The sequence below is a fragment of the Streptomyces kanamyceticus genome, from assembly GCF_008704495.1.
Lineage (GTDB): Bacteria > Actinomycetota > Actinomycetes > Streptomycetales > Streptomycetaceae > Streptomyces > Streptomyces kanamyceticus.
This window is the reverse complement of record NZ_CP023699.1, coordinates 2,235,570-2,350,912: the sequence shown is the minus strand read 5'-3', so window position 1 is coordinate 2,350,912 and position 115,343 is coordinate 2,235,570. Positions and strand designations below refer to the sequence as shown.

At 72.2% G+C, this 115,343-nt stretch carries 92 protein-coding genes (1 of these 92 only partly in view); 46 read left to right on the top strand and 46 right to left on the bottom strand.

Features of this window, described 5'->3' with window-relative positions; all coding sequences use genetic code 11:
* A protein-coding gene (locus CP970_RS09410) for a hypothetical protein (protein WP_055552879.1) crosses the window boundary here: on the bottom strand, positions 1–121 show its 5' portion. Its footprint begins 368 nt before the window's first position; the window shows 121 of its 489 coding nt (coding positions 1–121); its start codon is at positions 119–121; its stop codon lies beyond the left edge, outside the window.
* Between the two features lie 252 nt (positions 122–373).
* Here CP970_RS09410 and cyc2 point away from each other — a divergent pair, with 252 nt between their 5' ends.
* From cyc2 to CP970_RS09390, 4 genes are all read left to right on the top strand, one after another.
* Positions 374–2,551, top strand: coding sequence for a germacradienol/geosmin synthase Cyc2 (cyc2, locus tag CP970_RS09405; protein ID WP_055552881.1), 2,178 nt, complete (start codon positions 374–376; stop codon positions 2,549–2,551).
* Positions 2,552–2,735: 184 nt separating this feature from the next.
* Positions 2,736–4,649 carry an O-aminophenol oxidase PhsA gene (gene phsA / locus CP970_RS09400; RefSeq protein WP_079043843.1) on the top strand — a complete coding sequence of 638 codons (1,914 nt, stop codon included), beginning with the start codon at positions 2,736–2,738 and terminating at the stop codon, positions 4,647–4,649.
* Between the two features lie 92 nt (positions 4,650–4,741).
* Positions 4,742–5,455 carry a PDZ domain-containing protein gene (locus tag CP970_RS09395; protein ID WP_055552883.1) on the top strand — a complete coding sequence of 238 codons (714 nt, stop codon included), beginning with the start codon at positions 4,742–4,744 and terminating at the stop codon, positions 5,453–5,455.
* Between the two features lie 107 nt (positions 5,456–5,562).
* On the top strand, positions 5,563–6,711 hold the full coding sequence (locus CP970_RS09390) for an aminopeptidase P family protein (protein ID WP_055552886.1): 1,149 nt from the start codon (positions 5,563–5,565) through the stop codon (positions 6,709–6,711).
* A 9-nt stretch (positions 6,712–6,720) separates the two neighbouring features.
* Here the strand turns inward: CP970_RS09390 and CP970_RS09385 are convergent, their stop codons facing one another.
* Both CP970_RS09385 and treZ read right to left on the bottom strand, forming a co-directional pair.
* Positions 6,721–7,734 carry an aldo/keto reductase gene (locus CP970_RS09385; RefSeq protein WP_055552888.1) on the bottom strand — a complete coding sequence of 338 codons (1,014 nt, stop codon included), beginning with the start codon at positions 7,732–7,734 and terminating at the stop codon, positions 6,721–6,723.
* Positions 7,735–7,791: 57 nt separating this feature from the next.
* A complete protein-coding gene (treZ, locus tag CP970_RS09380) occupies positions 7,792–9,537 on the bottom strand; it encodes a malto-oligosyltrehalose trehalohydrolase (protein WP_055552890.1) in 1,746 nt (581 codons plus the stop codon).
* A gap of 145 nt (positions 9,538–9,682) precedes the next feature.
* Here treZ and CP970_RS09375 point away from each other — a divergent pair, with 145 nt between their 5' ends.
* Complete coding sequence (locus CP970_RS09375; RefSeq protein WP_055552892.1) at positions 9,683–10,234, top strand: DUF1707 and FHA domain-containing protein; 552 nt, start codon at positions 9,683–9,685, stop codon at positions 10,232–10,234.
* Between the two features lie 27 nt (positions 10,235–10,261).
* On the opposite strand, the gene CP970_RS09370 is transcribed toward CP970_RS09375, so the two are convergent.
* Complete coding sequence (locus tag CP970_RS09370; RefSeq protein ID WP_398654838.1) at positions 10,262–11,533, bottom strand: M14 family zinc carboxypeptidase; 1,272 nt, start codon at positions 11,531–11,533, stop codon at positions 10,262–10,264.
* 430 nt (positions 11,534–11,963) lie between these two features.
* Between CP970_RS09370 and CP970_RS09365 the strand changes: the two genes are divergently transcribed.
* A complete protein-coding gene (locus CP970_RS09365; protein WP_224058336.1) occupies positions 11,964–12,983 on the top strand; it encodes a cytochrome P450 in 1,020 nt (339 codons plus the stop codon).
* A 5-nt stretch (positions 12,984–12,988) separates the two neighbouring features.
* On the opposite strand, the gene treY is transcribed toward CP970_RS09365, so the two are convergent.
* Positions 12,989–15,445, bottom strand: a complete 2,457-nt coding sequence (gene treY / locus CP970_RS09360) for a malto-oligosyltrehalose synthase (protein ID WP_055552894.1) — start codon at positions 15,443–15,445, stop codon at positions 12,989–12,991.
* An 81-nt stretch (positions 15,446–15,526) separates the two neighbouring features.
* Between treY and CP970_RS09355 the strand changes: the two genes are divergently transcribed.
* Positions 15,527–16,840, top strand: a complete 1,314-nt coding sequence (locus CP970_RS09355) for an MFS transporter (protein ID WP_055552897.1) — start codon at positions 15,527–15,529, stop codon at positions 16,838–16,840.
* On the opposite strand, the gene glgX is transcribed toward CP970_RS09355, so the two are convergent.
* Complete coding sequence (gene glgX, locus CP970_RS09350) at positions 16,794–18,902, bottom strand: glycogen debranching protein GlgX (RefSeq protein ID WP_055552899.1); 2,109 nt, start codon at positions 18,900–18,902, stop codon at positions 16,794–16,796. The genes CP970_RS09355 and glgX overlap by 47 nt on opposite strands.
* A gap of 158 nt (positions 18,903–19,060) precedes the next feature.
* Here glgX and CP970_RS09345 point away from each other — a divergent pair, with 158 nt between their 5' ends.
* The 4 genes from CP970_RS09345 to CP970_RS09330 all read left to right on the top strand — a co-directional run bounded on the left by CP970_RS09345 (position 19,061) and on the right by CP970_RS09330 (position 23,394).
* Positions 19,061–19,846, top strand: a complete 786-nt coding sequence (locus CP970_RS09345; protein ID WP_055552901.1) for a hypothetical protein — start codon at positions 19,061–19,063, stop codon at positions 19,844–19,846.
* Positions 19,847–19,909: 63 nt separating this feature from the next.
* A complete protein-coding gene (locus CP970_RS09340; RefSeq protein WP_055552903.1) occupies positions 19,910–21,229 on the top strand; it encodes a copper amine oxidase in 1,320 nt (439 codons plus the stop codon).
* 103 nt (positions 21,230–21,332) lie between these two features.
* Positions 21,333–22,574, top strand: a complete 1,242-nt coding sequence (locus CP970_RS09335; protein ID WP_055552905.1) for an SAV2148 family HEPN domain-containing protein — start codon at positions 21,333–21,335, stop codon at positions 22,572–22,574.
* A gap of 112 nt (positions 22,575–22,686) precedes the next feature.
* The gene (locus CP970_RS09330) at positions 22,687–23,394 is read left to right on the top strand and encodes a 3'-5' exonuclease (protein ID WP_055552908.1); all 708 of its coding nucleotides are present in this window, start codon (positions 22,687–22,689) and stop codon (positions 23,392–23,394) included.
* 242 nt (positions 23,395–23,636) lie between these two features.
* Here the strand turns inward: CP970_RS09330 and CP970_RS09325 are convergent, their stop codons facing one another.
* A complete protein-coding gene (locus CP970_RS09325) occupies positions 23,637–24,506 on the bottom strand; it encodes a phosphotransferase enzyme family protein (RefSeq protein ID WP_055552910.1) in 870 nt (289 codons plus the stop codon).
* Between the two features lie 184 nt (positions 24,507–24,690).
* On the opposite strand from CP970_RS09325, the gene CP970_RS09320 reads away from it, so the two are divergent.
* The 3 genes from CP970_RS09320 to CP970_RS09310 are packed head-to-tail and all read left to right on the top strand — an operon-like array spanning position 24,691 to position 27,739.
* Positions 24,691–25,614 carry a carbohydrate ABC transporter permease gene (locus CP970_RS09320; protein ID WP_055552912.1) on the top strand — a complete coding sequence of 308 codons (924 nt, stop codon included), beginning with the start codon at positions 24,691–24,693 and terminating at the stop codon, positions 25,612–25,614.
* Positions 25,611–26,447, top strand: coding sequence for a carbohydrate ABC transporter permease (locus CP970_RS09315; RefSeq protein WP_398654834.1), 837 nt, complete (start codon positions 25,611–25,613; stop codon positions 26,445–26,447). Before CP970_RS09320 ends, CP970_RS09315 begins: the two co-directional genes overlap by 4 nt.
* On the top strand, positions 26,447–27,739 hold the full coding sequence (locus CP970_RS09310; protein ID WP_055552913.1) for an ABC transporter substrate-binding protein: 1,293 nt from the start codon (positions 26,447–26,449) through the stop codon (positions 27,737–27,739). The genes CP970_RS09315 and CP970_RS09310 overlap by 1 nt, the downstream gene beginning before the upstream one ends.
* Before the next feature lie 81 nt (positions 27,740–27,820).
* Here the strand turns inward: CP970_RS09310 and CP970_RS09305 are convergent, their stop codons facing one another.
* Together CP970_RS09305 and CP970_RS09300 are read right to left on the bottom strand one after the other, a co-directional pair.
* Positions 27,821–28,582, bottom strand: a complete 762-nt coding sequence (locus CP970_RS09305) for a response regulator (protein ID WP_055552915.1) — start codon at positions 28,580–28,582, stop codon at positions 27,821–27,823.
* Positions 28,579–29,808, bottom strand: coding sequence for a sensor histidine kinase (locus tag CP970_RS09300; protein WP_063806193.1), 1,230 nt, complete (start codon positions 29,806–29,808; stop codon positions 28,579–28,581). Before CP970_RS09300 ends, CP970_RS09305 begins: the two co-directional genes overlap by 4 nt.
* 251 nt (positions 29,809–30,059) lie before the next feature.
* On the opposite strand from CP970_RS09300, the gene CP970_RS09295 reads away from it, so the two are divergent.
* Both CP970_RS09295 and CP970_RS09290 read left to right on the top strand, forming a co-directional pair.
* Positions 30,060–32,318, top strand: a complete 2,259-nt coding sequence (locus CP970_RS09295) for an MMPL family transporter (protein ID WP_055552918.1) — start codon at positions 30,060–30,062, stop codon at positions 32,316–32,318.
* An 80-nt stretch (positions 32,319–32,398) separates the two neighbouring features.
* Entirely contained in the window at positions 32,399–34,006 is a 1,608-nt protein-coding gene (locus tag CP970_RS09290; protein ID WP_079043845.1) for an alpha/beta hydrolase, read from the top strand.
* Here CP970_RS09290 and CP970_RS09285 read toward each other — a convergent pair.
* Complete coding sequence (locus CP970_RS09285; RefSeq protein WP_150493166.1) at positions 33,960–34,871, bottom strand: helix-turn-helix domain-containing protein; 912 nt, start codon at positions 34,869–34,871, stop codon at positions 33,960–33,962. The genes CP970_RS09290 and CP970_RS09285 overlap by 47 nt on opposite strands.
* A gap of 250 nt (positions 34,872–35,121) precedes the next feature.
* Between CP970_RS09285 and CP970_RS09280 the strand changes: the two genes are divergently transcribed.
* Complete coding sequence (locus CP970_RS09280) at positions 35,122–36,567, top strand: MFS transporter (RefSeq protein WP_157877817.1); 1,446 nt, start codon at positions 35,122–35,124, stop codon at positions 36,565–36,567.
* Positions 36,568–36,695: 128 nt separating this feature from the next.
* Here CP970_RS09280 and CP970_RS09275 read toward each other — a convergent pair whose 3' ends face one another.
* Positions 36,696–37,739: an ABC-2 transporter permease gene (locus tag CP970_RS09275; RefSeq protein ID WP_055554783.1), complete on the bottom strand. Its 1,044-nt coding sequence runs from the start codon at positions 37,737–37,739 to the stop codon at positions 36,696–36,698.
* 75 nt (positions 37,740–37,814) lie between these two features.
* Between CP970_RS09275 and CP970_RS09270 the strand changes: the two genes are divergently transcribed.
* The 3 genes from CP970_RS09270 (at position 37,815) to CP970_RS09260 (ending at position 40,881) form a co-directional block, all read left to right on the top strand.
* Positions 37,815–38,297, top strand: a complete 483-nt coding sequence (locus CP970_RS09270; RefSeq protein WP_191094893.1) for a MarR family winged helix-turn-helix transcriptional regulator — start codon at positions 37,815–37,817, stop codon at positions 38,295–38,297.
* Between the two features lie 38 nt (positions 38,298–38,335).
* Complete coding sequence (gene mgt / locus CP970_RS09265; RefSeq protein ID WP_055554727.1) at positions 38,336–39,553, top strand: macrolide-inactivating glycosyltransferase; 1,218 nt, start codon at positions 38,336–38,338, stop codon at positions 39,551–39,553.
* Between the two features lie 317 nt (positions 39,554–39,870).
* The gene (locus tag CP970_RS09260; protein WP_055554729.1) at positions 39,871–40,881 is read left to right on the top strand and encodes a CDP-alcohol phosphatidyltransferase family protein; all 1,011 of its coding nucleotides are present in this window, start codon (positions 39,871–39,873) and stop codon (positions 40,879–40,881) included.
* 85 nt (positions 40,882–40,966) lie between these two features.
* Here the strand turns inward: CP970_RS09260 and CP970_RS09255 are convergent, their stop codons facing one another.
* A complete protein-coding gene (locus tag CP970_RS09255; RefSeq protein ID WP_055554731.1) occupies positions 40,967–43,234 on the bottom strand; it encodes an MMPL family transporter in 2,268 nt (755 codons plus the stop codon).
* Positions 43,235–43,641: 407 nt separating this feature from the next.
* Between CP970_RS09255 and CP970_RS09250 the strand changes: the two genes are divergently transcribed.
* The 4 genes from CP970_RS09250 to CP970_RS09235 all read left to right on the top strand — a co-directional run bounded on the left by CP970_RS09250 (position 43,642) and on the right by CP970_RS09235 (position 46,585).
* Positions 43,642–44,850, top strand: coding sequence for a S8 family peptidase (locus CP970_RS09250; RefSeq protein ID WP_055554733.1), 1,209 nt, complete (start codon positions 43,642–43,644; stop codon positions 44,848–44,850).
* A 73-nt stretch (positions 44,851–44,923) separates the two neighbouring features.
* Entirely contained in the window at positions 44,924–45,493 is a 570-nt protein-coding gene (locus tag CP970_RS09245) for a DUF1697 domain-containing protein (RefSeq protein WP_055554735.1), read from the top strand.
* Complete coding sequence (locus CP970_RS09240) at positions 45,486–45,857, top strand: nuclear transport factor 2 family protein (protein WP_055554737.1); 372 nt, start codon at positions 45,486–45,488, stop codon at positions 45,855–45,857. Before CP970_RS09245 ends, CP970_RS09240 begins: the two co-directional genes overlap by 8 nt.
* Positions 45,858–45,934: 77 nt before the next feature.
* Positions 45,935–46,585 carry a mycothiol-dependent nitroreductase Rv2466c family protein gene (locus CP970_RS09235; protein WP_055554740.1) on the top strand — a complete coding sequence of 217 codons (651 nt, stop codon included), beginning with the start codon at positions 45,935–45,937 and terminating at the stop codon, positions 46,583–46,585.
* Positions 46,586–46,609: 24 nt separating this feature from the next.
* Here CP970_RS09235 and CP970_RS09230 read toward each other — a convergent pair whose 3' ends face one another.
* The 16 genes from CP970_RS09230 to CP970_RS09160 all read right to left on the bottom strand — a co-directional run bounded on the left by CP970_RS09230 (position 46,610) and on the right by CP970_RS09160 (position 61,724).
* A complete protein-coding gene (locus CP970_RS09230; protein ID WP_055554742.1) occupies positions 46,610–47,137 on the bottom strand; it encodes a GNAT family N-acetyltransferase in 528 nt (175 codons plus the stop codon).
* A 90-nt stretch (positions 47,138–47,227) separates the two neighbouring features.
* A complete protein-coding gene (locus CP970_RS09225; protein ID WP_055554744.1) occupies positions 47,228–48,085 on the bottom strand; it encodes an SCO6745 family protein in 858 nt (285 codons plus the stop codon).
* A gap of 11 nt (positions 48,086–48,096) precedes the next feature.
* Positions 48,097–48,915, bottom strand: a complete 819-nt coding sequence (locus tag CP970_RS09220; RefSeq protein ID WP_079043953.1) for a sirohydrochlorin chelatase — start codon at positions 48,913–48,915, stop codon at positions 48,097–48,099.
* Positions 48,916–48,921: 6 nt separating this feature from the next.
* Positions 48,922–49,851, bottom strand: a complete 930-nt coding sequence (locus CP970_RS09215; RefSeq protein WP_055554746.1) for an ABC transporter permease — start codon at positions 49,849–49,851, stop codon at positions 48,922–48,924.
* Entirely contained in the window at positions 49,838–50,629 is a 792-nt protein-coding gene (locus tag CP970_RS09210; protein ID WP_055554748.1) for an ABC transporter ATP-binding protein, read from the bottom strand. The genes CP970_RS09215 and CP970_RS09210 overlap by 14 nt, the downstream gene beginning before the upstream one ends.
* A gap of 36 nt (positions 50,630–50,665) precedes the next feature.
* A complete protein-coding gene (locus CP970_RS09205; RefSeq protein ID WP_055554750.1) occupies positions 50,666–51,769 on the bottom strand; it encodes an aliphatic sulfonate ABC transporter substrate-binding protein in 1,104 nt (367 codons plus the stop codon).
* A gap of 224 nt (positions 51,770–51,993) precedes the next feature.
* Positions 51,994–53,364 carry a sulfate adenylyltransferase subunit 1 gene (locus tag CP970_RS09200; protein ID WP_055554754.1) on the bottom strand — a complete coding sequence of 457 codons (1,371 nt, stop codon included), beginning with the start codon at positions 53,362–53,364 and terminating at the stop codon, positions 51,994–51,996.
* 2 nt (positions 53,365–53,366) lie between these two features.
* Positions 53,367–54,302: a sulfate adenylyltransferase subunit CysD gene (gene cysD, locus CP970_RS09195; RefSeq protein ID WP_055554756.1), complete on the bottom strand. Its 936-nt coding sequence runs from the start codon at positions 54,300–54,302 to the stop codon at positions 53,367–53,369.
* Complete coding sequence (gene cysC, locus CP970_RS09190) at positions 54,299–54,871, bottom strand: adenylyl-sulfate kinase (RefSeq protein WP_079043954.1); 573 nt, start codon at positions 54,869–54,871, stop codon at positions 54,299–54,301. The genes cysD and cysC overlap by 4 nt, the downstream gene beginning before the upstream one ends.
* A complete protein-coding gene (locus tag CP970_RS09185) occupies positions 54,871–55,584 on the bottom strand; it encodes a phosphoadenylyl-sulfate reductase (protein ID WP_055554760.1) in 714 nt (237 codons plus the stop codon). Before CP970_RS09185 ends, cysC begins: the two co-directional genes overlap by 1 nt.
* The gene (locus CP970_RS09180) at positions 55,581–55,760 is read right to left on the bottom strand and encodes a hypothetical protein (protein ID WP_055554762.1); all 180 of its coding nucleotides are present in this window, start codon (positions 55,758–55,760) and stop codon (positions 55,581–55,583) included. The genes CP970_RS09185 and CP970_RS09180 overlap by 4 nt, the downstream gene beginning before the upstream one ends.
* The gene (locus tag CP970_RS09175) at positions 55,757–57,454 is read right to left on the bottom strand and encodes a nitrite/sulfite reductase (RefSeq protein ID WP_055554765.1); all 1,698 of its coding nucleotides are present in this window, start codon (positions 57,452–57,454) and stop codon (positions 55,757–55,759) included. Before CP970_RS09175 ends, CP970_RS09180 begins: the two co-directional genes overlap by 4 nt.
* Positions 57,455–57,591: 137 nt before the next feature.
* Positions 57,592–57,675, bottom strand: coding sequence for a putative leader peptide (locus CP970_RS45780; RefSeq protein ID WP_317987188.1), 84 nt, complete (start codon positions 57,673–57,675; stop codon positions 57,592–57,594).
* 135 nt (positions 57,676–57,810) lie between these two features.
* Positions 57,811–58,398: a GNAT family N-acetyltransferase gene (locus tag CP970_RS09170; protein ID WP_055554767.1), complete on the bottom strand. Its 588-nt coding sequence runs from the start codon at positions 58,396–58,398 to the stop codon at positions 57,811–57,813.
* Positions 58,399–58,501: 103 nt separating this feature from the next.
* Entirely contained in the window at positions 58,502–59,758 is a 1,257-nt protein-coding gene (locus CP970_RS09165; protein WP_055554787.1) for a GAF domain-containing protein, read from the bottom strand.
* A 331-nt stretch (positions 59,759–60,089) separates the two neighbouring features.
* The gene (locus CP970_RS09160) at positions 60,090–61,724 is read right to left on the bottom strand and encodes an acyl-CoA dehydrogenase family protein (protein WP_055554769.1); all 1,635 of its coding nucleotides are present in this window, start codon (positions 61,722–61,724) and stop codon (positions 60,090–60,092) included.
* Between the two features lie 17 nt (positions 61,725–61,741).
* Between CP970_RS09160 and CP970_RS09155 the strand changes: the two genes are divergently transcribed.
* Positions 61,742–62,884 carry a YihY/virulence factor BrkB family protein gene (locus tag CP970_RS09155; protein WP_055554771.1) on the top strand — a complete coding sequence of 381 codons (1,143 nt, stop codon included), beginning with the start codon at positions 61,742–61,744 and terminating at the stop codon, positions 62,882–62,884.
* 151 nt (positions 62,885–63,035) lie between these two features.
* Here the strand turns inward: CP970_RS09155 and CP970_RS09150 are convergent, their stop codons facing one another.
* Entirely contained in the window at positions 63,036–63,875 is an 840-nt protein-coding gene (locus tag CP970_RS09150; RefSeq protein WP_055554773.1) for an NAD(P)H-binding protein, read from the bottom strand.
* Between the two features lie 80 nt (positions 63,876–63,955).
* Between CP970_RS09150 and CP970_RS09145 the strand changes: the two genes are divergently transcribed.
* The gene (locus tag CP970_RS09145; protein ID WP_055554775.1) at positions 63,956–64,894 is read left to right on the top strand and encodes an AraC family transcriptional regulator; all 939 of its coding nucleotides are present in this window, start codon (positions 63,956–63,958) and stop codon (positions 64,892–64,894) included.
* Positions 64,895–64,904: 10 nt separating this feature from the next.
* Complete coding sequence (locus CP970_RS09140) at positions 64,905–65,645, top strand: DUF6597 domain-containing transcriptional factor (RefSeq protein ID WP_055554790.1); 741 nt, start codon at positions 64,905–64,907, stop codon at positions 65,643–65,645.
* On the opposite strand, the gene CP970_RS09135 is transcribed toward CP970_RS09140, so the two are convergent.
* Positions 65,616–66,065, bottom strand: coding sequence for a VOC family protein (locus CP970_RS09135; RefSeq protein ID WP_055554777.1), 450 nt, complete (start codon positions 66,063–66,065; stop codon positions 65,616–65,618). The two genes, CP970_RS09140 and CP970_RS09135, sit on opposite strands and share 30 nt — an antisense overlap.
* Positions 66,066–66,291: 226 nt before the next feature.
* On the opposite strand from CP970_RS09135, the gene CP970_RS09130 reads away from it, so the two are divergent.
* Positions 66,292–66,702: an NUDIX hydrolase gene (locus tag CP970_RS09130; RefSeq protein WP_055554779.1), complete on the top strand. Its 411-nt coding sequence runs from the start codon at positions 66,292–66,294 to the stop codon at positions 66,700–66,702.
* Positions 66,703–66,759: 57 nt separating this feature from the next.
* Here the strand turns inward: CP970_RS09130 and CP970_RS09125 are convergent, their stop codons facing one another.
* Both CP970_RS09125 and CP970_RS44850 read right to left on the bottom strand, forming a co-directional pair.
* The gene (locus tag CP970_RS09125; RefSeq protein WP_055554781.1) at positions 66,760–67,509 is read right to left on the bottom strand and encodes a hypothetical protein; all 750 of its coding nucleotides are present in this window, start codon (positions 67,507–67,509) and stop codon (positions 66,760–66,762) included.
* Positions 67,510–67,555: 46 nt separating this feature from the next.
* On the bottom strand, positions 67,556–69,022 hold the full coding sequence (locus tag CP970_RS44850; protein WP_224058333.1) for a hypothetical protein: 1,467 nt from the start codon (positions 69,020–69,022) through the stop codon (positions 67,556–67,558).
* A 63-nt stretch (positions 69,023–69,085) separates the two neighbouring features.
* On the opposite strand from CP970_RS44850, the gene CP970_RS09115 reads away from it, so the two are divergent.
* A complete protein-coding gene (locus tag CP970_RS09115; RefSeq protein WP_150493164.1) occupies positions 69,086–69,904 on the top strand; it encodes a dienelactone hydrolase family protein in 819 nt (272 codons plus the stop codon).
* Positions 69,905–70,149: 245 nt separating this feature from the next.
* Positions 70,150–70,845, top strand: a complete 696-nt coding sequence (locus CP970_RS09110; RefSeq protein ID WP_150493162.1) for a hypothetical protein — start codon at positions 70,150–70,152, stop codon at positions 70,843–70,845.
* Positions 70,846–70,854: 9 nt separating this feature from the next.
* On the opposite strand, the gene CP970_RS09105 is transcribed toward CP970_RS09110, so the two are convergent.
* The gene (locus tag CP970_RS09105) at positions 70,855–73,707 is read right to left on the bottom strand and encodes a glycoside hydrolase family 2 TIM barrel-domain containing protein (RefSeq protein WP_055549037.1); all 2,853 of its coding nucleotides are present in this window, start codon (positions 73,705–73,707) and stop codon (positions 70,855–70,857) included.
* Between the two features lie 204 nt (positions 73,708–73,911).
* Here CP970_RS09105 and CP970_RS09100 point away from each other — a divergent pair, with 204 nt between their 5' ends.
* Positions 73,912–74,604, top strand: coding sequence for a pyridoxamine 5'-phosphate oxidase family protein (locus CP970_RS09100; protein ID WP_224058331.1), 693 nt, complete (start codon positions 73,912–73,914; stop codon positions 74,602–74,604).
* A gap of 27 nt (positions 74,605–74,631) precedes the next feature.
* On the opposite strand, the gene CP970_RS09095 is transcribed toward CP970_RS09100, so the two are convergent.
* Positions 74,632–75,924 carry a hypothetical protein gene (locus CP970_RS09095; RefSeq protein WP_055549035.1) on the bottom strand — a complete coding sequence of 431 codons (1,293 nt, stop codon included), beginning with the start codon at positions 75,922–75,924 and terminating at the stop codon, positions 74,632–74,634.
* Complete coding sequence (locus CP970_RS09090) at positions 75,912–77,180, bottom strand: hypothetical protein (protein WP_150493160.1); 1,269 nt, start codon at positions 77,178–77,180, stop codon at positions 75,912–75,914. Before CP970_RS09090 ends, CP970_RS09095 begins: the two co-directional genes overlap by 13 nt.
* 155 nt (positions 77,181–77,335) lie before the next feature.
* Here CP970_RS09090 and CP970_RS09085 point away from each other — a divergent pair, with 155 nt between their 5' ends.
* Entirely contained in the window at positions 77,336–79,891 is a 2,556-nt protein-coding gene (locus CP970_RS09085; protein WP_055549030.1) for a polysaccharide lyase family 8 super-sandwich domain-containing protein, read from the top strand.
* Between the two features lie 43 nt (positions 79,892–79,934).
* Here CP970_RS09085 and CP970_RS09080 read toward each other — a convergent pair whose 3' ends face one another.
* Positions 79,935–80,126 (bottom strand): hypothetical protein, encoded by a 192-nt coding sequence (locus CP970_RS09080; RefSeq protein ID WP_055549028.1) that lies wholly within the window; start codon positions 80,124–80,126, stop codon positions 79,935–79,937.
* Positions 80,127–80,361: 235 nt separating this feature from the next.
* Between CP970_RS09080 and CP970_RS09075 the strand changes: the two genes are divergently transcribed.
* Positions 80,362–81,540 (top strand): serine hydrolase domain-containing protein, encoded by a 1,179-nt coding sequence (locus tag CP970_RS09075; RefSeq protein ID WP_191094892.1) that lies wholly within the window; start codon positions 80,362–80,364, stop codon positions 81,538–81,540.
* Positions 81,541–81,633: 93 nt separating this feature from the next.
* Entirely contained in the window at positions 81,634–82,569 is a 936-nt protein-coding gene (locus CP970_RS09070; RefSeq protein WP_150493158.1) for a TetR family transcriptional regulator C-terminal domain-containing protein, read from the top strand.
* Between the two features lie 33 nt (positions 82,570–82,602).
* Here the strand turns inward: CP970_RS09070 and CP970_RS09065 are convergent, their stop codons facing one another.
* On the bottom strand, positions 82,603–82,797 hold the full coding sequence (locus tag CP970_RS09065) for a ferredoxin (protein ID WP_055549041.1): 195 nt from the start codon (positions 82,795–82,797) through the stop codon (positions 82,603–82,605).
* 9 nt (positions 82,798–82,806) lie between these two features.
* Positions 82,807–84,006, bottom strand: coding sequence for a cytochrome P450 (locus CP970_RS09060; protein WP_055549024.1), 1,200 nt, complete (start codon positions 84,004–84,006; stop codon positions 82,807–82,809).
* A 211-nt stretch (positions 84,007–84,217) separates the two neighbouring features.
* Here CP970_RS09060 and CP970_RS44125 point away from each other — a divergent pair, with 211 nt between their 5' ends.
* From CP970_RS44125 to CP970_RS09025, 7 genes are all read left to right on the top strand, one after another.
* Positions 84,218–84,556: a hypothetical protein gene (locus tag CP970_RS44125; RefSeq protein WP_191094891.1), complete on the top strand. Its 339-nt coding sequence runs from the start codon at positions 84,218–84,220 to the stop codon at positions 84,554–84,556.
* A gap of 163 nt (positions 84,557–84,719) precedes the next feature.
* Positions 84,720–84,965 carry a monooxygenase family protein gene (locus CP970_RS09050; RefSeq protein ID WP_079043621.1) on the top strand — a complete coding sequence of 82 codons (246 nt, stop codon included), beginning with the start codon at positions 84,720–84,722 and terminating at the stop codon, positions 84,963–84,965.
* Positions 84,966–85,041: 76 nt separating this feature from the next.
* Positions 85,042–88,272, top strand: coding sequence for an NACHT domain-containing protein (locus CP970_RS09045; protein WP_055549018.1), 3,231 nt, complete (start codon positions 85,042–85,044; stop codon positions 88,270–88,272).
* Between the two features lie 147 nt (positions 88,273–88,419).
* Positions 88,420–90,564: a hypothetical protein gene (locus tag CP970_RS09040; RefSeq protein ID WP_055549016.1), complete on the top strand. Its 2,145-nt coding sequence runs from the start codon at positions 88,420–88,422 to the stop codon at positions 90,562–90,564.
* A 6-nt stretch (positions 90,565–90,570) separates the two neighbouring features.
* Entirely contained in the window at positions 90,571–92,169 is a 1,599-nt protein-coding gene (locus CP970_RS09035; RefSeq protein WP_055549014.1) for an ABC transporter substrate-binding protein, read from the top strand.
* 284 nt (positions 92,170–92,453) lie between these two features.
* Positions 92,454–93,578, top strand: coding sequence for a ribosome small subunit-dependent GTPase A (gene rsgA / locus CP970_RS09030; protein WP_055549012.1), 1,125 nt, complete (start codon positions 92,454–92,456; stop codon positions 93,576–93,578).
* 181 nt (positions 93,579–93,759) lie between these two features.
* Positions 93,760–95,208, top strand: a complete 1,449-nt coding sequence (locus CP970_RS09025) for a DNA-3-methyladenine glycosylase 2 family protein (RefSeq protein ID WP_079043967.1) — start codon at positions 93,760–93,762, stop codon at positions 95,206–95,208.
* Here CP970_RS09025 and CP970_RS09020 read toward each other — a convergent pair.
* From CP970_RS09020 to CP970_RS09005, 4 genes are all read right to left on the bottom strand, one after another.
* Positions 95,147–95,515 (bottom strand): PPOX class F420-dependent oxidoreductase, encoded by a 369-nt coding sequence (locus CP970_RS09020; protein WP_055555001.1) that lies wholly within the window; start codon positions 95,513–95,515, stop codon positions 95,147–95,149. The two genes, CP970_RS09025 and CP970_RS09020, sit on opposite strands and share 62 nt — an antisense overlap.
* A gap of 45 nt (positions 95,516–95,560) precedes the next feature.
* Positions 95,561–97,870, bottom strand: coding sequence for a glycosyl hydrolase family 95 catalytic domain-containing protein (locus CP970_RS09015; protein ID WP_055554999.1), 2,310 nt, complete (start codon positions 97,868–97,870; stop codon positions 95,561–95,563).
* Positions 97,871–98,000: 130 nt separating this feature from the next.
* Positions 98,001–98,483 carry a DUF456 domain-containing protein gene (locus CP970_RS09010; RefSeq protein WP_055554997.1) on the bottom strand — a complete coding sequence of 161 codons (483 nt, stop codon included), beginning with the start codon at positions 98,481–98,483 and terminating at the stop codon, positions 98,001–98,003.
* Between the two features lie 85 nt (positions 98,484–98,568).
* Positions 98,569–99,570 (bottom strand): helix-turn-helix transcriptional regulator, encoded by a 1,002-nt coding sequence (locus tag CP970_RS09005; protein WP_055554995.1) that lies wholly within the window; start codon positions 99,568–99,570, stop codon positions 98,569–98,571.
* A gap of 205 nt (positions 99,571–99,775) precedes the next feature.
* Here CP970_RS09005 and CP970_RS09000 point away from each other — a divergent pair, with 205 nt between their 5' ends.
* The 3 genes from CP970_RS09000 to CP970_RS08990 all read left to right on the top strand — a co-directional run bounded on the left by CP970_RS09000 (position 99,776) and on the right by CP970_RS08990 (position 107,482).
* Positions 99,776–103,534 carry a S8 family peptidase gene (locus CP970_RS09000; RefSeq protein ID WP_055556718.1) on the top strand — a complete coding sequence of 1,253 codons (3,759 nt, stop codon included), beginning with the start codon at positions 99,776–99,778 and terminating at the stop codon, positions 103,532–103,534.
* A gap of 132 nt (positions 103,535–103,666) precedes the next feature.
* Positions 103,667–105,661, top strand: a complete 1,995-nt coding sequence (locus CP970_RS08995; protein WP_150493156.1) for a protein phosphatase 2C domain-containing protein — start codon at positions 103,667–103,669, stop codon at positions 105,659–105,661.
* 78 nt (positions 105,662–105,739) lie between these two features.
* Positions 105,740–107,482 carry a pyruvate dehydrogenase gene (locus CP970_RS08990; RefSeq protein WP_055550870.1) on the top strand — a complete coding sequence of 581 codons (1,743 nt, stop codon included), beginning with the start codon at positions 105,740–105,742 and terminating at the stop codon, positions 107,480–107,482.
* A 37-nt stretch (positions 107,483–107,519) separates the two neighbouring features.
* Here the strand turns inward: CP970_RS08990 and CP970_RS08985 are convergent, their stop codons facing one another.
* Complete coding sequence (locus CP970_RS08985) at positions 107,520–110,576, bottom strand: alpha-mannosidase (protein ID WP_150493154.1); 3,057 nt, start codon at positions 110,574–110,576, stop codon at positions 107,520–107,522.
* A gap of 181 nt (positions 110,577–110,757) precedes the next feature.
* On the opposite strand from CP970_RS08985, the gene CP970_RS08980 reads away from it, so the two are divergent.
* Positions 110,758–111,252 (top strand): ATP-binding protein, encoded by a 495-nt coding sequence (locus tag CP970_RS08980; protein ID WP_055556340.1) that lies wholly within the window; start codon positions 110,758–110,760, stop codon positions 111,250–111,252.
* An 18-nt stretch (positions 111,253–111,270) separates the two neighbouring features.
* On the opposite strand, the gene CP970_RS08975 is transcribed toward CP970_RS08980, so the two are convergent.
* Entirely contained in the window at positions 111,271–112,332 is a 1,062-nt protein-coding gene (locus tag CP970_RS08975) for a DUF2637 domain-containing protein (protein ID WP_055556342.1), read from the bottom strand.
* Between the two features lie 188 nt (positions 112,333–112,520).
* Positions 112,521–113,384 (bottom strand): (2Fe-2S)-binding protein, encoded by an 864-nt coding sequence (locus CP970_RS08970; RefSeq protein ID WP_055556345.1) that lies wholly within the window; start codon positions 113,382–113,384, stop codon positions 112,521–112,523.
* Positions 113,385–113,584: 200 nt separating this feature from the next.
* Between CP970_RS08970 and CP970_RS08965 the strand changes: the two genes are divergently transcribed.
* Positions 113,585–114,304, top strand: a complete 720-nt coding sequence (locus CP970_RS08965; RefSeq protein WP_107099138.1) for a GntR family transcriptional regulator — start codon at positions 113,585–113,587, stop codon at positions 114,302–114,304.
* Between the two features lie 221 nt (positions 114,305–114,525).
* Here the strand turns inward: CP970_RS08965 and CP970_RS08960 are convergent, their stop codons facing one another.
* Positions 114,526–115,290 (bottom strand): hypothetical protein, encoded by a 765-nt coding sequence (locus CP970_RS08960; protein ID WP_317987147.1) that lies wholly within the window; start codon positions 115,288–115,290, stop codon positions 114,526–114,528.
* Positions 115,291–115,343 lie beyond the last annotated feature (53 nt).

Here is a 115,343-nt window from a genome sequence, read left to right as displayed (position 1 = left end):
TGCGGCGGACCCGGGCCGGTGGCGCACCGAGGGCGTCGAGCGCGGCCACCAGCTCCCGGCGCAGGCCGTCGGGGACCTCTTGGTCCAGGAGCAGCTCCGCTCGCGGCGGCGCGTCGGTCATGGAGGGGGTTCCTTCCGGGGGCGTGACGGCAGCCTAGAGGCGGCGATCGCGCTCACGCCGGGAAACGGGTGATTCCGTGGGACGTCCACCAGCGCCGGTGAGAGGAGCGGGGCCGGTACCGGAGTGGACCGGGGCGGCGCCCCATACCCTCGCGTGCTCCCCGCGCGCCCCACCACGCGCCCGATTCACGCGATGGTGCGATCATGTGCCTCTGCCCGGATGCCCGCCGAGGGCCCCGGGTATGGCCGGGCCATGACGCAGCCGTTCACACTCCCGCACTTCTACCTGCCGCATCCCGCGCGGCTCAACCCCCACCTCGAAGAAGCACGCGCGCACTCCACCCGATGGGCGCGCGACATGGGCATGCTGGAGGGCTCGGGCGTCTGGGAGCAGAGCGACCTGGAGGCTCACGACTACGGCCTGTTGTGCGCGTACACGCACCCGGATTGCGACGGTCCGGCCCTCTCGCTGATCACCGACTGGTACGTGTGGGTCTTCTTCTTCGACGACCACTTCCTGGACATGTTCAAGCGCACCCAGGACCGTGCCGCGGGCAAGGCCCATCTGGACCGGCTGCCCCTCTTCATGCCGATGGACCTCGCCACCCCCGTGCCGGAGCCGCGGAACCCGGTCGAGGCGGGCCTCGCCGACCTGTGGGCGCGCACGGTCCCCGCGATGTCGGTGGACTGGCGCCGCCGCTTCGCCCGGTCCACCGAGCACCTCCTGAACGAATCCCTGTGGGAGCTCTCCAACATCAACGAGGGGCGGATCGCCAACCCCGTCGAGTACATCGAGATGCGCCGCAAGGTGGGCGGCGCGCCCTGGTCCGCGGGGCTCGTCGAATACGCGACCGCCGAAGTGCCCGCCGCGGTCGCCGACTCCAGGCCGCTGCGGGTGCTGATGGAGACGTTCTCCGACAGCGTCCATCTGCGCAACGACCTCTTCTCGTACCAGCGCGAGGTCCAGGACGAGGGCGAGCTCAGCAATGGAGTGCTCGTTCTGGAGACCTTCTTCGACTGCACGACACAGGAGGCGGCCGACACCGTCAACGACGTGTTGACCTCGCGGCTGCACCAGTTCGAGCACACGGCGTTCACCGAAGTGCCCGCCATCGCCCTGGAGAGGGGCCTCTCGGCGCCCGAGGCGGCCGCGATCGCCGCCTACACACGGGGACTTCAGGACTGGCAGTCCGGCGGCCACGAGTGGCACCTGCGCTCCAGCAGGTACATGAACGAGGGCGCGCTGGGCAGCGGAGGACCTGGCGGCCCCACCGGCATCGGCACGTCGGCCGCCGACGTGGGCGCGCTGCTCGCCGCGGCGGGGGCGGAGCGGCTGCGCTCCTTCACGCACGTGCCGTTCGAGCGGGTGGGACCGTCGCAAGTGCCGGACATCTACATGCCGTTCGAGGTCACCCTCAACCCTGGCCTGGACGGTGCCCGGCGCCGGATCACCGCTTGGGCGCACGCGATGGGCATCCTTGCGGAGGGCGTCTGGGACGAGGACAAGCTCGACGCCTACGACGTGCCGCTGTGCGCCGCGGGCCTCGACCCGGAGGGCACCGAGGAGGCGCTCGACCTCAGCTCCCAGTGGCTGGTCTGGGGCACCTACGCGGACGACTACTACCCCCTTCTCTTCGGCCACGGCCACGGCCTCGGTCACGGCTTCGTCGCCGCGAAGGCGTGCACCGAGCGGCTCCACGCGTGCATGCCGCTGGAGGGCGTCCCGACGGTCGTGCCCGTGAACGCCCTGGAACGGGGCCTCGTCGACCTGTGGCGGCGTACGGCAGGGGAGATGGCGCCCGAGCGGCGGCGGACCCTGCGGGACTCCGTGGACGTGATGCTGGAGAGCTGGCTGTGGGAACTCTCCAACCAGCTGCAGAACCGTATCCCCGACCCGGTCGACTACCTGGAGATGCGCCGTGCCACCTTCGGCAGCGACCTCACCATGAGCCTGTGCCGCATGGGACACGGACCCGCCGTGCCCGAGGAGATCTACCGCAGCGGCCCGGTCCGCTCCCTGGAGAACGCCGCCGCCGACTTCGGGATGCTCGTGAACGACGCCTTCTCGTACCAGAAGGAGATCGAGTACGAGGGCGAGATCCACAACGCCATCCTGGTCGTGCGGAACTTCTTCGGCTGCGACTACCCGCAGGCGCTCCGCGTCGTGCACGACCTCATGACGCAGCGCATGACGCAGTTCGAACACGTCGTGGCACATGAACTCCCCGTCCTGTACGCGGACTTCGAGCTGACGGACGAGGCCAAGGACACCCTGAACGGCTACGTGGCCGACCTGCGGAACTGGATGGCGGGCATCCTCAAGTGGCACCAGGACTGTCGGCGCTACGGCGCGCGGGACCTGGCCCGGCGGGCGCACGGCTTCGTGCCTGACCGGGTGCCGCGGGTCCCTTCGATCGCGGGCCTGCGCTGACACCGGCCTCACCAGTTCCACCAGCCCCACCGGCCCCGCCGGTGGGGCTCGTTCGGATGGTTTCATCCGGAATGCTGGGTTCGTGGAACTTCCCTGGTGCGTGAGGAGTCCTTTGAAGTGAAGGCGGCCATCGACCGGCCGCGACATGGGGGATGAACAGGGATGAACACGGGGGTGTTCGATCTTGACCGACATCATTGACCACATCACCGACCGCATCACGGGCCGACTGCTCGGCGACGAGCCCGAGCCCGGGGCGGCGGCCCAGGCCGACGGCGAACTGGAGCCCTTCGTGGCGCCGTTGACCGTCCCGCCGGTGCTGCGGCCCGACAACGCGGACGTGCGCGAGGAGACGGAGATCGCGCTGCGCCCCGCCTGGGTGCGCCTGCACCCGCAGCTGCCACCGACCCTGATGTGGGGGTACGACGGCGCGGTGCCGGGCCCGACCATCGAGGTGCGCCGGGGACAGCGCATCCGCATCGCCTGGACCAACCGCATCCCGAAGGGCTCCGAGTTTCCCGTCACGGCCGTCGAGGTGCTCCGCGGCGACCCGAAGAAGGACCCCTCGCCGGGCACGCTGCCCGGCCGCGCGGGCGTCGAGCCGAACAAGGACGTGGCGGCGCTGCCCGCCTGGGCCGTGACCCATCTGCACGGCGCACAGACGGGCGGCGGCAACGACGGCTGGGCGGACAACGCCGTGGGGTACGGCGACGCGCAGCTCTCCGAGTACCCGAACGACCACCAGGCGGTCCAGTGGTGGTACCACGACCACGCCATGAACATCACCCGGTGGAACGTCCAGGCGGGTCTGTACGGCACCTACCTCGTCCGGGACGACGAGGAGGAAGCGCTCCAACTGCCCCGCGGCGACCGGGAGATCCCGCTCCTGCTCGCCGACAGGAACCTGGACACGGACGCCGACGGGCGGCTGAACGGACGCCTGCTGCACAAGACCGTCATCGTCGACCCGAAGAACGCCGAGACGGGCAAGCCGGTCTCGCTGCCCTTCACCGGCCCCTACAGCACGGTCAACGGCCGCATCTGGCCGTACGCGGACGTGGACGCGGCCTGGTACCGCTTCCGCCTGGTCAACGCGTCGAACGCGCGCGTGTACGACCTGGTCCTCATCGACGAGGACGACAATCCGGTGACCGGCGTCCTGCATCAGATCGGCAGCGACGGCGGGCTCCTGCCGCGCCCCGTGCCGGTGGACTTCGACGGCGCGCTGCCGACGCTCACCGTCGCGCCCGCGGAGCGGATGGACCTGCTCGTCGACTTCAGGGAGCTCGCGGGCCGCAGCCTTCGCCTGGTCAACAAGGGCCGCGCCCAGGCCCCCGGCGTGCCCGACGTGGCGAACGACGTGCGCTATCCGCAGGTCATGGAGTTCCGGGTGGGCGAGTGCGCCGAGCCGGACACGTTCGAACTGCCGGAGGTCCTCTCCGGCTCGTTCCGCCCGCTCTCGCACGACATCGAGCACGGCCACCGGCTGATCGTGCTGACCCCGCCCGCCACGAAGGGCGGCGGCGGCCACCCGGAGATCTGGGAGATGACCGAGATCGAGGAGCCCGGAGACCTCCGGTTCCCGACCGAGGGGATCATCCAGGTGCGCGGCGCCGACGGCAAGGTGAAGACGTACCGAAGGACCGCCCGCACGTTCAACGACGGCCTCGGCTTCACCATCGCCGAGGGCAGCCACGAGCAGTGGAGCTTCCTGAACCTCGCGGTGAACCCGCCGGTGACCCACCCGATGCACATCCACCTGGCGGACTTCCAGCTCCTCGGCAGGGACGCGTACGACGTCTCGGGCTTCGACGTCACCGTCGGCGGCACCCGCACGCCGATCACCTTCAACCCGGACCGGCAGATCCCGCTGGCCCCCAACGAGCGCGGCTGGAAGGACGTGTTCCTGGTGCCCGGCGGCCAACAGCTGCGCGTGATGGGCAAGTTCGACGGAGCGTACGGCCGGTTCATGTACCACTGCCACCTCCTCGAGCACGAGGACATGGGCATGATGCGGCCGTTCGTCGTGCTGCCGAAGGAGGCACTGAAGTTCGACCACGGCGCGGGGCACGGCGGACACGGCGGGCACGCGGCGTAGGCCCGGCGGGCGGGCCGCACAGCTGGACGTCACCCGTTCGTGAGGCGTCGGGGCCGGGTCACGCCGGGTAGGGCTGTGGCCGGAGGCGAGCCATGGATGACACCGCGTTGCGTCCCAAGCCGATGCCGGGTGGGCACTCCGCCACCGGCCGAACGGAATCCGACCGCAAGTCCGCCAAGTGGCGCCTCGGGGGTTCCGGCGGGAACCCCCGGGGCCGTCGGAGCCCCGGCCCGCCCGGCGGGAAGGGGCACAGGACGCACGCCCTGAGGCGGCGCGGCAGGCGCCTGACGGCCCTGCTGTCCGGCCTGCTCGTCGCCGTGGTCCTGGTGCTCTCGGGCATCGGGCTCGGCACGGTGAGCGCCACCGTCATCGGCATGAGCAAACTCGCCGAGATGCGGAAGGCGGCGCCGCCACCGGGTGCGCTCGGCGGGCCCGGCGGTCCTGCCGCGGCCAAGCCCTCCGCCGGGGGAGGCGGCACGCGGCAGCCGACCGCGTCCCCCGGTCCCGGCGGCCCGCACCGGAGCACCGCCCCCGCCAGGCCCGCCGCCCTCGGCGTCGAGGCCGTCGACGCCGAGCGCGGCCCGGGCGCCCTGCTCGTCGGCGTGCACGTCCCGGGGCCCGGATACACCGCGGGACTCGTACGCGGCGACACCCTGCTCGCGTTCGGCGGGACCCGAGTCCGTTCGGCGGCCGCCCTCGCCTCGGCGGTCGCCGCCGCGCGCCCGGGCAAGAGGGTGACGCTGACGGTCCGCCACGAGGGCGGCGGGCGCCAGGTGCTCTCGGTACGGCCGGGCATCGTGACCTGAGCCGGGCCGGGCGGACCGGCCGGGTGGGCTGGCCGGGGCTGGCCGGGCCGGGTTCGCGGGCGCGCCCCGGTGCGGGCAGGATGCTGGCGTAGACACCAGGAGGTCTCATGAGCAGCGCGCCCGCGCCCAGCACCGCCGACGAGCCCGTGCCCTTCACGGCTGCCGACTACCGGGCCCGCATGGAGCGGGCCGCCGCCGCGGCGGCCGACGCCGGTCTCGCGGGCGTCCTCGTCGCCCCCGGGCCCGACCTGACGTGGCTCACCGGCTACCGTCCCACCGCCGCCACCGAGCGCCTCACCACGCTCGTGCTCGCCGCGGGCCAGGACCCCGTCCTCGTGGTGCCGACCCTGGAGGCCCCGGACGCCGAGCGGGCCGTGGGCGCCGCCGCGCTCACGCTGCGCGACTGGACCGACGGCAAGGACCCGTACGCCGTCACCGCCCCGCTCCTGGACGTGGACGGCCGCTTCGCGGTGAGCGACAACGCCTGGGCGATGCACCTGCTCGGCTTCCAGCAGGCGCTGCCCGGCACCTCCTACGTCTCCCTCACGGAGGCCCTCCCGATGCTGCGCGCGGTCAAGGACGCCGCGGAGCTAGAGCGCCTCGCGGCAGCGGGTGCCGCGGCCGACGCGACGTACGAGGAGATCCAGAAGGTGCCCTTCGCGGGCCGCAGGGAGACGGACGTCGCCGCCGATCTCGCGGAGCTGCTGCGGCGGTTCGGGCACTCCCAGGTCGACTTCACCGTGGTCGGCTCGGGCCCCAACGGCGCCAACCCCCACCACGAGGCGGGCGAGCGCGTCATCGAGCACGGCGACATGGTCGTCCTCGACTTCGGCGGCCTGCTGCACGGCTACGGCTCGGACACCTCGCGCACGGTCCACGTCGGCGAGCCGACCGCCGAGGAACAGCGCGTGCACGACGTGGTGCGCGAGGCGCAGGCGGCGGGCTGCGCGGCGGTCAGGCCGGGCGCGGCCTGCCAGGACGTCGACCGCGCCGCACGCGCGGTGATCACCGAGTTCGGCTACGGCGAGCGCTTCATCCACCGCACCGGACACGGCATCGGCGTCACCACCCATGAACCGCCCTACATGATCGAGGGCGAGGAGCAGCCGCTCGTGCCGGGAATGTGCTTCTCCGTAGAGCCCGGCATCTACCTGCCGGGCCGCTTCGGCGTGCGCATCGAGGACATCGTGACCGTCACGGAGGAGGGCGGGCGGCGCCTGAACAGCACCGCCCGCGAGATGGCGATCGTCAGCTGAGGCCGGTCGTCAGCTGAAGTCCGTGCGCGGCCCCGTGCGCGGTTCGCGGCCCGGGTAGTACGCCAGGACGTCGTACGGATAGGGCAGCGGCCGCGCGCTCACCTTCGTCAGTCGCTCGTGCTGTTCGGCCGTCAACTCCCAGCCGACGGCGCCGAGGTTGTCGCTCAGCTGCTCGACGGACCGCGCCCCGACGATGGGCGCGGTCACCCCCGGCCGCTGGAGCAGCCAGCGCAGCGCCACCTGCGCGGGGGTGTGCCCGGTGTCGTCGGCGATCTCCAGGAGGGCGTCGACCACCTGCCAGGTCTCCTCGGTGTTCCGCCGCTCCCAGGCACCCGAACCCCGCGCCCCCTCGGGCGGGTTGGCCATGCCGCGCCGGAACTTGCCCGAGAGCCAGCCGCCTTGGAGCGGGCTGTACGGAATGACGCCGACGCCCTCGGCCGCGCTCAGCGGCAGCAGCTCCCACTCGATCTCGCGCGCGAGGAGGTTGTACAGCGGCTGCAGACAGGAGTACGGCTCCCAGTCGCGGGCCCGCGCCACGTCGAGGGCCTTCTGCAACTGCGCTCCGGAGATGTTGCTCGCCCCCAAGTAGCGCACCTTGCCCGCCTTCACGAGGGTGTCCAGGGTGGCGAGGGTCTCCTCGATCGGCGTCGTCGCGTCCCACACGTGCGTCTGGTAGAGGTCGATGTAGTCGGTGCCGAGGCGCCGCAGGCTCGCCTCCACCGCCGACACGATGTGCTTGCGGCTCAGGCCGCCCGCGTTGGGGGCGTCGCTCATGGTGGCGAACACCTTGGTGGCGATGACCAGTTCGTCCCTGCGGCGGCCCTTGAGCCAGCGGCCGAGCACCTCCTCCGACACTCCGCGCCCGTACATGTCGGCCGTGTCGATGAAGGTGCCGCCCGCCTCCGTGAACGTGTCCAGCATGCGGTGCGACGTCGCCTCGTCGGCACCGCTGCCGAACATCATCGCGCCGAAACACAGCTCACTGACGCGCAGCCCCGTACGGCCCAGGAAACGCTGCTTCATGACGTGCCCTCCCCTTGGTAGGCCCTCAAGATAGGTGCCGGGCGCGGCGTGCGGGCCCTAGGCGGTGGCCAGGATCACGCACGATTCGGCGGGCAGCCGCACCACCCCGTCCGCGCCGGGAGCGTCGACCGCCTCCCAGGCGGCGAGCACGCGCGCGTGGCGACCGCCAAGGGGCACGGCGACCTCCTCCTTGCCGAGGTTCACGGCGATCCGCAGGTCCCCGCGCCGGAACGCGAACCAGCGGGCGCCCTCGTCGTGGGCGACCCGCACCGACGCCAGATCGGGGTCGGTCAGATCGCCTCGGGTGCGGCGCAGCGCGATCAGTTCGCGGTGCCAGGCGAGCAGGCGCGCGTGGTGTCCCTCGGCGGGCTCGTCCCAGTCGAGGCAGGACCGGTCCCGCGTGCCGTGGTCCTGCGGATCGGGGATGTCCTCCGCGGCCCAGCCGTGCGCCGCGAACTCCCGCCGCCTGCCCTGGCGCACGGCCTCGGCGAGCGCGGGATCGGTGTGGTCGGTGAAGAACTGCCAGGGCGTCGTGGCGCCCCACTCCTCGCCCATGAACAGCATCGGCGTGAAGGGCCCCGTGAGGGTCAGCGCGGCCGCGCAGGCGAGCAGGCCGGGGGAGAGGGCGGCCGCGAGCCTGTCGCCCTGCGCGCGGTTGCCTATCTGGTCGTGCGTCTGCGCGTAGCCGAGGAAGCGGTACGCGGGGGTCCGTGCGCGGTCCACGGGGCGGCCGTGGGCGCGGCCGCGGAACGACGAGTACGTCCCGTCGTGGAAGAAGCCGTGCGTCAGCGTCTTGCCGAGCGCGGCCAGCGGGGCCCGCGCGAAGTCCTCGTAGTAGCCCTGCGCCTCGCCCGTGAGCGCGGTGTGCAGGGCGTGGTGGAAGTCGTCGTTCCACTGCGCGTGGAGCCCGAGGCCGCCGACGGCGCGCGGCGTGACGACCCGCGGATCGCCCAGGTCGGACTCGCCGATCAGGGACAGCGGCCTGCCGAGCTCGTCGGCCAAGGAGTCGACGGCGGCGGAGAGTTCCTCCAGGAAGTGGCACGCGCGCGTGTCGCGCAGCGCGTGCACCGCGTCGAGCCGCAGGCCGTCGATCCGGTAGTCCCGCAGCCAGGCGAGGGCACTGCCGATCAGATACGCGCGCACCTCGTCCGAGCCCGGCGCGTCCAGGTTGACCGCCGCGCCCCAGGGCGTCTGGTGGGTCTCCGTGAAGTACGGGCCGAACGCGGGCAGGTGGTTGCCGGACGGGCCGAGGTGGTTGTGCACGACGTCGAGGACGACGCCGAGCCCCAGCGCGTGCGCAGCGTCGACAAATCGTTTCAGCGCCTCGGGGCCGCCGTAGGGCTCGTGGACCGCCCACAGCGACACCCCTTCGTAGCCCCAGCCGTGGCGGCCGGGGAAGGGGCACAGCGGCATCAGCTCCACGTGCGTGACGCCGAGCTCGGCCAGATGCCCGAGCCGGGCGGCCGCCGCGTCCAGCGTGCCCTCGCGCGTGTACGTCCCCACGTGCAGCTCGTACAGGACCGCGTCGCGGATGCCGCGGCCCGCCCAGGGCGTGCGCCACGCGTGGGCGGTGTGCTCGACGACGGCGCTGAGCCCGTCGGGCCCGTCCGGCTGGCGCCGCGAGCGCGGGTCGGGCAGGACGGGGCCGCCGTCCAGCGAGAAGCCGTAGCGCGTGCCGTCCCGGGCCTCCGCCTCCGCCGTCCACCACCCCGCGCGCTCCCCGTCACGCTCCAACGCGCGCGTGTCGCCCGCGCACTCCAGTGCGACCCGCGTGGCTCCCGGTGCCCACACCTCGAACTTCACCGACGGTTCCCCCTCGTCTGATGTCCGTCACCTCGTGCGTCCCATGGTGCGTCAGGAGCGGCGGGCCTGTCGGGAGAAGCGGACGATCAGCCGGGGCCTTCGCGCAATCTGGACACCCGGGCCGGGCTTGGCGGACAATCGCCAGGTGACATCCTCCTTCGAGTTCTCCACATACCCCGCGCGCGTGACGGACGCCGAGCGCGACCGGGCGCTGGACGCACTCAAGGAAGGCGCCGCGCTCGGCAGGCTCTCCCACGACACCTTCCTGCGGCGCATGGAGCTGGTGCTCGCCGCCAGCAAGCCGGACGAACTGGCCGTGCTCACCGCCGATCTGCGCACCGAGAGCCGCTGGCAGCGGATGGTGCTCGGCAGCGTCGAAGCGGTCTCCGGGTTCACGATGAAGCTGCGCAGGGCGTGGCAGGCCGAGCGGCTGCCGAAGCTGGTGCTGCCGTCGCCGGACAGCCCCTACCCGCTACGGATCGGCCGCGACCCGGCCAACGGACTCCGGCTCAGCCACGACACCGTCTCCCGCGTCCACGCGGAGCTGCGCAGGCAGGGCGGCATGTGGGTGGTGCGTGACCTCGGCTCGACCAACGGCACGTCGGTGAACGGCCGCAGGGTGATCGGCGCGGCCGTCGTGCAGGACGGCGACATGGTGAGCTTCGGCCGGATGGCCTTCCGCCTCGCCGCGACCTGATCCGCGGGACCTGATCCGAAGGACGCGTCAGTCGCCCGGCACGCGTGCGTGGCGTGCGGCGGCGAGCGTGGTCCTCGACTGGTGCTCCACCTGGTCCTCCAGCGGTACCCAACGGGCTCTGAAGCGTTCGGCGAAGGCATTGCTCCAGAGCGTCACGAGCCGCTCCAGACGGGGCGCCGCGCGGTCGCCCGCGTCTTCCAGGACCCGCAGCAGCATCGCGGCCGCGCGCAGCGGCAGTCGGCGGCCGAAGGCGTCCACGCTCCCGATGTACGCCATGCTCGTGCCCGCGGGCGGCAGCCGCCCCCAGTCGTCGGCGAGCCCCGGGACCAGGGCGAGGGCCCAGCGCGACGCCCGCAGCAGCGGCCCGTCGGCGCCCGCGGGCAGCCGGGGCAGCGCCTCGCCGAGGATCTCCTCGACCAGGCCCGCGTCCCGGCGAAGGCGTCGGGCCAGGACCCGCATCGCCCGCACCGGGGACGGGTGCGCGGCGGCGTCGTCGACCAGGTCGCTCGCCCACATCGGCACCTCGACGATCGCGGTGCGGCCGCCGTACCGGTGGGCGTGGTGCCAGGTGGTGAGCCGGGCGTCCTCCGGCAGGCTCGGATAGGCGGCGTCCACGCCCGGGGCGGGCAGGATGTGTACGCCGGGTCCGGAGGCCGGCCAGCCCGCCGCGTCCGACGCCCCCGCCTCGACCGGAATGTGCAGCTCGGCCGCCGACTTGGCGAACGGCTCGGCGAGCCCCGGGATGTCCTTCGTCAACTGCACCCAGCTGCCGCCCAGATCGGTGCCGTGCAGGGACACCTGCAAGTAGGGGCGCAGCTCGTCGATGACCGAGGTCAGGGCGCGGGTCTCGGGAGGCAGCAGGGCCGGTGGCAGCACGGAGGGCGACCACTCGGGCTGCTCGGGCCCCGCCGGGCGGAAGAAGTTCCGGTGGTAGTCCAGGAGCGTGCGCGGGGCGGGCGTGCGGTGCAGGTGCGCGCCGTCCGGGTCCGCGCAGAGCAGGAAGTGCCAGGAGGTGTCGGCGCGAAGACGCCGGTCGCGCAGAGTCCACTCGGCGAGGTGCAGCAGGGTGGAGCCGCCGGTCGGTTCGTTGGCGTGCGCCCCCGCGACGACGAGGACGGCGCGGGCGGACCGGCCCACGGAGAGCAGGTGCAGCGGCCTGCCCGCGCGCGATGTGCCGACCTGCCGCAGGGTGCCCAGGTCAGGCCGGTGGGCGACCAACTGCCTGGCGGACGAGGTGAGTTCCGGAACACTGGGATAGCGCTGCACCGCCAGTTGACTCACCCCCGTCTGGTCCGCCACTGACGCAATCCGCAGTACGCCACGCCCCGGGTGCGGTGTCAAGGTCACCTGCGCGCCCGTCGCACGCGGGGCGCGCCCGTCACTCGTACGGACGTACGGAACCTGCGCCGAGCGCCCCCCGGTGGTGCTCTTGACACACCCGCGCGGCCCCACGCCGCGCCGACCCCCAGGCGGGAACCTCGCGATGCGCTGCTTCCCCGACCCCCCACCCGAACCGATGGCGGACGGTCGGAGCGTCCCGGCCGCCGCCGCGGTGGCCGTCCGGCGCGGGGCTGCCCCTGCCCCCTTCACCGGTAGCGGACGCCATCCGGGCCCCCAGGGCGCCAACGCCCCCCACGGAGGCCCTCCCCTCCTGGCCAGCCTGATGGCGCCCGGTGTCAGACGTGATCCGTATCCGCTGTACCGCGTGCTGCGCGAGGGATTTCCCCTCGTGCGGGACGACGCCACGGGGGCGTGGCTCGTCAGTCGGTATCGGGACGTGTGCGCCGCGCTCGCGAGGCCGCGGCTCGTCGTGCCGCCGCCGGGGCGGACCCTCGCGCACATGGAGGGGGCCACGCACCTCGCGCACCGCGCGCTCGTCTCGCCCGCGCTGCGCGGCCGCGCCCTCGCGGCGCTCGCCGCGGGCACCTCGCGCAGCGCTTACGTCCTGGCCCGCCGCATCGCCGCACGGCGCGAGGCCGACCTCGTCGCCGAGTTCTGCCGGTGGCTGCCGACCGCCGCGGCCGTCGCCGCGCTCGGCCTGCCCCGCGAAGACGCCGCCCGCGTCCAGGAGTTGTGCCGCGACGGGCTCACCCACCTCGGCGGCGGGCGCCAGCGGGACCTCGATGCCTGTCTGCGGCCCCAGCTGGCGCGCCGCAGGGCCCACCCGGGCGACGACCTGCTCTCCGTCCTGTGCACCGCCGAGATCGACGGACGCCCGCTGTCCGACGAGACCGTGACGGGCGTCGCGGGGACCCTGCTCGGCGGCGGGGGCGAGGCCACGGCGCTCGGGCTCGCCTCGCTCCTCGCCAATCTCCTCGACCATCCGGGGCAGTTGGCCCTCCTCAGGGAGCGCCCCGAGCTGATACCCGGGGCGTGGGCGGAGTCGCTGCGCCGCGACCCGGCCGCCCACGTGGTGCTGCGCCGCGCGGCCCGCCCGGTCACCGTGGCGGGTGTCCCGCTGCCCGCGGGGGCGGTCGTGGCCTGCCTGGTCGGCTCGGCGGGCCGCGACCCCGCACGGTTCGCGGAGCCGGACCGGTACGACATCTTCCGCGCGGACCCCGGCCGCCACGCGTTCGGCGCGGGCCGCCACTCCTGCCCGGGCGCCGAGCTCGCGGGCCTCACCGCCGAGTACGGACTGCGGGCCCTGCTCGACGCGCTGCCTGGCCTGCGCTGGGCGCCGGGGTTCCGGCCGGCGCCCCAGGGGCTCCTGACGCGCGGGCCGCGCACACTCCTCGTACGCCCCGGGTGACCTCGCTACTCCTCGTCGACGTCGACACGCGTGAGGAGCACGACAGGGGATTCGGCGAAGAGCGTCGCCACGCGCGTGTGCCCGTCGAACTCCCGCTCCGGAGCGAGCACATCGACCCACCGGCCCACCGGTAGCGCCAGCTCCGTCTCCCGCCAGCCCCCGGCCTCCGCCAGCCGCAGCGAAAGCCGCGTCACGGCCACCACGACCTCTCCGGAGCGTGCGTACGCCACACAGTGCGCCGCGCCAGGCCCCTCGGCGGTCAGCGGCTCGTACGTCGCGGCGCCCCCGAACAGCTCGGGCCGCCGCACGCGCAGGCGCAGCGCCGCCGCGGTGAGCGCGAGCTTCTCCTCCGAGAGGTCCCAGCGCTCCCGCTGGGCGTCGAGCCGTTCGAGGACGTGCGGCTGGAACCGCGCGGGCCCGCGGTTGTCCGGGTCGACCAGGGCGCGGTACTCGCCCTCGGTGCCCTGGTAGAGGTCGGGCACCCCGGGCATCGTCAGATGCACCAGCGCGGCGCCGAGGACGATCGCCCGCACATGGGGGACCAGTTCACGCGCGAAGGACGCGACGGCGTACAGCGGGGGCCCGCAAGGACCCGCGTCGGCGAACGCGGTCACCGCCTTCTCGTACGCCTCGTCGGGCTCCGTCCAGCTGGTGTGCAGACCCGCCTCGCGCACGTGCTTGAGGAGCGCGTTCTGCAGCCGCATGTCGTACGGGAAGCCGAAGCCGACCGCGGTCTGCCAGGCCGCCCAGGCCAGTTGGGGATCGGGCGCGCACGCCCCGCCCACGCGCGTGGTCTGCTCGGTCAGCTCGACGAGGAGGTCCGCCCACCGCCGTGGGCACTGCGTGAGGACGGCGATGCCCGCGCGCACGTCCGCGCTGCGCTTGGTGTCGTGCGTCGAGAGCACCGTGCCCGAGTAGGGCCAGTCGCGCTGCACGCGCGCGCAGTACGCGTGGAAGGACTCCACGGAGACCGCGGGCCGCTCCGGCGCGCCGCCCACCTCCGCGGCCGAGAGCAGCGGCGCGTGGCGGTAGAACGCGGTGTCCTCGACCGCCTTGGCGCGCAGCGCGGACGCCGTCTGCGCGAACCGCGCGGCGAACTCGGCCACCAAGGCCCCCGGGGCCCCCGAGGCCGTAGAAGGCCCCTCCGCCGTCCCCGCGCGCCCCAGCGCCAAGTCCCTCACGACGTCGACCGCCGCGGCCTCCTCGGGCACGCCGAAGGCCGTCCTGGCCTCATCGGCGGCCCGGGAGGTGAGGACCGTCTCGGGGGCCGCGCCCCCACGGGCGTACGGCCGGTAGACGGGCAGCCGCACGAGCAGCTCCCTGAGGGCGGTGCGCAGCGCCCACGGCGCGTGGTCGCCCAGGGCGGGATCCGCGGCGCAGATCGCGGCGGCCACGCGCGTGAGGCGGTCCACTTCCGCCGCCAGTTCGTACGTGACGACCTTGTACGCGGCGCGGCGCACCGTCGGCGCCCAGTCGCCGCCCCGGTCGGCGGGCGGCGCGGCGAAGCGCCGGTACTGGCCGAGGAGTTCACCGGCGCCCGCCGGATCGGTGAAGACGCCGTCGACGTGGCGCAGCGCGTCGTATCCGGTGGTGCCCGCCACCGGCCAGGCGGCGGGCAGCTGTTCGCCGTCCGCGAGGATCTTCTCGACGACCGTCCAGCGCCCCTCGGTGGCCTCGTGCAGCCTCTGGAGGTACGCCCCGGGGTCCGCGAGCCCGTCGGGATGGTCGATCCGCAGCCCGTCGACGACCCCTTCGCGCAGCAGCCGCAGCACCGTCGCATGGGTCGCGTCGAACACCTCGGGGTCCTCGACGCGCACTCCTATGAGGTCCGAAATGGTGAAGAAGCGCCGGTAGTTGAGCTCCGTGCGGGCAAGGCGCCACCAGGCGAGGCGGTACCACTGCGCCGCCAGGAGCTCCGGCAGCGGCAGCTCTTCGGTGCCCTCGCGGATCGGGAACGCGTGCTCGTGGTAGCGCAGGATCTGCCCGTCGACCCGCAGCCGGGGGAGCTCGTCGCCGATCCTGCCGCCGAGAAACGGCAGCAGGACGCGTCCTCGCTGCGCGTCCCAGTCGATGTCGAACCAGCGCGCGTAGGGCGATTCCGGGCCCTCGCGCAGCACCTCCCACAGCGCGTGGTTGTGGCGCGGCACGGCGGCCATGTGGTTCGGCACGATGTCCACGATCAGCCCGAGCCCGGCGCCCCGCGCGGTGCGCGAGAGGGCCCGAAGGCCCGACTCGCCGCCGAGTTCGTCCCGTACGCGCGCGTGGTCGGTCACGTCGTAGCCGTGCGTGGACCCCGGGACCGCGTCGAGCACCGGCGACAGGTGCAGGTGCGAGACCCCGAGCGAGGCCAGGTAGGGGACGGCCGCCTCGGCGGCGGCGAAGGGGAAGTCGGGCTGCAACTGGAGCCGATACGTGGCGGTGGGTGCGGGCGGCACCGCGGGCCGTGGGCGCTCAGGCGTCATGCGAACGTACGTACCCGCCTGGGCGGCTTTCGTGCCATCGACCCATGCGTGTCTGTCCTACGGCGTCGTTAGCGTCGGACGATGGCTCAGAGCACGCTGGACGCGTATCGCAAGGTGGTCGGGATGACCGGGGCGCTGCTCCCGGTGGTGTCGTTCCTCGGCAGGCTCCCCGTGGCCATGATCCAGTTCGGCAGCGTGCTCCTGGTGACCGAGACCAGCGGATCGCTGGCCACCGGCGGCGTCGTCGCCTGCGCGCTCGCCCTCGGCCAGGTCAGCGCGGGCCCGTTCGTCGGGCGCCTCGCGGACCGGCACGGGCAGCGCACCGTCGTCCTGGTCTGCTCGCTCGGCAACGCCGTGGCCATCGCGGCGTACACCCTGGGCGCCCTGGCGGACCTGCCGACGCCGGGGCTCGTGGCGCTCGGCGTCGTCGCGGGCGCGACGATCCCGGGGATCGGCCCGCTCGCCAGGGCCCGCGTCGTGCCGCTGGTCCGCGCCAAGGGCGGCGACGACAGGGCCGTGGGCACCGTGCTGTCCCTGGAGAGCACGATGGACGAGCTGTCCTTCGTGCTCGGCCCCGCCCTGGTGGGACTCGCGTCGGTGGCGGGACACCCGGCGTACGCCTTCGGGGCGGCCGCGCTTCTTGTCGCCGGCTGCGGGACGGCGTTCGCGCTGCACCCCACGGGGCGTACCGCCAAGGCGGCCGCGGCAGGACCGCCGCGCGCGCGTGGGCCGCGCCTGCCGCTGCCGCTGCCGCGCGAGGTGTACGTCGTGCGGGTCGGCCTCGTCTTCTTGGGGGTGCTGCTCGGCGCCTGCGGGGCGGGGATCACCGCCCTCACGCAGGAGTTGGGGCGGCCGGGCCAGGCCGGGCTCGTCTACGCCGCGATGGGGGTCATGAGCGCCGTCGTGGGGCTCTCGATGGCCGCGCTGCCCGAGCGCTTCGGGCTGCTCGCGCGCTGGCGCGCGGCGACGGCCGCCGCCGTGCTCCTCTCGCTGCCCCTGGTGTGGACGGACAGCCTGGTGGGCCTCTACGTAGTGGTCACTTTCTTCGGCGCGATCTACGCCCCGAACCTCATCACCGGATTCGCGCTCACCGAGCGTGCCGTGCCGCCGCAGCGGCTCGCCGAGGGCATGACGTTCGCGGCGAGCGCCTTCGTCGGCGGCCAGGCGGTCACCCTCGCGGTGGCGGGCAGGATCGCCGAATCCCACGGCGCGGGGGCGGCGTTCGCCCTCGGGAGCGCGGCCGCGGCCGTCGCCTTCGTCATCGCCCTGATCGCCCGCCACGAGCCCCGTGGGGCGCCCGCCAGGATGCCCCATGAAGCTGCTGCGGAGCCGCGCGACCCAGCAGCCGTCACGCCGGACGCTGGAGCACCGTCAGGCACCGGTCGGCCAGCGTGATCCGGTCGCCCGCCCGCACCTTCTGGCCCGTGTCGGGCGGCACCCCGTCCTCCAGCGCCGTGTCGACCACGACCTGCCACTGACGGCCGTGGTTGACCGGCACCACGAACTCCAGGGGCTCCGGTGACGCGTTGAACATCAGCAGGAACGAATCGTCGGTGATCCGCTCGTCGCGCGGCCCCGGCTCCGAGATCGCGTTGCCGTTCAGGAACACGCTCAGCGCCCGCGCCTGCGAGGCACTCCAGTCGCCCTCCGTCATCTCGTCGCCCTCCGGCGTGAACCAGGCGATGTCGGAGAGCTCGTCGTGGGTGCCCTGCACGGGCCTGCCGTGGAAGAACCGGCGCCTGCGGAAGACCGGATGGTCGCGCCGGAGCATGGCCATCGCGCGCGTGAAGGCGAGCGGCGAGCTCTCGCCCTCCGGCCAGCGCACCCACGCCACCTCGTTGTCCTGGCAGTAGGCGTTGTTGTTGCCGCCCTGGGTGCGCGCGAACTCGTCGCCGTGGCTGAGCATCGGCACGCCCTGGGAGAGCATCAGCGTGGCGATGAAGTTCCGCATCTGCCGCGCCCGCAGCGCGAGCACGCCGGGATCGTCCGTCTCGCCCTCCGCGCCGCAGTTCCAGGACCGGTTGTGGCTCTCGCCGTCCTGGTTGCCCTCGCCGTTGGCCTCGTTGTGCTTGTCGTTGTACGCGACGAGGTCGTGCAGCGTGAAGCCGTCGTGGCAGGTGGTGAAGTTGATCGAGGCCAACGGGCGCCGCCCGTCGTCCTGGTAGAGGTCGGACGAGCCGGTGAGCCGGGACGCGAACTCCGCGAGCGTGCGCTGCTCGCCCCGCCACAGGTCGCGGACCGTGTCGCGGTACATGCCGTTCCACTCGGTCCACAGCGCGGGGAAGTTGCCCACCTGATAGCCGCCCTCGCCGACGTCCCAGGGCTCGGCGATCAGCTTCACCTGGCTCACCACCGGGTCCTGCTGCACCAGGTCGAAGAAGGACGAGAGCCGGTCCACCTCGTGGAACTGCCGCGCCAGGGTGGCCGCGAGGTCGAAGCGGAACCCGTCGACGTGCATGTCCGTGACCCAGTGCCGCAACGAATCCATGATCATCTGGAGGACGTGCGGCGACCGCATCAGGAGCGAGTTGCCCGTCCCCGTGGTGTCCATGTAGTAGCGGGGATCGTCCGTCAGGCGGTAATACGAGGCGTTGTCCAGGCCCTTGTAGGAGAGCGTGGGGCCCAGGTGGTTGCCCTCGGCCGTGTGGTTGTAGACGACGTCGAGGATCACCTCGATGTCCGCCGCGTGCAGCGCCTTGACGGCCTGCTTGAACTCCAGGACCTGCTCGCCCCTGTCGCCCCAGGAGGCGTACGCGTTGTGCGGGGCGAAGAAGCCGATGGTGTTGTAGCCCCAGTAGTTGTTGAGGCCCATGTCCACCAGGCGGTGGTCGTTCACGAACTGGTGGACCGGCATCAACTCCAGTGCCGTCACGCCCAGTTCGGTGAGGTGCTCGATGATCGCCGGATGCCCGAGCGCGGCGTACGAACCACGCAGCTCGTCCGGCAGGTCCGGATGGAGCATCGTCAGGCCCTTCACGTGGGCCTCGTAGATCACGGTCTGGTGGTACGGAGTGCGCGGCGGCCGGTCGTCGCCCCAGTCGAAGTACGGATTGACCACCACCGACGTCATCATGTGCGGCGCCGAGTCCAGGTCGTTGCGCTCGTCGGGCTCGTCGAAGTGGTAGCCGTACACCTCCTCGCCCCACTCGACGCGCCCGCTCACCGCGCGCGCGTACGGATCGAGCAGCAACTTCGCCGAGTTGCAGCGGTGCCCCTGCTCGGGTGCGTAGGGACCGTGCACGCGGAAGCCGTACCGCTGGCCCGGCATGATGCCGGGGAGGTACGCGTGCCGCACGAAGGCGTCGGACTCGCGCAGCTCGATGGCTGTCTCGGAGCCGTCGTCGTGCAGAAGGCACAGCTCCACGCGCTCTGCGGCCTCGGAGAAGACCGCGAAGTTCGTACCGGCTCCGTCGTATGTGGCACCTAACGGGTACGCCTGCCCAGGCCAGACCTGCATGAAGAAGACTCTTCCACTAACGCCCCCTCCGGTTGGGGCCACTTCGGCCAGAGTGTGCCCGAAAGTGGGGCAACCACCCAGGAGTTGAACCCGTCTAACCGTCTGACCACATACTCGGTATGCCCCGTCTTGGGGCTCGTGGGGGAAAAGGGGAGTAAGTGCGAGAGCTAGTCAGACGCCACCTGGGGAAGGTGGTGGCGGGCTCCGCGGTCGCGGTAGCCGCCACCGCCGTGCTGGTCGGCGTCACACTGCCGGGGTCGGACGGGTCGGGGGACCGTCAGACCAACGCCGCGGCTTCGAAGCAGGACGCGATCGCCAAGGACGGCGTCGTCCAGGCCGCACCCAAGGAGGGCGAGAAGGGCATCGGCAGCGATCCGCTGACCGACGCCGAGATCGAGCGCGCCGAGAAGGCGTCGGTCTCGGGCCAGATGCGCTCCAGCGCCAGGGACGTCGAGGGCGACCGCGGCCCGCAGCTCCTGTCGACGAACCTGAGCGAGCCGGAGCCCTCCGACTCGGGCGCCGCGGTGCCGCGCAGGGCGGAGGTCGTCTACTACGACTACAAGCAGGACGCGGTCATCACCAAGACGGTCAACGTGGAGACCGGCAAGGTGGAGAACGCGAACACCACGCGGAACGTCCAGCCGCCACCCAGCCAGGAAGAGCTCGCCGAGGGCGCCAGGCTGCTGATCGCCGATCCCCTCGGCAAGGGCCTGAAGCAGGACTACAAGCACGCCACCGGCAAGGCTCTGACCGGTCCAGGACAGCTCCAGCTGAGCGGCATGGTCTTCCGCAAGGAGACCGTCGAGCGCGTGCCGTCGAGCCTCACCGAGTGCGGCAAGCACCGGTGCCTCCAGGTCGTCACCAAGGTCAAGAGCGGCCCGTGGATCGACACCAGGGCCCTCGTCGTCGACCTGAGCAGCCGCACCGTGGGACGCCTCGGCTGATCGGGCCGCCCGCGCACGACACCACCCTTCTGCTTCTCCTCTCACGAGGGAGTTCACACCGCAATGCACGTCAACAGACTTTCGCGCGCCCGCAAGAAGGCCACCCTGGCCTTCGCGGTCGCCGCGCTGATCGGCGGTGCGGCCACGGTCGCGTCGCCCGCCTCCGCGACCCCGCAGGCGCCGCCGAGCGCCCCCGCGGCGGCCGCCGACTGCAGTGACGCCTACAAGATCGAGCAGACCGTCGACGGCGGCACGACCTGGCGCATGTGCTGGCACTACAACACGCTCTCCGGTCTGATCCTCGACAAGATCAGCTACCAGCCCAAGGGCGAACCGAAGCCCATACCCGTCCTGACCAGCGCCCGCCTCGCGCAGGTCCACGTGCCCTACGACGACGGCCAGGCCGAGTACGACGACGTCACCGGCACCGACTTCGGCCAGGCCCTGCAGAACCTCAACCCCGGGGAGTGTCCCGGCGGCACCATCAAGACCGTGAAGGTCCCGCAGCGGGGCAACGTGAAGGGCCTGTGCGCCACCACGCGCGCGCGTGGGCACGCGTACCGCCTCAACGACGACGAGAGCACCGGCGGCACCGGCAAGGTCTACACCGGCCAGGGCAAGGACCTGCTCGTCTACACCGTCAACAAGGCCTCCTGGTACGAGTACATCACCGAGTGGCGCTTCTCCTCGGACGGCACCATCACCTCCCAGGTCGGCGCGACCGGCAGCCTCTCGCCGTACGACTACGACGGCGGCGACGACCGCGGCTGGCCCATCGGCAAGGGCGACCAGGCCAAGGCGGAGAGCCACGCGCACAACGTCTTCTGGCGGCTCAACTTCGGCCTGGACGGCTCCCCGAAGGCCAAGGTCGAGCAGTACGACTCCAAGGTCACCCCGCCCACCGGGCAGGGCAGCCCCACCACCAAGACCACCCGCACCAAGGTCACCAAGGAACTCGCGGGTGACCGCAAGGACATGCGCTGGTGGCGCGTGGTCAGCGGGGCGGGCAAGAACAAGGACGGCCACCCGCGCTCGTACGAGATCGTGCCGGGCCCCAGCAACAAGCACGCCGGGCGCCCCTACACCAAGCACGACGTGTACTTCACCGAGTACAAGAAGTGCGAGCAGTACGCGAGCCAGAACCCCGGGTGTGCCAACGGCGTGCCGACCAGCGTCGACAAGTGGGTGAACGGCCAGACCCTCACTCACCCCGTCACCTGGGTCCACATCGGCTTCCACCACATCGCGCGTGACGAGGACCAGCAGCCGATGCCGGTCCACTGGCAGGGCTTCTCGCTGGCCGCACGCGACGTCACCGCTATGAGCCCGCTCACTCCGCAGGACCTGGCGAACCAGAACGGCCAGCCCCCGCTGGGTGGTTGAGAAACCACCCTGCCCATCGGGCTGCACCGCCCGCCGCTCCCGGAGTACCCTTCCTTGATCGTTGACTGGGGGAGTGCTCGGGGGAGCGGAAGGCGGTGCGCGGGTGAGCTCGGGTGGGCGGGAGCTGCCCCCTGGTGACGAGGGTCACGAGGGGAGCTCCGTGGACGTTCCCCCCGGGGCGGTGTCCTTGGCGCGGCCGATGGAGATGGGATCTCAGATCGGACCGGAACTGGACTGGGGCACGGACGCCTGGCGCGAGGTCCGCACCCGCGCCCAGCGGGCCGGACGGGCCTACATCTGGCTGAACCTGGTGGAACAGCGGCTGCGCGCGGTCGTGGCCGCTGTTCTGCGTCCCGTCTACGAACCCGTCCACGCGGACGACTGGGTGGTGGCCGCCGCGGGCCCTGCGGGCCAGGAGTGGGTGCAGCGGGCCGTCGCCGTACGCGAGGTGAGCCGCCGCAAGGGCTATCTGCTCGACCCGGCCGACGACAACGTCCTCAGCTTCCTCACCCTGCCCCAGCTGCGCGAGCTGATGGTGCAGCACTGGCCCTGCTTCGAGCCGTACTTCGACGACCGGCGCGACGTCGAACTGGCCCTGGACGAACTGGAAGTCACCCGCAACGTCGTCTCCCGCAACCGCGCCCTGTCCGAGACGGTCCTCGCCCAGGCCGAGCGCGCGTCGGCCAAGCTCCTGGACATACTCGGCGCGGGCACCGACACGCCCTCCGCGCGGCGCCTGCCCGTCGACGCCGTCGAGGACCTGGTCGGTGACCGCTACGCGGACGTGGTGGCCGTGCACCCGGACCGGGTGCGGCTGCTCCGGCAGTTCCCCGCCGAGGACATCTTCGACGGCGCGCGCCGCCTCGACGCGATCGGCATAGGCCTCAACCTCCTCGTACAGAACTTCTCCGGGCGCCGCCTGGTCAGGCTCGCCGAGTCCGGCTGCCGGGTGCGGCTGCTCTTCCTGAACCCCGCGAGCAGCGCGGTCAAGCGCAGGGAACGTGAACTGGGCTTGAAGAAGGGCGAGTTGAGCCGTTCCGTCGAGATGAACATCCTGCATTCGCGCCGGGTGCGGGCCCGGCTGCGCGATCCCGGCGCCTTCGAGATCCAGGTCTTCGACGAGACGCCGCGGTTCACGGCGTATCTGGTCGACGGCGACGGCGCGGACGGCATCGCCGTCGTCCAGTCGTACCTGCGCAGGACCCGCGGGATGGAGGCGCCGGTGCTCGTGCTGCGCGGCGGCGGCCGGGTGGTGAAGCCGGGCGATCCCGGCGAGGGGGGGCTCTTCACGACCTACCGTGAGGAGTTCGAGCTGGCCTGGGCGGACTCGCGGCCAGTGTCGTGAGCGCGGCGGTGGCCGCCGTGACGGGCGAAGCGGAACGCGGCCCTCGGATTGTCAGTGGCGCATGGGATCGTGGTGGTCACTGGGGGAAAGCACCACGAAGAAGGGGGCGGCCATGGGCTGGCACCGGGAGCTGCTGATCGGTTTCGACCTGGAGACGACAGGGACGGATCCGGGCGAGGCGCGCATCGTCACGGGCGCGGTGATCGAGGTCAAGGCGGGCGAGACGCTGGGCCGCCGCGAGTGGCTGGCGGATCCGGGGGTCCCGATCCCGGCGGAGGCCGTCGCGGTGCACGGCATCACGGACGAGCGCGCGGCGGCCGAGGGCCGGCCCGCCGCAGAGGTGGCGGACGCCCTCGCGGACGTCCTCACCACGTACTGGCAATCGGGCGTGCCGGTCGTCGCGTACAACGCGGTCTTCGACCTGAGCCTGCTCTCCGCGGAGCTGCGGCGGCACGGCCTGCCGTCCCTGCGCGAGCGGCTCGGTGGCGTCGACCCCGGGCCTGTCATCGATCCGTACACGATCGACCGCTCCGTGGACCGCTACCGCAGGGGCAAGCGGAACCTGGCGGCGGTCTGTGCGGAGTACGGGGTGGTCCTCGAATCCGCCCACAACGCCTCGGCGGACGCCCAGGCGGCGGCGCGCCTCGCCTGCGCGATAGCCGAGCGGCACGGGAAGGTCGCCGCGCTCGGTCCCGCGGAGCTCCATCGGCGCCAGGTCGCGTGGTACGCGGAGTGGGCGGCGGACTTCCAGAACTTCCTCCGGAAGAAGGGGGACGCTGACGCGGTCGTGGACGGGGTGTGGCCTCTCCGAGAGGGCTGAAACGCTCCGCGGTGCCGGTTCATTTGCCTGCGGGCCGCAGGGGGCTGGGGGCTTCCGCGGGACAGTTACCCCCCTGCAGGCGCGTCGTGGCTGGTCGCGCAGTTCCCCGCGCCCCTTACGAGGCCGCAAGTGTCAGGGCCCCGCGCCCCTTACGGGGCCGCCGCCCCCGCTGTGGGCAGGCGTTCCGCCCGGCGGAACGGGTGGGCACAGCCCCCGGTGCCGAGTGCCAGTACGGAGGGCTCTCAGAACGGGTACCAGCGGACCTCGGCGTCCCCGTCACGGAGTGACGTCACCCGGCGGCGGAACTCGGCAAGCGCCTTCGGGCTGGACGGCGCGTGTTGCGCGACCCACGCGCAGCTGGCCGTCTCCCGAGCCCCGCGCAACACGGAACACCCGTCCCACTCCCGCACATCCCACCCATACGTGGACACGAACCCGTCATACGCCCCCGGCGAGAGCCCGTAGCGGTCGCGGGAGAGTGCCATGACGACCAGGTCGTGCTCCCGCAGATCCGAGGAGAACGTCTCCAGGTCCACCAGGACGGGCCCGTCGGGACCGACCAGGACGTTGCGCGGCAGCGCGTCCCCGTGGATGGGACCCGGCGCGAGCCGGGGAGTCAACGCGGCGGCCGCCGCCGCGAACCCGTCCCTGCGCTCCCGCAGATAGTCCGCGTCGCCCGGATCGATCGCGTCACCCGCGAGCCGCAGCCAGCGCTCGACACCGCCGAGCAGTTCGCGACGCGGCAGTTCGAAGGAGGGAGAGGGGGATTCCAGTGCGTGTACGCGACGGATCAGGGAAGCGAGATCGCGCGGCTCGGCGGGCCGCACCGCCTCCGGAAGCCGGTGCCAGAGCGTCACCGGATGCCCGTCCACCAGCAGCGGGGCGGACTCGGCGGCACGCACCGCAGGGACACCGGCCCGCTCGAGCCACGTGGCGACGGACAGCTCGCGCCGCGCCCGGTCGAGGAGTTCGGGGGCGGCGCGGCCGACCTTGACGACCAGCTCGTCGATGGCGAACACCGCGTTCTCGCCGAGGGCGAGCAACTTCGCCCCGGCCACGGGGCCGGGGAGCCCCGCCGCGTCCAGCACGTCCCGCGCCCGCGCCTCGTCCATTGACCCGCCTCCCGCACCCGTTGCCCCGCCAGTTGTCCCGTTCGCCCGACAGTCTCGCATTCGCACAGGCCAACAGGTGTCTGCGGGCCGCGCAGCTGCTTGACGTATCAAGATCACATCAGCACGATGACGGGGGCCGCCAGGGCGGCCAGACCCGTGCGAGCCGCCCGAAGGAGCCGATTCCGTGACATTGGCGACCGCGACGAAGCGGTCAGCGAGAGGCGTGCCGGGGCGCGGACCCACGGACCACGGCGCGTGGTTCCTCGTGCTGCCCGCGCTGATCCCGATCCTCGTCCTGAGCGTGGGCCCGCTGCTCTACGGCATCGCGCTGGCCTTCACCGACTCCCAGTCGGGCCGCACCGAGCCCACCCAGTGGGTCGGCGCGCTCAACTTCCAGGACCTGCTGCACGACACGCTGTTCTGGGACTCGTTCCGGATCGGCCTGCTCTGGGCGTTCGGCGTCACCGTGCCGCAGTTCTTCCTCGCGCTCGGCCTCGCCCTCCTGCTCAACCAGCCGCTGCGGATGCGCTGGCTGGCCAGGGCGCTCGCGATCATCCCCTGGGCGATGCCCGAGGTGGTCGTCGGCATCATGTGGCGGCTCGTCTACCACCCGGACGCGGGCGTGCTCAACGAGACGCTCTCCAACCTCGGCCTGGGGGAGGGAAAGGACTGGCTGACGGGGACGGCCACCGCGCTCTTCGCCGTGATCGTCGTCGGCATCTGGGCCGGTATGCCGCAGACCACCGTGGCGCTGCTCGCCGGGCTGCAGAACACCCCGCGCGAGCTGCACGAGGCCGCCGCGATGGACGGCGCGGGCGCCTGGCGCCGCTTCACCACCGTCACCTGGCCCGCGATCAAGCCGATCGCCCTCGCCATCACGGCGCTCAACTTCATCTGGAACTTCAATTCCTTCGCCCTGGTCTACGTCCTGACCCAGGGCGGCCCCGGCGGCCGCACCCGCCTGCCGATGCTCTTCGCCTACGAAGAGGCCTTCCGCTACGGCCAGTTCGGCTATGCCGCAGCCATGGGCTGTGTGATGGTCGCGGTGATCTCCGTGATCCTCGCCTTCTACCTCGTCGGCCGCCTGAAGGGAGCCGACGAGTCATGATGCGTACGAAGAAGTCGACGCGCGCCGCGCAGTACCTGGCCCTCGCCGCCTATCTCGTCTTCCTCGCCTTCCCGTTCCTCTGGCTGATCTCCACGGCCTTCAAGCCCGCGCGGGAACTGGGCAGCCTGCACCCCACCTGGATCCCCAAGGACCCCACCCTCGACAACTTCCGGCAGGCCTTCGACGAGCAGCCGCTCCTGAGGGCCGCGGGCAACTCCCTGATCGCGGCGCTCAGCGCGGCCCTGATCGCGGTCGTCATCGCGACCCCCATGGCGTACGTCATGGCCAGGCACCGCAACCGCGTGTCGAAGGCGGCGACGGGCTGGGTGGTGATCAGCCAGGCGTTCCCGTTCGTCCTGATCATCATCCCGCTCTTCCTGATCCTGAAGAACCTGCACCTGATCAACTCGCTGCTCGGGCTGATCATGGTGTACGTGGTGTGGTCGCTGCCCTTCGCGCTGTGGATGCTCGTCGGGTACGTCCGCGCCGTGCCCACGGAGCTGGAGGAGGCGGCGGCGGTGGACGGCGCGGGCCGGGTGCGGACGTTCGTCTCGGTCGTCGCGCCGCTGCTCGCCCCCGGCATCGTCGCCACGGCGATGTTCGCCTTCATCACCGCATGGAACGAGTTCTTCTTCGCGCTCGTCCTGCTCAAGACCCCGGAGAAGCAGACCTTGCCGGTCATCCTCAACCGCTTCATCGGCAGCGAGGGCGTCGCGGACCTCGGGCCGCTCGCCGCCGCGGCGTTCCTCGCGACCATCCCCTCCCTGGTCATCTTCGCGATCATCCAGAAGCGGATCACGGGCGGCATGCTGGCGGGGGCGGTGAAGGCCTGATGCGTACGACACCACGCGCGCTGGCGGCCGCCGCCGCGGCCTTCGCGCTGCTGCTCACCGGCTGCGGCGACTCCGGCGACGACGACGGGAAGATCACCCTCCAGTTCCAGTCCCTGGCCTGGCAGAAGGAGTCCGTCGACGCCAACAAGGCGCTCGTCAAGGAGTGGAACGCCACCCACCCGGACGTCAAGGTCAACTACGTGCAGGGCAGTTGGGACAGCGTCCACGACCAGCTGCTCACCTCCTTCGAGGGCGGCGAGGCGCCGGACATCATCCATGACGCCTCCGACGACCTCGCCGACTTCGCGTACGGCGGATATCTCGCGGACATCGGCGACCTCCTGCCCGAGCGCCTCAAGTCCGACATCCCCCAGCGCAGTTGGGAGACGGCGACCTTCGGGGGGAAGGTCTACGGGGTGCCGTTCCTCCAGGAGCCGCGCGTCCTGATCGCCAACGCCAAGTGGCTCAAGAAGTCGGGCGTACGGATCCCCACGCCCGAGAAGCCGTGGAGCTGGGCGGAGTTCCGGTCGGTCACCAAGGAGCTCGGCGACGGGAAGGACGGGAAGTACGGCGTCGCCTGGCCGCTCAAGGAGCCGGTCTCCGCGACGCTCAACCTCTCGCTCTCGACCGGCGGCAAGATGTTCCACCGGGGCGCGGACGGCAAGGTCGACGTCCGCTTCGACGCGGCCGACGCGATCATGCCGCGCACCGTGCACGACCAGGTCAACATCGACAAGAGCGCGTCGGGCGCGACCCTCGGCATGGGCGGCTCCGACACGCTGCCCGGCTTCTTCGGCGGGAAGTACGCGATGGTCCCGCTCGGTTTCTCCTACCGCCAGCAGATCGTCCAGCAGGCGCCCAAGGGCTTCGAGTGGCAGGTCCTGCCCGCACCGGCCGGGTCGGAGGGGCTCGCGCAGGGAGTCAGCCCGCAGACCCTGTCCGTCTCCGAGGACAGCCCGCACAAGAAGGAGGCGGCCGAGTTCATCGACTTCTTCCTCCAGCCCGACAACATGGTGAAGCTGGCGCGCGGCGACTGGATGCTGCCCACTGGCGCGGAGGCCCTGAAGGATCCCGCGCTGCGGACGGAGAAGGACGACTGGGCCGCGGGTACGGCTCTTGCCACAGATCTGCGTCCGGCTCCCGCGCAGTCCGTGCGGGGGTATCCGGAGTGGAAGGACAAGGTTGCCACCCCGGCGCTCCAGGAGTACTACAGCGGGGCGATCGGGCTTGGTGAGTTGAGGAAACGGTTGGTTGAGGACGGGAATCTGGTGCTTGCCAGGTATCAGCGGTGAGCGCTCCGCCGGGGTGGGTGGTTCGTCCGCTGCGGGTGCGCTGTGGCTTGTCGCGCAGTTCCCCGCGCCCCCAAAGGGGCGCTACCGCTGGCCCGCCCTGACCAGCCCCGACTCGTACGCCGCGATGACCGCCTGCGCCCGGTCGCGGACGCCCAGTTTGGCGAAGAGGCCGGACGCGTGGTTCTTCACGGTCTGGACGCCGATCTCCATCCGCTGCGCGATCTCCGCGTTGTCGAGGCCCACCGCGATCAGGCGGAGCACCTCCACCTCGCGCGGGGTGAGTCCGGTCAGGGTCGCGGTCGGCGGCTGGGAGGCCGGGGCCGGGGTCACGAAGGTGGCGAGCAGCCGGGTGAGGAGCCGGGGCGCGACGACGGCCTCGCCGCGGTGGACGGTGCGCAGCGCCGCCACCAGTTCCTCGGGCGAGACGTCCTTGGGCAGGAACCCCGACGCGCCCGCCCGCAGGGCACCGACCACGTGCTCGTCCATGTCGAAGGTGCTGAGCGCGAGGACCCGGCACCCGGGCAGCTCGGCGGCGAGCCGTTCGGTGGCCCTGACCCCGTCGAGCACGGGCATGCGGATGTCCATCAGGACGACGTCGGGGCGCAGTTCGAGGGCCGCAGCGACGGCCTGCGCGCCGTCGCCGACCTCGCCGACGACCTTGATGGCGGGGTCGGAGAGCAGGATCAGCGACAGGCCGCGGCGCACCAGCGGCTGGTCGTCCGCGATGAGCACGGTGATGTCGCCGGAATCGGAACCGGAACCGGATGTGTCCTCGGGCCCGGACACGGACGCGGACGCGGACGTGGACTCGGGCCCGGACGGGGAATCGGTGGGGGACGTCATCGGACCCCGCCCTTCTCGTAGGTGTCGGTGGACAGCGGCAGGCTCGCGGTCACCGCGAATCCGCCCTCCTCGCGGCTGTGGGCCTCCAGCGAGCCGTCGTGCAGGGCGACGCGTTCCCGCATGCCGAGGAGACCGTATCCACCGCTCACGTGGCCCCCGCCGTGGGCCCTGCCTCCGCCGGTGCCGTCGTCGGCCACTTCGACGGTGACGCGGTCCGGCAGATACGCGATCCGCACGGTGGCACGAGCGGGCCCCGCGTGCTTGCGGGAGTTGGTCAGCGCCTCCTGGACGATCCGGTAGAGGGTGAGGCCGACCGTCATCGGCAGTGCCACGGGCCGCCCGGTGACGTGGAGTTCGACGGGCAGCCCCGCGGCGACCGATTCGGCGACGAGCCGTTCGATGTCGTCCACCCCCGGCTGGGGCGCCGACGGCGTCTCGTCCAGGGTGTCGGTGCTGCGCAGGACACCGAGGAGCTGCCGCATCTCGTGCAGCGCGGTGCGGCCCGACTCCTCCAGGGTGACGAGCGCCTCGCGGGCCGTGTCGGGGTCGCGGTCCAGGGTCGAGCGGGCGCCGCCGGACATCAGGTACATGGTGGTGATGTGGTGGGCCACGATGTCGTGCAGCTCCCGCGCGATGCGGCGCCGCTCCTCGGTGACCGCGCGGTCGGCGAGCAGGTTCCTGTTGATGTCCAGCTGCTGCTTCCACTGCCGTACGCCCAGGCCCACGGCGACGATGGCGGCGGTGATGACCACGTCGATGGCGGCCGTCATCGCGAACGACTCGACGCCCTTCGCGTCCCGCACCAGCTGCACGAGCACACAGGCCACGGCGCCGAGCGCCACGGCGCGCGGGCCGCAGTACCTGGCCAGGGTGTAGAGCGCGATGCTGGTGGCGGCGCCGTAGCTGTGCGTCATGGGCGTGCCCAGGTCGGCGCCCACCCCGAGGTTGACGGCCAGCTGCAGGGCGAGGACCGCGCCGAGCACCGGGGCGGGGCGCAGCCGCCGCACGATCAGCGGGAGCGCGAACGAGGAGACCAGGACGACGCCGAACACGGTCACGCGGGACGCCGTGTCCGCGGGGCCCGTGGAGATGGTCGGACCCGCCGGGCCCGGGAAGAGGTAGGCGAGGACCTCGATGCCCGCCGCGGCGACGGCGAGCACCACGTCTCCCCGCGTGGGCCGTGTTCTGCCCTCGGGCGGAACCGGAGGGAAATAGTCGCGGCCCATCCGGGCGCCTCCTAGCCGGGCCCGGTCCTTCGGGCCCGTTGTGTCCTGTTCTTTCCGCACCATTACATCCCGGCCCGCGCGGTCGCGGATCGGCACGGGGGCGGGCCTTCGACCCAGTACTCCGGTACTGCCGGGGACGCGGTACCGGACCGGGGTCCCGGGCCCTTCCCCTTCCGGCGGCCGACGTTTGTGACGGGTGGCGCGTGATGACCTATGAGGAGCCTCAAGAACTCGGCAGGGAAAAGGGAACCATGATCCATAAACTGACCTCATTCTCCACCCGGCATCGATGGATGATGGTCGTGGTCTGGACCCTGCTCGCCGCGGCTCTGAGTTTCGTCGCCAAGGTCATGGCGTACGACGTCACCGATTCCCAGTCCGGCGATTTCCTGCCCAAAAAGTACGACTCGGCCGTGGCGCTGCGCATCGCCGAGGAGAAGTTCGGCACCAAGCCCGACCCCAACGCCCTGACCGTGCTCGTCGCCAAGGACGACGGCGGCAGGCTCACGGCGGGCGACCAGCGGCGGATCGCCGACACCGCGCACGTCCTCGGCCGGGAGCGGCTCACCGCGCCGAAGCCCGAACCGCTGATGAAGGACCATTCCCAGACCCCGCGCGTCGCACCCGGGGCCGTGGCGCCCGACAAGAGTTTCCAGCTCTTGACGGTGTCGCTCGACGGAAATCCCATGGACCCCGCGGTGCAGGACGTCTACAAGGAATTCCGCGACTCGGCGCGGAAGGAATTCGCGGAATCCGACATGCGCGTCGGATTCACCGGAGGCATCGCCTCCACCGCCGACAACACGGACGCGGAGGAGACGACGGGCAAAGTCGTCGGCGCCTTGACGATGGGCCTCATCGTCCTCCTCAACGTGCTCGTGTTCCGCAGTCTGGCGGCCGCGCTCATACCGCTGATCGCGGTGGCGCTGATCGGCGGCGTCGCATCGGGCGCGGTGGTCGGCGCGGCCAAGCTCTTCGGCATCGACCTCGACCCGTCCACTCCCTCGCTCATCAGTGTCGTGCTCCTCGGAATCGGCATCGACTACTTCCTCTTCCTGATGTTCCGATTCCGTGAGCACTTGCGGAACCACCCCGAGCACGACGCCCGGACGGCCGCCGTCGCGACGACGCGGCGGGTGGGCAGCGCGATCACGTCCGCGGCCCTGACGATCGTGGCGGCCTTCGCGACCCTCGGTTTCGCGAGCTTCGGACAGTTCAGGGTCCTCGGCCCCGCGATCGCCATCTCCGTACTCGTGATGCTCCTCGCCAGCCTCACGCTGATGCCCGCGCTGCTGGCCGTGCTCGGCCGCGGCATGTTCTGGCCCGCCCGCGCCTGGAAGAAGGAGCGCACGGACGGGGCCGCCGCCCGCCTGGGACGCGCGGTGAGCGCCCGCCCCGTGCGGTACGCCCTCGGGAGCCTGGTGCTGCTCGGCGCGCTCGGCGCGGGCGCGGTCGGCATCAAGATGAGTTACGACCAGCAGGGCCTGCCCGAGACCGCCGCGACCAGGACCGCCGAGCAGATCTCCCGCAGCCTGCCCGCCGGAGTCTCCGACCCGCACAGCGTGTACGTCCAGAGCACCGACGGCGCCGACATCAAGGCGAGTTCGCTCACCGGCATGACCCGGGCCCTCGGCAAGGCGGAGGGCGTCGGCGAGGTGGGCGAGCCGGTGCTCAGCAAGGACCGCACGGCCGCCAGGATCGATCTGTTCCTGAGCGTCAAGTCCGATACGCAGCAGGCGCGCGACCTGGTCTCGGGCCCCATCAGGGACACCGCGTCGCACACCGCGCCCAAGGGCACCGAGGCGCACGTCACGGGCACGGCCGCCGTCTTCGCCGACATCTCCACGGCGGTGGAGAAGGACCTGCGCCTGGTGTTCCCCGTCGCGGCCCTGCTGATCGCCGTGATCCTCTTCCTGCTGCTCCGCTCCCTGCTCGCCCCCCTCGTGCTGATGCTCGCCGTCGGGCTCGGCTTCGTCGCCACCCTCGGCGCGAGCGCGCTGGTCTTCCAGCACGCCCTGGACCGTCCCGGCGTCTCCTTCACCCTGCCGCTGGTCCTCTTCCTCTTCGTCGTCGCCCTCGGCACCGACTACAACATCCTGATCACCGACCGGATCAGGGAGGAGATGGCGAAGCCGGTCGGCGCGCGGCACGCGGTGGCCGAGGCGGTACGGCACACCGCGCCCGCCATCGCCACGGCAGGCGTCGTGCTCGCCGGTTCCTTCGCCAGCCTGGCCGCGAGCCCCGCCACCCTCGAACTCGGCTTCGCCACCGGCCTGGGCATCATCCTCTCCTCGCTCGTGCTCTCCCTCGTCCTGGTGCCCGCGCTCGCCGCGATCCTCGGCCGGGGCCTGTGGTGGCCGCGCAGGTCGGGCCGGACGGGGGAGCACCGCCACACTTCGACGGCGCCGCCCGCGCCCGCGCACCACCAGCCGTACGCGACCGCCGCCGAGCACTACCAGCCGTACGCGACCACGCCCGAGCACCGGTCCGACCACCACGCGGCCCGGTGAGAACGACACACATGAAGACACACATGAAGACACACATGAAGACACACATGAAGACACACATGAGGAGAACCGGCACCACCATGAGTCCGACCACCAGAGCACTGACCGCCGTCGGCCTTGCCCTGACCGCCGTAGGGGTGTCGGGATGGGCGACGGGCGGCGATTCCCCTGTCACGCAGGAGACGGTGACCGTCTCGGCGGAAGCGGGCACCGGCGCGGAAGGGGCGGCCGCCACCGCGTCCTCGCGGTCACCCGCCGCCAAGGGCCTCGACCGCTTCTACCGGCAGCGCCCGGACTGGGGCCCGTGCAAGGACCCCGCCCTCGCCGAGTCCGGCACGCGGTGCGCGAAGGTCACCGTCCCGCTCGACTACGCCGCGCCCAAGGGCCCCACCGTCTCGCTCACCATCTCCCGGCTGAAGGCCACCGGACCGAAGAGCGAACGGCGCGGCATCCTCCAGACCAACCCCGGTGGCCCCGGCGGGCACGGCCTGGGAATGCCCGCCCAACTGCGCGCCAAGATGACGCCGGGGGTGGCCGCCGCGTACGACGTCATCGGCATGGACACCCGTGGCCTCGGGGAGAGTTCGCCGCTCGACTGCGGTCTGGACAGCCTCTCCTGGTTCCGCGGCGCGGGCTTCGACCGGGCCTCGTTCGACCGGGTGGCGAAGAAGTCGGCCGACGACGCGCGCAAGTGCGACGCGAAGTACGGCGACCGGCTCGCGCACTACTCGACCCGGAACATCGCCCGTGACGTGGACGTCGTGCGCGGCGCGCTCGGCGAGCGCAGGACGTCCTGGTTCGGCCAGTCCTACGGCACCTACCTCGGCGCCGTCTACGCGCAGATGTTCCCCGCCCGCGTTGACAGGCTCGTCCTCGACAGCGCCATGAACCCCCGTGACTACGGGCTCACGATGTTCCAGGCCATGGGTCCGGCCAACGAGAAGGCCCTGGACGACCTGGCCCGCTGGGCGGCGCCGCGCGACGGGACGTACCGCCTGGGGAAGACGCCCGCCGCCGTGCGGGCCACCGTCGAGGGCCTGGTGCGGAAGGCCGCGAAGCAGCCGATCCAGGTCGGCGGCGACCGGCTCGACCACGAGAGCCTGCCGTTCGTCCTCTACTTCCTCGGCACGGACGACGTCGACAACGCCGAGTACGCGGGGACGCTGAGGCTGCTCGTCGACGCGGCGGAGGGCAGGCAGGCCGAGCCTTCGAAGCGGCTCGCGGGGCTCCTCGACGCGATGTTCCGCACCGGGCCCGACCAGACGGGCACCGGCAGGGACTATGCCTCCACCCTCGCCATCCTGTGCGCGGACAGCACCGCGCCCGGCGACGCCGAGTGGTACCGGCGGGCCATCGAGAAGGCCAGGCCGAAGCAGCCGGTGTTCGGTCCCTTCCACAACGCGCCGATGCCGTGCGGCTGGTGGAAGCAGAAGCCGCGCGAACCGCGCACCGAGATCGACAACGCCCTTCCCGCGCTGCAGATCCAGGCCACCGGCGACACCCGCACCACCTACGAACAGGGGCTCGGCATGCACAAGGCGATGCGCGGCTCCAAGCTGGTGACGGTCCCCGTGCGCACGCACGCGGTGTTCGTGGGTTACGCCAACGCCTGCGCGGACAAGGCCGTCAACGACTATCTGCTCACGGGCGAGTTGCCGAAGGAGGACTACACCTGCCCGCGGGGCTAGGAGTCGAACTGCCGAAGTGCCGGTGCAGTACGGCGTGTTCGGGGCTGTCCTCCGGAGCGGTCATCACCACCAGTTCGAGCCGCTCGGGCCCCGGCAGCAGATAGCCGGTGTACGCGAGGGTCAGCGGGCCCGCCACCGGGTGGTTCAGCCGCTTGTGGCCGGTGTTCGGGCCGCGCACCTCGTGCTCGTTCCAGGCGTCGGTGAACAACTCTCCCCCGTGCGCGGCCAGTTCGGCGAGGAGCGGCTCCTCGCCGGTGCGCCCGGCCAGGGCGCTGCGGAGGCGGTGGACGTTGCCGCGTGCCACCGCCTCCCAGTCCGCGTACAGCTCCCGGGCCCTCGGGTCGCAGAGGGCGAACCACGCGAGGTTGCGGCGGTGCGGCGGGAGCGCGCCGAAGTCCGTCAGGAGCCAGGCCGCCGCGTCGTTCCAGGCGAGCACGGACCGCATCGGGCTGACCAGATAGGCGGGCCACACCGTCAGCGCCCGCAGCAGATCGAGCGCGGCCCGTGGGGCCTCGGGCGGCGCGGGCGGTGCCGCGGGCGCGGGCCTGGCCGTGATCCTGTGCAGATGGCCGCGGCCGTCCGCGTCCAGGCGCAGGGCGGTGGCAAGGGCGTCGAGCACCTCCGGTGACGGGTGGCGCTGCCTGCCCTGTTCGAGCCGCGTGTAGTACTCCGGACTGATTCCGGCGAGCGCCGCCACCTCGGCGCGGCGAAGCCCCGCGAGGCGTCGGCCCGGAGTTCTCGGCAACCCGACGCATTCGGGGGTGAGCCGCGCGCGCCGGGTCCGCAGGAAACCGGCCAGCTCGGTCGGCCGGGAGGAGGAGCCGGTCGTCAGCGGGGACGCGGGTGTCCGATGTGCCGTCGTCATGGGACCAGTGTCCGTGCCGGTGATCGGCCGGGGCCAGCCCTGGGGGTGGCCCTCGCGGGGCTACCCCCGTGCGGGAGTGCCCTGGTGAGGGCGTGCCCCCGCCGGTGTCTGGTGGCGCGGCGCGGGCGCGCGGAGGCTGCCGGTCATGAGCACTTCCGCATCCAGGGCCCTTCTGACGGATCTCCGCGGCGTCGCGACGCCCGGCACGCACCCTCGCCGCACGGCGCAAAGGGACAGGTGGCTCCGCCACATGACCCTTCACACCGCACGCCGAGGGCACGCACCGAACGCCGCTCCTTCTCCCACGGTGATCCGTCAGAAGGGCCCTAGTACTCTCCGGGCGGGCACCGCACCGCCGTCGCGCCCGACGCTGCTCGCGCTGCTCGTCCTGAGCGCGGCCGCCGGACTCGACGCGGGGAGCGTCGCCGTCCTGAACAGCGCGCTGCCCGCGCTCGGCGCGGAGTTCGGCGCGGCCCCGCAGGCGCTGTCCTGGGCCGTCAGCGGCTACGCGCTCGCCTTCGCGGGGCTGCTGCTCGCCGGGGGAGCCCTCGCCGACCGCTTCCCGCGCCGCCGCGTCCTGACCGCCGGGCTGCTCGCACTGGCCGCGGGCGCCCTGCCCGCCGTGGCCGCGACCGACTTCTGGATGGTCGCGGCGGGCCGGGTCCTCCAGGGCGCGGGCGCCGCGATCACCATCCCCGCGGCGACCGCGCTGGTCGCCGACCTGTACCCGGCGGGACCCGCGCGCTCGCGCGCCCTCGGCGTCTTCGCCTCGGCGCAGGCGGGCAGTTACGGCGCGGGCCTCGTGCTCGGCGGCGTGCTCACCGGGGCGGCGGGCTGGCGGCTCGTCTTCGCGGTGCAGGGCGCGTCCGCGCTGCTCACCGCGCTCGCCGCGGTGCGGGTGCTGCCCGAGGGGGCGCCGGACAGGGGCCGCAGCGTCGACCCTGTCGGCGGCGCGGCCCTGGTGGCCACGGTCGTGCTGCTCGTCCTCGGGGTCGATCTGCTCTCCCACCGGGGCGCGGGACGCCTCTTCGCCGTCACGGCGGTGGCCGGAGCGGTCGGCGCGGGGACGTTGTGGTGGCGGCGCGGCGGCGACGCGCTGTTCGACCGGGCGCTGCTGCGGATCGCGGCGGTGCGGACGTCGGCGGCCACGGCGGTGGCGTTCTACTTCTGCGTGAACGGCTCGCTCTTCTTCGTGCCGCTGTATCTCCAGGACGTACGAGGGATGTCCCCTGCCGGGTCCGGGCTCGCGGTGCTTCCGGTCAGCGCGGCGGTGACCGTCACGGCGCTGCTCACCGGGCGCCTGCTTGAGCGGGTCGGCGCGCGCACCGTCCTCACGGCGGGACTGCTGCTGACCGGGGCGGGTGTGGCGATGTGGTGCCTGACGGATACTCAGAGTCCGTACTGGTGGCCGGTGTTCGCCGGGCTTGTCGTGACCGGGATCGGACAGGGCCTGGCGTTCCCCGCGCTCACGGTCCTCGGCCTGCGGGGTGTCCCACAGGACCGCCAAGGCGCGGCATCCGCGGTGACCGCGACGGCCCTTCAGATCGGCAGCGGGCTCGGCCCCGCGGTCCTGGCGGGAGCGGCGTCGGTGGCGGGTCCTTCGGTGCTGTCGGGCCAGCATGTCGCGTTCGTCGCGGCGGCGGGCACGGTGGTGCTCGCCGGGGGCGTTGTCGCGGGGGTGCGTAGGGCTTGGTGACGCGGGGGTGGGTCCTCCCGTACGTACGGGAGGACCCACCCCCGCGCTGAGCGCGTTGACCGTGTGCGGCGGCGTCGTGGCTGGTCGCGCAGTTCCCCGCGCCCCTTCGGGGCGCTGCCGAGTTCCCCTCACACCGCCACCGACTCCTCCATCTCCTCCTCGCGGACCTGCCCGCTGGGCGGGGTCGTTGCCGAGCGTCGTTCCCACCGGCCCGCGACGGCGACGAGCACCAGGCCCGCGACCAGCCACGCGGTCAACGTCCAGACGTGGCCGCCGAGTTCGTGGCCGCCGAAGTAGAGGTGGCTGCGGATGCCCTCGACGAAGCCCGCGCCGTTCCAGAAGGAGTGCAGGGAGCCGAAGAAGCCGTTCTGCAGTTCGGGGCGGAAGAGGCCGCCGGACGAGGTGAAGTTGAGCATCACGAAGAGGACCATCATCGCCAGCGTGGTCCAGCGCTTCAGGAACGTGTGCAGCCCTATGCCGATGAAGAGGATCCCCGCCGCGTACAGCCAGGACATCGCCCACACGCCCCACAGCCCCTGGTGCACCAGGTGGAAGACGGGGCCCGCGAGCGCCGCGCCGATCAGGCTGACGGCGAACGACACCCCGACGACGAGCCCCGCGCGCACCCGCATCCGCAGCCCCGCGCCCGCCGCGCCGAGCACCGCGACCGACGCGTACGAGCCGATGCTCACGGCGACGAGCAGGAAGAACAGGCCCTGGCCCGTGGGGTCGTCGGAGACCGTCGGTGCCACGTCGGTGACCTTCAGCGGCACGCCCTGCCCGGTCGCGACCGGCGTGAAGACCTTCTCGACGGCCATGGCGCTCATGTCGGAGCCCGCCGACGCCACGATCAGCTCGGGGGACTTGGCGCCGGGAACGTACGCGCCCGCTATGTCGAGGGACTTGAGCGCGTCGACGGCCTGCTCGCGCGAGGCGACGGTGCGGACGTCGAGCGCGTCGCCCGCCTTGTCCTCGACGCTCCGCGCGAGCACCTGGGCCCGCGCGCCCGAGCCGACGACGGCGACGGGCATCTCGTGGGGCTCGGGCGTGACGAACGCGCCCATGTAGGCGAGGCCCATGCCCAGGCACATCAGCAGGGGCGTGACCAGGTGGAGGAGGACGTGGCGCAGCGCGTCGCGCAGTCGGGGGGCGGGTTCCGCGGTGGCGGACATGAGGTGTCTCCGGTACTCGGCGTTCGACAGGTGGTTGGTGTGCACGCAGATGGTTGGTATGTACAACGAATTCTGATGTTGTACTCTACAACCATTCATGGAGAGGGAGAAATCGTGACCGAACGAGACGAGTCCATCGAGACCATCCAGCGGGAGATGACCGCGTTCGCCCGCCGTGCGCGCGCCACCGCCGCCCGGATGCACCCCGAGCTCTCGCTCGTGTCCTTCACGCTCCTCGCCCACCTGGAATTCCAGGGCGGCTGCCGGGCCACGGACCTGGCCGCGCACTACACCCTCGACAAGTCGACGATCAGCAGGCAGGTGGGGGCGCTGGAGAAGGCCGGGCTCGTCGAGCGGCGGCTCGATCCGGCCGACCACCGGGTGCACGTCCTGCACCTCACCGACCGGGGCAACGAAGTCCTCGTACAGGTCGGCGACGCCCGTCGGATCGCTTTCCGGGAGCGGCTCGCGGAGTGGGACGGGCCGGATCTGGAGCGGTTCGCCGAGTATCTGCTGCGCTACAACGAGACGGCGGCCGGTGGGGAGGGCCCGGCATAAGGTTGCACGAGACGTCTCGTCTCGCTTAAGGTCGGTGCATGACCACATCCCGGCCCGCCCACATCGCCATGTTCTCGATCGCCGCGCACGGGCACGTCAACCCGAGCCTCGAAGTCATCCGCGAGCTCGTCGCCCGTGGCCACCGCGTCACGTACGCCATCCCGCACGCCTTCGAGGAGAAGGTCGCGGAGACCGGCGCCGAGCCCCGGACCTACACCACGACGCTGCCCTCCCCGGACGACGACCCGGAGGCGTGGGGCACCGAACTGATCGACAACATCGAGCCGTTCCTGTACGACGCGATCACGGTCCTGCCCGAGCTGGCCCGCGCCTACGAGGGCGACGAGCCGGATCTCGTCCTGCACGACATCACCTCCTATCCGGCCCGCGTCCTGGCCCGCCGCTGGGGCGTCCCCGAGATCTCGCTCTCGCCGAACCTCGTCGCCTGGGAGGGGTACGAGGAGGAGGTCGCCGAGCCGATGTACGCGGAGCTGAAGGAGACCGAGCGCGGCAAGGCGTACTACGCGCGCTTCCACGCCTGGCTGGCGGAGAACGGCATCACCCAGCACCCCGACCCCTTCGTCGGGCGCCCGCCGCGCTCCCTCGTACTGATCCCGAAGGCGCTCCAGCCCAACGCCGACCGTGTCGACGAGTCCGTGCACACCTTCGTCGGCGCCTGCCAGGGCGACCGCGCGGCCCAGGGCGACTGGGAGCGGCCCGCCGGTGCGGAGAAGGTGCTGCTCGTCTCGCTCGGCTCGTCCTTCACCAAGCAGCCCGCCTTCTACCGCGCGTGCGTCGAGGCGTTCGGTGACCTGCCCGGCTGGCACGTGGTGCTCCAGGTCGGCAAGCACGTCAGTGCCGCCGATCTCGGCGAGGTGCCCGCCACCGTGGAGGTGTACCCGTGGGTGCCGCAGCTCGCGGTCCTCAGGAAGGCCGACGCCTTCATCACGCACGCCGGTGCGGGCGGCAGTCAGGAAGGGCTCGCCACCGCGACGCCGATGGTGGCCGTGCCGCAGGCCGTCGACCAGTTCGGCAACGCCGACATGCTCCAGGCGCTCGGCGTCGCCCGGCACCTGCCGATGGAGGAGGTCACCGCCCAGGCGCTGCGCGAGGCGGTCCTCGCGCTGGTGGAGGACCCGGCGGTGGCCCGCAGGCTCGCGGAGGTCAGTGCCGCGATGGCGGCGGAGGGCGGCACGCGGCGGGCGGCCGACCTCATCGAGGAGGAACTGGCCGCGGCGCGAGCCGATCGGGCCTGAGGCGGACTCCGAACGGGCCGACCGCGTCCGGAACATGTCTCCGAACGGGCCGACCGGATCAGGCATAACGGCTCGAACGGGTCGGTGTGACGCCCCGAACGGGCCCGACGTAACGCCTGGTAACCCGTTTCGGTAACGTCCCGGTCATTGGGTAACGCTCAGGTAACGCGGCACCGTCCTGGGATGGTCATTGACTCATCCCCAAGGGTTGACCGTTACCCCGGGCCAAAGGTTGCACGGGGCAGATCTTGTTCCTTGCGCCAACAGCTCCCTAGCTTGAGGTGAACTTTCGCCGAACGCCAGGAAGTTGACCCCCCATGCGTCGAGACATACCGCCCCTCGCCGAGGTGCGCCGCATCACCGAGAAGAAGCGCGACGCGTGGTGGACGGTGCTGCTCGTCGACCCGGTCGCCACGCCGCTCGTGCGCTTCACGGCGATGCGGACGAACATCACGCCCAACCAGATCACGTGGGGCGCGTTCCTCCTCGGTCTCGGCTCCGCGGCGTGCTTCGCGTTCGGGGACTGGCAGTGGCTCGCCCTCGGCGCGGTCGTCTACCACCTCAGCTTCATCCTCGACTGCATGGACGGAAAGGTCGCCCGGCTCACCGGGCAGGGCTCGGTCTTCGGCGCCTGGCTCGACTTCGTCTTCGACCGGATCCGCGTCATGGTGTGCGGCGTCGCCCTGATGGGAGGCCAGTACGAGCGCACCGGCGACGTCATCTACATCTGGCTCGCGCTCGCCGTCGTGGCCCTCGACACCCTGCGCTACATCAACTCGCTCGAAATCTTCAAGATCCGCCACTCCATGCGCAAGCAGATCAAGTCGCGCGTGCGGGCCGCGCGGCGCGCGCAGAACGAGGCGGAGCTCGCCTTCATGGAGGACCTGCTGCGGGAGAACCCCTCGGCGGACATCGAGCAGGACCTGCAGCGGGCGGCGGGCGAGGCCGCGTACGACCGGGCGGAGCCGACGGCCGAGGGGGCCGGTGCCGATGGGATCGGTGCCGACGAGGGGACGGCACCGAAGCCCAAGCCCCAGGTGATCGACCTGCACCAGGAGTTCCGCCGGAAGTTCCCCGCGTATCTGCGGGCCCGCTCCTTCCTGCTGCGGCACCGCATCCGCGCGCACCTGATCAGCGGCATCGAGTTCCAGATGGGCGTCTTCATGATCGGCCCGCTCTTCGACGCGGTGATTCCGGCGACGATCGTCTCCGGCGCGCTGCTGCTGGTGTTCGAACTCGCCATCATCTACAAGCTGTTGCTCTCGACGCGGGACTTCACGCGGACGATCGACTCGTTCGAGGAGCAGAAGGTCCCCATGGCGGCGTAAGAAGTGCCGGACGGGCTGAGGATTCAGCCCGTCCGGCGTTCGCGGACCGGGGTCCGGGGACCGGGGTCCGGGGCGGAGCCCCGAGTCAGACCCCGACCTTCTCGCCCGCGGGAGCGGCGGGGGGCGCCGTGATCTCGGTGCCCCCTTCGTCGTGCGTCATGTCCGGCAGCCACCGCAGCCACTTCGGCAGGTACCAGTTGCGTTCGCCGAGGGCGGCCATCACGGCCGGGAGCAGTACGCCCCGGATCACCGTCGCGTCGATCAGGATCGCCGCCGCGAGACCCACGCCCATCTGCTTCATGGACTGCATCGACAGCGTGCCGAAGATGGCGAAGACCGCGACCATGATGACCGCCGCGCTCGTCACCACCCCGGCCGTGGTGATCACGCCGTGCGAGATCGCGTCCTTCGTCGTACGGCCTTGGAGGCGCGCCTCGCGGATCCGGGAGACCACGAACACGTGGTAGTCCATGGAGAGGCCGAAGAGGATCACGAAGAGGAACAGCGGCAGCCACGCCACGATCGCCCCGACGCCCTCGGCGCCGACCAGGGACGCTCCCCAGCCGTGCTGGAAGACCATGACCAGGATTCCGTAGGCGGCGCCCACCGAGAGCAGGTTGAGCACGATCGAGGTCAGCGCGATCGTCAGCGACCGGAACGACAGCAGCATCAGCAGGAACGCGAAGGCCACCACGAAGGCGAAGACCGGCGGCACCGAGGAGCCGAGCTGGTCGTTGAAGTCCTTGGAGCCCGCGACCTGTCCGGTGACCGGCGCCTCGACGCCGTCGATCTTGCCCAGGGTGGCCGGGCGGACCTCGTCCCGCAGGAGCCCGAGGCTCTTCTCGGCCCTGCCCTGGTCGGAGCCGCCGATGAGCGGCACCGAGAGGACCGCGACGTCGCCGTCCTTGTGCACGGTCATCTCCACGGGCCCCTTGGACGCACCCGAGCTGACGGCCCGCGCCCGGAAGTCGGCGATCGCGTCACGCACCGGCGCGGCGTCGATGTCGTCGGCCTTCACCACGACCTCGGCCGGTTCCGCGCCCCCGGGGAACGCCTCGTTGACCCGGTCGTAGGTCGCCACGATCGGCAGTGAGTCGCCGAACTCCTGGTCCAGGGTGAGCTGTTGGGTCTTCATGCCGATGGCGGGCAGGGCGATCGCCGCGAGCAGTCCCGCGGCGATCGCCACCGAGACGCCGGGGCGCTTGAGCACCCGGCCGACGACCGCGCGCCACAACCGGCTCTCGCTCGGCACGCCGCCGCGCGCACGCCGCCGCAGGAACGGCAGGCGGCCCTTCTCCACCCGCTCGCCGAGCAGCGAGAGCAGCGCGGGCAGGACGGTGACCGAGCCGACCATCGCCACCGCGACCACCATCAGCGAGGCCAGGCCCATCGCCTGGAACTCCGTGATGCCGGTGAACAGCATGCCCGCCATCGCCACGCACACCGTGACCCCGGAGACGACCACGGCGCGGCCGCTGGTGGCCGCCGCGATCCTGAGAGCGGTCTGCGGATCGCGTCCCTTGGCGCGTTCCTCGCGTTCGCGCCGCAGATAGAAGAGGCAGTAGTCGACGCCGACCGCGAGACCCACCAGGAGCATCACGGAGTTGGCGGTGTCGCTCATCGGCTGGACGTGGCTGACCACCGCCATCAGGCCGGTCGTCGCCAGGATCGCGGAGAGGGCGAGCAGTATGGGGAGCAGCGCGGCCACCAGTGCGCCGAAGGCGACCAGGAGGATGCCGAACGCGACCGGCACCGCCGAGTACTCGGCCTGCTTGAAGTCGTTGCCGAAGGCGTCGTCGAACGTCTTCTGCATGCTGGCGGCGCCGATCTGCTCGATCCGCAGCCCCTCGTGCGCCTTCTCGACCCGGTCGACGGCCTTCAGGACCGGTGCGACGCGGTCGCCCGCGGTGTCCGCGTCGCCGCGCATGTCGAACTGGACGAGCGCGCTGCGGCCGTCCTTGGATATCGAGTCGTTTTTGTACGGCGAGGTCACGGACGTCACCTCGCCGGTGGCCTCGACCGCCTTCATCACGTCGTCGACGGCCGCCTTGAAGCGCGCGTCGCCCGCTGTGAGCGCTGTCGCGCCCTCCTTGTCGCCCGCGGAAGTGGCCTGAATCAGGACGCTCTCGCCCGCGGGTTCCTCGATCCCGGCCTTGTCGATGATCGACTGTGCCTGATTGATCTCCCCCTTGAGATCGCCGTCGCCCGCGTCGGTGCGGCCCATGGCCGAGCCGACGCCCATCGCGGCGACGACGAACAGGATCCAGATGCCGACGGCCGCCCAGCGATGCCGTGCGCTCCAGCCGCCAGCCCTGGCGGCGAGCCCCCGTGCCCGTGCAGTTCGGTTTCCCATGGCTCGAAAGTAGGGCGGCACCGGGGGAGTCCTCGTCGTGCTGTCCGGTGACTCCGGAGCGCGCGCTCTCGTCCCTGGGGCCGGTGCCCTCTCCGCGCCAGGAAGGAGGGGATATTTACAAGCCCCTTACAGTTACCGTGAGTTGGGGGTTTGGGGCCCGTGATGTCCGATCCGATGTGACAGATCCTGTTTGTTATTACAGAGCCTTGTTGAACAAGTCACAGCTGTATGAAGGTATTGATCTGCGCGCGTCAATCAGACAGGGTTTCGTCCCAACACCCGGAGATCTTCCGGGCCTCAGAGCCTGTCCCGGCGAAGTTGTTGCCGGGGCGAACCTTTTGAGGATGGCTGAACAGCTGAATACCCCCCCACAATCCCCCCACACAGCACTGAGGAGACCCCTCTTCATGGCAACTCACAAGCGTGCCCGCAAGGTGAAGCTCACCGCCGCGATAGCCACCGTCGCCACCGCGGCCGGTGTGACGATCTTCGCGACCTCGTTCGCCGGTGCGTCCACCCCCGCCGAGGGCAAGGTCTACGGCCTGGACGCCAAGGGCGCCGTCGCGGGCAGCTACATCGTCATGCTCGACGAGAAGGCCAGCAAGGACACCAAGTCCGACCTCGCCAAGGAGTACGGCGGCGAGCTGAAGCACAACTACTCGTCCGCGATCAACGGCTTCTCGGCCAAGGGCCTGAGCGAGACCGACGCCAAGCGCCTGGCCGCCGACCCGGCCGTCGGCAAGGTCGTCCAGTCGAAGAAGTTCTCCATCGACGCCACCCAGGACAACCCGCCGTCGTGGGGCCTGGACCGCATCGACCAGGCGGACACCAAGGGCGACAAGAAGTACACCTACCCCGACGCCGCGGGTGAGGGCGCCACCGCGTACGTCATCGACACCGGTGTCCGCGTCAGCCACAAGGACTTCGGCGGCCGCGCCACCTCCGGCTTCGACGCCGTGGACAACGACGACAACGCCGACGACGGCAACGGCCACGGCACGCACGTCGCGGGCACCATCGCCGGTGAGGCGCACGGTGTCGCCAAGAAGGCGAAGATCGTCGCGGTCCGCGTCCTGGACGACCAGGGCTCCGGCACCACCGAGCAGGTCGTCGCGGGCATCGACTGGGTCACCAAGAACCACAAGGGCCCCTCCGTCGCCAACATGAGCCTCGGCGGCGGCGCCGACGAAGCGCTCGACGCGGCCGTCAAGAAGTCGATCGACGCGGGCGTCACCTTCGCGGTCGCCGCGGGCAACGAGTCGACCGACGCCTCGCAGGGCTCCCCGGCCCGCGTGAAGGAGGCCATCACGGTCGCCTCCTCCACCAAGGACGACGAGCAGTCGGACTTCTCCAACTACGGCTCCGTCGTGGACATCTACGCCCCGGGCTCGGACATCACGTCCGACTGGAACACCGGTGACGACGCCACCAACACCATCTCGGGCACCTCGATGGCCACCCCGCACGTCGTGGGTGCCGCCGCCGTGTACGTCGCCGCCCACCCGGACGCCAAGCCCGCGGACGTCGCCAAGGCGCTGACCGACGGTGCGACCGCGGACAAGATCTCGAACCCGAGCGAGGGCACGCCCAACAAGCTCCTCAAGGTCGTCGAGTAATCCTCCGCGCCTGCTGAGCCGCGGCCGTCGTGCCCACCCCCACGGGGCACGGCGGCCGCTTTATCGTGGGCACATGGTGAACGGGAGATACGCGGCGCTGCTGCGCGGCATCAACGTCGGCGGCCACAAGAAGGTGCCGATGGCACGGCTCCGGACGCTCCTCGAAGGTCTTGGACACGGCGGCGTACGCACGCATCTGCAGAGCGGCAACGCGGTGTTCACGGTCGACGGGGGAGACGGGGGAGACGGGGGCGACGAGGAGACGCTCGCCGCCGCGATCGGGTCGGCCATCGAGAAGGAGTTCGGCTTCGCCGTCGACGTGCTCGTGCGCGACGCGGCGTATCTGAAGGCCGTGGCCGACGCCTGCCCGTTCCCCGCCGCCGACCTGGAGCCCAAGCAGCTCCACGTCACCTACTTCTCCGTGCCCGTCGACGAGACGCGCTTCGCCTCCGTCGACCGCGCCGCTTTCCTGCCCGAGGACTTCCATCTCGGCGACCGGGCCCTCTACCTCTACGCGCCCGACGGCCTCGGCCGCTCCAAGCTCGCCGTAAAGCTGTCGACGCCCGCCCTGAACCGGGGCATGATCGCCACCAGCCGCAACTGGAACACCGTCACCCGGCTCGTGGAGATGACCCATGACTGACCGCACCCCCGCCGTACGGGCCGCGATCGAGGGCGAACTGCGCCTGCTCGAACCGGAGGTGCGTGCCTCGCCCGAGCTCTTCGGGGCCTTGCTGCACCCGGAGTTCACCGAGTTCGGGTCGTCCGGCACGCGGTGGGACCGCGCGTCGATCATGACGGTCCTCATGGCCGACCCCGAGCCCGACGACCGCCCCATCACGGCCTCCGGCATGCGTGGCGTTCAGCTCTCCGACGACGTGGTGCACCTGACCTTCGACACGGACGACAACGGACGGCGGGCGCACCGCAGTTCGCTGTGGCGCCGCGCCGAGGACGGCTGGCGGATCTGGTTCCACCAGGCCACGCCCTTCGCCGCCGAGAGCTGAACCGGCCGGAATTGGCCCGCCCCGAGCGCGCGTCATTGGCCCGCAGGGGCGTGCCACTTGCCGCATAGTCTCTGCGTATGACGACGACGGACGGCGCGCACGGCGCCCACGGCGGGACCCGCACCAGGACCCGCATCGACTTCTACTTCGACCCGGCCTGCCCCTTCGCCTGGATCACCTCGCGCTGGATCCTGGAGGTCGAGCGCCACCGCGACCTCGACCTCCGCTTCCACGTGATGAGCCTCTACTTCCACAACGAGGGCAACGAACTCCCCGACTGGTACCGGGACCTCGTGGACCGCTCCCTCACCCTGACGCGGATCGCCGCGGCCGCCGCCGAGCAGCGCGGCGAGGAGGTTCTCCGCGACCTCTACACGGCCTTCGGCACCCGCGTCCACCAGGAGAAGAACGAGGACTTCGACGACGTCGCGCGCCAGGCGCTCGCCGAGCTCGGACTGCCCGCGTCGCTCGCCGCCGCCGCGCAGGACCCCGCGTACGACGAGGTGCTGCGCCGCAGCCACGACGGCGGCAAGGACCCGGCGGCCGAGGGCTATGTCGGCACGCCGACGATCCACGTCGACGGCACCGTCTGGTTCGGCCCCGTGCTGCGCGCGATCCCGCGCGGCGAGGAGGCGGCGCGGCTCTTCGACAGCTTCCGGGTCCTGGCCGGATACCCGGACTTCTTCGAGCTGAAGCGGACCAGGACCGGGGGCCTCGACTTCGGCTGACGCCGGGGCGGGGCGGTCCTGGGGTCAGCCGGCGACGGGCGGCGCGGGCAGCCGCGAGGTGAGCAGCAGGGTGATCCCGCCGCTCTCCTCCCGCACCTCGCGGCCCTGCGTGAAGCCGAGGCGCTTGAGCACCGTGAGGGACGCGGTGTTCTCCGAGTCCACGGTCGCGTGCACCTCGGCGAGGCCCAGCGTCTCGTGGCCGTAGGAGGTGAGCAGCCGCGCGAGCTCCGTGCCGAGGCCCAGGCCCCAGCTCGCCCTGGTCAGGCCGTATACGATCTCGTGACCATCGAGCCAGGACTCGGGCGAGGGCTTGACCTCGGCGTGCCCGACGTAGCGCCCCTCGTGCCGCACCGCCCAGACGGGGAAGCGGTTCTCCGCGTAGACATAGCTGAAGATCCGGTGGAACAGCGCCCGGTCCTGCGCCGCGGTCTGCATGCCGTCCCCGAACCAGCGGCCCACCGCCTCGTCCTGGAACAGGGACACGAAGTCCGCCTCGTCGGTCTCGGCGTAGGGGGAGAGGACCAGGCGTTCGGACCGCAGTTCGGGTGTCATCCGCGAGACGGTAAGGGGGCGGGGCGCCTCGCGGCAAGCGGATTCACGCGGCCGTTCGGCCGCCGTGTCCGGTGCCGCGTCCGGCCGGTCTCAGCTCACCGTGCGGGGCAGTCCGATCGGGTTCGGGAAGGGGACGATGTCCTGGTCGAGGATTTTGCGCGTCGCCGGTTCCAGGGCCGTGAGGAGTCCTTCCGTCTCGGTCTCGGAGAGGGGACGCAGCAGCCGCGCGGCGAGCCTGTCGGTGTCGGCCTCGATCAACTGCCGTTCCGTACGGCCCTGTTCGGTCGCCGCACCGGACGCGTCGACCAGACCGCGGTCGCGCATCAGGTCCGCGGTGGCCGCCCACTCCTCCTCGCTCCAGCCCCGGTCCCGCCGGATGCCGTCCGCGTTCACCCGGCCGGTGGCCGCGGCGAGGGCGAGTGCCTCGCGGGCGTCCAGGCCGTGGTCGGCGAGCGCCGTCACGTGCGCGTCGCCCCTGAACTCCCGTACGCAGGTGGTGAGATGCCACAGCCGCTCGACGGGGTCGGCCCGGTCGTACAGATCGCGGTTGGCGGCGAACAGCGGGCGGGCCAGCGCCGGTGCGTCCTCGACGACGGCGGCCAGGAGGGGATTGACGGCGGACGCCAACGCGTCGACGCCGGGCACCAGTTGGCGCAAGGCGCGGGCGGTGAGCCGGGCGCGCTCCTGAAGGACCCGGTCGGGCGAGGCGTACTCCCAGGCCGACGGCAGGGCGCGGGCCACCATGCCGGGCGCGAAGACGCCGAGCGCCGCCGTGGCCACCGCGGACCCGACCCGGCCCATCGGCGCCGTACGCGCGGCGAAGTACCCCATCCAGAAGCCCTTGAGCCCCACCGCCCTGCCGAGACCCCGGCAGCGCTCGTCGAAATAGATCACCGCGTGCAAGGGTTCGGTCCGCAGCCACAGCGTGCGGGATCGGGTCGGGGTCATGCCACCACAAACTAGGCCAGTGCGGGAATCCGCGCCAGGGGAGCTACCGGAGAGTCGGCCCGTGCGTACGCCTCTTCGTAGCGCCGCACGAGCAGCCTGGCCACCGCAGGTGCGGGACCGAGGACATCGGCGAGCACATCGGCCTCCGCGGCGCCCCGCGCGATGCGGTCCGGCAGGAAGCCCGGGGCCAGTACGTAGGGCGCCACCGCGACGCGGCGCACGCCCGGCACGTCCCGCAGCTCGCGCACGACGTCCTCGGTGCGCGGCAGAGATGCGGAGGCGAACGCAGGCCGCACGGCACACCAACCGGTGAGCCGCCACTCCCGCGCGATTTCAGCGATCACTGCGATCGCCTCCGGGTCGGAGGACCCCGCCGAGGCCAGGACGACCCCGGTCGAGGACTTGTCGGCGGGGGTCAACCCCGCCTCGTGGAGCCGCTGTTCGAGCGCGCCGAGCAGCAGCGGGGAAGGGCCGAGGACCGCGGCCTGCCGGACGCGCAGGCTCGCGGGCGCCGCGCGCAGCACCGCGGGGATGTCCGCCTTCGCGTGGAACGCGCGCGTGAGCAGGAGCGGCAGGGCCATCACGTCGCGTACGCCCTCGGCCGCGAGCCGCGCCAACACCCCCGACACGGTGGGCGCGTTGAAGTCCAGGAAGCCCGTCTCCACCCGCAGCCCGGGCCGCAGCGAGCGCACCGCGCGCACCAGGGCGTGCACGGTCTCGGCGTGTCGCGGGTCGCGGCTGCCGTGCGCGATGACGAGGAGTACGGGGTGGTCCTCGGTGGGAAGTGTCGCTCGGTACGGGGGAGTTGGGTGCGGGGGAGTTCGGTGCATGGGAGTTCAGCTCTTCACGAGGAGTCCGCGGCCGCGCAGCACGCGCCGCTCGAGGGGGCTGAAGATCAGCAGGTCGATGGCGATGCCGACGATCAGGATGAGGAAGATGGCCAGGAAGATCATGGGCATGGAGCTGGCGTTGCGGCCGTTCTCCAGGAGCTGGCCGAGGCCCACGCCGAGGTCGGGCGACGACGCGATGATCTCGGCGGCCATCAGCGAGCGCCAGGAGAACGCCCAGCCCTGCTTGAGGCCCGCGAGATAGCCGGGCAGCGCGGCGGGGAGCACGATGTGCCAGGTGTGCCGCAGCCCCGTCGCGCCGAGCGTGCGGCCCGCGCGCAGGAACAGCGGCGGCACCTGGTCGACGCCGGAGACCAGGCCGTTGGCGATGGAGGGCACGGCGCCGAGCAGGATCACCGCGTACATCATCTGGTTGTTCAGGCCGAGCCAGAGCACGGCGGGCGGCACCCAGGCGACCGAGGGCAGCGACTGCAGGCCGGAGAGGATCGGTCCGATCGCGGCCCTGATGAACCGCACCCGGGCGACGATCAGGCCGAGCGGCGTGCCGATCGCCAGGGCGAAGAGGAAGCCGAGAAGGCCGCGCGACACGGACGTCCAGATGAAGTCGAGGAGCGTGCCCTGCTTCCACGCGTCGGCCACCTCGTCCCAGACCGCGGACGGCGAGGGCAGCTTGGTGGGATCGTCGACGATCTTGAAGGAGACCAGTGCCTGCCACACGAGCAGCACGAGCACCACCGCGGTCAGCGGCGGCACCACCTTCTGGACCAGGACCTGGCGCACGGGCGTGCGGGTGGGGCCCGCGCCGGACTCCAGGGCGTCGAGTCCCGCCTCCAGACCCGCGAGATCCTGGCCGTCCCCGGCCTCCTTGACCGGGCCTGTCGCCTCAGCGACCGGTCCTGTCGTCTCAGTGCTGGCCATGGCGGCGGATCTCCCCACGCAGTTGTTCGGTGATCTCGACGGACAGTTCCGCCACCGCGGTGTCCTCGATGCGGCGCGGGTGCGGGATGTCGACCCGCCACTCGTGCGCCACCCGGCCGGGACGCGACGAGAGGAGCACCACGCGCTGCGCGAGCCGCACGGCCTCGCGCACGTTGTGCGTGACGAAGAGGACGGAGACGTTCGTCTCGCGCCAGACGCGGGTCAGCTCGTCGTGCAGGACGTCCCTGGTGATCGCGTCGAGCGCCGCGAACGGCTCGTCCATCAGCAGGATGTTGCTGTCCTGGGCGAGCGCGCGGGCCAGGGCGACCCGCTGGCGCATGCCGCCGGACAGCTCGTGCACCCGCTTGCCGTACGCCCCGTGCAGGCGCACGAGTTCGAGCAGCTCCTCGGCCCGCGTCCGGCGCTCCGCCTTCGGGGTGCCGCGCAGCTTCAGGGCGAGCTCGATGTTCTTGCCCGCGGTCAGCCACGGGAAGAGCGCGTGCTCCTGGAACATCAGGGCGGGGCGGCCGTCGGTCGCGATGGTGCCCGCGGACGGCTCGTCGAGCCCGGCGACCAGGTTGAGCAGCGTCGACTTGCCGCAGCCCGAGGCTCCCAGGAGGGTGACGAACTCGCCGGGAGCGACATCGAGCGTGATGTCGTCCAGGACGAGCTGCGGTCCCGCGGGGCCGCCGAAGGACTTCGAGACGTGCTCGATCCTGGCGGCGTGCGATGCCGTGGTGCGGCTGTCGTCCGCGGCCTTGGCGAGGGTGGTTGCCATGGTCGTCACCTCCTGGGAACTGGTCGTCTGACGGGGCTACTTGACGCCGAGACCGGCGTCGTCGACCGAGGGCTCGCCCGCGGCCTTGAGGACCTTGTTCAGCGGACCGAGGTCGTAGATGCCCTTGAGGTCGGGCTTCTCCAGGAGTCCGGCCTTGACCGCGTGGTCCGCCTCCGCGTCGAGCGTGGCGGCCAGCGGGTCGTTGGTCGTCTGGATGGACTTCCACGCCGGGTCGAGCACCTCGGCGGGCAGCGGCTTGCCGGAGTCCGCCTTCAGCTGGGCGTTGGCGGCGGCCTTCGCCTTGTCCGGGTTGGCCTTGATCCACGCGTTGGTCTTGACCGCGCCGCGCAGCACGGCCTCGACGACCTTCGGGTGGTCCTTCAGGAAGCTCTGCTTCACGATGATGTTCGTGATCACGAACTTCTTGTCGGGCCACAGGTCGGACTCGTCGAGGAGGACCTTGCCGCCCTCGGCGACCAGCTTGGACGCGGTCGGCTCGGGCACCCAGGCGCCGTCGATGGAACCGGACTTGTAGGCGTCCGGGGTGATCTTGTTGTCGGTGCGGACCACCGACACGTCGCCCTTGCCGCTCTGCGCGTCGACCTTCCAGCCCTTCTCGGCGATCCAGTTGAGGAAGGCCACGTCCTGGGTGTTGCCGAGCTGCGGCGTCGCGATCTTCTTGCCCTTGACGTCGTCCTGGGACTTGATCTTCTTGGGGTTCACCACGAGCTTCACGCCGCCGGACGCCGAACCGCCGATGATGCGCAGGTTCTTGCCCTGGGACTTGGTGTAGCCGTTGATCGCGGGCGACGGGCCGATCCAGCCGATGTCGATCGATCCCGCGTTCAGCGCCTCGATCTCCGAGGGACCCGCGTTGAACTGGGAGTACTTGGCCTCCGTGCCGCCGAGCTCCTTCTGGAACAGGCCCTGCTGGCTGCCCACGAGGGCGGTGGCGTGGGTGAGGTTCGGGAAGTACCCGATCTTCACGCTGTCCAGGTCCTCGATCTTCTCAGCGCCCGAGGCGACCTTGGACTTGTCGTCGTTCTTGTCGGCCTCGGAGCCGTAGCCGCAGGCGGAGAGCGCCAGGGCGAGCAGGGGCAGCGCCGCGAGGGCGGCGATCTTGGTGCGTGGAGCAGGCACGGGAGGTGGTCCTCTCGTTGGCCCGGCGCACGCGTCAGGGCGTGGCCGGGAGGTCGGCAGGTCTTCGTCTGTGTCTTCGCGGGGACGGTGCGTGGGCGCGCAGGCAGTGCGCGTACGTCATCGCGCACATCGCGCCACCCCGCCCTGCCCGCTGCCGAGGGCGCCGCTGCCGATGCGGCCGCCCTCCTTCGCGAACGTCGCGAACACGTCGACGTAGGTCATGGTCAGAAGTCCCAACCGGCTTCGTCGGCGGGGGCTTCGGCCTCGGCGGGAGCGTCGGTGGGGGCGGCGAAGGCCGCGCCCACCATGCCCGCGGCGAGCGTCGTGCCGTCCGCCGGGTCGATCAGGAGGAACGAGCCGGTGCGCCGGGAATCCGCGTACGCGTCGAGCGCGAGCGGTTCCGCGGTGCGGACCAGGACGCGGCCGATGTCGTTGGCGACCAGCTGCCCGGGCTCGGGGTGCTGCGAGAGGTCGTCCAGGGTGAGCCTGGAGGGGATCTCCTTGACGATCGCCTTGACCGTACGGGTGGTGTGCTTGAGCAGCACCCGCTGGCCGACGGCGAGCGCGGTGTCCGCGACGTGGCAGACCGTCGCCTCGATGTCCTGCGTGGCCTTCGGGACGTCGCCGCTCGGCACGATCAGGTCGCCGCGCGAGATGTCGATGTCGTCCTCGAGAAGCAGGGTGATCGACTGCGGCGTCCACGCCACGTCGACCGCCGTGCCGAGCAGGTCGATCCCCGCGACCTTCGAGGTGCGCCCCGACGGCAGCACGGTGACGGACTCGCCCACCCGGAAGGTGCCCGCCGCGATCTGGCCCGCGTAGCCCCGGTAGTCCGGGTGCTCGGCGGTCTGCGGGCGGATCACGTACTGCACGGGGAGACGCGCGTGGCAGGAGGTCAGGTCGTGGCTGACCGGCACCGTCTCCAGGTGTTCCAGGACGGTCGGTCCGCCGTACCAGTCCATGTTCGACGAGGGCTCGACGACGTTGTCGCCGGCCAGCGCCGAGATCGGGATCGCGGTGATCTCCGGAACGCCCAACTCACTGGCGTACGCGGTGAATTCCTCGGCGATCCGGGCGAAGACCGACTCCTCGTAGGAGACCAGGTCCATCTTGTTCACCGCGAGCACGACGTGCGGGACGCGGAGCAGCGCGGCGACCGCGGCGTGCCTGCGGGTCTGCTCGATGACGCCGTTGCGGGCGTCGACGAGGACGACCGCGAGGTCGGCGGTGGAGGCGCCCGTGACCATGTTCCGGGTGTACTGCACGTGCCCCGGGGTGTCGGCGAGGATGAACCGGCGCCGGGCCGTGGCGAAGTAGCGGTAGGCGACGTCGATGGTGATGCCCTGCTCGCGCTCGGCCCGCAGGCCGTCCGTGAGCAGCGCGAGGTCGGGGGCCTCGGCGCCGCGGCTCGCCGAGACGCGCTCCACGGCCTCCAGCTGGTCGGTGAGGACCGACTTGGAGTCGTGGAGCAGGCGGCCCACCAGGGTGGACTTGCCGTCGTCGACGGATCCGGCGGTGGCGAACCGCAGCAGGGTGGTGGCCGACAACTGCTCGGTGGAGAGCGGCTGTACCGGCTCAGTGGTGCTGTTGCTCATGGTTAGAAGTACCCCTCGCGCTTGCGGTCTTCCATCGCGGCCTCGGACATCTTGTCGTCGGCGCGGGTCGCACCTCGCTCGGTGAGCCGTGACGCGGCGATCTCGGCGATGACGGCGTCGAGCGTCGTCGCGTCCGAGTCGACGGCGCCGGTGCAGGACATGTCGCCGACCGTGCGGTAGCGGACGAGGCGCTTCTCGGTCTCCTCGTCCTCCTTGGGGCCGCCCCAGTCGCCCGCGGTCAGCCACATCCCGGAGCGCTTGAAGACGTCCCGCTCGTGCGCGAAGTAGATCTGCGGCAGGTCGATCTCCTCGCGGGCGATGTACTGCCACACGTCCAGCTCGGTCCAGTTGCTCAAAGGGAACACGCGGACGTGCTCGCCGGGTGCGTGGCGGCCGTTGTAGAGCTGCCACAGCTCGGGGCGCTGGCGGCGCGGGTCCCACTGCGAGAACTCGTCGCGGAGGCTGAACACCCGCTCCTTGGCGCGGGCCTTCTCCTCGTCGCGGCGCCCGCCGCCGAAGACCGCGTCGAACTTCTCGCGCTGGATCTTCTCGGTGAGCGGCACGGTCTGCAGCGGATTGCGCGTCCCGTCGGGCCGCTCGCGCAGCGTGCCCGCGTCGATGTACTCCTGCACGGAGGCGACGTGCAGCCGAAGCCCGTGCTCGGCGACCACCCGGTCGCGGTACTCGATGACCTCGGGGAAGTTGTGCCCGGTGTCCACGTGGAGCAGCGAGAAGGGCACCCCCGCGGGAGCGAACGCCTTCAGCGCCAGGTGCAGCATGACGATGGAGTCCTTGCCGCCGGAGAAGAGGATCACCGGCCGCTCGAACTCGCCCGCCACCTCGCGGAAGATGTGCACCGCCTCGGACTCCAGGGCGTCCAGGTGGCTGAGCGCGTAAGGGCTGTCGGTGCCCTCCGTCACGGTCGCGACGGTCGTCATGTGAGACCCCTCTCGGTGAGCAGCGCCTTGAGGGCCGCCGCCGACTCCTGCACGGTCTGGTCCTGCGACTCGATGCGCAGATCAGGGGAGTCCGGCGCCTCGTAGGGGTCGTCGACCCCGGTGAGCCCGGATATCTCGCCCGCCGCCTGCTTGGCGTACAGGCCCTTCACATCGCGTACGGAGCACACCTCGACCGGCGTGGCGACATGCACCTCCAGGTACGCGGTGCCGCCCGTCTGGTGGCGCTTGCGCACCGCCTCGCGGCTGTCCGCGAACGGCGCGATGACCGGCACGAGCGCCAACACGCCGTTGCGGGCGAGGAGTTCGGCGACGAAGCCGATGCGCTGCACGTTGGTGTGCCGGTCCTCGCGGCTGAAGCCGAGGCCCGCCGAGAGGAACTCGCGGATCTCGTCGCCGTCGAGCACCTCGACGCGGCGGCCCTCCGCGCGCAGGAGGCCCGCCAGTTCGTACGCGATGGTGGTCTTGCCGGCGCTTGGCAGGCCGGTGAGCCAGACGGTGGCTCCGGTCGTCACGTGGTTCTCCTGAGTGTCTTCCTGTGGCGCGGGCATCAGTGGATCCCGCACTCGGTCTTGGTGTTGCCCGACCAGCGTCCGGCCCGCGCGTCCTCGCCCTCAAGGAGGCGGCGGGTGCACGGGGCGCAGCCCACGGAGCCGTAGCCGTCCATCAGGAGCGGGTTGGTGAGCACGCCGTGCTCGGCGACGTAGGCGTCCACGTCGTCCTGTGTCCAGCGGGCGATCGGGGAGACCTTGACCTTGCGGCGCTTGGCGTCCCAGCCGACGACCGGGGTGTTCGCGCGGGTCGGCGACTCGTCGCGGCGCAGTCCGGTGGCCCAGGCCGCGTAGCCGGTCAGGCCCTCTTCGAGGGGCTGCACCTTGCGCAGCTTGCAGCACAGGTCCGGGTCGCGCTCGTGCAGCCGGGGGCCGTACTCGGCGTCCTGCTCGGCCACCGTCTGACGGGGCGTCAAGGTCAGCACGGTCACGTCCATCACGGCCTCGACGGCGTCCCGGGTGCCGATGGTCTCGGGGAAGTGGTAGCCGGTGTCGAGGAACACCACGTCCACGCCGGGCCTGGCCCGCGAGGCGAGGTGCGCGACGACCGCGTCCTCCATCGAGGAGGTCACGCAGAACCGCGCGCCGAAGGTGTCGACCGCCCACCGGAGTATCTCCAGGGCGGACGCGTCCTCCAGGTCGCGCCCCGCCTGTTCGGCGAGCGCCTTCAACTCCTCGTCGGTACGGGCCTCCTGGCCCTGAGTGGTCGTCATGTCTGGTCCCCTCCACCGCTGGTGTGCTGAACGCCCCGGGCGAGCAGCCCGAGGAACTTCAGCTGGAATGCGCGGTTGCACGCCGCGCATTCCCAGGCGCCGTGACCGGTCTCGTTGGGACGCAGGTCCTCGTCGCCGCAGTAGGGGCAGTAGAAGGGGGCGGCTCGCTCGCTCACTTGAGGGCCTCCTCGTCGGCGCGGGCCGCCCAGGTGGCGAAGCGCTCGCCGTCCGCGCGCTGCACCTCGAAGCGCTTGATGACCCGCTCGATGTAGTCGGGCAGCTCGGTCGCGGTGACCTTCAGGCCGCGGACCTTGCGGCCGAACCCGGCCTCCAGACCGAGCGCGCCGCCCAGGTGCACCTGGTAACCCTCGACCTGGTTGCCCTCGTCGTCCAGGACGAGCTGGCCCTTGAGGCCGATGTCGGCGACCTGGATGCGGGCGCAGGCGTTCGGGCAGCCGTTGATGTTGATGGTGATCGGCTGGTCGAACTCCGGGATGCGGCGCTCCAGTTCGTCGATGAGCGAGGCGCCGCGCGCCTTGGTCTCGACGATGGCGAGCTTGCAGAACTCGATGCCGGTGCAGGCCATCGTGCCGCGCCTGAAGGGCGAGGGGGTGACCCGCAGGTCGAGCGCCTCCAGGGCGGAGACCAGCGATTCGACCTGGTCCTCGGTCACGTCGAGCACGATCATCTTCTGCTCGGCGGTGGTGCGCAGACGGCCCGAGCCGTGCGCGTCCGCGACCTCGGCGATCTTGGTGAGCGTGGTGCCGTCCACCCGGCCGACGCGGGGCGCGAAGCCGACGTAGAAGCGGCCGTCGCGCTGCCGGTGGACGCCGAGGTGGTCGCGCCAGGTGCCGGTGGGCTGCTCGGGCGGGGGCCCGTCGGTCAGCTTCCGCTGGAGGTACTCGTCCTCCAGGATCTGCCGGAACTTCTCCGGACCCCAGTCGGCGACGAGGAACTTCAGACGGGCGCGGGTGCGCAGGCGGCGGTAGCCGTAGTCGCGGAAGATGCCGATGACGCCGCCGTACACGTCGGGCACCTCGTCCAGCGGCACCCAGGCGCCGAGCCGCACGCCCAGCTTGGGGTTGGTGGAGAGGCCGCCGCCGACCCAGAGGTCGAAGCCGGGGCCGTGCTCGGGGTGGTGGACGCCGACGAACGCGATGTCGTTGATCTCGTGCGCGACGTCGAGCTGCGGCGAACCGGAGATCGCGGTCTTGAACTTGCGGGGCAGGTTCGAGAAGTCCGGGTTGCCGATGAAGCGGCGCTGGATCTCGTCGATGGCGGCGGAGCCGTCGATGATCTCGTTCTCGGCGATGCCCGCGACGGGCGAGCCGAGGATCACGCGGGGCGTGTCACCGCAGGCCTCGGTGGTGGAGAGCCCGACCCCTTCGAGCCGCCGCCAGATCTCGGGGACGTCCTCGATGCGGATCCAGTGGTACTGGATGTTCTGCCGGTCGGTGAGGTCGGCGGTGCCGCGCGCGAACTCCTGGGAGATCTCACCGATGACGCGCAGCTGCTCGGTGGTCAGGCGCCCGCCGTCGATGCGCACGCGGAGCATGAAGTACTCGTCGTCCAGCTCCTCCGGCTCCAGGACCGCGGTCTTGCCGCCGTCGATGCCGGGCTTGCGCTGGGTGTAGAGGCCCCACCAGCGCATCCGCCCGCGGAGGTCATTGGGGTCGATGGAGTCGAAACCGCGCTGGGAGTAGATCGTCTCAATGCGTGTCCGCACGTTGAGACCGTCGTCATCCTTCTTGAACTGCTCGTTCCCGTTGAGCGGCGTGAAGTGACCCTTGGCCCACTGTCCTTCACCGCGGTGCCGGCTCGGCTTGCGGCGAGGCGCGGCGGCGGGGGGCGTGTCTGGGGAAGTGGCCATGGCTCTACGTCCTTCGGGGCAGCGGAAAAGCGGCTCTGACCTGCGGGGATGGGCACATGCGGGAATGTGCGCGCGGCGCTGCGCAGGGAGGGGGAAACAGGGGAGCGGTGCTCAGATGTGCGGCAGTGCTGAGGTGATCAGCAAGCCCGACACATGGCGCTGGACATGCGGCAGAGGTCGACGTGACGCCGACTCACCAAGGCAGTTCCAGTGCGATCCATGACGGAAGCGTGTCACGGGACTTTCGGCGCAGTCCAGCATTATCCAAAATGCGGACACCTCTGTCCCGCATCGTGGACAGAGGTGTCGTCGGTCACAGCGGGACCGAGGGGGTGCGGTGGACCGGAGGGGGCGGGTCAGTCGCGCGCGGCCCCCGGCCACGGACCCGGGTTCGGGCCTTCGGTCTCCTGCTCGACCTTGGTGTCGAAGAGCGTGAAGCCGCGCCGCAGGTAGTTGTCCATGGCGTGCTCGCCGTCCTTGGAGCAGGTGTGCAGCCAGACCCGCTCGGTCGGCGCGAGCCCCGGCCAGCGCTCGGCCAGATCCCAGGCGCGCGCGGTGACGTACGACAGGAGGTGGCCGCCGATGCGCCGCCCGCGGAAGGCGGGCAGCAGCCCGAAGTAGACGATCTCGACGACGCCGTCGGCCCCGTCGCCCTGCTCACCGCGCGCCGCGAGTTCCACGTACCCGGCGGGTGTCCCGTTCTCGTACGCGACCCAGGTCTCGACGCCGGGCCGGTCGAGCAGCTTGTGCCACTCGGCGTACGTCATGGGCAGCCGGTCGATCCAGCGGATGTCCCCGCCGACCGAGGTATAGAGGAACCGGCTGAACTCGGGCGAGGGCACCTCGGCGCGCACGATCCGTACGTCGCCTTCGGGGGCCGCGGCGGGCAGCAGGTCCCGGGGGGACCGCTGCTCAAGGGACCAGGTGGTGACAGTGATGCTCATGCGGCTCAGCGAATCACGGGAGGGGCGCCACGGCGAAGCCGGGGCAGCGGGTCGTGGGGGAGGAGGAGGGGAGGAGGAGGGGGTGCGTGCCGGGCGGTGGAGCTCAAGGTTCCGCCACGCTCCTCGCCCGCCGTATCGCCGGGGCGAGGGAGTGCGGAAGCAGGTCCTCCGGGATGCCGGGCAGGAGCACCTGTACGTCGACGTCCTCATGGAAGCGGTAGGGGCGGTGGGCGAGCAGGCCGCCCAAGTAGCGCCGGACTCTGGAGAGTTCGGCGCGGACCGTCACCGTGCGGGCCGGGTCGCCGAACATGTCGTCGGCAAGGCCCGACGCACTGCGCCCGCCGCGGTGCGTGGCGAGCAGGAAGAGCAGCTCGGCATGGCGCGGACTCAGGTCGTGGGTCCAGTCGCGGGCGCCGCCGAGCACCGCGAGGGTCCAGTGCCGCGGACTGCTCACGTCCAGGACGAGCCGGGTCGCGGCGAGCGGCTCCGTCCCGTCCTTGGGGTCCTGCGGGCGCAGCAGCCAGCCGCCGGGCAGCGGCTCCGCGAGGCAGGTGCCGAGGGAGGGCAGCCAGGCGCGGCCCGCGGCCAGCGCCTTGGGGAGCGTGACGCGGTCCATCGGCGCCATGCCCGTCACCGCGGCCGTCCAGCCGTGCGCGTCCACCGCGACGGCCCGTCCCGCGAGCCGGGCCAGGACCGGTGCGGCCACCGCGCGCAGCCGGTCGAGCGCCGTGACGTGCCGGTCCCGAAGGCGTGCCTCGGCGAGCTTGGCCACCGAGTCGACCAGGGCGAGCGTGGCCGGATGCATGGTCTGCAGCGGGCCGCTGACGTCCACGACGCCGAGGAGCCTGCCGTCCCGCGGATCGGTGACGGGGGCGCCCGTGCAGGTCCAGGGGTGGTGGGTCTGTACGAAGTGCTCGGCGGAGAAGACCTGGACGGGGCGGCGCACCACCAGCGGGGTGCCCACGCCGTTGGTGCCGACGACGCCCTCGCCCCAGTCCGCGCCCACTTCGAAACCGAGCGAGTCCGCCTTGCGCAGCACCGCGGAGCTGCCCTCGCGCCACAGCACGCGCCCGTCCGCGTCGCAGACGACCATGATGTGGTGCGCGGCGTCCGCCACCGAGACCAGGGCGTCGCGCAGGACCGGCAGTATGTCCACCAGGGGCGAGCCGTGGCGGCGCTCCGCCAGCTCCTCCTCGGTCAGCAGCCGGGACCGGATGTCGTGGTCGGGATCGACGCCGCGCAGCATCATCCGCCCCCAGGAGTCACCGATCACCGGCCGGGGCAGGACGTGCGGCCGCTGGCCGGAAAGTGTCGCGTCGCGGACCCCCTTGAGGAGCCGCGCCGCGTGCGCGAGGTCCATGTCGGAGATCCGCGCGAGGTCGATCGTCGAGGTCGCGTACGTCACCAGGGGTCCTTTCCGGTCAGCAGGGTGTGGGTGGGCTGCTCCTCATCGTGCCCCTTGCGGGCAGCCCGGGGTGACGCCTCGGAAGATGAATCATCCGGCCGCCCCGACGGGTTGCAACCTCATGCAACCCTGGCGAACAGCCGTACGGAGCCGGAATCTGTACACCACGCCGCCCGTGCGGCGTTCACGCTCCTCACGGGGCCTGAAAGACGGGGGTGGTGCCGTGTCGGCGCAGCACCACCCCCGTGTCAGTTTCGAGTCCGGCTGGGACTGAGCCCCGCTGCCCCTACAGCCGCGGCGTCGCCCGTTCCACCACCGAGGCCAGATCGAGGCTGTGCGGAAGCGTGCCGAACGCCGCGCCCCAGTCCCCGCCGAGGCGTGAGGCGCAGAACGCGTCCGCCACCTCGGCGGGCGCGTGCCGCACGAGCAGCGAGCCCTGGAGCACCAGCGCCATCCGCTCCACCAGGCGCCGCGCCCGGGCCTCGATGCCCTCCAGGTCGGCCAGTTCGGTGAGGAGTCCCTTGATCGCGCCGTCCAGGCGGTGGTCGGCGCCGCGGGCCGCGCCCACCTCCTGGAGGAACGCGTTGAGCGCCGCCGGTTCGCGCTGCAGTGCCCGCAGCACGTCAAGGGCCTGTACGTTTCCGGAGCCCTCCCAGATGGAGTTGAGCGGCGCCTCGCGCAGCAGCCTTGGCATGCCCGACTCCTCGACGTAGCCGTTGCCGCCCAGGCACTCCAGGGCCTCGCCGACCATCGGCGTACACCGCTTGGTCACCCAGTACTTGGCGGCGGGGACCGCGAGCCGCAGGAACGCCTGCTCCTGCTCGCTCCCGTCGTCGTACGCCGCGGCGAGCCGCATCGCCAGCGTCGTCGCCGCCTCCGACTCCAGGGCCAGATCGGCCAGGACGTTGCGCATCAGCGGCTTGTCGACGAGCCTGCCGCCGAACGCCTCCCGGTAGGTGGCGTGGTGCACCGCCTGCGCCACGGCCTGCCGCATCAGCGCCGCCGAGCCGATCACGCAGTCGAGTCGGGTCGCCGCGACCATCTCGATGATGGTGCGCACGCCGCGCCCCTCGTCGCCGACCCGGCGCGCCCAGGTCCCGTCGAACTCCACCTCGCTCGACGCGTTGGACTTGTTGCCCAGCTTGTCCTTGAGCCGCTGGATGGCGAAGGCGTTGCGCGTGTCGTCCTCCAGGACGCGCGGCACCAGGAAGCAGGTCAGACCCTGTTCGGCCTGCGCGAGCACCAGGAAGCCGTCCGACATCGGCGCCGAGCAGAACCACTTGTGCCCGGTGAGTTCGTACGTCCCCTCCTCCGCGAGCGCGCGCGCCCGCGTGGTGTTGGCCCGTACGTCGCTGCCGCCCTGCTTCTCCGTCATGCCCATCCCGAAGAGGACACCGGCCTTCCGTGACGCCGGACGCAGCCCCTCGTCGTACACGGCGGAGGTGAGCCGCGGCTCCCACTCGGCGGCGAGCGCCGGATCGGCGCGCAGCGCGGGCACCGCGGCGTGCGTCATCGAAATCGGACATCCGTGCCCGCCCTCAGCCTGTGTCCACACCAGGAATCCGGCGGCCCGCCGCACGTGCCCGCCAGGACGCGACCAGGCACCCGTCAGTCCCGCCGCGACGGCCTTGCCGAGCAGCCGGTGCCAGGACGGGTGGAACTCGACCTCGTCGATCCGGTTCCCATAACGGTCATGCGTGTGCAGAACAGGAGGATTCTCATTGGCCTGCACCCCCCAGTGCTGCACCTGGGCGGATCCCGCGGTGCGGCCGAGCAAGGAGAGTTCCTCGCGAGCGGAATCCAGGAGCGCCGGATCCAGGTGCCGCTCGACGCCCTCCACGAGGGCCCGGTCGGACGTGAATACGTCATATCCCACCAGGGGCGGAGCCTGGTTGGTCACTGTGTGGGTGGTGGCTGCCATGCCGCTACGGTAAGGAGGTGCACCAGGCAAAAGAAACACCCGGGCGGCCTTTGGGACGCTGGAACCGGGCCCGCGCTCTCTACAGCAACGTCTCCAAGCGCAGGACCGCCTGGCTGCTGCTCAAGGACACCGTCAACTCTTGCATGGAGTACCGCATCCTGGGGCTCGCGGCCGAGGCGGCGTTCTTCACGCTGCTCTCCGTGCCGCCGCTGCTCCTGAGCCTCATCGGCCTGCTCGCCTACGTGGACCGGTGGACCGGCGCCAACACGATCGCCAGCGTCGAGAACAACATCCTGGAGGCGTCCCGCACGGTCCTCTCCGACCGGGGCGTCAGCCAGATCGCGCAGCCGATACTGGAAGACGTCATGCGGGTCAGCAGGCCCGACATCATCTCCATCGGCTTCCTCTTCGCCCTGTGGTCGGGCTCGCGCGCCGTGAACGTCTTCATCGACACCATCACCGTGATGTACGGCCTCGACGGTGTGCGCGGCATCGTCAAGACCCGCATCCTCGCCTTCGGCCTGTTCCTCGTGGCACTGCTCATCGGCTCGGTGGCGCTGCCGCTGATGGTGGCGGGGCCCGACGCGGTGGTGAAGCTCCTGCCGGGGTCCACGACGGTCGTCCAGATCCTGTACTGGCCGGTCGTCGTGATCCTCTCCGTGGTCTTCCTGACCACGCTGTACCACGTGTCGGTGCCGGTGCGTTCGCCGTGGGTGGAGGACATGCCGGGCGCGCTGATCGCGCTCGCCATGTGGGTGCTCGGCAGCTTCCTGCTGCGCATCTACCTGACCAGCACGGTGGAGGGCCCCACCATCTACGGCTCCCTCGCCGCACCGGTCGCCGTCCTGCTCTGGATCGGCGTCTCGGCGTTCGCCGTCCTGGTCGGCGCCGCGGTGAACGCGGCGATCGACCGGGTCTGGCCGTCGGTCGCGACGGCGGCGGCGCGCGCGGCCAACGACCGCATAAGGACCGCGCAGGCCGCGGAGGTGGTGGCCCGCGCGGCCGCCGCCCGCGAGGCGCCGGTGGATCCGGACGACCCCGAGATGCCGTCCGAATACCCCGAACGCTGGTCCCGCTTCCTGCCGCCGGACGATGTGACGTCGCGCCTGCGGACGCATGCGAAGCGGAACGGGAACGGGACGGACGCGCCCTCGGAGTAGTGGCTCCTGCCCGTCACCGGCTCCGCCGAGTTCGTCCTCAATCGCCGGACGGGCTTGAATGCACGCGGGCCGGATAATTCAGCCCCTCCGGCGTTTGAGGAGCGGGGTCCGGGGCGGAGCCCCGAGGGGCCAGCTCCGGGCGGCACGAGCCTCACGCCTTCCAGACGCCAGCTTCCGCGCACTCCCGGACGAAGTCCGCGAAGTCCCTCGGCTCCCGGCCGAGTACCTCCCGCACCCCGTCGGAGAGCTTCGCGTTCCTCCCGTCCAGGTTCGTTTCGAAGAGCTCGATCAGGAACTCCGCCTCCTCGGCGGGAACCCCGAACTCCGTGAGCGCGGAGCCGTATTCGCGGGCGGTCACCGGGACGTACGCGATGTCCCTGCCCACCGCCTCGGAGACCTCCGCGACGGCGGACCGGAAGGTGAGGAGACGGGGACCCGTGAGGTCGAGCGTGCGGCCGGTGAGGCGGTCGCCGCCGGTCAGCGCCGCTACCACCACGTCCGCGATGTCCCGCGCGTCGATGAACGGTTCGAGCACCTCACCGCCGGGGAAGACGAGCTCGCCCTCCCGCATCCCGTCCAGGAACGGCCCTTCGCTGAGGTTCTGCGCGAACCAGCTGGCCCGCACCACGGTCCACTCGGCGCCCGCGTCCCGCACCGCCTGCTCCGTGGCGTGCGCCTGGTGCTCGCCCCGCGCCGAGAGCAGCGTGAGCCGCCGTACGCCGAGTTCGACCGCCTGCCGCGCGAAGGCGCCGACCGCGTCGGCCGCACCGGGGGCGCCGACGTCCGGCAAGTAGGCGATGTGCGCCGCGTCCGCGCCCCGCAGGGCGTCCGCCCACGTCGCCCTGTCCGCCCAGTCGAACCGCACCGCGCCGGACCGCGAGGCCGCCCGCACCGTGAGTCCGGCCGCCTCGGCGGATTCCACGACCCTGCGGCCCACCCGGCCGGTCGCGCCCGTCACCAACACCGTCATGTTCGCTGCGTTCGTTGTCATGACTTCAGTCAACTGCCGGGCGAGCGCGGGAACCATCGCCGAGGAGCTCAGGGGCATGTGCGTGCGTCTACGCTGCCGTCATGGACGTACTCGCAGGACTCCTGGAGGGCCCCCGCGCCCGGGGAGCCTTCATGATCCGCGCGCTCTTCGAGCCGCCCTGGTCCGTCCGGATCGCGGACGAGGCGCCCCTGTCGGTCATGATCATGGTGCGCGGCAGCGCCTGGATCGTCCCCGAGGACGGCACCGGGCCGCAGCTCATCGGCCCGGGCGACGTCGCCATCGCGCGCGGGCCCGACCACTACACCTGCGCCGACGACGTGGGCACCGCCCCGTACGCCGAGGTCCAGCCGGGCCAGCGCTGCGTGCCGCTGGACGGCGCACCGGAGGCCAGGTACCGGGACCTCGGCGTCCGCGCCTGGGGCGAGTCGCGGGACAGCTCCGTGGAGATGCTCATCGGCACCTACCAGATGCAGGGCGAGCTCACCGGCCGGCTGCTCGACGCGCTGCCCGCGCTGCTCGTACTGCCCACACAGGTGTGGGACTGCCCGCTGACCCCGCTGCTCGCCGACGAGATGAACAGGGACGAGCCGGGCCAGGAGGTCGTCCTCGACCGCCTGCTCGACCTGCTGCTCATCGCCGCGCTGCGCGCCTGGTTCTCCCGCCCCGAGGCGGCCGCCCCCGCCTGGTACCGGGCGATGGGCGACCCGGTCGTCGGCCGCGCCCTCCGCCTGCTCCAGGACGACCCGGCGCACCCCTGGACCATCGTCGACCTTGCCACGAAGTCCGGTGTCTCGCGGGCCGCGCTGGCCCGCAGGTTCGCGGAACTGGTGGGGGAGCCCCCGATGACGTACCTGACGAACTGGCGGCTCGCGCTCGCCGCCGACCTGCTTCGCGACAGCGAGCTGACGATCGGCTCGATAGCCCGCAGGGTCGGGTACGGCAGCGCGTTCGCCCTGTCCAGCGCCTTCAAGCGGGTCTACGGCGTCAGCCCGCAGGAGCATCGCACGCGCGCGGCGTAGCCTTTTGACCGTGACCGAGGAGAGCGCGTCCGGCGACGCCGCGGCCTACCGGGAGCGGCCTTCGCCCCTGCTCAGAGGCGCGGTCGTGTGGACCCGGCGGTCGGCGGACGGCCCGGGTGACGCCCGCCCGGTGCTGCCGGACGGCTGCATGGACCTTCTGTGGACCGAGGGCAGGTTGTTCGTCGCGGGCCCGGACACCCATGCGTACGATCCCGGCGGCGCGGCGGGACGGTACGTCGGCGTCCGCTTCTACCCCGGCACCGCGCCCGCCTTCCTCGGCGTGCCCGCGGACGAACTGCGCGACCGGCGGGTGGAGCTCGCCGACCTGTGGACCGCCGCACAGGCGCGGCGGCTCGTCGAGCGGGTGGACGCCGCGCGCGACCCGATGGCCGCCCTGGAGTCCCTCGCCGCGGAGCGGGCCGCCGATGCGGAGGCGCCCGACCCGCTCCTCGCGCACGTCGTCAGATCCCTGGCAGCGGGCCGTTCGGTCGCCGCGACGGCGGCCGCCGCGGGCGTCAACGCCCGTCTGCTGCACCGGCGTTCACTGCCCGCGTTCGGCTACGGACCCAAGACGCTCGGGCGCGTCCTGCGCCTGCAGCGGGCGCTCGCGCTGGCCCGAGCGGGCACGCCGTACGCGGCCACGGCCGCCGTCGCGGGCTTCGCCGACCAGGCCCATCTCGCCCGCGACGTCAAGGAGTTGACCGGGCTGCCGCTGACCGCGCTACTCGGCGGGGGCTTCGGCGGGGGCTAGCGGGGCGAAGAGGTCGACGCCGTTCCCGTCCGGGTCGAGCACGACGGCGTACCGCTGGCCCCACTGCGCGTTCCACGGGGCCATCTCGCTCTTGTATCCGGCGTCCATCAGTTCCGTGTGGACCGCGTCGACCCCCGCGGCCGTACCGCAGTGGAAGGCGAGCCCGATCCGGCCCGCGCTCGTGGGCGGGGTCCAGTCAGGCGCGAAGGAGCTGACGGTGGCCTCGGTGTCGAAGGCGAGGCGCAGGCCGCCGGGGAGCACGGCCTCCACGTGCGGCTGGTCCTCGGAGCCCGGCGGGAACTCCAGGCCGAGCCTGCGGTAGAAGGCGAGCGACGCGGTCAGGTCGGAGGTGACGATGCCGATCAGGTCGAAGCGTGGTGTCGGTGTCGGTGTCGATGTCGGTGTCGGTGTGCTGTTCATGTCCGCAGCGTAGGCAGCGGCCCGGCGCCCGGTCTTGAAGGAAACGGACACGGCGAAACGGACGCGACGGCAAGCCGCCGTCCGGCGCGTACGAGTGATGGACTACGCCGTCTGTTGACGGACGTCTACCCTCCGCTCCGGCCCGACCAGGCAGAACGCGACCCGATGGCCCCCGGGCCCCTCGCCTGACTGTCACCCTTCCTGAATCCCCGCTACGTTGGAAGGCATGGACTATCCCGGTGACAACCGGTTGGCGGCCGCTGTCGTGACGCACCGCGGCCGCGTGCTGCTCGTGCGGCGCAGCGCGAGTGAGCGGTTCCTGCCCCGGGTGTGGGGAGTGCCGTGCGGAAAGCTGGAGCCGGACGAGAGTCCGCGCGACGGCGTCCTGCGCGAGCTGAAGGAGGAGACCGGGCTGCTCGGCCGGGTGCTGCGCAAGGTCGGTGAGTCGTCCTTCGTCAGTACCTACCGGGGGCACGAGGTGAAGAACTGGCAGGACAACTTCCTGATCAGGCCGCTCACCTTCGACGTGGTCCTGCCGCTCGCCGACCAGGACCACCGCTGGCTGACCCCCGCCGAGCTCGGCACGGTGGAGATCGACGACTACAACCGCGAGATCGTCCGCCAGGCGTTCAGCTGAGGCCGCTCAAGGCGTGAGGCCGCTCAAGGCGTGAGGCCGCTCAAGGCGTGAGGCCACTCAGGGCGTGCGGCCGATCAGGTCGGCGAGCGCGGTCAGTTCGGCGAGATAGTCCCGCACCTCAAGAGGCTTCTTCGTGACCTCCGCCGCATGGGTGTCCGCGCCGGTGAACACGTCCGTGTACCGCCGTCGGCCCGACCCGGTCTCCAGGAACAGCGTGACCGTCGGGCCCGTCGAGGCGCACCACGCGCGGTGCAGGGCGTACGACGGCAGCGCGTAGCCGCTGCCCGCCGCGTACCGGGCCGTCTGGGTGAGCCGCAGCCGCGCCCTGCCCGCCGGTTCCAGGTGCCAGTCGCCCTCCTCGCCCGACAGGGACTCCCGGTACCAGGACGCGGCGATGCCGCCGCCCGCCGCGGGGTCGGCGGGTTCGTAGAGCTCCATGCCGAGCGCGCCCCGCACCACGCAAGAGGCCAGCGGCGAACGGTGGTTGTGGATGTCCTCGCGCGCCCCGGAGCCCGGATGCCACACGTGGGCACGCAGCATGTGCCGGGGGCCGCCGTCGATCAGGAGCAGCTTGTCGAAGCCGAGGACGTGGCGGTACGAGAGGAGCGCGCACCCCGAGGGGTCGCCCGCGCCCTCCGCCAGCTCCCGCACCAGCGGCAACAGCCTTTCCGGGGCGCCCAGTTCGGTGACGACCTCGCGTGCGGCCCGCACGACACCCTCCTCGTCGGGGCCGTCCTGGACGTCGGACGGCCCGTCCAGGGCCCCTTCGAGGAGCCGCCTGGCGCTGTGGACGTGCCGACCACCCAATGCACTCTCCCCCTCGTCCCCGCGCGACCGCGCCGAGCCCCGGGGTTCAAGTACCCGGCTGATACATCCATACGGCATGTGCCCGCAGCGCCGAAAGTCCCTGATAGGTCATCCACATCGGGTAGGCGAGATCGCCCCCGTCCCACGACCAGATCCCGCCGTCCTGCTGGCGCCACACCGAGGCGGCCGCGCCCGAGAGCAGCTCCTGCCAGGCCGCCTCCTGGCCTTCGTCCGCCGCGGTCCGCACGGCGCCCGGTGTGAGCAGTGCCCGCATCACCCAGGCCGCGGCGAAGTGCCGTACGGAGAGCACCTCGTGGCGCGAGGCGTCGACCGGGTGCGGGCGGCGCACCGTGTCGTGGCTGCTCTCCAGGTCCTCGCAGCCGTCGTGCGCGGGACCCGGGCAGGAGAGCAGCCAGCGGACGCCCTCCTCGCGAGCCGCGCGGGCGTTCGAGTCCTCGCCGAAGAGGCGGGCGGCCCGGTCCAGGGCGACCACGGCCTGCGCGGTGTGCACGGACGAGGGCGTGACCGCCCGGCCGCGCAGCGGCGTGAGGCGGGCGCCCCAGCAGCGCCGGTGGTCGCGCGCCGGGTCGGTGACGGCGCCGTCGACGAGGGCGTCCCGCAGGATCGGCAGGGCGGGGGAGTCGGGCGCGGCCCGCAGCAGACCGCGCAGCACCGTGGTGACGACATGGGTCATCTCCACCCCGGCGGGCTCCAGTTCACGGCTGAAGCGCGCGGTGCACCGCTCCGCCTCCGCGGCCAGGCGCTGCGGGTCCGCACCGGCCCGCGCGAGTGCGCCGAGCACCAGCGCGGTCACCTCGGGGCGGCCCACCACGCCCTGGGAGCGCGCGGCCCAGCCGCCCTCGGGAAGGCGCAGCCGCCACAGCGTCTCCACCAGCTCCGAGGTGCGCAACCGGCCGTCGGGCGCGCCGAGTTCGAGGGCGATGTGCAGTCCGTACGCGGTGCCGGTCGCGGTCGGCCGGATCGGCGTCGGCTGTTCGTCGAGGTCGTGCGGCCAGCCGGTGAGCCGGCCGCGCAGCGGGTCGTCGAAGACGGTGAGACGGTCGGCGAGCGTGGCGTACGAGGCGGCGGAGAGGCCGGGCAGCGGGCCGGGCTGACCCGGCTCGGGTGCGGCGGAGCCGCGGGCGGCCGCCGTCCGGGGCCCGCGCGGCGAGGGCACCCCGTCGAGACCGTCGTCGCCCCCGTCACCCGCCCCGTCCCCGTCCTGCTGCCCCTGCCCTTGTCCTTGCCCCTGCCCCGCCGACCTGGCCCGGAGCAGCGCGCCCGCCAGCCAGGCGCAGGCGCCCGTGCCGACGCCGCTGACCACGGCCAGCGAGTAGCGGGCGGCGTCCCCGAACAGGCCTTCGGGCAGCAGGCCCACGAGGGCTTGGAAGACGGCATACGCCACGGCCAGGGGCCCGAGTCTGCCGAGCCACGCCACGATCCGTCCGGGCGGCGGCTCCGGCGGCTCCGGTGGCACGGGGGGCGGCCCGGTGGGGTCTGTGCTTCCGCGCACGTGTGCTGTATGCATGAACTCCACTTACCCATCAGACATGTGTGACGAAAGGGAGTGAGCCCCGTGCCCGGTTCCCCACCGACGTCGGACCTCACCGGCTGGCGCAGGGCCCCGTTCACCGGAGCCGGGTTCACCCATGATGTCTATGAGAAGGGGACAGGTCCGGGGGTCGTCCTGGTTCCCGAAATCCCCGGCGTGCATCCCGGCGTGCTCGCTCTCGGCGACCATCTGGTGGATCAGGGGTTCACCGTCGTGATCCCGTCCCCCTTCGGCGAGCCGGGCCGTCCGGTTTCGGCGCCGTACGCGCTCGGGGTGATGGCCAGGCTCTGCGTCACCGCCGAGTTCCGCGCCTTCGCCACGAACGCGCGCCGCCCCTTCGCGGACTACCTCCGCACCCTCGCCCGCGACCTGGCGTCCCGCACGCCGGGCCCCGGTGTCGGCGTCATCGGCATGTGCTTCACGGGCGGCTTCGCGCTCGCCGCGGCCGTGGACGGCGCCGTCGTCGCCCCGGTGCTCAGCCAGCCCTCCCTCCCGTTCCCGGTGAGCCGCGCCCGTCGGGTCGACCCGGGCCTGTCCCGCGCCGAGTTCGACACGGTCGTGGCCCGCAGCAAGAACGAGGGCCTGTGCGCACTCGGCCTCCGCTTCAGCGGCGACACACTGGTCCCTGACGACCGCTTCGCCACCCTGCGCCGCCACTTCGGCGACGCCTTCGAGGTGATCGAACTGGACTCGGCACCGGGCAACGAGGCGGGCTTCGGCAAGCACGCGCACGCCGTCCTGACCGAGGAGGTCCGCGAGACCCCCGGCCACCCCGCTCTCGCGGCGCGGGAGCGGGTGGTGGGGTTCCTGCGGGAACGGCTCGACCCCGGGCCCGCCGCGTGACGAAGCCCGCTCGGCAGGCGCGCCGGGGGAGTTTCGCGTCGAAGGGGCGCGGTGGGGATCGGCCGGTTCGCGGTTCCGGGGAGTGTGACGGGGCATGGTGTGAGGCGGTGGACGGCCGGTGGGACGACCGGCGCGTCGTGGGCGCCGCGTACTGAGGCTGTTCAGGACGCGTAGCCGAGGCCGGTATCAGGTGCGTCGTCGGAGGGCGCGTTGCCGCCCTGATGGCTGCTTCCGACACTCGGGCCATGGGGTATCTCTGTGGCGCGGAGACGAAGAAGCACACCGCATGCCGACACCGCGTGCGGTCGGCCGGAGTGGTGTGCTGGCAGCACCGCGGTAGGCCCAACTGGGCGCTGTCGTCCCCGGATTCGAGCGCGGCGAGAAGGAGTACGGCGCCCGGCGCGCGGCGGCCCGCCGAAGCGGGCGCGGACGACCGGCTGCCGACCGAACTCGCGCGCTGGTGCGCCGACGCGCTGGCCGACGACCCGGTCGCCGCGATCTCCGCCAGGGCCGCCACGTATGTGACGGACAGGACGTGGCAGGCACTCGTGCGGGAGAGCCGCCGCCGGGGCGGCGGCTGCGATGAGCTCGCGAAGGCGGCGCGGGACATCCTGGAACTCAGGAAGAGCCTGCACGGCGCGATCGGCGGCGGTGTGGCGGGCGCGGTGGACAGGGCGGGCGGAAGCGGCCTGATGGTGGCGTTCGCCCGTGAGCTGGCGAGCCGCCTCGCGCTGCCTTTCGACGCGCAACTGGCCGCCGCCGCACGCGGGTTGCAGCTGGCGGGCATCTGCGTGTGTGTGCTCACGGGCGTGGAGTTGGCCGACTGCGCGTGCTTGCGGGACGTGCTCAGGGTGGAGGGCGAGAAGCAGGTCGAGGCTCTCGTGTCCGGGGCGGTCGAGGACTGGCGGGAGCTTCCCGGGCTCCTGGGGGACGTTCCGTGACGGCGGGCATCACGGAGCCGTGAGCGAGAAGACGCAGCTCAACGACGCGGCCGTCGCGTGGAGTTCGTACGGCGGCAGCACCCCTGGGCCGCACGACTGCGTGCCGATGCCGTGCTGGGCGATGTCCAGGTTGACCCAGAGCGTGTCGCCGGGAGTGAGGTCGGGGCGGTGGGTGGCGGCGTCCAGGTGTTCCGTGGTCCAGGGGCGGGCCGTGAGCCACAGGGCGTGGTCGGTGTCGATGCGCAGGCCGCCCAGTTCCGCCCAGCGGATGTCGGGGCGGGCGCCGTTCTCCTGGGGGCGGACGTAGGGGGTTTGGAAGTCGGCGACGTCCGATTCCCAGATGCCGAGCATGGCGGCAGTGCGGGTGTCGGGGTAGGCCTCGCCGGGGCCGCCGCCGAACCACCTGACCCGGCCGTGCGGGCCGGGGAGGCCGAAGCGGATGCCGAGCCGGGGGAGGGGGACCGGCCATTCGCCCTCCGGTGCCACGGCGAGCTGTAGGAGGAGGCGGGTTCCATCGGACTGCCAGTGGTACGTCGTACGCAGGGCCAGGTCGCTCGCCGCGGGCGCCACCCGGGTGCGTACGGTCAGCGAATCGGCCCCCAACTCCACCGCGTCCAGGCGGTGTTGCATGCGGTCGAGGCCGACCCTGCGCCAGCGCGTCGCGAGCGAGGGCTCGGGGCGCCAGGGCATGCCGTTGTCGTTGTCGGTGGGGGCGCGCCACACGTCGAGGCGCAGGTCGGTGATCTCCCGGGCGCCGAGGGAGAGCAGCGTCCCGGAGCGCGCGTCGAAGACCGCGGGGCCGAGGGTGATCCGGCTGCCGTCCCGTACCGGGGGCGTGCCGCCCGGCGCGGGGAGGGGCGTGCCGGTCTCCACGGGCAGTTGGGCCCACGCCACCACATGGCCGCGCGGTGCCCACGCCGTGTCGTCGGCGAGCACCGCGCGCACCGTCCACTGCGTCTCCGCGTCCTTGCCGCGCGTCGGCGCGGGCGGCAGCTTCACCTCGGCGCTCTCGCCGGGTCCCGTGGCGGGCACGGGCAGCACGCCGTCGGCGACGCTCTCGCCCGCCACCTCGTACGACCAGGTGAAGGCGAGGTGGGAGAGGTCGGCGAAGTCGTACAGGTTGGTGATCCGCAGCGTGCCGTCGCGGCCGTCGCCCTCGATGCGGACCGGCTCGATCACCTTCTTGTACTCGATCAGGCCGGGGGACGGCGTGCGGTCGGGGAAGAGCAGCCCGTCGCAGACGAAGTTCCCGTCGTGGGGCCGCTCGCCGAAGTCGCCGCCGTACGCGTACCCGTACGCCGGATGGGTGAGCCCGTGGTCGATCCACTCCCAGACGAAGCCGCCCTGGAGACGGTCGTACGTCTCGAAGAGGCGCTGGTACTCGCTCAGGCCACCGGGGCCGTTGCCCATCGCGTGCGCGTACTCGCAGAGGACGAAGGGGAGTTGGCGGCGGGGGTCGGGTCCCCCTTCGTCCGTGCCGCGGCCGATCCGCTCGACCTCGGCGTGGTCGGCGTACATCCGCGAGTAGAGGTCGGTGTCCGCGCAGGACCTGTCGCCCTCGTAGTGGATGAGGCGGTCGGGGTCGCGGGCGCGGATCCACTCGGCCATGGCGGTGAGGCCGCGGCCCGTGCCGCATTCGTTGCCGAGCGACCAGACGATCACCGAGGCGTGGTTCTTGTCGCGCTCGACCATGCGGGACGCGCGGTCCAGGAGCGCGGGCGTCCAGCGCTCGTCGTCGGCCGGATTGCCGCGCCACTGCCGCACGGTGAAGCCGTGCGTCTCCAGGTCGCACTCGTCGACGACCCACAGGCCCAGCTCGTCGCAGAGGTCGAGGAAGGCGGGGTGGGGCGGATAGTGGCTGGCGCGGACGGCGTTGATGTGGTGACGCTTCATCAGGAGCAGGTCGGCGCGCATCGTGTCGATGCCCACCGCGCGGCCCGTGTCCGGGTGGAACTCGTGGCGGTTCACGCCCCGGAAGAGGATCCGGCGGCCGTTGACCTTGATGACGCCGTCCTCGACGGCGACCGTGCGGAAGCCGACGCGCAGCGGGATCCGCTCGCCGGGCGTGGCGAGCACCGCGTCGTACAGCCGAGGCGTCTCGGCGGTCCACGGCCGCACCGGCACGGTGACCGTCTCGCCCGTCGCGGCTTCGATGCCCAACTCCGGTACGGTGACGCGCCCTTGGACGTCCGAGTCGACGCGCAACGTGCCGGTCCCCGCGCGATGGTCGTACGAGGCGTGTACGAAGTAGTCACCCGCGCAGCCGGCAGGGCGGTGCAGCAGCGTCACCCCGCGGAAGATGCCGGGCAGCCACCACTGGTCCTGGTCCTCCAGGTACGAGCCGGACGACCACTGGTGGACGCGGACCGCGAGGACGTTGCCCTCCGGGCGCAGCAGGGCGCCGACCGCGAATTCGTGCGGGAGCCGGGAGCCCTTGAACTCGCCGAGCCGCGTGCCGTTCAGCCAGACGCGGGCGCAGGACTCGACGCCGTCGAAGCGGAGCGTCGCGTCGCCGCCGGACGGCCAGTCGGCGGGCAGGTCGAAGGTGCGCAGATGGTCGCCGGTCGGGTTCTCGGTGGGGACGCGCGGTGGGTCGACGGGGAACGGATAGAGCTGGTTGGTGTAGTGCGGTGTGCCGTGGCCCTGCAGCACCCAGTGGCCGGGGACCGCGATCCCCGCCCAGGCGCTGGCGTCGAAGCCGTCGGCCGCGAACGACTCGTCGGCCGTGTCGGCGGTGGGGGAGAGGCGGAAGCGCCAGGTGCCGTCGAGGGGGAGGCTGGGGGCGTCCGACGCCGCGTACCACGCGCGGGGCGGGAGGCTGCCGGAACCGGGGGACACGTCCTCGTGGTGGGGAAGCTCCATGCGTTCCATCAGACCGCGCCCGGGCACCGCGTCACAATTGTTTCGGACCGGGAGTCGTTGGACTCTTCGGTCCTGGCTTGGACAGGTGGACCGGGCTCGGACAGGCGAGGGGGCGGCTGCGGAAACAGCACCCGGATGCGCCGACGCTGACGGAATTCGTCGAACCATGGCTTCTGGTACGCGATATCGGTAACTTGTGGCCGTGTGAACCAACGATCTCAGCAGTCGCCGCTGCCCGCCGAGCTGCCCGTCACCGACCGCACCCGGCACCGCCGCCTGCGCGACCAGGGCAGGCTGGCGCGTACGGACCTCGAAGCGATACTCGACGCGGGCTTCGTCTGCCACCTCGGTGTCGTCGTCGAGGGACACCCGATGGTCGTCCCCACCGTCTACGGCCACGACGGCGCCGACCTCTTCCTGCACGGCTCCGTCGCCAGCCGCAGCCTGGCCGCCGACCCCGAGGCGGCCGTCTGCGTCACCGTCACCCACGTCGACGGGCTCGTCCTGGCCCGCTCCGTGTTCGAGCACGGCGTGAACTACCGCAGCGCGATGATCCACGGAGTGCCGCGCCGGGTGACGGACCCCGAGGAGAAGCTGCGCGGACTTCGGCTGCTCACCGAGCACGCGACGCCGGGACAGTGGGACTACGCCCGCCGCCCCAGCCGCAAGGAGCTCGCCGCGACGACCCTGCTCGCGCTCTCCCTCGCGGAGGCGTCGGTGAAGACCGCCGTCGGGCCGCCGGACGACGGCGATGGCCCGGACGCGGAGCTCGGCGTCTGGGCGGGCAACCTGCCGCTCACCGCCACCTGGGGCGCGCCCGTACCCGACCCGCTGCTGCCCGCCGGGATCGCGCCGCCGCCGCACATCGCGGGGCGGAGCGGGACCCAGCAGGGATGACAACGACGGGTTCGTAACCGGTCGGACTCAGGGCAGCTTTGGCGCCGCGCAGCCGTGTGCCGAGGCCGAGCGCCGCGCGAACTCCTTCAATGCGGCGCGTTCGTACGCCAGGTCGGCCGCCGACGTCTTCGGCCCCAGGAGCTTGCCGTCCTTGCCGTACTCGTTCCCGTCCGAGGCGTCGCTCGGCCGCACCGTGAACAGCGCGGGCCCGCCGCCGTCCTCGCATGCGGCGCTCGCCCAGTGACCGCCGCCCGCGAGGTGTCCCGCGGGGGCGTCGCCGGGCACGGGATCCTCGGAGTAACGGCCGTGGCGCGCCTGCTGGCCGACCCGCGCGTCCTGGGCGAACGGCCCGTAGTACGCGACGAGTTGGTAGCGCCGCGCCTCGTCGGTGGAGTCGGCGAAGCCCGCGGCGGCGGGCATGCCGGTCCCGTCGCCCCCGAGCACGCACACCTCGACCGGGCCGCCGGACCGCGCGTCCTCCCACGCCCGCGACACCCGGGAGCCCCGTGCGGGAAGGCCGCGGCAGGTCCCCGACACGTCGGCGAGCGCCACGTCCTCGTCGGCGTTCACCGGGAGCGCCACCGTGCGCAGAGGCTCGCCGAGCGCGGCGTCGCAGCCCCACTTCCGCGAAGCCTTGGCGGCCGTCGCGGTGGCGATGCGCGCATAGGTGGTGCGCCGCCGCGGGTCGTCGAGGGTGACGTCCTCCTCGTGCACGTCGACCGTGACGAGCAGGCCGCCGCGGTCGCGGGCGCAGTCGAGGAGCACCGACGTGGTCGCCGATTCGTCGCCGGACCGGTGGTCGAAGCCCTCGTCGGTGGAGAAGACGCCCCGCCAGCCGCTGCCGAGCGCGGCGGGCGGCAGTCCGTCCGTCTGGAGCGGGGGCAACAGCTCGTAGTCGCGCGGGCGTTCGGACACGCGGTCCGCCGCGGTGTCGGCCGCCTTCCGCTCCGGCACGCTCCGCACGGTGACCGCGACGGAGGCGTCGTGCGTCGGATGGCCCGCGCCGTGCTCCTCGTCGCGCTGGACGGCGCAGGACACCTGCCGGATCCCGCTCTTGCCGCCTTCCTCGGCCTGTTCCGTGTCGCTCGGCCCGGACCGGCCGGGCCCCTTCTCGAAGGGCCCTTCGCCGAGGACGGCCCGTATCTCGTCCGACGGCAGCACGCCCCCGCACGCCTCGTCGAGCACCTGCCGCGCCACGCGGCGCTCGTGCGGGCCGCCCCACCAGTAGTAGCCGCCCCCGATCAGCGCGAGCGCGACCAGCGCCCCGCAGGACGAGAGCACGATGCGCCCCGCCTTCGTCTCCCACGTCAGTCGCGCCACGACGCCACCTCTCCCATGACCTTCGTGTCCCGGCAGTGCGAGCGGCGCGGCCAGCCGTCGGGCGCCGCCAGATAGCGGTCGAGCACGGCGCGCGCCCGCGCCGAGATCCGCCGCAGGTCCTTCGGTTCGAGGACGGCCTTGCCTTCGTCGATCCCGAGGTCGAAGTCGATCTCGGGCGTCACCGTCACGCGGTGGTAGGTGGCGCCCGCGTCGCACCGTGAGCGCGCCCACAGGGCGAGTTGCGGATCGTTGCCGGACTCCTCGATGGTCATGGGCTTGTCGTGCGCGCTTCCCTTGCCGGGTCCGGGGACGTCGCCGCTGTCCTGATGGCTGTCGTACGCCCCGTTCGCGAGGACGCCCGACCAGCTCGCCGCGTCCGCCGCCCTGATGCCGAGGTGGCGGGGCGAGCCCATGGTGTCGTCCCACCGGCCGCCGCACGCACCCGTGCGCCTGCTGTACGTCTTGGCGTTCCCGCCGAAGGACCAGCGGCCCGGTGAGAGGCGCAGCGCCTTGGGGTTGAACCAGTCGCAGACCTCCGACGCCCCGGTCCGGTCGCGGCCGGGCTCCGTGGACAGCGGCTCGCCTCCGCAACTCTGCTTCTTCGTCACCCAGTTGGCGACACGCGCCGCCGTGCGGGAGGCGAGGAGCCGCTCCGGCTTCGGTACGTCGTACTCGCCTTCGCGCGAGGGCAGGTCCACCGTGACGAGCAGGTCCCGCGACGGGCGGACCCGGCCGGTCAGGCCCTTCGGGCAGTCCGCGAGGACGGTGGCCGTCACCGTGCTGCCGCCGAACCGGTCACTGGTGGACACGGAGCCCAACGCGCTCTCAGGCAGCGGCAGTTCGAAGCCTCCGTCGGCCGTGAGCGGGTCGGTGCGGCCCAGCGCGGCCTCGGCCCGCACCCGCGTCCGCGCGTCGGGCTCCCAGCCCGCGCCGCGCTCGCCCCACGACAGCGTGCAGTCCAGCAGGGCGCGGCTCTCCTGCCGGGGCCCGCCCGCGCCCGAAGCGCGCAGCATGGTGCCGTGTTCGTCGAGGTCGCCGCGCTCGTCGTCCGGCATGAAGGAGCGCAGCTCGTCGGGGAGCAGGCCCGCGCAGGCCCGAGTGAACTGGCCCTCGTTGGCGGCCCGGATCTCGTCGCGCTCCCGGTCCGCGGCGACGGCGAACCACGTCACCGAGGACGCCGCCACCACGACCACCAGACCGCTCACCACCAGCCAGGTCCTCTTCCGCGCCGCACGCAGCGCACCCATCCCGGGCATGGCGTTCCCTTCCCCCGTAGGCGCAGCAAGATCAGAAAGACGCTATCAACCGGCGGGAATCCGCCTGCGACGCAGGGCGCCGTGTGGGTTGTCGGCCGCCGGGGCGTCTGCTTGACTCCGGCCGCCGGGACGGCACTTCGTCGGTGGAGGACGCCATGGAGATCACGCGCAGACGCCTGTTGTCCGCTCTCTCGGCCGCGGGGCTCCTCGCGGTGGTGCCCGCGGCGCCCGCGGGTGCCGCGGCCGCCGCCGGTGACACCGCGCGGCTGCTCGCCAACACCGTGGCCCTCTTCGCCGGGACCGAGGCGTCCAACGCGCGCCCCGAGACCGCCGCCAAGCTCGCCGCCGTCGAGAAGACCGCGCGCGCCAACCTCAAGGCGATGGACGACGCGGGCGAAGGCGAGCTCTTCGCCGGTCTGGTGCTCGGCACCGACGAGGCCAACCTGAACACCGCCTATCGCCGTCTGTACGAGACGGCCCTGGTCACCCGCACCCCCGGCGCCCCCGCCGACCTGTACGGCGACGCGGCCGTGCAGCGCCGCGTGATCGACGCTCTGGTCTGGTTGCACGAGCGGTACTACGGGGACCAGTCCAAGGGCTACTACGGCAACTGGTTCCACTGGGAGATCGGGATATCCCAGCACATCAGCCGGACCCTCGTGCTGCTCGCCGACCAAGTCCGGGCGCAGCGCCCCGAGTTGATCGCCACCTACCTCGCCTCCATGGACGCCTACCTGCGCAACGGCAAGAACGGCGACGTCGACCTCGACTCCCGCTTCCACACCGGCGCCAACCTCGCGGACATCACCACCAACCGCATCCTGCAAGGCGCCGTCATGGCCGAGGGCGGCGACGCGCGCATCGGCAAGGCCCTCACCGACCAGCTGACGGTCTTCGTCACCGTCGACCCCTACGACCTCAGACACGGGGTCACGGACGGCCACTACGCCGACGGCTCCTTCATCCAGCACGGCTCCGTCGCCTACACGGGCTCGTACGGAAAGGGTCTGCTCACCCGCGTCGTGCAGACGCTCCTGATCCTGGCGGGCACCGGCTACGCGCACGGCGAGGAGCTCGTGCCGACCGTGTACGGCTGGGTGCGCGACGGGTTCGCGCCGCTGATCTTCGAGGGCTGGATGATGGAGATCGTGAAGGGCCGCGCGGTGGCGCGCACGGACTCCGGCTACACCGATGTCGCGGTGGTCGTCGAGGCCGTCGTCGACCTCTCCTCGCTCGCGTCGGGCGCCGCTGCCACCGCCCTGAAGAGCTACGTCAAGCACATCGGGGCCACCTCGCGCACCCCTCTCGACCCGTCCCGCTTCGTCTCGCCGCTCAGCATCGTGCGCCACGCCGACATCGCCGCCGACGCCTCCGTGCCGCCCGCCGACCTCAACCCCGCGGCCCGCAGTGTCGCGTTCAACGCCATGGACAAGACGGTGCACCGCAGGCCCGGTTACGCGTTCGCGCTCGCGCGCAGCTCCGACCGGATCAGCAAGTACGAGTACATGAACGGCGAGAACCTCCTGCCGTGGTTCCAGGGCGAAGGCGCGCACTACCTCTATCTCGCGGGCCAGGACCAGACCCAGGCGTACGGCGTCGACTACTTCACCACCGTCTCGCCCTACGGCCTCGCGGGCGTCACCGCGCCGGTCGAACAGCGCCGCACCGTACCGGAGTTGTACGGCAAGCCGTACTACGACAACCCCGGGCACCCGCTCCACTTCACCTCGTCGTCCGAGTCGCAGAACACCTACGTCTACTTCCCGCGCGGCACCAACGGCTGGTCCGGCGGCGCCGTCCTCGGGGCGTACGGCGCGGCGGGCCTGGTGCAGTCCAGCGACGTGGCGTACCGGGACCGGGAGATCCTGCCCGCCGACTTCGTGGTGTACCGGGGCGCGACGGCCACGAAGTCGTGGTTCCTGCTCGACGACGAGATCGTGGTGCTCGCGGCGGACGTCGGCGACGCGGCGGGGCGCGCCGTCACCACGGCCGTCGACGCCCGGATCGCGGCCCCCGACGACCGGATCACGCTCACCGGGGCGCGCCGCGGCGGACGCCCCTGGACGGGGCCCGGCACCGCCGCCCTGCGCTGGCTGCGCTACGTCAACGCCACGCGGCACACCGCCGTCGGCTACGTCTTCCTCGACACCCCGCCCGTGCGGGTCGCCCTCGACCGGGTCACCCGCAGCCGCCGCGTCGTCCGCACCGCGAACCCGGACACGGCCGTCACCCGCGCAGTACTCGGCGTCACGGTGGACGGGCCCGCCGGGGCCGAACCGGCCAGCCTGGCCTACGCGTTGGTGCCGAACGCGACCGAGGAACAACTGCGCGCCCACCGCCACGGGCGGCCGCTGGCAGTCCTCTCCAACACGGCGCGCCTGCAAGCCGTCACCCACCGGGGCCTCGGCCTGACGGCCGCCAACAGCTTCACGCGGGGGCGCCACGAGACCGGGGACCTGCGCGTGGAGGGCCCCGCCTCGGTCCTCGTGCGCCGCGAAGGCCGAGGCGGGGCGCGCGGCACGACGACCGTCGCCGTATCCGACCCGACCATGGCCCGTGACACGGTCACGCTGCTGCTTCGCGGCCGGACGCTGCGCACCGTCGCCGCCGACCCCGGGATCCGGGTGACCCCGGCACGCGGCGGCACCCGCATCGAGGTCGACACCCACCACGCGTACGGCAGGAGCTTCACGGTGACGCTGCGCGGCTAGACCCTCGTCAGCGCCGCCCCAGTACTCACCGCCGCCCCAGTACTCACCGCCGCCCCAGTACGTCGAGCAACGCCCGGAGCACGGCGAGGCGGTGGGCGCGCACGCCGGTGCCGACGGCCGTCGGGGAGAGCGCCCTGCGGGTGGCGTGGGCGGCGAGCGCGCACAGGACGAGCCGGACCGCGGCGTGGGCGACGGCGGCGCAGACGAGTACCGGCAGGAGCACGGTGAAGGGCATCGGCGGTCACACCTCACTGAGGGACGGGACGGGTGGTGGCATCCCGGTATACAGCGGGTCCTGTGTGTCTCCCAGGCGCGCGGGTGCGCGCAATTCCGGGAAGGGGTTGGGGAGTTCGGGGGCACCGGGGGAGGGCCGTTGCGCATGCCCGGCATGCTGTCCATCCGGCTGGCACCCGTTCCGGACGGGCGTGTGCAGGATGGCCGGTGAACCCCGCTGTTCCTAGCCTCGGGCCATGATCTTTCGTCGTTTGTGGTTACCGGTCACGCTGCTGGCGCTGGCCTCGTCGACCCTGCCGACCGTCGCCGCCGCCTCGACCGCGCCGCGTCCGTCCGGCACGGACCGGGCCGTGCAGCGGGACGCCGACGCGCTGCGGGACACCGGGGTCACCGGCGTGGCGGTCCGCCTGGACACCCCGAGCGGGACGGTCACGGCCCGCTCCGGAGTGGGGGACCTGGTCACCCGCCGCCCGGTCCCGAAGGACGGGTACCTGCGCCTGGGCAGCACCACCAAGACGTTCGTCGCCACCGTCGTGCTGCAACTGGTGGGCGAGAAGCGGGTCTCCCTCGACCAGACGGTGGAGGAGCTGCTGCCCGGGGTCGTGTCCGGCGCCGGGAACGACGGCAGGACCATCACCCTCCGCGACCTGCTGCGGCACACCAGCGGCCTGTCCGACTACATCTACGACGTCTTCCCCGACCCCGGCGCCCGGACCTACTTCGCCGACCGGTGGCGTTCCTACCGGCCCGAACAGCTGGTGGACCTGGCCATGCGCCACAAACCCGCCTTCCCGGCGGGCACCGACTGGGCGTACTCCAACACGAATTACGTGCTGGCCGGAATGATCATCAAGAAGGTCACGGGGCGCACCTGGGAACAGCAGGTCCACGACCGCGTCCTGCGTCCGCTCCGCCTGCGGCACACCGACACCCCCGGCACCTGGCCCTTCCTGCCGGGCCCGCACGCGGCCGACCACCAGCAGTTCACCCCGGATGGGCCGATGGTCGACACCACGATCCCCTACCGCCCCTTCGACAGCGGGGCCGACGGCTCGATGACCGGCACGGCCCGCGACCTCAACCGCTTCTTCGCGGCACTGGCGAGCGGCAAGCTCCTGAAGCCCGCCGAACTCGCCGCCATGCGGAGCACCGTGCCGGTGTCGCCGAACAGCGGCCACCCGGCGGGTACCCGGGACGGCCTCGGCCTGTTCTCCACACCCCTGTCCTGCGGCGGCGAGTACCTCGGGCACGGCGGCAGCGGCTTCGGCTACGTCATCAGGGCGGCGACGAGCACGGACGGCCGACGCACCGTCTCCGTCTCGGCGCACAGCCGCGCCGGGGACCCGGTGACCGCGGCCCGCCAGGAGGACGCCCTGCGCGACCTCATCGACCACGCCCTGTGCCGCACCGCCTGAACGTGCCCGGGCGCGCCGTCGCGGAGCAGGTTGGTGGGATCGCGCGCGCCCGCGCACCTGGCGTACCCGCGACCGGGGTCCCAGCATGTCGGGATGGACGCAACCGCAACTCCGGCCCCGACCAGGGCCCATGAGCCGCACCCCCGCAAGCGCCAGCTGCCCTTCCCCTATGACCAGGACCTGTCCCAGGTGCTCCGCCACCTCAACCGGCGTACGGCGGCGGGCCGTCGAAGGCTCGCCAACGACCCGCACACCGCCGCCTACCTCGCCGCGGGAATGCGCCTGGTCGAGCAGCACCTGGGTCCCGGCGCGGCCCGCGCCGCCACCGTGCGGGGCCGCCACCGGGTCGAGCGCGCCGTGCTCGGCTTCCTATCGCAGCGCGCGGTGGCCGCCGAAGTCGCCAACAACCCGGGGGTCTTCCCCCGGCGCGGTGTCGTCTCGACGCTCCGTACGCAGTGGCGCACCCAGTCCGACTACGTCGCCGACCTCATCAACTTCGCGATGTGGCCGGTGAACTACCGTCCCGGGTACGTCGAGCAGCGCGCCGTCAACACCGAACGCCTGGTGGGCGGCGACGACTTCGTGCGGACGGTCCACGAGACGGCGTACCGGCACACCGCGGAGGGTGCGAGGACGCCGTCCGTGCGGCTCAGCCTCGCCCTGATGGCGGTCGCCGACGGTGACGACACGGTCCAGCGGGCCCTCGCGGACACCTACCGGGGCTACCTCTCCTCCTGGAAGGAGCTCTACGCCGACGTCATCGAGGCCAGGAACCTGCGGCTGCGGCCCGGGCTCACCCTCGACGACCTCGCGAACGCGCTGTCCGCCGCCACGGACGGCATCATCCTGCGCTCGATCGGCGACCCGGGCTCCGGCGTCCTCGACCACGACCGGTGCCGCTCCCTGATGGGTACGGTCTCGCTCGCGCTGATCAACGGGTTCCTCGAACCCGCGGACGCCACGGACGGGCGCACGCTGGAACAGGCCGTCCAGGCCCGGATGGGGACCCGGCCCGACGGGGCGGGCTGAACCCGCCCCGCCGACAGGGGCGGGCGTCGGGCGTCAGGCCTCCTCGATGGCGATGGCCGACACCGGGCACGCCCGCACGGCCTCGTGCACCATCGGGTCGTCCGCGCCGTCCTCGCGGCCAGGCAGGACCTCGCTGAGGCCGTCGTCGTCCTGGGTGAAGACCCCGGGAGCGGTGAGCGCGCACATGCCCGCGCCGACACAGCGGTCCTTCTCTACGTGGATCGTCATGCTCATCTCCTACCACGCCACCGGGAGTTCGATCATTCCCTGGAGCGTGTCGCCCGGTTTGAAGGGGATCTCGTCGGCGGGCACGGCGAGGCGGAGGTCCGGGAGCCGGTCGAAGAGGCTCCGCAACGCGATCTCCAGCTCGGCCCGCGCGAGGTTCTGGCCCAGGCACTGGTGGATGCCGAAGCCGAAGGCGAGGTGGTGGCGGTTGGTGCGGTGCCAGTCCAGCTCCTGCGGCGTCTCGAAGGCCTCGGTGTCGCGGTTGATGAGCGATGTGGAGAAGATGACGCCGTCGTCGGCGCGGATGGTGCTGCCCTCGACCTCGATGTCCTCCTTCGCCAACCGCAGCACGCTGTCCGCGATGGACAGGAAGCGCAGCAGTTCCTCGACGGCGGCGGGCATCAGGGGCGGCTCGGCGTGCAGTCCGGCGCGCAGCTCCGCGAGCCGCTCGGGGTGACTGAGCAGCGTGAACGTACCGAGCGAGATCATGTTCGCGGTGGTCTCGTGGCCCGCGATCAGCAGGATCAGGGCGAGGTCGACCAGTTCCTCGGTGTGCGGCTCGCCCGACTCCCGCTGCCGGGCGATCAGTTCGTCGAGCAGCCCGTCGCCCGGCTCGCGCCGCTTGGTCTCGATCAGCGCGTGGAAGTACGCGTCCAGTTGGTCGCGGGCGTGCTGGGTGTCGTCGGAGGTGGGCCCGCGCAGCAGGCGGCTCGATTGCTCCTCGAAGAAGACGTGGTCCTCGTAGGGCACCCCGAGCAGGGAGCAGATGACCATGGAGGGCACGGGCAGCGCGAACGCGTTCACCAGCTCGGCGGGCGAGCCCTTCTCGACCATGTCGTCGAGGAGCCGGTCGACGGTCTCCTGGATGCGCGGCCGCAGCCCGTTGACGCGCTTGACGGAGAAGCTGGGGATCAGCATGCGCCGCTGTGCGTTGTGCAGCGGGTCGTCGACGCCGAGCAGGGCGACGCGCTTGGTGCGTACGCGGGCGACGCGCTCGGTGAGCGTGGGGAAGGCCCGGCTCTCGCGGTCGGAGGAGAGCCGGGGGTCGGCGAGCAGCGCGCGGGCGGCCGAGTGGCCCGTGACGAACCAGACGGACCGGCCGTCGAAGAGGCTGACCTTGGAGAGCGGGCGGTCGTCGAGGAGCGGCTCGTACGCGGTCGGCGGGTGATAGGGGCAGGTGCGGTCCTGCGGGAAAGCGACTGATTCCGTCATGGATGTACCTCGCAAGCGAAGAGTCCCTTATCTGCCTTCATTGGATGCCCGGGGCATCTATTCGGTACACGGCAAGACCGGCCAGATCACCCGCACGGGACATCTGGCCGGAATCGCGCCCTCCGCTCAACCGGGGGGCGTCCGTCCGCCCGGCTCCGAGGTGCCCGCCACGCCCGCGGCGCCCGGCCCGTCATGTGGTAGCACCGCAGCCATGAAGGACAAGCCCGCGGCGCGCTCCGGCTATCACCACGGCTCACTGCCGACGGCCCTCGTCGCCGCCGCGCCGTTCCGTCATTTCGCCGACCGCCAGGCGCTGTTGACGGCACTCGCCGAACGGATTCTGGCCGACTACGAAGCGTGGCGGATCGCCGCCGTCGAGCACTCCGAAGGCCCCGCGATGCGCGCTTTCGGCCTCGGTTTCGTGCGCCCATCGAGACGGCGTTCACCGGGCTCGTTCTCGCGGACCAGCGCGCGGGCGAGTTGCGCGCGGAGGATCCGGCGGTGGTGGGTCTGGCCGGGCAGGCCCTTGTCCACGGACTCTCCCAGATGATTGTCGACGGCTATCTGCCGCCGGAAAGCGCCGATCGGCTGGACGAACAGGTGCTGGACTCCTTCGGCCTCGGTGTCGCCAACTCCGCTCGCCACCAGGCACCTTGACGCCGGGCTTCACCACAGCGGGAGCCGAGGGGGACGTCGCGGTCCTGCTCATCGGGATGCGCATCAACCACTTCTGGGCCGTGCACCACAAGGCCTGGCAGCTCGCCAACCGCAAGATCCGCGAAGGGAGGACCCGCGGCCACGTGGGCCTGTGGCACGGGACGTACATCGCCCTCAAGGGGTCGTACGAATCGATCTACTTCGACATGCCGCCCACCGGGCTCGCCGCGGCCCACGGGACCCTGCCGCTCGAGCGCCGCGGCCGCCGCGCGGCCGAACGCTTCGCGCACCGCTCCGCGTGACCCTCTGCGCCGTAGCCCCGGCCCCGCGCACCCTCTAGGGTTCCCCCATGCGGTCCATGCGCGGATGGGGGCTTGGGTGGACGCGGGAACGGTAGGGCTGCGCATCGCGTCGTCGGTCATGGTGCCGCTGGTCAAGCAACTGCTGCTGCCGCCGCCGAAGGGTCCAGGCGCGGAGTTCGGGGAGCGGCCCGTGCGGATCGGGCGGCTGCTGTCCTTCACCGGCGACCGGCGCACCCTCGGCGAGGCCGATCTCTACCAATTGGCACGGGAGTTGGTGCGCAGAGCCGTGCGCGCCGCCGGACCGCACGACCCGCCCATCGCCCCCGACGAGCAGAACGCCGTCGGCTACGCGCTCGGCCACACCCTGCGCGCGCTCGGCGACCTCGACATGGACGACGTACAGGCCTACGACCTCGGCCCCGAGAAGCTCGCCGCCGCCCTGGTGCGGGCCAGCGCCCCCGAGACCCGCGCCCTGCTCAGCGACGACGCGGCGCGGCTGCACGACCGGCTGCTCGTCACCGCCTGCCTGCACCTGGTGCACCAGTTCAGCCTCCGCCCCGGCTTCGCGGGCCGCACCCAGGTCGAGGTGCTCCAGCGGCTGAGCCGCCAGCAGGAGCGCCTCGAACTCCTCCTGGAACGGCTGCCGTCCACCCCCACGCAGGACACGGACTTCGAGCACGGATACGCCGACTACATCGTCGGCCAGCACAGCAGCCTGACCATCTACGGCGTCGACCTGCACGACCCGCAGAGCCACGCCTGGCCCCTCGAGACCGCCTACCTGAGCCTGGAGGCCGTGCCCGCCCGCGACCCCGTCGAACCCGTCCCGGGCCCCGGCAACGGCGACGCGGACGGGCGCGGCGCCGACCCCGACCTCGACTCCGAGCGCGCCGCGCGCCCCGTCGAGACCGTGCTCGCCGGACACGACCGCGTCCTGCTGCGCGGCGTCGCGGGCATCGGCAAGACCACGCTCGTGCAGTGGCTCGCCCTGACCACGGCACGACAGGACCGGGTGCCGGGACACCTGCCGCAGCTCCTCGGCCGGGTCCCGTTCGTCCTGCCGCTGCGCACCCTGGCTCGCGACGACGCCGAACTCCCCATGCCCGAAGGGTTCTTGCGCTGGACGGGCTGCCCGCTGGTGGGCACCGAGCCCGACGGCTGGGCCGTGCGCGTCCTGTCGGCCGGGCGCGGCGTGCTCCTGATCGACGGCGTCGACGAGATCCCGGAGGCCGAAAGGGCCCGCACACGCGCCTGGCTCACCAAACTGCGCACCACCTTCCCCGGCAACCTGTGGCTCGTCACCACCCGCCCCTCCGCACTGCCCAGGGACTGGCTGGGCGGCGAGGGCTTCCAGGAGTACACCCTCACGCCCATGCGCTCCGGCCACGTGCGGAGCTTCATCGGGCGCTGGCACGAGGCGGCGGGCGCGGGCGACGAACTCGCGGGGGCCCTGCTGCGCTCGCTGCGCGCCAGCCCCGAACTGAGCCGCCTCGCCACCAACCCGCTGCTGTGCGCGCTGATCTGCGCCCTGCACCGCGAGCGCCGCGGCTTCCTGCCACAAGGACGCGTCGCGCTGTACGAGGCGGCCCTCTCGATGCTCCTGGAGCGCCGCGACAGGGAACGCGACCTGTACGGACGCCGGGCCCCGAAGCTGGACCAGAAGTCCGCGACCGAACCCCTCAAACGCCTCGCCTACTGGCTGATCCGCAACGAACGCACCCGGCTGAAGCGACAGGACGCCGTCGACCTCATCGAGCGGCTGCGGCCCTCCGTCCCGCAGCTCGCGGGCGCGGGAACCGCCGAGGACGTGCTGCGGCTGCTCCTGGACCGCTCCGGGCTCCTGCGCGAACCCGCCGACGACGCCGTGGACTTCATCCACCGCACCTTCCAGGACTTCCTCGGCGCGAAGGCCGCCCTGGAGGAGCACGACATCGGCGCGCTCGTCTCGCACGCGCACCTGGACCAGTGGGAGGACGTGCTGCAGATGGCCGTCGCCCAGGCCAGGCCGGACGAGCGCGCCGAACTCCTGACCCGCCTCACCGGACGCGCCGACCGCGAGCGGGACAGCGCCGTGCGGGCCCGCCTGCGGCTGCTCGCGCTCGCCTCCCTCGACCAGGCCACCCGCCTGGACCCGGCCGTCCGCGAGAGCGTCGAGGAGCGCGCCGCCCAGCTCCTGCCGCCCCGCAGCCTGCGCGAGGCCCGCGCCCTCGCCGAGACCGGCACCCTGCTGCTCGGCCTGCTGCCCGCCGCCGACACCCTCGAAGGCGACGCCGAGGTGACCACCGCCCACGCGATCTGCCGCATCGGCGGCGACGCGGCACTGGCCCGCCTCCGCGAGTTCCTCACCACCCGGCAGTCCGGCGTCCGCGCCCAACTCCTGTCCCACTGGGACCGGTTCGACACCGACGCGTACGCCGAGGAGATCATCCAGCCGCTGCTCGCCGCGGGCGCCGACGAGGCCGTCACCGTGCGCTCGGCGGCCGAGCTGAAGGCGCTGAGCACCCTGCCGAGTCTCGAACGGGTCGTACTGCAGGGCGACTTCACCCAGGAGGAGATCCTCGGCGCCCTCGACGCGGGACGCCTGCGCGAGCTGCGCCTGCGCGGCAACATGCGCCTGACCGGCCTCGGCTTCCTCACCGCCTTCGGCTCCCTCGAAGCGCTCACGCTGCAGGGCTGCCGGTCCGTCAGCGACACCGCGCCGCTGACCGGACTGCCCGGACTGCGCCGCCTCACCCTCGCCGAACTGCCCCAACTGGAGCCCCTGGCACGGCTCTCGGCGTGCCCGCGACTCGACTCGTTGATCCTGGGCGCCGAGGTGCCCTGGCGCGGCCTGCGCGACCTGCCGCGCCCCGGTGAGCTGCGGCTGCTCGCCCTGCCGCCGGACGCCGTCGAACTCGCCGACGTGACCCGCCTGGTGAACCTGCGCGAGCTGCGGCTGCACAACGCCAGCGACCGACTGCGCCCCGACGACTGGGACGCCAAGCTCGCCGAACTGGCGGAGCTGCGGGCGCTGCGCCTCTCGAACGAACAGCTCAGCCTGATGCTGTTCCCGCCGGGCACCCCCATCCCGCGGCTGACCCGCCTGGAGGTGCGGTCCCGCCCCGGCACCGCCGTCTCCCTGAAGCGGATCGCCAGGCGCCTGCCGGGACTTGAGGAGGTCCACCTGTCGCAGTTCGACACCGTCGAGCTCGGACACCTCCGGGGCATCACGGGCCTGCGCCGCGTACAGCTCGACTATCCGGGCGAGGTGGTCGACGCCGACAAACTGCCCCCCGGCGCGGAACTCGTCGTGCGCCCGCGAACCTGACGCCGAAACCGGCTCCATACCGCGGGGATATGCCCAACCGCCTGCCCCGAACGCTCTGGCCAGTGGATAGTGAATGGAGTAACTTCACTGGCCCTTGGGTCAGCTGATCCGGACAGGCGGCGAAGGACGGGAGCGGATTCCAGCGAGATGCACACATCCGAAGCGCCTCGGCTGTACGCACGCGATCCGCTCCTGCACTCCCTCGTCCCCGGCCTCACCGGCCTCGCCTACGCCAAGCGCGCCCGTGTGCCGTGGGAGTACGACAAGGACCTGCCCGTGGTCCTCCTCACCGGGCGGCACGGCATGGGACGCACCGCCGTGCTCGACGCCCTGGAGCGGCACTACACGGGACGCCTGCCCCTCGCCCACCTCGACACCGCCGACTCCGAGCTCGTCGTGGAGCTCCTCGAAGAGCTGGTGTGCGCCCTCGCCCCCGACCTCGGCAGGCGGTTCCCGCTGCTGCTCCCCGGGCTGGTCGCCGTCGCGGGGGGACACCGCGACAACGAACCCGAGCGGTCGCGGGCCGCCGCGCGCGTGGCCAGGCTCCTCGTCGCCTGCGACCTGGAACCGGGCAGCCGCACCGAGGTCGCCCAGGCCTGGGCCTCCCGGGTGCGGGCCCGCCTGGAGGAGGCCGCGGGCAGGACCGAGGCCGAAGGGCCGCCCGGCGCGCAGGAGTCACGCGCCCAGCACCCGCGCGCCCAACAGGCCCGAGCCAAGGAGCCGTCCGGCGCGGCGCGCCCCCACCACGACCCGCACGCCGTCCACTACGCCGTACTCGCCGAGTACTTCGAGCGGTACACGCGCCCCCGCAGCGCCGCGCCGCTGCGCCAGTGGTACCAGGAGCGCTACGTGGAGCGCGCGCGGAACACCGCGGCGCCGGAGGGACAGGACGGCCTCGTACGGCTCGCCGAGTGGTTCCACCGCGGCGGCGACTACCGGCGCGCGGCCGAACAGACCCTCGTGCACGCCTTCTTGGAGGACATCGAGGCGGCCCGCAGCAAATGGCAGCGGCTCAACCGCGAACCGCGCCCGCTGGTCCTCCTCGACAACACGCACTCCGCCGCGGGCGAGCGCCTGATCGACCTCATCCTCGAATACCGTGCCAGGCCCGAAGCCGCCCACCACGACCCGCTCGTCGTCGTCGCGACCCGCCTCGGCGACGCGCCGCCCGCCGCCACCGAGGCCGTCCGCTGCGAACTGCCCGAACTGGTGGGGACGTTCAGCTGGCGGCGCACCGGACACGCCCCGTCGGCCGGACTGCTCGTGGTGCCGCTGACCCCGCTCAGCCGCGACGACATCCTGCTGATGCTGGACAGCGCGTCGGTGCCCCTGCACCCCTATCTCGCCTCCGCGCTGCACACCGTCACCGGCGGCCACCCGCTGGCCTGCGCGCTGCTCTGCGAAGCCGTCCTGAACCAGGCCGACGCCGTGGCGGCCGGACCTTCCGCTGCCGGAGCGCTCGGCCCGCGCAACCTCCTCGACCTCACCACCAAGGACGGCGGCCCCGTCAGCCGGGTCATCCTGGAGCGGCTGCTGCCCGCGCAGCACCAGCGCCAGCGCCTCGTACCGCTCTCGCTGGCCAGGGACAGCACCGCCGCGCAGGCACTCGCCGCCCATCTGCGCCTGGACGGCCCCGAACAGCTGCCCGCGAACGCCGCGGCCGACTACCTGGAGGCCGAGCAGTGGCAGCACGAAACCCCGCAGGACCGCCCGCTGGCCGCCGACCCGCTCCTGCACACGCTCCTCGTCCACGAGGCGCGCCGCACCTCGCAGGGCAGCGACTCGCGCCGCGGCTGGCAGGAGATCCACGGCTTCCTCAGACGCCACCACACCACGCGCGGCGAGGACAGCGAGGCGGACGCGCTGCGCCACACACTGGCGGCGGGTGACGCGCGCACGGTGGTGGCCGCACTGTCCGAGGAGTACCACTCGGAGCAGGACAGGCCCAGCGCGCTGCGCTGGCTCGACTGCCTCCGGTACGCGGCGACCGCGCCCGCGCCGCCCGCCGTCGACTGGGCCGACGAGCGCGCCGCGACGGCCGCGGGCGCCCACGACGACCGCTATCAGGACATAGACGAGATCGACCGCTGCATCAACAGGCTGCTGCACGGCCTGTGGTACCTCTCCGACGCGCACGCGGAGCCGGAGGCCGACCTCTGCGACGACATCGGCGCCGAGCTGGCCTTCCTCTCGCTGCGGCACCAGACGTGGCGCGCGGTCCTGAGCCAGGCCGCCCGCACCTGGCCCGCGGCGGCCCGCGACAAGCGCCCCCTGCCGCTGCCCGAACTGTGAGGAAGCATGCTCCTGAGCCGACTGAGGCGACGCCGCAACGGATTCGGCCCGCTCGACAAGGCGATCGCGGTCGTGGTGCCGCTCGTCCTGATCGCGGTGGGCGTCGTCGTCTACCTCGCGCTGCGCCCCGATGACTGCGCGGGCGGCCTGTCGAAGCACGACGGGGAGTGTGTGGGCGTCACCGAGAACGCCTTCGACGCCGATGACGACGTCAAGGGCCTGATCCGGGCGGTCGCGGACGAGAACGAGCGGGTCAAGCGCGCCTGGGAGTCGCCGGAGAAGGGCGAGAACCCCATACCGTACGGGCGGATCGCGCTGATGATGCCGTTCACGTCGGACGATTCGAGTGCCATGACCGCGGCGATGATCCAGCGCGCCCTTGCCGGCGCGCACGCCGCCCAGCTGCGGGCCAACAGCGCGGGCGGGCCGCACTACCAGCTCCTGATGGCGCACGACGGCAAGGACCTCGACCAGTGGCGGCCCGTCGTCGACGACCTCGGCGAGATCGCCGACGACCGCGAGTCCCCGCTCGTCGGTGTGATGGGCCTGCCCAGCAGCACGCCGGAGACGCGCGACGCGATGAACTCCCTGAGCAGGCACCGCATCGCGACGGTCGGCCCGGTCATCACCTCCGCCGACATGAACGCCCCGTACTTCTTCAAGACCTCGCCGAACAACCAGATGATGGTGGACGCGCTGGATCACCACCTCAAGAAGAACCCGGGCGAGAAGAAGGGCTTCCTCGTCTTCGACAGCCGCCCCGACGACGTGTACTCGCGCAATCTCCAGCGCCTCATGGAGCAGAAGTTCGACGCGGTGTACGGCCTGCGCAAGCGGTCCGCTTCCTTCCTCGGCGCCACGGGCCCCGCGGCGGGCATTCCCCAGCGCTTCCAGTCGGCCGCCCAGAAGATCTGCGTGACCGACTCGGACACGGTCTTCTACGCGGGCCGCGACCAGGACCTGCCCGCCCTCGTCAAACGCCTGTCGCAGGAGCCCTCGTGCGATCACCGCACCCCGCTGCGCATCCTGAAGGTGGGCATCGGCCTGGAGCCGACGCTCACCACCGACGAGCTGACGAAGATGCTGCGCGACACCAAGACCTCGATCGTGGCCGCGGCCTCCGTCGCCCCCTCCTGGGAGCGCCAGAAGAGCGGCGCCCCCGTCGGGCTCCGCGACTTCCTGCCGGTCTTCGACAAGCTCGACAAGCGCTTCGACTTCGGCGCGAAGCCGCTCGACGACGGGTACGCGATCATGTACCACGACGCGTTCATGCTGCTGGCCAACGCCTTCGACCGCTCGTTCACCGACGCCAACGAGGGCCGGGGCGGCACGGAGAAATCCCCGTCCCCGTCCGGCACCCCGACCAAGGACGACGTCTACAACACCCTCATCGACGCGAGCATCGTGGACACCGGCGAGACGACGCGCTGCATCGGCTGCCTGCGCGGCGCCGCGGGCACGTACGGCTTCGAGAAGTCCACGGACACCGAGCAGTGGCCGGTGTGCAAGCCGGTGCCGGTGATCGAGTACCCGGCGCCCAAGGGCGGGGGCTCGCTCGGCACGTACCGGACGTTCCAGAAGACGTTCAAGAACGGGTGCCCGTAGGGCGGAGAAAAATGGGTGGCGTTCCGCTGGGGGCGCTGGTTAATCTCTGACTTGTTCTTCGGCGACCGGTGACGGTCGCCGTCAGTCGAGAGTGATCCACGTGTGATCCAGGAGGTGTGAACGATGGCTGTCGTTGCGATGGGCGATGCCCGCATCCAGAAGTCCGTTCATCTCACCTCCGTGGTCTCCGGCTGACCGACCTCTTCTTTCCACGCGCCCGAGCGGTGCGTGGCACGTGCCCGAGCGGTGCGTGTGCCGGGGCCACCCTTGTGAAGGGTCACCCCTTGTCTTCCTCTTCTTCTACTCGTTCTTCTCTTTCGAGTTCGGCTTCCCCGCACCCGCTCGCCCCGTACGGCTGGGACGCGGACTGGGAGGCCGAGTTCGCCCCGTACGCGGCGCAGGGTCTGCTGCCCGGACGGGTGGTCCGCGTCGACCGCGGGCAGTGCGACGTCGTCACCGCCGAAGGGACCGCGCGGGCCGACACCGAGTTCGTCACGCCGCGCGATCCGCTGAAGGTCGTGTGCACCGGCGACTGGGCCGCCGTGGACCCGGACGGCGGGGACCCCCGCTACGTACGCGCGTACCTGCCGCGCCGTTCCTCCTTCGTACGGTCCACCTCGTCCAAGCGGTCCGAGGGGCAGATCCTCGCGGCCAACGTGGACCACACGATCATCGCGGTGCCGCTCACCGGCGACCTCGACCTCGGCCGCATCGAGCGCTTCCTGGCGCTCGGCTGGGAGTCGGGCGCGCAGCCGGTGGTCGTCCTCAGCAAGGCCGACCTCGTGCCGGACGCCGTGACGCTCGCGCACCTCGTCCAGGACGTGGAGAACTCCGCGCCCGGCGTGCCGGTGCTGCCGGTCAGCGCCGCCGAGGGGGACGGCGTCGACGTCCTCGCCGCGGTCGTCTCCGGCGGTACGTCGGTGCTGCTCGGGCAGTCCGGCGCGGGCAAGTCGACCCTCGCCAACGCGCTGGCGGGCGCCGAGGTCATGGAGGTCCAGGCGATCCGTGACGTGGACGGCAAGGGCCGCCACACCACGACCACCCGCAACCTCCTCGTGCTGCCGGGCGGCGGCGTCCTCATCGACACCCCCGGGCTGCGCGGTGTCGGCCTGTGGGACGCCGGGACCGGCGTCGGACAGGTCTTCTCCGAGATCCAGGAGCTGGCCGAGCGGTGCAGGTTCCACGACTGCGCGCACGGGGCCGAGCCGGGGTGCGCGGTGCTCGCCGCCGTGGACGAGGGCGTGCTGCCCGAACGGCGGCTGGACAGCTATCGCAAGCTGATGCGGGAGAACCAGCGGATCGTCGCCAAGACCGATGCGAGGGTCCGTGCGGAGCTTCGGCGGGAGTGGCGGCTCCGCGGGGCGGAGGGGAAGGCGGCGATGGAGGCCAAGCGCGGGCGCGTTCGGTAGCGCCCCCAGCGCCCCCAGCGCTCCCCGCTTGGCCTCGCGGGGCGGGGGAGTGGGGAGCTGCGGGCTCGGTGGGGGCTGGGCGCGCAGTTCCCCGCGCCCCTTACGGGGCGCGCCCCTCCTCAACGTCGTGTCCGATTTCCGCCAGCCCCGTGGTCCGTACGGGACCACAATGGATGGCGTGATCGATGCAGAGACCAGGTACGAAGCCGTGCGCAGCCGGGACGCCCGGTTCGACGGGGAGTTCTTCTTCGCCGTCGAGACCACCGGGATCTACTGCCGTCCCAGTTGCCCCGCCGTCACCCCCAAGCGCCAGAACGTCCGCTACTACACGACCGCGGCCGCCGCCCAGACCTCCGGCTTCCGTGCCTGCCGCCGCTGCAGGCCGGACGCCGTGCCGGGCTCGGCCGAGTGGAACGTGCGCGCGGACGTCGTGGGGCGTGCCATGCGCATGATCGGGGACGGGGTGGTCGACCGTGAGGGCGTGCCGGGGCTCGCCGTGCGTCTGGGCTACAGCGCCCGTCAGGTGCAGCGCCAGCTCACCGCGGAGCTCGGCGCGGGCCCGGTCGCGCTGGCCAGGGCGCAGCGCGCGCACACCGCGCGGGTGCTCCTGCAGACCACGGACCTGCCGATCACGGAGATCGCGTTCGCCGCGGGGTTCGCGAGCGTCCGTCAGTTCAACGACACGATCAGGGCGGTGTACGCGCTGACGCCGACCGCCCTGCGCGCCGCCGCGCCCAAGCGAGGCACGGCCAGGGCGACCCCCGCCGCGGGCATCCCGCTGCGCCTCGCCCACCGGGGCCCCTACCAGGCAGGGGCCGTCTTCGACCTGCTCGCCCACGAGGCCCTCGACGGCATCGAGGAGGTCACCGGTGATCCTGGCGACCGCACCTACCGGCGTACGCTGCGGCTGCCCTACGGCACCGGCATCGTCGCGGTCAGGGAGGCGGTTCCCGAGCCCGCCGCGGGTGCCGGGTCGAGCGCCGACGCCCTGCACCGCGGTGGCTGGCTCGACGCCCGCCTCCACCTCGCCGACCTGCGCGACCTCACCACCGCGGTGCAGCGCCTGCGCCGCCTGTTCGACCTGGACGCCGACCCGTACGCCGTCGACGAGCGCCTCGGCGCCGACCCCCAACTCGCCCCGCTCGTCGCGGCGCGCCCGGGCCTGCGCTCGCCGGGCGCCGCCGACCCCGAGGAGTTCGCGGTGCGCGCCCTGGTCGGCGGCGCGGCCGCGGAGCGCCTCGTGGCGCGGTACGGCAAGGCGCTGGACGCGGCGTGCGGCGTCCTCACCCACGTCTTCCCCGCCCCCGCGGACCTGACCGGCGAGCCGGGTCCGCTCGGCGCCCTGGCCACGGCCCTCGCCGACGGCACCCTGCGCCTGGACGCGGGCGCCGACCGCGACGAGGCGGCGGCGGCCCTCCTCGCCCTGCCCGGCATGGACGCGCGCACCGCGGCGCTGATCCGGATGCGCGCCCTCGGCGACCCGGACGTGGCGCTGCCGGGCGGCCCGGAGCGGACCCCCGACAGCTGGCGCCCGTGGCGCTCGTACGGCCGGTGTCACCTGTGGTCCTTCAGCCTTCGAGACCCCAGCTGTGGAGCCACTCCGGATGCACCCGGATCAGCTCCTCGCTGAAGTGTGGGCCCAAGTCGTGCGGCCCGGTGAGGAGTTCGGCCCTGCCGCGGATCTCGACGCCGCGGACCCGCCACGGGGTGAGGCTGACGATGTCGTCCACGACCAGGGACACCTTCGGGTTCGCCTGGAGGTTGCGCCACTTCTTGGTGGTGGCCAGGGCGTGGCCGCCGATCAGGATCGTGCCGTCGGCCTGGGGGAAGAAGCCGACCGGATTGGCCTGCGGCTGGCCCTTGGGGTCGACCGTGGCCATGCGGGCCAGGCGTTGGGAGGTGAGGTACGCGCGCTCGGCTTCGCTGAATCGGGTCATGGCGCGAGCCTCGCACGCGTACGGGCCCCTACGCGCACCGGGACGTCAGCGGGCGGGCATCCCCCAGCGGGGCGCGGGCTCGTTGGGCTCGACCGGGGCGATCCGCAGGTCGGGCCGGTCGCCCTCGGCGGTGATCAGTGCCGATCCGCCCCGCCGCAGGGCTATCGCGATCGCGCCGTCGCCCGCGTCCTCGTACCGTAGCGGCCTGCCCCGCGCGTCCCGCACCTCGACCGGGCCCTCGATGCCGTGCCGTACGACGCAGGGCGCCCCCGCCTCGCTGACGAGCCGCACCCACCGGGTCGCCCCGGCCTCGCGCACCGCGCTGAGCAGGAACGCGCCCTGGGCGCGGAAGCCGTGCACCGTGAGGTCGGCCCACGCGGCGGGCAGCGCGGGGAACACGCGGATGACGCCGCCCCAGGACTGGCACACCATGTCGTGCAGCGACTGGGCGGCGGACAGCGGGGTCTCGATGACCGGGCCCGACTCCTTGTACATGGTGTTGGCCTGGATGAAGCGGGACATCAGCTGTTGCAGGTACTTGAGCGCGTCCTCGCCCTTGCCGAGCAGCGCCGACATGGAGGCCGCGCCGGTGAACGTGTATCCCTGCAGAGCGCCTTCGAAGCCGACCCAGTGGGCCAACGACCGCTCGATCAGGGCGCGTTCGTCGGCGGTGCGCCCCGTCACCTCGTACAGCGGGTAGACCGCGAGCAGGTGGGAGTAGTGGCGGTGGGACTTCGCGAAGGGGATGTCCGCGCCGATCATGTAGCCGTTCGCGTCCGTCGGGTACGGCGTGAGCCTGTTCAGGACCTCGCGCCAGCGCGGCGCCGACTCGTCGGCCACGCCGAGGAGTTCGGCGGATTCGAGCAGGGTGCGGCAGCCCCACGTCAGGAGCATCAGGTCGTAGTTGCAGTCCCGTGTGGTGCCGCCGTACTCGGGCGAGAACGTCGCGGGCAGATGCAGTTTCCCGTCGGGTCCGGGCGCCAGGAAGTGCAGGTAGTAGGCGACCGCCTTGCGCAGGAGCGGGAAGAGGACGTCGCGCAGGATCGACTCGTCCATGGTGTGCCGGTAGCTGAGCCAGACGTTGTGCAGGGCCCAAGTGAGGTTGCCGACCTCGGGAGTCGGGGGGTCCTGGCCGGGGATGCCGACGCCGTAGCCGCCGTCCGCGACCGCCGCGCCGTTCACGAGGGACGGGTCGGTGGTGCGCGGGATGCCGAGCGAGTCGGCGCGGTAGGCGGGCGCCATCTCCTGGGTGAGGTTGTCCCGGAACTCGCTCAACGACCGCGTGACGGCGTCGAGTTCGAGGTGGTTGGAGCCGTGTATCAGCCAGTACTCCAGCTGGGCGTTCAGGTTCCACCAGGTGTTGGGCCACGGCGTGGGCTCCAGCCAGGGGCCGCACGTCGCCATCACGGGGGCGTCGCGGCGGGCCGCGGCCGCCGTCTTGTAGAGCTGGATCCAGTAGAAGCGCTGCATCCGGGCGTCGGGCAGGGACAGGAAGCTCTTGCGGTAGAAGGCGTGCCAGCGGGCGCGGTGCGGGTGCGCGAGTTCGTCGTACGAGAGTGCCGCGGCGCTCCGCACCGCGCGCAGCGCCCGGTCCAGGGCCGTCGTCCTCGGATGCGAGTGCGCCACGTTCACGTACAGCGTCCGCCGCCCGCTCCTGTGCCGCTCGCGCCACGCGGTGACGTACTGCCCGCCCGCGCGCAGCGTCTGCACGGCCGCGAAGACCCCGTCGTGCTCCGCGACCCGGGCGGGTGGATTGCCCTCGTATCCGGCGGGCACGGGCTTGAAGGCGGCTCGCGGGCTGATCGACTCGGCGGGGTGGAAGACCCACCGGAAGCCGCGCTCGCCCGCGCTCGGGGTGACCTCGACGGCGAGCACGGAGCGTGGGTCGTGCACCAGGGCGCGCAGCGTCAGGGTGCCCTTGTCCGTGGTGAGGGTGCCGGTCAGCTCGGCGTCCCGCAACCGCAGGCGCCAGTCGACGCCGGTGATGGTGCCGACGGGCTCCAGGGTGAAGTGGCCGATCGGCAGCCTGGCGAGGCCGAAGAGGGAGCCGAACTCGGGACGGTGGTCCTGCACCTCGGAGTGTTGGACGTTGAAGCGGATCGCCTTGCTCTGCGCGCCGGGTTCCGCGTAGATCCCGGACCCGAGGAAGCCGTTGCCGAGGAAGGGGCCCTCGTACCAGGCCTTCGGCATCTCCTGCCAGACGAGGTCGGCGTCGTCGAGGACGGTGCGCCAGGGGTCGCTCGCGGTGGCGGCGCGCGCCTGCGTGGGCAGCGCCCCGCCCACGGCCAGCGCGCCGCCGAGCGCGGAGCCGGTGGCGAGCACGGTTCTTCTGGACGGGCTCGGCGGCTTCGGCATCGCGCCTCCTGGCGTACTCGCGTGGCGATTCATCGGAGCTATCTCCCGACGAAAGCTAGAGATGGCGCATGAGTACGTCAATGAAGCGGACGAGATCCATAAAAGGTCCGATGTGAGGTCCGATGTGCGCTCAGCCCCAGAAAACCGCGCCGATCCACGCCCCCACGATCAACAGGCACGCGAACAGCTCGGTCAGCACGCTGGTCCCGCCCATCCGCATGGTCGTCCGCGTCGCCGTCACCGCCTCGCCATGCCCGCCGAGGCGCAGCCGCTCCCCGGTGTAGATCCCGCCGATGAAGCCCGGGATCGCGCCGAGCACGGGCAGCACGCAGAAGCCGAGCAGCGCCCCGGCCCCGGCGAACACCGCCATCCGGCGCGTCGCACCGCTCTCCCGCAGCCGCCGCGGTGGCAGCTGCCACCGCACGGCCTGCGCCGCGAGCAGCACGACGCTCGCGCCGACCAGGATGCTCCAGGCCAGCCCGTTGGGGTCCTGCAGCGCCCACCACAGGACCGCGGCCCACACCAGCCACGGCCCCGGCACGCCGGGCACAAGCACTCCGCACAGGCCGATCAGCAGGACCACGCCGACCAGCAGGAGTTCCCACGCTCCCATCTGCCAAGCGTGCAGGAGATCGAGCGAAACCGCAGGTCAAGTTAGTGCTGGAGCGGGGCGCACTCAGCCCTGGAGCGGGCCGGACTCAGTCCTGCGGCGGCCGGGCCCGCCGTGCCACCCAGTCCCTCTCGTACGCGTGCCAGCCCAGTTGGAGCCGGGTGGAGACGCCCGTCAGCTCCATCAGGCGCTTGACCCTGCGCTGCACCGTGCGAAGGCCCAGATCGAGCTGTTTGGCCACGCTCGCGTCGGTCAGGCCCGCGAGGAGCAGCGAGAGGATCTCCAGGTCGGTGCCGTCGGGCCCCTCGGGGGCGTCCTCGGTGAGCGCGCCGTCCTCGCCGATGCGCAGCGGCAGCGCGCCCCGCCACACCGCCTCGAACAGCCCGGAGAGCGATTCGAGGAGCCCGCTGGCGTGCACCACCAGGGCGGCGGGCTCGGCGGTGCGCGAGGTCAGCGGCACCATCGCGAGCGAGCCGTCGGCGATCACCAGTTTGGTCGGGACGCGGTCCACCACCCGCACCCGCTCGTCGCGGCCGATCGCCGCCGACAGTTCGGTCAGGCCCGTCGGCAGATCGAGGACGGACCGCTCGACCACCACCCGGTAGCTGACGCCGCGGCCCGCCGCCTGTTCCTCGGCGCTGTTCTCCATGCCGCTGACCGCGATCGGCCTGCCGGTCACCAGCGCGCACACCTCGGCGCTCGCCCCCAGCTGGAGCTGGAGGAAGCGCTGTGAGACGGCGGCCGCCCCGGTGACCACCTCGACCAGGTCGTGGACGGTGGGCTCGGCGGCCTGGGCGCGGTACTCCTCGGCGAGCAGGGTCGCCGCGAGCTCCGCCTTCTCCAGCTCGTGCCGCTGCTGGGTGAGCAGCGCGCCGAGCGCGACACCGGGCGGCGCGGCCACCCAGCGGCCCGCCCTGCCGGACGCCTGCGCGGCCAGGCCGTGCCGTTCCAGGCGGCGCAGGGCCCGCTCGGTCTCCGGTTCGCCCAGGGTGAGCCTGCGCGCGAGGTCGGGCACGTCGGCGGCGCCCACCGACACCAGCGCCCGGTACGCCGATTCGTGCGTCTCGTCCAGACCAATCGCAGCCAGCATGCGGCGACGTCCCTCCCCAAGGCTCCGTTCGCGCGGCGCCGTGGCGGGAAACGGCCACGGCGTAAACCCGCCCCCGGACATCATCCCCGCACCACCCTCCCCTCTGCCAAGGTGACGCCACCGCAGCACCAACCGCAGCCGGTTTTACGGCCTTTGGCCCGAATCGACCTGCGGTCTTGTCCTACCCATCAACCCTGGGAGAGCGATGCGCCCGATATCGCGTACGGCCTTGGGGGCGGCGTCGGCCGTCGTCCTCGCCGTCACCGCGGCCGTGCCGTCCGTGGCCGAGCCGCGCGCCGCCACAGCCGAGCAGAGACCCCTGACGGGGAGTGCCGCACGGGGCGAGGGGAGCTCCGTCGTCACCCTCGTCACCGGCGACCGGATCCTCGTGACGTCCGACGGCAAGGGGAGGGCGGGGGCGACCGCGCTGCCCGGTGCCGACGGCGCCGTGCCCCTGATCCAGACGCGGCAGTCCGGCAAGGACCTCTACGTCTACCCCGAGGGCGCCGTCCACGCGCTCGCCGAAGGCCGCGTCGACGCGGAGCTCTTCAACGTCACCGGCCTCGTCCGGCAGGGCTACGACGACGCGCACGCCAAGAAGCTGCCGCTCATCGCCGTGTACGACAAGTCCGTCGACGTCGCCCGTTCGCTGCCCGCGACCCCGCGCGGCGCCGAGCGCGGCGCCGTCCTCGAACCGGTCGACGGCGTCGCGCTGAAGGCCGACAAGAAGAAGGCCGCCGCGTTCTGGGCGGACATCGCCAACGCCAAGTCCCGGGCAGCGGGCGACCTGTCGAAGCTCTGGCTCGACGCCAAGATCGAGGCTTCCCTCGACAAGTCGACGAAGCAGGTGCACGCCCCCGAGGCGTGGGCCGCGGGCTACGATGGCAAGGGCACCAAGGTCGCCGTCCTGGACACCGGCGCCGACGCCGAACACCCCGACCTCAAGGGCCGGATCGGCGCGACGAAGAACTTCACCGACTCCCCGGACACCGAGGACCGGCAGGGGCACGGCACCCACACCACCTCCACCGTCGGCGGCTCGGGCGCCGCGAGCGGCGGCAAGAAGAAGGGCGTCGCGCCCGGCACCGAGCTGCTGCACGGCAAGGTCCTCAACGACAGCGGCTCCGGCGCCACTTCATGGATCATCGAAGGCATGCAGTGGGCGGTCGACCAGAAGGCCGACGTCGTCTCCATGAGCCTCGGCAACCCGGCGCGGACCGACTGCACCGACCCGATGAGCACGGCGACCGAGGAACTCGCGCAGTCCGCGAAGGACACCCTCTTCGTCATCGCGGCGGGCAACACGGGCCCGAGCCTCAACTCCGTCTCCTCGCCCGGCTGCGCGCCGAGCGTGCTGACCGTCGGCGCCGTCGACCGCGACGACACCACCGCGAACTTCTCCAGCCGCGGCCCCGCGTACGGCTCGCACACCCTCAAGCCGGAGATCGCCGCCCCAGGCGTCGGCATCTCCGCCGCGGCCGCGGGCGGCAGGGGCGTCTACGCGTACCAGTCCATGAGCGGTACGTCGATGGCGACCCCGCACGTCGCGGGCGCCGCGGCGCTCGTCAAGCAGCGCCACCCCGACTGGACTTCGCAGCAGATCAAGGCGGCCCTCGTGTCGTCCGCGGACAGCGGCATCCCCGGTGACGCCCGCGAGACCGGCGGCGGCAGGCTCGACGCCAAGGCGGCGATCGACCAGCAGGTCCTCGGCTCCCCGGCGGTTCAGGGCGGCAGCTTCGGCTGGCCGCAGGACTCCTCGGACCGCACCAGCGTGGACGTGCCGTACACCAACACCACCGACAAGACAGTGAAGTTGAAGCTGTCGCTGCAGGGGGTCACCGGCAACGACGGCTCCGCCGTGCGCGCCACGGTCGCCAGGCTCGGCGAGCGCTCCGTGACCGTCCCGGCAGGAGCCACCGTCAAGGTCCCCCTGAAGCTCACCCCAGACGCCGACCTCAAGCGCGCCCAGTACGGCGACATCACGGGCCGCGTCCTGGCCACGGCGGACGGCGGCGGCCGGGTCTCCACCCCGTTCTCGCTCTACGTGCAGCCGGAGACCGTCAGCCTCCGCGTGAAGCTCGTCGACCGGAACGGCAAGCCCGCCGAAGGACCGTCCTCCGTGGACCTCATCGGCACGGACACCGCCACCGGTGAGCGGCGCTTCAACGAGGGCGCCAACGACCAGACGTACCAAGTACGCCCGGGCGCCTACTTCTTGACGGGATTCATCGCCACCCCGGACGCGTCCGGCGACGGCAAGCTCACCGACTCCCTCACCCACATCGCCCGCCCCCAGGTCGACGTGAAGAAGGACACCACGATCACCCTCGACGCGCGCAAGGCACACCGCCTCGCCGTCAAGACCGACAAGGCGTCCGAAGTGCGCGGCGCCACCCTCGCCTTCGCCCGCACCTGGGGCAAGGACAACTGGCTGCACGCGGGCACCGCGGCGGGCCCGCGCACCATCCGCGGCTACTACCAGTCCGTCGAGGGCAAGCCGTCCGACGGCACCTTCGAATCCGGCAGCTACTGGCGCACGGCGGCGCCCCAGATCTCCGAACTCGCCGTCGCGGGCGGCAAGAAGCTGCACCCCCTGACCGCGTCCACCGGATCCGCCAACCTCGACGGCACCGGCAAGGCGGCCGTCGTCGACGCGCGGACCGGCACGCCCGCCGAGCTCGAAGCCGCCGGGGTCAAGGGCAAGATCGCCCTGGTCAAGGTCCCGGATAGCGGCGACGCGACCGCCGCGGCGAACGCCGCGAAGAAGGCGGGCGCGCTCGCCGTCATCGCCCACCGCGCGGCCCCCGGCCGCTGGTACCCGTCCGCGGGCTTCGTCGGATCCCCGCTGCCGGTGCTCGGCATCCCGACCGACGAGGCGGCGTACCTGCTGTCCCGGATCGGCGCGGGCGACGCCGAGTTGACATGGCAGGCCACGGCGAAGAGCCCCTACACCTACAACCTCGCCTTCCCCGAGACCGGCCAGATCCGCGACGACCGCACCTACCGCGTACGGGACAAGGACCTCGCCGCGAACACGGCGACGTACCGGGCGATGGGCCAGAGCACGGACTACGTGGACCTGCCTTCGGCCGTCCGCCCGACCGGACTTGAGATCTACTTCGGCGACATCGCGTCCGTCCCTGCCCCCGGAAAGCGCACCGAGTACTACTCGGCGGGCACCACGGGCTGGAGCCACCAGGTCTCCAGCAGCTTCCCGTACGGGGAGTTCATGATCGACCCGGTGCGCACCTACCAGAAGGGCGAGCGCCGCACCGAGACCTGGTACGACGGCGTCCTCGCGCCCGGCACGCCGCGCGACGCCGAGGGGAAGCAGGCGCTCGCCGGTGAGCGGCAGGGCAACCTGATCGGCGTGGCACCCGGCTTCTGGTCCGACGCCGAACACGCCGGGATCCAGGGCAGCTTCGGCGACATTGGCTCCGTGGAGCTCAAGCGGAACGGGGAGAGCCTGGGGCAGTCGGGCTGGCCTTCGGGGGTGTTCACGGTCCCGGCCGAGGACTCCGCGTACGAACTGACGCTCTCCACCGCGAAGATCGGCTCGCAGGTCTGGAAGCGGTCCACGGAGACCGAGACGACCTGGTCCTTCCGTTCGAAGCTCGACGAGGACGAGTACTCGCAGGGCATCCCGATGCTCTTCCCGACGTACGCCGTGCCGGAGGACGGCGCCAAGACGCTCGCCGCCGAGGACGGACAGCGGATTGAACTCGGCGCGACGGGGCACGCGGGCTACAGGCCAGGATCGCTCACCGACGCGAAGCTGTCGTACTCCTACGACGAGGGCAAGACCTGGACGGCGGCCACCACCGCCCTACAGGGCGGCAAGTGGCGCGCGACCGTGAACCACGCGGGCGCCTCGGGCAAGCGGGTCCGGCTCAAGACCCAGCTGACGGATTCCCACGGAAACTCCGTCACACAGACCGTGGCCCGCGCCTACGACGTGCGCTAGTCACACCGGTTCCGCCGGGCGGTCCTCCCGTGGGGGGTGGGGCCGTCCGGCGGGCTCCCTGTCACTCGTATGGCGGGCCGGAATTTCCGGATGCACCGTTTTCGTACGGCTCCAGCGGTGGACAATAAGGGCATGAGCCAGCAGGGGGAGAGGCGCACCGGTCGCGACGACGACTGGTGGGGGCAGCTGTACGACGACTCCGCACAGGACACGGGCGCGACACCCGCACCGGACACCCTCGACGACAGGTTCGCCTCGGCGACCGACACGCTGAAGGAAGGGTTCCGCACCCAGGACCCGCCCACGGGCCCCCCGGAGCCGCCGCCCCACCTGCCCCACGCGGGGGAGCCTCCGGCCCGCGCCCCCGATGCGGCCCCAGCCTCCGACTGGCCGCCCGTGCCGGACCAAGACCCGGAGTACGGCGGGGAGTTGGCGGCGGCCGATGAGCCAGCTGCGGCCCCTGATCGGCCGCACGTGCCGGGGCAAGGTCCTCAGTACGCCGGGGAGTTCGGGCCTCGGGCTGCCGACTTCGGTCCGCCGACGGCGAGCGGGGCGGCGGCCGAGAGGGGAGTCGCGGCCTCCGCTCGGCCGTCTGTGCCGGATCGGGATCCGGACTATGGAGAGGGGTTCGAGTCGCAGGGGACCGGCTTCGCTGCGCGGGCTGCGGGCGGGGAGGCGGCCGACCGGCCGGGTACGGCCCCGGTCCGGCCGCCCGTGCCGGACCAAGCTCCCGAGTGTGGCGGGGAGTTCGGCCCTCATGCCCCTGGCGTGGCTCCGCAGGGGGTGAGCGGGGAGGCGGCCGACCGGCCAGGTACGGCCCCGGCCCGGTCGCCCGTGTTGGGGCAGCGGCCCCCGTGCGTGGGGGACTTCGCAGGACCGGCGGGCGGGGGCGATCCCGGCCGGTCGGCGGACGCCGGTCCCGGGCAGCGGCCCCAGGCCCCTCCGCCCACCGCGCCACCCGGCTTCGCGCCCCGCGAGCCCGTCGCCGCCGCTCCCTGGGAGCCGCCCACCGCGCCCGGGGGGCCCGTGACCTTCTCCTCCGGTGGGTATTCGCCCGCCTCGACCGAAGAGCCCCGCCCCGCCGTGCCCGCCTCGCGCGGCCCCGAGGAGCGGCAGGCGCCGAGCGCCTCCCGCCCGGGGGCGCAGGGCACGGCGCCCCCCGTCCCCGAGTACGTGGGGGACGGACCTCCCACCTACGAGGCCGAGCCCACCGTGCTGCCCGCCGCCGATCCGGACGACCTCGGGGACCTGGTCGCCGACACCGTGCTCGACGGGGCGCGGTACGGCTCCAGCACGCTGCGCGCGGCCTCCGTGCGCGGGGACTCCGCCAGGTACCGGGGCGATCCCCGCCGCGACGCCCTGCTCACCGCCCGCTTCGGGACCGGCGAGAACGCCCTCGTGCTCGTCGCCGTGGCGACCGGCGCCCGGGCAACGCCGGGCGCGCACCGCGCCGCCGCGGAGGCCTGCCAGTGGATCGGCAGGGCCGTGGGCCGCAGCCACCGGCGGCTCGCCGAGGACATCAGGGCCGCCCGGCGCGGCGACCTGAAGTCGGGACTGCACCGCCTCACCGACCGCAGCCTCGGCAGGCTCCGCGCACACGCCGCGGACCTGGGCCTGGAACCCGACGAGTACGCGGCCTCGCTGCGCTGCCTCCTGCTGCCCGCCGACCCCGAGTGCCGCACCCGGGTGTTCTTCGGGGTCGGCGGCGGCGGCCTCTTCCGGCTGCGGGACGGCGCGTGGCAGGACATCGAGCCGAGCGTCGCCGACGCCGTGGGCGACGCCGTGGTCGGTTTCGGCTCGCCGCCCCCGGACACCCCGGAGGAGGGCGACCGGCTCACCATGGACCTGGGCATCACCACGCCCCCGAGCCCCTACGAACCGGCCCCCGAGCAGCCCCGCGACCCCTTCAGGTTCCGCGCCTCGGTCGCCCGGCCGGGTGACGCCCTCGTCCTGTGCAGCGGCGGCCTCGCCGAACCGCTGCGCGGCGAGCCCGAGCTGTCCGAGCACCTCACCCGCAGGTGGCACAAGAGCGGCCCGCCGGGGCTCGCCGCCTTCCTCGCCGACATCCAGGTCAGGGTGAAGGGGTACGCGGACGACAGGACGGCCGCCGCCGTTTGGGAGGCATGACGCCCGCACCTGTGACTTCATGGATCCAGAGAAAGCAATGGAGAGCAACGGGTCCACGGTTCACAAGGGGTGCGCAGCATGGCCAAGCAGAACGTCGCCGAGCAGTTCGTCGACATCCTCGTCCGCGCGGGCGTGAAGCGGCTGTACGGAGTCGTCGGGGACAGTCTCAACCCCGTCGTCGACGCGATCCGCCGCACCCCTGAGATCGACTGGATCCAGGTCAGGCACGAGGAGACCGCCGCCTTCGCGGCGGGCGCCGAGGCCCAGGTCACCGGCAAGCTCGCCGCCTGCGCGGGCTCCTGCGGCCCGGGCAACCTGCACCTGATCAACGGCCTGTACGACGCGCACCGCTCCATGGCCCCGGTCCTGGCACTCGCCTCGCACATCCCCTCCAGCGAGATCGGGCTCGGCTACTTCCAGGAGACCCACCCGGACCAACTGTTCCGCGAGTGCAGTCACTACAGCGAGATGATCTCCAATCCGAAGCAGATGCCGCGGCTCCTGCAGACCGCCATCCAGCACGCCGTCGGGCAGAACGGCGTCAGCGTCGTCTCGCTGCCCGGCGACATCGCCTCCGAGACCGCCCCTGAGAAGGCTGCCGAGACCGCGCTCGTCACGTCCCGCCCCTCCGTGCGCCCCGGCGACGCGGAGATCGAGAAGCTCGCCGCGATGATCGACGAGGCCGACAAGGTCACGCTCTTCTGCGGCAGCGGCACGGCGGGCGCGCACGCCGAGGTGATGGAGTTCGCCGAGAAGATCAAGTCCCCGGTCGGCCACGCCCTGCGCGGCAAGGAGTGGATCCAGTACGACAACCCGTACGACGTGGGCATGAGTGGCCTGCTCGGCTACGGCGCCGCGTACGAGGCCACCCACGAGTGCGACCTCCTGATCCTGCTCGGCACGGACTTCCCGTACAACGCCTTCCTGCCCGACGACGTCAAGATCGTCCAGGTGGACATCAGGCCCGAGCACCTGGGCCGCCGCTCCAAGCTGGACCTCGCCGTCTGGGGCGATGTCCGCGAGACCCTGCGCTGTCTGACCCCGAGGGTCTCGCCGAAGACGAACCGCAAGTTCCTCGACAAGATGCTGAAGAAGCACGCCGACGCGTTGGAAGGCGTCATCAAGGCGTACACGCGCAAGGTCGAGAAGCACGTCCCGATCCACCCGGAGTACGTCGCGTCGGTCCTCGACGACCTCGCCGCCGACGACGCGGTCTTCACCGTCGACACCGGCATGTGCAACGTCTGGGCGGCCCGCTACCTCACCCCGAACGGCAAGCGCCGCATCATCGGCTCCTTCAGCCACGGCTCGATGGCGAACGCCCTGCCGCAGGCGATCGGCGCCCAGTTCACCGACCGGGGGCGCCAGGTCGTCTCCATGTCGGGCGACGGCGGCTTCTCGATGCTGATGGGCGACTTCCTCACCCTGGTCCAGCACGACCTGCCGGTGAAGGTCGTCCTCTTCAACAACTCCTCGCTGGGCATGGTCGAGCTGGAGATGCTGGTCGCGGGCCTGCCCTCGTACGGGACGGCGAACCACAACCCCGACTTCGCCGCCGTCGCCCGCGCCTGCGGGGCCTACGGCGTACGCGTGGAGAAGCCCAAGCAGCTCGCGGGCGCCCTGAAGGACGCCTTCGCGCACAAGGGCCCGGCCCTGGTCGACGTCGTCACCGATCCGAACGCGCTGTCCATCCCGCCCAAGATCAGCTCGGAGATGGTGACCGGCTTCGCGCTCTCCGCGAGCAAGATCGTGCTGGACGGCGGGGTGGGCCGGATGGTGCAGATGGCCCGCTCGAACCTGCGCAACGTCCCGAGGCCCTGACGCCGGAGGGGGCCCCGGCCCCCTCCGGTCGGCGGGCTCACGCCGGGCGCAGCCGCAGCGTCACGATCTGGAACGGCCGCAGCGCGAGCGAGAGACCGGCCTCGCTGGTCCGCGCCGGTTCGACCGGGCGCTCCAGGAGGTCGGTCACCTCGGCCCGCGCCACCGGGAACGACGTGCTGAGCGTCGCGGCGGCCCGCCCGCCCCGCGACTCGTAGAGGCGCACCACGACGTCGCCGCCCCGGTCGTCCGCGAGCTTCACCGACTCGACGGTGACCGCGGGGTGGTCGACGGCCACCAGCGACGCGAGCACCGGCGCGGCCGTCACCCGCAGCGGCAGGTTGAGCGCGAGCCCCTCCGCGACGGCGTCCCCCGTCGTCGCCCCGGGCAGCAGCGCGTACGTGAAGCGGTGCGTGCCCTGGTCGGTCTCCGGATCCGGGCTGTGCGGGGCCCGCAGCAGGGTGAGGCGGACGGTGGTGCCGAGCGTGCCGTCGTGCTCGGTGCGGGTCACGTCGTGGCCGTACGTCGAGTCGTTGAGCAGCGCGACGCCGTACCCCTCCTCGGCGACCCGCAGCCAGCGGTGCGCGCAGATCTCGTAACGGGCCGCGTCCCAGCCGGTGTTGGCGTGGGTCGGCCGGTGCACATGGCCGAACTGGATCTCGGCGGCGGACCGTTCGGCGTGCACGTCGAGGGGGAAGGCGGCCTTGAGGACCTTCTCCGACTCGCGCCAGTCGACGTCGGTGACGATGTCGACGCGCCCGCTCCCGGCCGCCAGGCGGATCTCCTGGGTGATCCGGGAGGCCCCGAAGGCGCGCACCACGCGCACCGCGACGCGCAGCGGCCCGTCCTCGACGAGCTCGACGGACTCGGCGTCCGTGAGGTCGGTGTGCCGGTGCCGGTAGTGCCGGTCGAGGTCCCAGGCGTCGTAGTGCGTGGGGTGGTCGGGGTGCAGCTGGAGGAGGTTGCCCGGAGCGGCGAGGACCTCGCGGTCCTCGGCCGCGTCGTGGACGGAGGTGATCAGCCCCGCGGCGTCGACGGTGACGCGCAGGTGCTCGTTCGAGAGCACGATCGCCGTGCCGTCGCTCGCCGCGGCCGCGCCCCTGCCGGGCTCCCGGGTGAAGCCCGCGGCCACCGACAGGCTCTGGGTGCCGAGCGCGGGCACCTGGACGTGCACCAGCGTGCCGTCCTCGCTCTCGACGACCTCGCTGCGCGGGTACGGCGAGGCGTTCAGCGCGGCGGGTCCGCCCGCGCCGAGCGACCGGGCGGCCGCCAGGGTGAGTTCGCCGAGCTCGGCGACGACGCGCTCATAGGTGTCGCGTGCCTCGCGGTGCACCCAGGCGATGGAGGAGCCCGGCAGGATGTCGTGGAACTGGTGCAGCAGGACCGTCTTCCACAGTCGGTCCAGGGTGTCGTACGGATAGACGTACGCCGGATCGCGCACCGCGGCCGCCGTGCACCACAACTCCGCCTCGCGCAAGGCGTGTTCACTGCGACGGTTGCCACGCTTGGTCGCGGCCTGGGTGGTGTACGTCGCGCGGTGCAGCTCCAGGTAGAGCTCGCCGGACCAGACGGGGGCCCGCGCCCCGTACTCCTCCTCGGCCGCCGCGAAGAACGCCGACGGCTTCTCGATCTCGACGCGCGGCGAGCCCTCCAGGGAGCGCAGGCGCCGGGCCCGCTCCATCATCTCGCGGGTCGGGCCGCCCCCGCCGTCGCCCCAGCCGAACGGCACCAGGGAGCGGGTCGCCCGGCCCTTGTCGGCGAAGTTCCGTTCGGCGTGGGCGAGTTCGGAGCCGTGGAACTGCGAGTTGTAGGTGTCGACGGGCGGGAAGTGGGTGAAGACGCGGGTGCCGTCGATGCCCTCCCACCAGAAGGTGTGGTGCGGCATCTTGTTGGTCTGGTTCCAGCTCAGTTTCTGCGTGAGGAACCAGCGGATGCCCGCGAGCTTCGCCAACTGCGGGAAGGCGGCGGTGTATCCGAAGGAGTCCGGCAGCCAGATCTCCTCCGTCTCGATGCCGAACTCCTCACGGAAGAACCGCCTGCCGTGCGTGATCTGCCGGGCGAGCGCCTCGCCGCCCGGCATGTTGGCGTCCGACTCGACCCACATGGAGCCGACCGGGGCCCAATTCCCGTCCGCCACCGCCTTCTTGATGCGGTCCCAGATGTGCGGCTGGTGCTCCTTCACCCAGGCGTACTGCTGGGCCTGCGAACAGGCGAAGACCAGCTCGGGATACTCCTCGGCGAGCGCCGTCACATTGGCGAAGGTGCGGGACGCCTTGCGCACCGTCTCGCGCAGCGGCCACAGCCAGGCCGAGTCGATGTGCGCGTGCCCGGCCGCCGATACGCGGTGGGCGCTGGCGTGGGCGGGCCGCGCGAGGACCTCGGCGAGCGCGGCGCGCGCCGCGGCGGCCGTCCCTGACACGTCGTGCAGATCGAGCGCGTCGAGCATGTCCTCCAGGGCCCGCAGGATCTCGTGCCGTCGCGGACGGTCGGCGTCCAGTTCCGCCATGAGCTCCGAGAGGACCTCGATGTCGAGGATCAACTGCCAGACGTCCTCGTCCAGTACGGCGAGATCGACAGACGTGAATCGGTAGATCGGGGTATTGCCTGCGGTCAGTACGTCGCCGAGACGTGTCGGTACGAAGTCGTGCAGAACGGTGGGATTCGCCGCCGCCTCCAGAAGCAGGTGCACCGCTTCGCCGCCCCGGGCGGGGGAGGCCACCGGAATATGCCGATTGCGCGGGTGAATCCCCTTCAGGGGAACGCCCGCCGCGTCGTACACCAGACCCTCCGCCTGGAAGCCGGGCCCTTCCCCGGAGAAGCCAGGATCGACGACCACCTCGACCCGCTGCCCCTGCCACTCGGCAGGCACTTCTCCTTGAATCCGGAACCAACTTGTCGACCAGGGACTTCCCCACTCGGTACCGGTCTCGAAGGGTTCGTACGCGGCGTCGATGGCCGTCGTCACGGGTACCGGCTCGCCCGGCGCGTGCCACACGGAGAGGGTCAGCGGCACCCGCCGCGCGTACTGGGCGGGGCGGATGAACTGGCGCAGCGCCCGCTCCAGGCGTCCTTCCACCAGCAGTCTGTCGTCGTGCACTCGGGCTCCTCGGAACGCTCGGCGGCGGGGTCCACCGCTTCACTTCCCCGCCAGCCCCGGGGGCACCCCCGCCAGTGGTTGACGATTCGACAGGCGTGCCGCCATGGGCCCGGGGCATGCATCCCGTGAACGTGTTCGAGCAAGGAGGAAAGGTCATAGTCATCGGCTGGTGGGCGGGGTCATGACGAGGCAGGTATGTGGGGGCGACTCCGGGGGAATCGGGGCCACTTCATCCGACGTTTCCGACGTTCGGGAAGGCACGACCGACGAGGCGTCAGCGGGGCCCGCCCGGGTCCAGCTCAGGCGCAGGCTCGGCAGGTCGGACCTGCGGGCCGTGTCCGAGGTCAGGCGTGCTCTACGGGAGCTCCTGAGTCACTGGGGCATGCCCGGCAGATCGGAGGTGGCGGAGCTGCTCACCAGCGAACTCGTCACCAACGCCCTGGTGCACACCGATCACGACGCGATCGTCACCGCGACCGTGGGTCCGAACCGGCTCCGGGTGGAGGTACGGGACTTCGTGGGACGGCGCCCCAAGGCGCGCGTACCGAACGCCGACGACGGTACGCACGGCAGGGGCCTGATCCTCGTGCAGTCCCTCGCCGACGCGTGGGGCGTACGGGCGCACGGGGTGGGCAAGGCCGTGTGGTTCGAACTGAACGACGGCGGCACGGCCTGACCCCTGCCGCCGCCGGTCTCAACCGAACTGCTGCTCAAGGTCCTTGAGCTTCTGCTCCAGCGAGTCGAGCCGGGGCAGTGTCTGCGTGTCGTCCTCCGCCGTCAGGTCGACGGCGACCGCGGTGGCGTCGTCAGGGCCGCTCTTCACGGCCTGGAGGGAGGGTCGGGCGCGTACCGGCAGTTGCTCCTGCGCCGCTATCGCAGGGTCCGCGCCGACCTGCGCGGACCCTGCCGCCGGTGCGACGGCGGGCTGCACGTCGACCTGTCGGCCCCCGCGGGCGTACCCGCGGTGCCCCCTGCTGATCGCCTTGAGCTGCGCGCGCTCCAGCTTCTCCTGATCGCGCCTGCGCAGCCGGGTGCGCTCCTTCTCGCGGCGGTCCTCCCGCACTTCCTCGACGGCCTCGTCCAGGCTGCGTACGCCCTCCAGGAGCATCAGCGACCAGGCGCCGTACGTCTCCCGGGGCGCGCGCAGCCACCGCACGATGCGGATCTGCGGCAGCGGCCGCGGCACCAGACCCTGCTCGCGCAGGGCCGCCCTGCGGGTCTGCTTCAGGGCGCGGTCGAAGAGCACCGCCGCCGAGAGCGACATCCCGGAGAAGAACTGCGGAGCGCCCGCGTGGCCCATCCCCCGGGGCGCGTGCACCCAGTTGAACCAGGCCGCCGCGCCCGCGAAGGTCCACACGAGGAGGCGCGAGCCGAGGGCCGCGTCGCCGTGACTGGCTTCGCGCACGGCGAGTACGGAGCAGAACATCGCCGCGCCGTCGAGGCCGAAGGGGACCAGGTACTCCCAGCCTCCGGAGAGGCTGAGGTTCTGCCGGCCGAAGCCGACGAGGCCGTGGAAGGAGAGTGCGGCGGCGACCGCCGCGCAGCAGAAGAGGAGGACGTAGGAGGCGGTTCCGTAGACGGCCTCCTTGCGCCTGCGGCGTTCCTCGCTGCGTTCCCACGTCTCGTCGCTGTCGGACTTCGCCGCCTTGCCGTGGCCACGCTTGCCGCGCGCGAGCACTGCCACCGCCACCAGCATGCCCAGGAGCAGGACGCCGCCGGGAAGCAGCCAGTCCAGCGATATGTCGGTCAGTCTCATCTGGGGTCCCTTGCATCGCGGTAAGGCGTTTCGGGCGCCATATTGACCCAATTCCGATGGCCCTCAGGAGGGTTTCGGGGCAAGAGAACGCCAAGGGGGTGCAAGGGATCACGCAGAGCGCACTTTTACTCGAACTCGCGCTGGGGTGAAGGCTGTTGAGTTCGATTAAACGCGCACGAACGGGTGGTTCAGGCGGCGGCTGTCGCGCTGAGCCGCGTGATGCGCTCGGCGTCGCAGGTGCGCGGGCAGGTGACGCAGGTGTCCTCGGGGCGCAGCGTGTAGAACATGCAGCAGCTCGCCCGGTCCCTGGTCGGCAGCGCCTCGCCGTTCGGCCCGGAGAGCTCGCGGAAACCGGCCGTGCCCACGTACGGCTTGGTCGCGCCTGGCAGCAGCAGCTCAAGGTCGGTCATGGCGCGCCGCTCCTCGCCGAGCAGGTGCGCGATGTACCAGAGGCCCTCGACGATCTCGTCGGTCGCCACGCTCCACAGGGCGCGCGAGCGGCGCCGCATGCGCGGCCCGAAGCCGTCCAGGAGCGGGCCGAGGTGCTCGGCGACCGCCGCCCGCACCTCCGCGCGCAGCGCCTCCTCGTCCGGTACGACACGGGCGCCGGGCAGCGCCGCGGCCGGGTCGTCCGGCAGACAGGCGAAGCCCTCGGGGCGTACGGCCATCCGGCCCAGGGTGCGCTGGAAGGAGACGTTCGCCACCGGGTAGCGGGGCACGCGGCGGTGCAGGAACCACGGGATCGTGATCAGGAGGGTGGCGGGCCAGGCGTACCGGTGCAGGCCGAAGCTGGCGATCACGTCGGGGCGTGCCCGGGTGCCGTAGTCCTTCAGGACCTGTGCGTCGTCCCAGGCGAGGAAGGCGTCGAGGTCGGCCCCGCCCTCCGCGAGCCGGGCCGCGGTGACCCAGCCGCCGCCCTGGGGGGCCTGTTCCTCGTGGCCGAGTTCGGTGACGCGCAGTCCCGAGAACACCTCGGCGAGGCGGGCGTAGGAGTCCGCGACGGGGCTGTGGGCGCCGCCGCGGGCGGGCGCGGCCAGGGTGGGGACGGACATGCGAGGACCACCGAATCGCGATCGATAGCAGGTAAGCCTTACCTTACCCGAAGTGATCGAGGTTTCAACTGCGGTGCTGTCCGCCTATGGTGCCTCTCGTGCCTCTCGTACCTTTCGGGACGGGGGAGCAGCGGTGCGGCGGCCCTGAGGAGGACCGAGTGGAGCAGGCCAGGGCGTGCGAGACGGACGTTCCCGCCGAGATGCCCCGTGTCCGGGTGCCCGAGCAGGCGGACGGGGCCAGGGCGGGGGTCAGGGGCGAGCACACGCACGGCGAGCCGGTCGCGCCGCGTACGCCGTTGCGGCGCACTTCGGTACGGGGACAGATCCTCGACGCCCTGCGGGCCGCCCTCGTCGGCGGCGAGCTCACCCCCGGTGAGGTCTACTCGGCGCCGGTACTCGGCGAGCGCTTCGGCGTCTCCGCGACCCCCGTCCGCGAGGCGATGCAGCAGCTCGCCACCGAAGGTGCCGTGGAAGTCGTGCCCAATCGGGGCTTCCGGGTCACCGAGCGCAGCGCGCGTGAGCTCGGGGAGCTGGCGGAGGTGCGGGCGCTGATCGAGGTGCCGGTCATGCTGCGCCTGGCCCGTACGGTGCCGGTCGCGCGCTGGGCCGAACTCAGGCCACTCGCGGAGGCGACCGCGGTCGCGGCGGCGGGCGGGGACCTCGCGCGCTACGCCGAGTCCGATCGCGCCTTCCACGGCGCGGTGCTCTCCCTGTCGGGCAACCGGCAGCTCGTGCAGGTCGCCGACGATCTGCACCGGCGCTCGCAGTGGCCGCTCGTCAGCGGGCCCGTCTCGGGCCGCAGGGCGGAGCTGGTCGCGGACGCGGCGGAGCACATGGCTCTGCTCGAAGCGTTGGTCGCCCAGGATCTGGGGGTGGTCTCCTCCTTGGTGCGGGAGCACTTTGCGGGGGCCGGGGGGTAGGGGGGAGGGGGGGAGGGGCGCTTCGGGTTGCCCTTTCCCTGCGGGCCGTTCGTGGCTGTCCTGTCCCGCCGCTTCGCGGCGGATCACTCCCACCCGCCCACCCGTTTGCTCGGCGACGTAGGGCGGGTGGGCGGGGCTGGTCGGCACCGTGGGCGGGTGGTGGGGCTGTTCGGCACCGGGGCGGGTGAGCGGGCCGTCCGGCGCCGCCGCCTCGCCCCGTCCTACACCGCGGCCGCCGGTGGTGGCGTCAGGTGTTGGGCCAGCCATGCCGGGACGCCGCCCAGGAGGCGGAAGAGGCGGGTGGCCTCGGCCCGGAGGTGGGTTGCCTCCGGTTCCGGTTCGGCGTCGGCCAGGGCGGCCAGCGCGGGGGCCGTGCCGACCAGGTAGCCCAACTCCTCGCGGATGCGCAGGGACTCCGTGAAGCCGTGCCGCGCCTCCGCCAACTCGCCGTCGCGCAGGGCGAGTCCGGCCAGATGGCGCCAGGTGAAGGAGAGCAGGAGCGGGTCGGAGTGCGCCGTGGCGCCCGCGTGGGCCCTGCGGTAGGCCGCCTTCGCGGCCTGCGGCGAGTCCGCGATGTGCTCCGCGATCAGACCGCGCCGGAAGTCGAGCAGCGGCCGCCCGGGTGCGTTGGGGGCGAGCAGCGCGGCCGCCCTGCCGAGCGCCGTACGGGCCTCGTCGGCCCGGTCGCGTACGCCCAACACCGTTGACGCGTACGCCAGTTGCCCGCGCTCACAGGCCGCCGCGCCCCGGTCGTCGTCATCGTCGGCGAGCGCCTCCGCGGTCCGCAGACCGTCCTCGGCCTCGCCCCAGCCCTCGCCGGTGAACAGGCAGCGTTCGACGAGCAGCGACGTGCGCTGGAGGGCCGGTGCGGCCCCCGCCCGCGAGGCGAGCAGCGCCGCAGCGTCGGTCCAGCAGCCGCGCGAGCGCAGCCGCCATACCGCGGTCTGGAGTGGATCGTCCCCTGCAGTCGTTCCGGTACCAGACATGGCGGTATGCGCCACGTTGCCCTCCCCGAGCACACCATTGAGCTGTTGAGTCG

Coding starts and splice junctions, on each gene's coding strand:
- cyc2 (WP_055552881.1), top strand. CDS start 374: ATGACGCAGCCGTTCACACTCCCGCACTTCTACCTGCCGCATCCCGCG.
- CP970_RS09395 (WP_055552883.1), top strand. CDS start 4,742: ATGGATGACACCGCGTTGCGTCCCAAGCCGATGCCGGGTGGGCACTCC.
- CP970_RS09390 (WP_055552886.1), top strand. CDS start 5,563: ATGAGCAGCGCGCCCGCGCCCAGCACCGCCGACGAGCCCGTGCCCTTC.
- CP970_RS09385 (WP_055552888.1), bottom strand. CDS start 7,734: ATGAAGCAGCGTTTCCTGGGCCGTACGGGGCTGCGCGTCAGTGAGCTG.
- treY (WP_055552894.1), bottom strand. CDS start 15,445: ATGACGCCTGAGCGCCCACGGCCCGCGGTGCCGCCCGCACCCACCGCC.
- CP970_RS09355 (WP_055552897.1), top strand. CDS start 15,527: ATGGCTCAGAGCACGCTGGACGCGTATCGCAAGGTGGTCGGGATGACC.
- glgX (WP_055552899.1), bottom strand. CDS start 18,902: ATGCAGGTCTGGCCTGGGCAGGCGTACCCGTTAGGTGCCACATACGAC.
- CP970_RS09340 (WP_055552903.1), top strand. CDS start 19,910: ATGCACGTCAACAGACTTTCGCGCGCCCGCAAGAAGGCCACCCTGGCC.
- CP970_RS09330 (WP_055552908.1), top strand. CDS start 22,687: ATGGGCTGGCACCGGGAGCTGCTGATCGGTTTCGACCTGGAGACGACA.
- CP970_RS09325 (WP_055552910.1), bottom strand. CDS start 24,506: ATGGACGAGGCGCGGGCGCGGGACGTGCTGGACGCGGCGGGGCTCCCC.
- CP970_RS09315 (WP_398654834.1), top strand. CDS start 25,611: ATGATGCGTACGAAGAAGTCGACGCGCGCCGCGCAGTACCTGGCCCTC.
- CP970_RS09310 (WP_055552913.1), top strand. CDS start 26,447: ATGCGTACGACACCACGCGCGCTGGCGGCCGCCGCCGCGGCCTTCGCG.
- CP970_RS09305 (WP_055552915.1), bottom strand. CDS start 28,582: ATGACGTCCCCCACCGATTCCCCGTCCGGGCCCGAGTCCACGTCCGCG.
- CP970_RS09300 (WP_063806193.1), bottom strand. CDS start 29,808: ATGGGCCGCGACTATTTCCCTCCGGTTCCGCCCGAGGGCAGAACACGG.
- CP970_RS09295 (WP_055552918.1), top strand. CDS start 30,060: ATGATCCATAAACTGACCTCATTCTCCACCCGGCATCGATGGATGATG.
- CP970_RS09290 (WP_079043845.1), top strand. CDS start 32,399: ATGAGTCCGACCACCAGAGCACTGACCGCCGTCGGCCTTGCCCTGACC.
- CP970_RS09285 (WP_150493166.1), bottom strand. CDS start 34,871: ATGACGACGGCACATCGGACACCCGCGTCCCCGCTGACGACCGGCTCC.
- CP970_RS09280 (WP_157877817.1), top strand. CDS start 35,122: ATGACCCTTCACACCGCACGCCGAGGGCACGCACCGAACGCCGCTCCT.
- CP970_RS09275 (WP_055554783.1), bottom strand. CDS start 37,739: ATGTCCGCCACCGCGGAACCCGCCCCCCGACTGCGCGACGCGCTGCGC.
- CP970_RS09270 (WP_191094893.1), top strand. CDS start 37,815: ATGTTGTACTCTACAACCATTCATGGAGAGGGAGAAATCGTGACCGAA.
- mgt (WP_055554727.1), top strand. CDS start 38,336: ATGACCACATCCCGGCCCGCCCACATCGCCATGTTCTCGATCGCCGCG.
- CP970_RS09260 (WP_055554729.1), top strand. CDS start 39,871: ATGCGTCGAGACATACCGCCCCTCGCCGAGGTGCGCCGCATCACCGAG.
- CP970_RS09255 (WP_055554731.1), bottom strand. CDS start 43,234: ATGGGAAACCGAACTGCACGGGCACGGGGGCTCGCCGCCAGGGCTGGC.
- CP970_RS09250 (WP_055554733.1), top strand. CDS start 43,642: ATGGCAACTCACAAGCGTGCCCGCAAGGTGAAGCTCACCGCCGCGATA.
- CP970_RS09245 (WP_055554735.1), top strand. CDS start 44,924: ATGGTGAACGGGAGATACGCGGCGCTGCTGCGCGGCATCAACGTCGGC.
- CP970_RS09240 (WP_055554737.1), top strand. CDS start 45,486: ATGACTGACCGCACCCCCGCCGTACGGGCCGCGATCGAGGGCGAACTG.
- CP970_RS09235 (WP_055554740.1), top strand. CDS start 45,935: ATGACGACGACGGACGGCGCGCACGGCGCCCACGGCGGGACCCGCACC.
- CP970_RS09230 (WP_055554742.1), bottom strand. CDS start 47,137: ATGACACCCGAACTGCGGTCCGAACGCCTGGTCCTCTCCCCCTACGCC.
- CP970_RS09225 (WP_055554744.1), bottom strand. CDS start 48,085: ATGACCCCGACCCGATCCCGCACGCTGTGGCTGCGGACCGAACCCTTG.
- CP970_RS09220 (WP_079043953.1), bottom strand. CDS start 48,915: ATGCACCGAACTCCCCCGCACCCAACTCCCCCGTACCGAGCGACACTT.
- CP970_RS09215 (WP_055554746.1), bottom strand. CDS start 49,851: ATGGCCAGCACTGAGACGACAGGACCGGTCGCTGAGGCGACAGGCCCG.
- CP970_RS09210 (WP_055554748.1), bottom strand. CDS start 50,629: ATGGCAACCACCCTCGCCAAGGCCGCGGACGACAGCCGCACCACGGCA.
- CP970_RS09200 (WP_055554754.1), bottom strand. CDS start 53,364: ATGAGCAACAGCACCACTGAGCCGGTACAGCCGCTCTCCACCGAGCAG.
- cysD (WP_055554756.1), bottom strand. CDS start 54,302: ATGACGACCGTCGCGACCGTGACGGAGGGCACCGACAGCCCTTACGCG.
- cysC (WP_079043954.1), bottom strand. CDS start 54,871: ATGCCCGCGCCACAGGAAGACACTCAGGAGAACCACGTGACGACCGGA.
- CP970_RS09185 (WP_055554760.1), bottom strand. CDS start 55,584: ATGACGACCACTCAGGGCCAGGAGGCCCGTACCGACGAGGAGTTGAAG.
- CP970_RS09175 (WP_055554765.1), bottom strand. CDS start 57,454: ATGGCCACTTCCCCAGACACGCCCCCCGCCGCCGCGCCTCGCCGCAAG.
- CP970_RS45780 (WP_317987188.1), bottom strand. CDS start 57,675: ATGGATCGCACTGGAACTGCCTTGGTGAGTCGGCGTCACGTCGACCTC.
- CP970_RS09170 (WP_055554767.1), bottom strand. CDS start 58,398: ATGAGCATCACTGTCACCACCTGGTCCCTTGAGCAGCGGTCCCCCCGG.
- CP970_RS09165 (WP_055554787.1), bottom strand. CDS start 59,758: ATGGACCTCGCGCACGCGGCGCGGCTCCTCAAGGGGGTCCGCGACGCG.
- CP970_RS09160 (WP_055554769.1), bottom strand. CDS start 61,724: ATGGCAGCCACCACCCACACAGTGACCAACCAGGCTCCGCCCCTGGTG.
- CP970_RS09150 (WP_055554773.1), bottom strand. CDS start 63,875: ATGACAACGAACGCAGCGAACATGACGGTGTTGGTGACGGGCGCGACC.
- CP970_RS09145 (WP_055554775.1), top strand. CDS start 63,956: ATGGACGTACTCGCAGGACTCCTGGAGGGCCCCCGCGCCCGGGGAGCC.
- CP970_RS09135 (WP_055554777.1), bottom strand. CDS start 66,065: ATGAACAGCACACCGACACCGACATCGACACCGACACCGACACCACGC.
- CP970_RS09130 (WP_055554779.1), top strand. CDS start 66,292: ATGGACTATCCCGGTGACAACCGGTTGGCGGCCGCTGTCGTGACGCAC.
- CP970_RS09110 (WP_150493162.1), top strand. CDS start 70,150: ATGGGGTATCTCTGTGGCGCGGAGACGAAGAAGCACACCGCATGCCGA.
- CP970_RS09105 (WP_055549037.1), bottom strand. CDS start 73,707: ATGGAGCTTCCCCACCACGAGGACGTGTCCCCCGGTTCCGGCAGCCTC.
- CP970_RS09090 (WP_150493160.1), bottom strand. CDS start 77,180: ATGCCCGGGATGGGTGCGCTGCGTGCGGCGCGGAAGAGGACCTGGCTG.
- CP970_RS09085 (WP_055549030.1), top strand. CDS start 77,336: ATGGAGATCACGCGCAGACGCCTGTTGTCCGCTCTCTCGGCCGCGGGG.
- CP970_RS09080 (WP_055549028.1), bottom strand. CDS start 80,126: ATGCCCTTCACCGTGCTCCTGCCGGTACTCGTCTGCGCCGCCGTCGCC.
- CP970_RS09075 (WP_191094892.1), top strand. CDS start 80,362: ATGATCTTTCGTCGTTTGTGGTTACCGGTCACGCTGCTGGCGCTGGCC.
- CP970_RS09070 (WP_150493158.1), top strand. CDS start 81,634: ATGGACGCAACCGCAACTCCGGCCCCGACCAGGGCCCATGAGCCGCAC.
- CP970_RS09065 (WP_055549041.1), bottom strand. CDS start 82,797: ATGACGATCCACGTAGAGAAGGACCGCTGTGTCGGCGCGGGCATGTGC.
- CP970_RS09060 (WP_055549024.1), bottom strand. CDS start 84,006: ATGACGGAATCAGTCGCTTTCCCGCAGGACCGCACCTGCCCCTATCAC.
- CP970_RS44125 (WP_191094891.1), top strand. CDS start 84,218: ATGAAGGACAAGCCCGCGGCGCGCTCCGGCTATCACCACGGCTCACTG.
- CP970_RS09050 (WP_079043621.1), top strand. CDS start 84,720: ATGCGCATCAACCACTTCTGGGCCGTGCACCACAAGGCCTGGCAGCTC.
- CP970_RS09040 (WP_055549016.1), top strand. CDS start 88,420: ATGCACACATCCGAAGCGCCTCGGCTGTACGCACGCGATCCGCTCCTG.
- CP970_RS09035 (WP_055549014.1), top strand. CDS start 90,571: ATGCTCCTGAGCCGACTGAGGCGACGCCGCAACGGATTCGGCCCGCTC.
- CP970_RS09020 (WP_055555001.1), bottom strand. CDS start 95,515: ATGACCCGATTCAGCGAAGCCGAGCGCGCGTACCTCACCTCCCAACGC.
- CP970_RS09015 (WP_055554999.1), bottom strand. CDS start 97,870: ATGCCGAAGCCGCCGAGCCCGTCCAGAAGAACCGTGCTCGCCACCGGC.
- CP970_RS09010 (WP_055554997.1), bottom strand. CDS start 98,483: ATGGGAGCGTGGGAACTCCTGCTGGTCGGCGTGGTCCTGCTGATCGGC.
- CP970_RS09005 (WP_055554995.1), bottom strand. CDS start 99,570: ATGCTGGCTGCGATTGGTCTGGACGAGACGCACGAATCGGCGTACCGG.
- CP970_RS09000 (WP_055556718.1), top strand. CDS start 99,776: ATGCGCCCGATATCGCGTACGGCCTTGGGGGCGGCGTCGGCCGTCGTC.
- CP970_RS08995 (WP_150493156.1), top strand. CDS start 103,667: ATGAGCCAGCAGGGGGAGAGGCGCACCGGTCGCGACGACGACTGGTGG.
- CP970_RS08990 (WP_055550870.1), top strand. CDS start 105,740: ATGGCCAAGCAGAACGTCGCCGAGCAGTTCGTCGACATCCTCGTCCGC.
- CP970_RS08980 (WP_055556340.1), top strand. CDS start 110,758: ATGACGAGGCAGGTATGTGGGGGCGACTCCGGGGGAATCGGGGCCACT.
- CP970_RS08975 (WP_055556342.1), bottom strand. CDS start 112,332: ATGAGACTGACCGACATATCGCTGGACTGGCTGCTTCCCGGCGGCGTC.
- CP970_RS08970 (WP_055556345.1), bottom strand. CDS start 113,384: ATGTCCGTCCCCACCCTGGCCGCGCCCGCCCGCGGCGGCGCCCACAGC.
- CP970_RS08965 (WP_107099138.1), top strand. CDS start 113,585: ATGCCCCGTGTCCGGGTGCCCGAGCAGGCGGACGGGGCCAGGGCGGGG.
- CP970_RS08960 (WP_317987147.1), bottom strand. CDS start 115,290: ATGTCTGGTACCGGAACGACTGCAGGGGACGATCCACTCCAGACCGCG.